Raw genomic sequence first — 113,156 nt, forward strand, 5'->3', positions numbered from 1 at the left:
AACTATGCTTTTTCATGGTCTCGCCCTCGCTGCCGTTGGCTTCTTAGAACGCCACCGTGGCACTGTGATGCCTCGGCGGGGGCGAGTCCATCGATTACACAGGAACGCGATCTGCTGTAGGAGCGGCCTTGTGTCGCGAAAGGGGCGCAGCGCGCCCCCGGCGATTACGAAACCACCGCCTCGGCCGGCGAGACAATGCTGGTCTTGGCCCCCCGCGAGCGCCCCGAACTCAGGTACGCCGCAATCGACTCCTGCGTCACCTCGCCCAGGAACACCTGCTCGGCATCCAGCACCGGCAGCCACGCCCGGTTGAACTCGTACATCCGCGACAACAGGATGCGTAAATGCTCGTCATGCGACGCCGTGGCATTGAACGGCCGCAGGAAGTCGCCACAAGTCCCTTGCTGGCGATGCATGTCACGCCGGCGCACGTAGCCCAGTGCCTTGTTTTGCGCATCGGTCACCACCACGTAGCGGCGGTCGTGCTCGTCCAGCAGTTCCAGCGCATCGCTCACCGGCGTCTGCGGGCTTACCGATGGCGCGTTATCTGCCGCATCCTCCGCACGTACCAGCAGCAGGCGCTTGAGGGTGCTGTCCTGGCCGACGAAGTTGCTGACGAACTCGTCCGCCGGGTGCGCCAGCAAGGTGTCCGGGTGGTCCAGCTGCAACAGCTTGCCGGCGCGGAAGATGGCGATCTTGTCGCCCAGCTTGATCGCTTCGTCGATGTCATGGCTGACCATGATCACGGTCCTGTTCAAGGCCCGCTGCATCTCGAAGAACTCGTTCTGGATCATCTCGCGGTTGATCGGGTCGACCGCGCCGAACGGCTCGTCCATCAGCAGCACCGGCGCTTCCGCTGCCAAGGCGCGGATCACGCCGATACGCTGCTGCTGGCCGCCGGACAGCTCGCGCGGGTAGCGCTGCAGGTACTGCTTGGGCTCCAGCTTGATCATGTGCATCAGCTCGCGGGCGCGTTCATGGCACTTCTGTTTGTCCCAGCCGAGCAGGCGCGGCACCACGGTGATGTTCTCCTCGATGGTCATGTTGGGGAACAGGCCGATCTGCTGGATGACATAGCCGATGTGCCGGCGCAGGGTGACCTCGTCCAGCCCGGTGGTGTCTTCGCCATTGATGAACACCTGGCCGGAAGTGGGCGTGATCAGGCGGTTGATCATTTTCAGGGTAGTGCTCTTGCCGCAGCCCGAGGGGCCGAGGAATACGCAGATTTCCCCTTCGTTGACGGTGAGGCTTACCGAGTCGACGGCTTTGACGTCCTTGCCGTTGACGTTGAAGGTTTTGCTGAGGTTCTTCAGTTCGATCATGAGCGCAGTCCTTCTGGAGTCAGGGCACGTTGCAGGGTTTGCAGGAGCAGGTCGGCGATGATCGCCAGCAGGCTGACCAGCACGGCGCCGACCAGCAGCATCGACATGTCGCTGCGGCTGATGGAGGTGAGGATGAGCACGCCAAGGCCGCCGGCGCCGATGGTGGCGGCGATGGTCATCACGCCGATGTTCATCACCACGGCGGTGCGCACGCCGGCGAGGATCACCGGCACGGCGATGGGCAGTTCGACCATGCGCAGGCGCTGGCCGAAGGTCATGCCGATGCCGCGCGCGGCTTCACGGATGCCGGGCTCGACGTTGGTCAGGGCCAGGTAGGTGTTGCGCATGATCGGCAGCAGTGAGTAGAGGAACACCGCAGTGATCGCCGGCAGCGGCCCGAGGCCCTGGCCGAACTTGGAGTAGAACGGCAGCAGCAGGCCGAACAGGGCGATCGAGGGGATGGTCAGCAACACCGTGGCGCTGGCCTGCAATGGGCCGGCGACGGCCGGGAAGCGGGTCATGAGGATGCCCAGCGGTACGCCGACGACGATCGCCAGGCCCACGGCGACGCCGACCAGCATGATGTGCTGCCAGGTCAGTTGCAGCACCTGGGCCCAGTCCAGGTGGTTGAAGGTATCGATCAGGTTCATGGCTGGCCCTCGCTGTTCAGTGGGTGCTCACGCAGGAAGGTGGCGGCCACGGCAGTCGGGTTCTGGTGCTCGACATCGACCTTGGCGTTGAGCTGGCGCATGGTTGCGTCATCCAGCTGTTCGGCCAGTGGCTTGAGCAGGCCGGCCAGCTGCGGGTTGGCGTCGAGCACGGCTTTGCGCACCACCGGCGCGGCGGTGTAGTCGGGGAAGTAGTGCTTGTCGTCCTCCAGCAGCTTGAGGTCGAAGGCGTTCAGGCGGCCGTCGGTGGTGTACACCAGCCCGGCGAACACCTGGTTGTTGCGCATCGCGGTGTACACCAGGCCGCCGTCCATCTGGCGGATATTGCGGCGGTCCAGTGGCAGGCCGTACATCTCGCGCAGGCCGACCAGGCCATCGGGGCGGTTGGCGAACTCGGTGTCCAGTGCCACCAGGTGGTTGCGGTGGCTTTCGTCACGCAGTACCTGGTTGAGGTCGCTGATGGTGTTGACCTGCGGATAGGCCTCGGCCACTTGCTTGGGCAGGCCCAGGGCGTAGGTGTTGCTGAACTTCGACGGGGTCAGCCAGATCAGGTCCTTCTTCGCATCCAGCGCCTTCACCCTGGCGAAGGTTGCCTCGGCACTGGGCATGCGCTCGTCGATATGGTTGTACGACACCAGCGACACGCCGGTGTATTCCCACATCAGGTCGAGCTGGCCGGTTTCCTGGGCCTGGCGCGCGATATTGCTGCCAAGGCCGGTGGTGACGCGCACGTCATAGCCGTTGGCGCGCAGGTATTGCGCGGTGATTTCGGCGAGTACGGTCTGTTCGGTGAACACCCGCGCGCCGATGCGGATCAGCGGTTTGTCCGCCGCCTGGGCAAATCCTGCGAACAGCAGGGCCGCGCCCAGCAGCAAGGCGATTCTCTTGTTCATACGTTCCCTATCTTTATTGGGCCAGGCCACGTTCCAGCCAGCGCTTGCTGGAGAAACTCACCGCCGCGTCCAGCGCCAGCGCCAGCAGTGCGGTGCAGGCAGCCCCCAGCAGCAGCTGTGGCTGGTTGTTCAGGGCGATGCCGGGGAAGATCAGGCTGCCCAGGCTGTTGGCGCCAATCAGGAACGCCAGCGGTGCGGTGCCGACGTTCAGCGCCAGGGCCACGCGCACACCGCCAACGATGATTGGCACGGCGTTGGGCAGCTCTACCTGCCACAGTTGCTGGCGCGGGGTCATGCCGATGCCGGTGGCGGCTTCCTTGAGCGAGGCGGGGACGTTTTTCAGGCCCTCGTAGGTGTTGCGCACGATGGGCAGGAGGGAGGCGAGGAACAGCGCGAAGATCGCGGGCCCGGCGCCGATGCCCAGGATACTCAGGGCGATGGCCAGAACGGCCAGGGGAGGGATGGTGTTACCAATGTTGAACAACTGCATGAAGCGCTCGGCTTTGTCGACCCGGTGCGGTCGACTTAACGCAATGCCGGCGGGGATGCCCACGGCCAGCGCCGCCGCCATCGAAGCCAGCACCAGTACCAGGTGCGCTTGCAGGTAGAACCCAAGATCGTCGCGATACCGCGCGATCGTGTCGATGCCGATCCAGTGGACCAGCAGGGCCAGGATGACGAGCACGGCGGCCCATCCCAACAGCCCTTTTCCGTAGCGTTCAGCCACAGGCGGACTCCTTGTGTAGTCGGCGAGCACACTTCTTGGTTGCCGGCCAGTCCTGGCGGCGGGTGGTGTGTTCGCGAGTAGCAGCGTGACGCACGCCGAAGGCTGCGATCAGGCCATGAGCCGAACCCCGTCGGGCCCGAAAATGCTGATGAAACCAGCTCCCCAACCGAAGCGGGTTGCAGGGGAGTGGACGTCTCCGTGGGCGTAAAGGTTCCCATCTGGGGCGGCATTTGGCCAGCGTTAATCACTGGTTGGTTGGAAAATTGACGAGAAAAAGCAGCGGGTTAATGTGCCGTAGGCGTTGAAATAACTGCTCTTGGGCCATTTGTCGTGATAAAGCGATTGCCTGGCGAATTTGTGGCCTCTGGGCGGGCCCTTTCGCGGGTAAACCCGCTCCCACAAGTCCTGCACAGGTTTCAAAGGCGGTGTGATACCTGTGGGAGCGGGTTTACCCGCGAAGAGGCCGGAACAGGCACCGCCGGTTCAGCAAATTTTGGTCCCGGCCCAACTTCAGGTATGATATCGCCCCTTTTAAATCCCCCAGTCAGGCGATTTCCCATGACCAACCAGGCCGCCGAAGTCGCGAAGCGCCGCACTTTCGCAATCATTTCCCACCCCGACGCCGGTAAGACCACCATCACCGAGAAGCTGCTGCTGATGGGTAAGGCCATTGCCGTCGCCGGTACCGTGAAGTCGCGCAAGTCCGACCGCCACGCCACCTCCGACTGGATGGAAATGGAGAAGCAGCGCGGCATCTCCATCACCACCTCGGTAATGCAGTTCCCGTACCGCGAGCACATGATCAACCTGCTCGACACCCCCGGCCACGAAGACTTCTCGGAAGACACCTACCGCACCCTGACCGCGGTGGACTCGGCGCTGATGGTGCTCGACGGCGGTAAAGGTGTAGAGCCACGTACCATCGCCCTGATGGATGTGTGCCGCCTGCGCGACACGCCGATCGTAAGCTTCATCAACAAACTTGACCGCGACATCCGCGACCCGATCGAGCTGCTGGACGAGATCGAAGCCGTGCTGAAGATCAAGGCCGCGCCGATCACCTGGCCGATCGGTTGCTACCGCGACTTCAAGGGCGTGTACCACCTGACCGGTGACTACATCGTGGTGTACACCCCGGGCCACGGCCACGAGCGCACCGAAGCCAAGATCATCCAGAAGCTGGACTCGGACGAAGCCCGTGCCCACCTGGGCGACCAGTACGATTCGTTCGTCGAACAGCTGGAGCTGGTGCAGGGCGCCTGCCACGAGTTCAACCAGGAAGAGTTCATCAACGGCCAGCTGACCCCGGTGTTCTTCGGTACCGCGCTGGGCAACTTCGGTGTCGACCATGTGCTTGACGCCGTCGTCGACTGGGCGCCGCGCCCGCTGGGCCGTGTTGCCCACGAGCGCACCGTGGAGCCTGTGGAAGAGAAGTTCACCGGTTTCGTGTTCAAGATCCAGGCGAACATGGACCCGAAACACCGCGACCGCATCGCCTTCATGCGTATCTGCTCGGGCAAGTACGAGAAGGGCATGAAGATGCGCCACGTGCGGATCAACAAGGACCTGCGTATCGGCGATGCGCTGACCTTCTTCTCCTCCGAGCGTGAGCAGCTGGAAGAGGCCTATGCCGGCGACATCATCGGCCTGCACAACCACGGCACCATCCAGATCGGCGACACCTTCACTGAAGGCGAGGCGCTGGGCTTCACCGGTATCCCGCACTTCGCCCCGGAGCTGTTCCGCCGCGTGCGCCTGAAGGACCCACTGAAATCCAAGCAGCTGCGCCAGGGCCTGCAACAGCTGGCCGAAGAAGGTGCTACCCAGGTGTTCTTCCCAGAGCGCAGCAACGACATCATCCTCGGTGCAGTCGGTGTGCTGCAGTTCGACGTGGTCGCCAGCCGCCTGAAGGAAGAGTACAAGGTCGAGTGCGCCTACGAGCCGATCACCGTATGGTCGGCCCGCTGGATCGGCTGTGACGACAAGAAGAAGCTCGAGGAATTCCAGAACAAGGCCATGGAGAACCTGGCCATCGACGGTGGCGGGCACCTGACCTACCTGGCGCCGACCCGGGTCAATCTGTCGCTGATGGAAGAGCGCTGGCCGGACATCAAGTTCCGCGCTACCCGCGAGCACCACTGATTCGGAAAGCTTGCATCTGACCCCTGTGGGAGCGGGTTTACCCGCGAATGCGTCGGTGAATTCAACATCGCATTCGCGGGTAAACCCGCTCCCACAGTGACCGCGTTACGGCCGCACTCAGTTTCCTGCCTTGATACTGGTCCAGATCCTCGTGCGAATACGGTCGATCTTGGCCGGCATCGCCTCCAGCGCATACAGCTTGCCCATCACTTCCTCGCTCGGGTAAACCATCGTGTTGCCCTTCATCGCCGGATCCACCAGCCCGTCCGCCTTGAGGTTGCCGTTGGCGTATTGCACATGGTTGCTGATGTTGGCCATCACCTCCGGCTGCAGCAGGTAGTTCATGTAGGCATACCCGGCCTTCTCATCCGGTGCATCGGCCGGCATGGCAACCATGTCGAACCACATCGGTGCGCCTTCCCTGGGTATCGAATACCCCACGTTCACCCCGTTCTTCGCCTCCTCGGCACGATTCTTCGCCTGCAACACATCCCCCGAGAAACCCACCACCACGCAGATATCGCCGTTAGCCAGATCGCCGGTGTACTTCGATGAGTGGAAGTAGCTGATGTATGGCCGCACCTGCATCAGCAGCGCCTTGGCCTTGTCGTAGTCCGCCGGGTTCTGGCTGTGGTGCGGCAGGCCCAGGTAGTGCAGGGCGATCGGTAACAGCTCAGGGCCGTTGTCCAGCACGGCGACGCCGCAGCTTTTCAGCTTGCTCATGTACTCAGGCTTGAAGATCAGGTCCCACGAGTTTATTGGCGCGCTGTCGCCGAGCACCGCCTTGACCTTGTCGACGTTGTAGCCGATGCCGGTGCTGCCCCACAGGTACGGGAAGCCGTATTGGTTACCCGGGTCATTGACCTCCAGTGCCTTGAGCAACACCGGGTTGAGGTTGTGCCAGTTGGGCAGCTGCGACTTGTCCAGCTGTTTCAGGGCCTTGCCCTGGATTTGACGGGCCATGAAGTGGTTGGACGGGAACACCACGTCGTAGCCGGAGTTGCCGGTCATCAGCTTGCCGTCGAGGGTTTCGTTGCTGTCGTAAACGTCGTAGGTGGGCACGATACCGCTGGCTTGCTGGAAGTTCTTCAGTGTGTCGGGGGCAACGTAGCTGGACCAGTTGTAGATCTTCACCGTTTCGGCGGCGCCGGCCACGCTGGCGGCCAGCATCAGGGGGGCGAGAAGGAGCGTGCGCATGTCGGGGTTACCTTGCTTTGTGTGTTGTTATCGAAGGCAGGCGATCAGCGGATCAGAAAATAAGGACGTAGGTCTTGCGCACGGTCTCCTGGATGTCCCAGGTGCCTGTGCTGTTGGCCGGTAGCATCAGTGCGTCTCCGGCTTCTATGAACAGGGGCTCGCCACCGTCAGGGGTGAAGGTGCAGCGGCCCTTGGTGAAATGGCAGAACTCCTGCTGCACGATCTGCCGACGCCAGCGCCCGGGGGTGCACTCCCAGATGCCGGTTTCGACGCCGTCGCTGCGCTCCACACAGGTGACCGACGTTACCGCCACGGGCTCGCCGAGTGGTACCGCAACGGGGTTGGAGCTATCGAGCACGGCGCTGTCGGTGTTCTTGAAATGGGTGATGCTCATGACCGGTAAATCCTGTGTCGGGGAAAGGGAGGTCAGTGCATGAAGCCTTCCATGAAGTCCGCAAGATTGCTGGCCAGGCGCCGCCTCCAAGGCGCGCTGGCGGGGTTGGCGAGGGTCCGATCCTCGTGGACGAAGCTCTGGATGATTGCGTTGTAGCCCAGCCAGCGGCAGGGCTCGGGTGGCCAAGTGGCCAGGCTTGAAAGCGGGCGGTTGTCGAGTACCCAGGGTTGCGCGGTCAGTTCGTTGTGCTGGTTCAGGATCAGCGCCGCCAGGGTGCGCCCGCCCAGGTTGGTGGCGCCGACGCCTTCGCCGCCGTAGCCGCCCGCCAGGGCGATGCCGCGCTGGCGGTCGCAGAGCATGTGCGGGCGGAAGCGCCGCGCCATGCCCAGGTTGCCGCCCCAGGAATGGGTGATACGCACGTGCTTCAGCTGCGGGAACAGCTCGCTGAACAGGTAGCGGCGCAGCTCGACTTCCTGTTCGTCGAGGTTGAAGTTTTCGCGCAGGCGGCCACCGAAGCGGTAGCCGCCACGGGCGCCGAATACCAGGCGGTTGTCGGCGGTGCGCTGGCCGTAGGTGACCTGGCGGCTGCTTTCGCTGAACGCCTGGCCCTGGTTCAGGCCGATCTGTTGCCAGGTGGCCTCCGGCAGTGGTTCGGTGGCCACCAACAGGCTCTGTACCGGCAGCTGATGTTTGCCCAATGGCGGCAGGCTGGCGGCGTAGCCCTCCACGGCGGGTACCATCCATTGGCAACGGATGCGCGCCAACGGGGTACGCACCTCACCCGGCTGCCAGTCGATGGCTGGGGTGTTTTCGTAGATGGGTACGCCCAGCGCCTCTACCGCCCGGGCCAGCCCACGCGCCAGCTTGGCGGGTTGGATGGTTGCGGTGTGCGGGCTGTAGATGGCGCCATAGGCGTTGCTGACCCGCAACTGAGCGTCAAGCTGTTCGGGGCGTAGCCAGCGATAGTCGTCCTCGGTCATGCCTTGGCGATAAAGGTCGTCGAGGTAGGCGCGCAGGCTGCGCTCCTGTTCCGGGTAGCGCGCGGCGCAGTACAGCACGCCGCCTTTGCGGTAGTCGCAGTCGATGCTCTCGCGATGCAGCACGCGGTGTACTTCATCGGGAATGCCATGCAGCAGGTCGATGCTGGCGCGGCGCTGTTGCGGCGACAGGGTGGCCAGCAGGCGGTCTTCGCCGAGCAGGTTGCCCATCAGCCAGCCGCCGTTGCGCCCCGAGGCGCCGAAGCCGGCGATGTTGGCGTCGATTATCGCGATGTTCAGCTGTGGCGCCTGGCGCTTGAGGTAGTAGGCGCTCCACAGGCCGGTGTAGCCAGCGCCGATGATGCATACATCCGCGTCCAGGTCCTCGCGCAGGGCCGGGCGGGCGCACAACGGCTCGTCGAGCTGGTCCATCCACAGGCTGAGCGTGCGCAGGGGTTGCATCGGGTTCGGCTCCACATCCGTCAAGGTCTGTGGGTGATCCTAGTGGTGTCGGCGGGCGGCTGTCCTACGTGCGTGCACGCAGGGAAATTTGCTTAAGGTACGCCTTGGGCGTAAGCCCGGTGTGTTCGCGGAAACACTTGTAGAACGCCGACAACGAGTTGAAACCGGCATTGAACGCCAGCTCGTCGATCGTGGCTTCGATGCTGTCGTCGTCGAGGCTGGCCATCAAGTGCTGCAGGCGGGCCTGGTTGACGTAGCGGTAGAAGCTTTGCCCGAGCACCTGATTGAGCAGGTAGGAGATCTGGTTGCGGCTGTAGCCGCTGGCGTCGGCCACCTGCTGCAGGTCCAGCTCCGGGTCCAGGTAGGGGCGCTGGCGCTGGAAGTAGTGTTCCAGGTCCTGGGCCATGGTCGACAGCTGTCGGGGTGACAGGCCCAGGCGGCTGGTGGCCGGGCGCGGGCCGCTGCTGGCATGGCCACTGCTGCTCCGGCGGACCAGCGTGGCGTATTCGTTGACCTGCCAGATCAGGCCGTCCTTCACGGTAATCGCCTCGCTGGACTGAAACGCCACCAGGCCGTCGCCGCCCTGGACCGTGACCTGGTACTGGATGAACGCGGTACAGCCGTCGACGCGGATGCGGTCGCTGTGCACGATGTCTTCGCCGGCTTCATGGGGCAGGCAGGCGCGCACATAGTCACGCAGTTCCTGGTAGCCGAGCACGCGGTTCTGGAAGAAGTCGTGGTACTGGATGTCGGGGTGGTAGAGCGCCATGACGCCGTCGAGGTCGCGGTGCTTCCAGCACAGGTGGTAGCGCAGCACGGTGTCGGCGGTGAGCGGGGTCTGCTCGGGGCCGTCGGGGAGGGTGGTGGCGGTCATGAGCCTGATAGTGCATTGCAGAACACCCAGCTGCAAGGGTGCGGATCCGGCATATTGCACGGTTTTGCCAAGCGGCTTGGGCAGTAAGCCGTTGATTCGGTTGAGAGTGATTTTTTGACAGGGATGGCATGGCGAGTGCACCGGTCTGTTCAACATCGAACAAGGAGAAAGGCCATGCGCTCGATACTGCTTTGGATGATTGGGGTGCCGATTCCGGTGATTATCCTGATCTGGTTCTTCATGCATTGAGATTTTTGGGGCCGCTTTGCGGCCCATCGCGACACAAGGCCGCTCCTACAGGAGATCGCGGTCCCTTGTAGGAGCGGCCTTGTGTCGCGATGGGCTGCAACGCAGCCCCGGCTATCTAAAGGCTAAAGAAACTGCTCGGCATAGTGACAAGCCACCTGCCGGGTATTCACCCATCCGGCAATTCGTATCTTCGGCCCAATTTCCACCGGCCGGTGCCGATTCCGGTGATTATCCTGACCTGGTTCTTCATGCATTGAGATTTTTGGGGCCGCTTTGCGGCCCATCGCGACACAAGGCCGCTCCTACAGGAGATCGCGGTCCCTTGTAGGAGCGGCCTTGTGTCGCGATGGGCTGCAAAGCAGCCCCGTCTATCTAAAGGCTAAAGAAACTGCTCGGCATAGTGACAAGCCACCTGCCGGGTACTCACCTGCCTGAGCGCCGGCACTTCCTTGGCACACCGCTCGGTCGCATACGGGCAACGCTTGTGAAACGCACACCCATCCGGCGGGTTCAGCGGGTTGGGCAACTCCCCGGCAATGCGGATCTTCGGCTTCAAAGGGTCCGGGTGAATCGCCGGCGTCGCCGAAAGCAGTGCCTGGGTATACGGGTGCAACGGCCTTTCGTAGATATCTTCCTTCGGCCCCATCTCCGCAGGCCGGCCGAGGTACATCACCAGCACCTGATCGGCCACATGCCGCACCACCGCCAGGTTGTGCGAGATGAACACGTAGGCGGTATTGAACTCCTTCTGCAAATCCATGAACAGGTTCAGTACCTGGGCCTGGATCGACACGTCCAGCGCCGAGGTCGGTTCGTCCGCCACCAGCACCTTGGGCTGCAGCATCATTGCCCGGGCCAGGGCGATACGCTGGCGCTGGCCGCCGGAGAACATGTGCGGGTAGCGCTGGTAATGCTCGGGGCGCAGGCCGACCTGTTCCATCATCTTCTGCACCTTTTCTCGCCGCTCGGCCTTGCTCAGCGAGGTGTTGATCAGCAGCGGCTCGGCCAGTTGGTCGCCAATCTTCTGCCGTGGATTGAGCGACGCGTAGGGGCTCTGGAAAACCATCTGTACGTCGCGGCGCAGTTGCTTGCGCTCGCTCTTGCTGGCGCCTTTCACTTCGGTGCCGGCAATTTGCAGCGAGCCGGACGACGGCTCTTCGATCAGGGTCAGTGCGCGGGCCAGGGTCGACTTGCCGCAGCCGGACTCGCCGACCACGGCCAGGGTCTTGCCGGCCTCCAGTTCGAACGACACGCCATTCAGCGCGCGGACCAGGGCGTGGCCCTTGAACAGCCCGCGGGAGACTTCGTAATGCCGGGTCAGCTCCCGGGCGGATAGAACGACGGCCATCACGCCACCTCCTGGTTCAGCGGGTAGAAGCAACGCACCAGGCCATGGGCCTGGGGATCGAGGGGCGGGCGCTGGCGCCGGCAGTTGTCCTGCACGTACGGGCAGCGCGGTGACAGCAGGCAACCCACGGGGCGGTCGTAGCGGCCGGGGACGATGCCGGGCAGGGTGGCCAGGCGTTCGGCACCGATGCTGTGCTCGGGGATCGCCGCCAGCAACGCTTCGCTGTAGGGGTGGGCGGGCACGTCGAACAGCTCCGGCACCTGGCCCACTTCCACGGCCTGGCCGGCGTACATCACGCACACCCGCCTGGCGGTTTCAGCGACCACGGCGAGGTCGTGGGTGATCAGGATGAGCGCCATGTTGCGCTCCTTCTGCAGGTTGACCAGCAGCTCCATGATCTGCGCCTGGATGGTCACGTCCAGCGCAGTGGTGGGTTCGTCGGCAATCAGCAGCTTGGGCTCGCCGGCAATCGCCATGGCAATCGCCACGCGCTGGCTCATGCCGCCGGACAGCTGGTGCGGGTAGGCGTCCAGGCGGCTTTCCGCAGCCGGGATCTCGACCTTTTTCAGCAGCTCCAGGGCACGCTGGCGCGCGGCCTTGCCCTTCAGGCCCAGGTGCTGGCGCAGCACTTCCTCGATCTGGTAGCCCACGGTGTAGCTGGGGTTGAGCGCGGTCATCGGGTCCTGGAAGACCATGGCGATGTCCTTGCCCACCACCTTGCGTCGCTGGCGGCCGGTGAGCTTGAGCATGTCGGTGCCGTCGAAGGTGAGCGAGTCGGCGGTGATGCGCCCGGGGGCGTCGATCAGGCCCATCAGGGCCATCATGGTCACGGACTTGCCCGAGCCGGATTCGCCGACGATGGCCAGGATCTCGCCGGCCTCCACCGTCAGGTCCAGGCCATCGACCACCGGTACCGCATTGGCGTCGCCGAAGCGCACGTTCAGGTTGTTGATCTGCAACAGTGACATGGCGTTCTCCTCAGGCGGCGTTCTTGAGTTTCGGGTCCAGCGCATCGCGCAGGCCGTCGCCCATCAGGTTGATTGCCAGCACACTGAGCAGAATGGTCAGGCCGGGCAGGCTCACCACCCACCAGGCGCGCTCGATGTAGTCACGGGCCGAAGCCAGCATGGTGCCCCACTCCGGGGTTGGCGGCTGTACGCCAAGGCCAAGGAAGCCCAGGGCGGCGGCGTCGAGGATGGCCGAGGAGAAGCTGAGGGTGGCCTGCACGATCAGCGGTGCCATGCAGTTGGGCAGCACGGTGACGAACATCAGCCGTGGCAGCCCGGCACCAGCCAGGCGTGCGGCGGTGACGTAGTCGCGGTTCAGCTCGCCCATCACGGCGGCGCGGGTCAGGCGCACGTAGGATGGCAACGACACGATGGCGATGGCGATCACGGTGTTGATCAGGCCTGGGCCGAGGATGGCGACGATGGCCACTGCCAGCAGCAGCGAGGGCAGGGCCAGCATCACGTCCATCAGGCGCATGATCGACGGGCCGAGCAGTTGCGGGAAGAAACCGGCCAGCAGGCCCAGCAGGATGCCAGGGATCAACGACATCACCACCGACGACAGGCCGATCAGCAGCGACAGCCGCGCGCCCTGGATCAGCCGCGAAAGCAGGTCGCGGCCCAGCTCGTCGGTGCCGAGGATGAACTGCCAGCTGCCACCTTCGAGCCACACCGGTGGGGTCAGCAGGAATTCGCGGTACTGCTCGCTCGGGTCGTGCGGGGCAACCCACGGCGCGAACAGCGCGCAGAACACCACCAGGCACATGAAGGCCAGGCCCATCACCGCACCTTTGTTGCGGGCGAAGGCTTGCCAGAATTCTTTGTATGGCGAGGGGTAGAGCAGGCTCTGGTCCACCGGGCTGACCGGTGTGACGGATTTCGGAATCGGGCTAGTCATGGCGAAGGCCTCAGCGCTGATGACGGATGCGTGGGTTGGCCAGGCCGTAGAGGATATCCACGACGAAGTTGACCAGGATCACCAGGCAGGCGATCAACAGGATGCCGTTCTGGACCACGGGGTAGTCACGGGCACCGATGGCTTCGATCAGCCACTTGCCGATGCCCGGCCAGGAAAAGATGGTTTCGGTCAGCACCGCACCGGCCAGCAACGTGCCGACCTGCAGGCCGAATACGGTCAGTACCGGGATCAGCGCGTTGCGCAGGCCGTGCACGAACACCACGCGGGCCGGCGACAGGCCTTTGGCGCGGGCGGTGCGGATGTAGTCCTCGCGCAGCACTTCGAGCATCGACGAGCGGGTCATGCGGGCAATCACCGCCAGCGGGATGGTGCCGAGCACGATGGCCGGCAGGATCAGGTGCATCACCGCGTCCTTGAACGCGCCTTCCTCGTCGCTGAGCAGGGTGTCGATGAGCATGAAGCCGGTCTTCGGCTCGATGTCGTAGAGCAGGTCGATGCGCCCGGACACCGGGGTCCAGCCCAGGCTTACCGAGAAGAACATGATCAGGATCAGGCCCCACCAGAAGATCGGCATCGAGTAACCGGCCAGGGAAATGCCCATCACCCCGTGGTCGAACAGCGATCCGCGCTTGAGCGCAGCGATCACCCCGGCCAGCAGGCCGACGATGCCGGCGAACAACAGGGCGGCAAAGGCCAGTTCCAGGGTGGCCGGGAACAGGGTGAGGAACTCGCTCCACACGCTCTCGCGGGTGCGCAGCGATTCACCGAGGTCACCCTGGGCCAGCTTGCCGACGTAGTCCAGGTACTGGACCGGCAGCGGCTTGTTCAGGCCCAGGCGCTCCATGGCCTGGGCATGCATTTCGGGGTCGACCCTGCGCTCGCCCATCATCACTTCCACCGGGTCGCCGGGGATCAGGCGTATGAGCGCGAAGGTCAGCAAGGTGATACCGAAAAATGTCGGTATCAGCAGGCCAAGGCGCCGGGCAATAAAGCTCAACATTGTCTGGGTTACCTCATCAGGCCGTGCGGCTAGCAGCACGCTACGGGGTGCCGCCGGTCCCCGTGTGGGTTGCCGGCGGTCGTTGTTGTTCTACTTCACCTTGGTGGTGGCGAAGTTGTTGTTGGCCAGAGGGCTGATCACGTAGCCCTCCACGTTGTCACGCATGGCGGCGAACACCTTGGGGTGGGCCATGCTGATCCAGGGTTGGTCGTCATCGTACACCCTTAAAGCCTCGGCATAGACCCATCGGCGCTCATTGTCATCCGTCATCTGCCGTGCGCGCGTGATGAGTTCCTGGAACTGCGGATTGCACCAGCGGGCGTAGTTCTCGCCGTTCTTGGCGGCCTCGCAGCTCAGCAGCGGGGTGAGGAAGTTGTCCGGGTCACCGTTGTCGCCTGCCCAGCCGGTGGAGACCAGGTCGGCTTCGCCGTTCTTGGCACGACGCAGCATTTCGGCCCATTCCATCACGCGGATATCCAACTGCAGGCCGACCTGTTTCAGGTCGGCCTGCAGCATCTCGGCGGACAGGCGTGGGTTGGGGTTGGTCATGCCGCCGCCGTTGCGGGTGAACAGGGTGATCACGGTACCTTCCGGTACGCCAGCTTCCTTGAGCAGGGCACGGGCCTTGGCCAGGTCCCGAGGCGGGTTCTGGTTGGTGGTGTTGTAACCGAGCATGGTCGGCGGGTATGGGTTCACGCCCACCAGCGCGTTGTCCTTGCCAAACAGCTGGTCGACGTGTGTCTGGCGGTCGAAGGCCATGTTGATGGCTTTGCGCACGCGCACATCGCTGAGGTACTTGTGCTGGGTGTTCATGGCGATATAGCCGGTAACCAGCGCTTCGGTCTCGGCGACCTTGAGCTTGGGGTCGGCCTTGATCGTCGGCACGTCCTCCGGTTTGGGGTACAGCGCCACCTGGCATTCGTTGGCGCGCAGCTTTTGCAGGCGCACGTTGCTGTCGGTGGCGATGGCGAATATCAGGGCGTCGGCCGGGGGCTTGCCGCGGAAGTAGTCCGGGTTGGGTTTGAAGCGGACCTGGGCGTCCTTGTTGTAACGCTGGAAGATGAACGGGCCGGTGCCGATCGGCTTGCTGTTGAGCTCGGCGGTCTTGCCGGCCTTGAGCAACTGGTCGCCGTATTCGGCGGAGTAGATCGAGGTGAAGCCCATGGCCATGTCCCGCAGGAACGGTGCTTCCGGGCGAGTGAGGGTGATCACCACGGTGTGGTCATCGGTCTTGTCCACCGACTTGAGCAGGCTTTTGAAGGACATGCTTTCGAAGTACGGGTAGCCGACGCTGGTCTTGTCGTGCCACGGGTGCGCCGGGTCGAGCTGACGGCGCAGGCTCCACAACACGTCATCGGCGTTGAATTCGCGAGTGGGCGTGAAGTAGTCGGTCTTGTGGAACTTCACCCCTTGGCGCAGGTGGAAGGTGTAGGTCAGGCCGTCCGGTGAGATGTCCCAGCGTTCGGCCAGGGCCGGCTGGACGTCGGTGGTGCCAGGCTTGAAGTCGACCAGGCGGTTGAACAGCGCTTCGGAGGTGGCATCGAAGGTGACCCCCGTAGTGTACTGGACAACGTCGAACCCTTCCGGGCTGGCCTCGGTGCACACTACCAGCGGCTTGGCCGCCAGCTGCGTGGCGCTGCCCAGTACCAGCGCTGCCAGGGCGAGGCGTAGCGGTAGCGATTTCATGAAAGCTCTCTGCATGGGTGGACTCCCTGCTTGCATTGATTCCAGCGTAGCCGCCACGGCCCGCAGCGAAGCAGGCCGTGGCGCCGGCGGTCAGAGAATGTTGAATGGAATGGTGGTAACCACCCGGAACTCATCCAGGCTGCCATCGCCCTGGGCCTTGCTGGCGCGGTGCGCGGTGTAGGTGGCACGGATGCTGGTGTCTTTCAGCGGCCCGCTCTGTACCGCGTAGCTGGTGCCGAAGCCCCACTCGTAGTGGGTTTCGCCGTCCAGGCCGTTCACGTCGTAGGCGGTACCGCGGTAATGGGTACCATCGATGCCCCAGCCGCGGGCGTTGTACAGGTTGAACTTCAGGCCCGGCACGCCGTACGGCGCCATGTTCAGCACGTAGGAAATCTGCAGCGATTTCTCGTTGGGGCCGTTGAAGTCCGACAGCAGCGAGTTGGCCAGGTAGATGCCGTTGGTTTCGTGCAGGTAGTCGAAGTACTCGTTGCCGTTGACCTGCTGCCAGGAGGCGCTGAGGGTGTGGGCCTGGTGGGTCAGGCCGAACGACAGGCTGTAGGTGTCGTTGTCGATCTCGCCCATCTTCTTGCTGCCGGCGTCGACGGTCTTGTAGTAGTTCAGGCCGGTGCTCAGGCTGAGCACTGCGCTGTCGCCGAGCACGTGGTTGGCGCCAAAGTAGTACTGGTTCCAGAAGTCGTCGACCTTGGTGGCGTACAGGCTGGTGCTCAGGCTCTTGAACGGCTGGTAGTTGATGCCGGCGGTACTGGCGCGGTCGGTTTCCACGCCAGTGGCACTGTACTCGGTGCGGAACTTGCTGAGGCTCTGTTCGGTACGTGGCGAGACGCGGTCGAAGGTGCCCAGGTCGAAGCTCAGGTTGTCGAATTCGGCACTGTGCAAAAACGCGCCCTGGAAGCTCGAGGGCAGGGCACGGTTGCCGATGTAGGCGATCATCGGCGTGTCCACCGATTGGCGGCCGACGGTGAGGGTGGTGTTGGACACCCGCGCCTTGACGTTGGCCAGGCCCATCTTGCTCCACTGGCCGACCGGGTCGCCGTCGCTGTGGGTCAGGGTGCGGTTGTTGGGGCCGGCGACGTCCTCGCGGTTCTGCAGCAGGGCGATGGCATTGTAGCCGGCGGCTTCGACGGCGAAGCCGACGGTGCCCTGGGTGAAGCCGGAGCTGTAGTTGAGGATGGTGCCCTGCACCCAGTTCTCGCGGCTGTGGGTGTCGTGGCGGGTGCCGTCGCTCTTGTAGTACTTCCACAGCGGGGCGCGTGTGGCGCGCTCGCGGGCGTACCAGTTGCGGGTGCTGCCGGACAGGCTCTGGCCGTCGACGAAGCCGCTGGCCTGCTCCTGCTCGCTGCTGCCTTTGAGGGTGATGGGCACGTATTCCTGGCTTTGCGGGTCGGCCTGGGTCACGGTGGATAAGGCACTGATGGATAACGCCAGTGCGGTCAAGGTGAATAGTCTCAAGGTTAAAGCTCCCTTTCTGTTCTTCTAGTTATTGCCTGGCCTTGTGGGCCGGGCTTCTTGCTGCGGTGTTGCCAGGGTTGCCCGGGGTCACCGGGCAGAATCGGGGCGTTGTGTTGGCTGTGGCCGGCCCTTTCGCGGGTAAACCCGCTCCCACAGGGCACCACAGGTTTCGGCATGTGCGCCGTACCTGTGGGAGCGGGTTTACCCGCGAAGAGGCCCTTGAGGGCTAAAGATCAATCAACACTCACACCGGAAAAGTCGTTGCGCCCGAACGGGCTGACCTTGAACTCGGAAACCTTGACGCTGAGCGGTTGGTTGACCGTGGAGTGCGCCACCGGGGTAATCGGCACCTGTTGCTTGAGCCGCTGCTGGGCCTGCTGGTATAGGGCGGTGCGCTGCGTGCGGTCGGTGACCTGCTTGGCCTGCTTGACCAGGCTGTCGTACTGCGGATCGCACCACAGCGAGTAGTTGTTGCTGCCGATGGCATCGCAGTTGTAGAGGGTGCCCAGCCAGTTGTCCGGGTCACCGTTGTCCCCGGTCCAGCCGATCAGGGCGATATCGTGCTCGCCGCCTTTCATGCGCTTGAGGTACTCGCCCCATTCGTAGCTGACAATGCGCACCTTGAAGCCGAGCTTGCTCCAGTCGGCCTGGAGCATCTCCGCCATCAGCTTGGCGTTGGGGTTGTACGGGCGCTGCACCGGCATGGCCCACAGGGTGATCTCGGTGCCCGGCTTGACCCCGGCCTGCTGCAGTAGCTGCTTGGCCTTTTCCGGGTCGAAGGGTGCATCCTTGAGGCTGTTGTCATAGGACCACTGGGTCGGCGGCATGGCGTTGACTGCCAGCTGGCCGGAATCCTGGTACACGGCCTGGATGATCGCCTGCTTGTTCACTGCCATGTCCATCGCCTGGCGCACTTCCAGGCGGTCGAACGGTGGGTGCTGGGTGTTGTAGGCGATGTAGCCGAGATTGAAGCCAGGTTGCTGCAGCACCTGCAGTTTGCTGTCGGCCTTGAGCGCCGGCAAGTCGGCGGGGCGCGGGTGCAGGGTGACCTGGCATTCGTTGCGGCGCAGCTTCTGGATGCGTACCGAAGGGTCGATGTTGATCGAGAACACCAGGTTGTCGATCTTCACGTCCTGCGGTGACCAATAGGCCTTGTTGCCCTTGTAGCGGATCTGCGAATCCTTCTGATAACGCTGGAACACGAACGGGCCGGTGCCGATCGGTTGCTGGTTGATGTCGCTGGGGCGCCCGCTGGCCATCAGTTGTTCGGCGTATTCGGCAGACAGGATGGAAGCGAAGCTCATGGCCAGGTTCTGGATGAACGCGGCATCGACCTTGTTCAGGGTGAACACCACGGTCAGTGGGTCGGTCTTTTCGACACGGGCGATGTTCTTGTCCAGGCCCATGCTGATGAAATAGGGGAACTCGGTCGGGTAGGCTTGGCGGAACGGGTGGTTCTTGTCGAGCATGCGGTTGAAGGTGAACAGCACGTCGTCGGCGTTGAAGTCGCGGCTTGGTGCAAAGGCCTTGTTACTGTGGAATTTCACCCCTTCGCGCAGGTGGAAGGTGTAGCGCAGGCCGTCCTCGGAAACCTCCCAGCGGGTCGCCAGGGCAGGGTGCACGGCAGTGCCGCCGCGTTCGAATTCGACCAGGCGGTTGTAGAGCGGTTCGGCGGCGTCGTTGTCGGTGGCGCTGGTGTACTGGGCGGTGTCGAAGCCGGCCGGGCTGCCTTCGGAGCAGAACACCAGGTTGTTGGCCAGCAGGGCCGGCGATTGGCTGATCAGGCCCAGGGCCAGCAGGGCGGAAAGGCGGGTGGTATGGCGCATGGAAAGTCCTTTTACGTCTGTTTGCACCGCCTCGGGGTACGAATGGCGGCAACAGGTCGCCGACCCCGCTGCGGATGGCGGCGGGACGACATGAAAGGGTACGAGGATGGCGGGGCACCCGCCGCTCGGCGGGTGCCTTGGCTAGCCTATTTGTCCACGCTGACGCCGTAGAAGGAGTTCAGCGCGAACGGGCTGATCTTGAAGTCCTTCACCTTGGCGCTCATGGGCTGGTACACGGTGGAGTGGGCGATCGGGGTGATCGGCACCTGCTCCTTGAGGATGTGCTGTGCCTGCTGGTACAGCTCGGTGCGCTTGGCCTGGTCGGAGGTGGCCTTGGCCTGCTTGATCAGGTCGTCGTAGGGCTTGTAGCACCACTTGGAGAAGTTGTTGCCGCTCATGGCGTCGCAGCCGTACAGGGTGCCCAGCCAGTTGTCCGGGTCACCGTTGTCACCGCTCCAGCCGATCAGCATGGCGCCTTGTTCGCCGCCTTTGGAGCGCTTGATGTACTCGCCCCATTCATAGCTGACGATCTTCGCCTTGATGCCGACCTTGGCCCAGTCGGATTGCAGCATCTCGGCCATCAGCTTGGCATTGGGGTTGTACGGGCGTTGCACGGGCATCGCCCACAGGGTGATTTCGGTGCCTTCCTTGATGCCGGCTTCCTTGAGCAGCTGCTTGGCTTTCTCAGGGTCGAACGAGGCGTCCTTGATGCTGTCGTCATAGGACCACTGGGTCGGCGGCATGGCGTTGACCGCCAGTTGGCCGGCGCCCTGGTAGACCGACTCGATGATCTTTTTCTTGTCCACGGCCATGTCCAGCGCCTCGCGGACTTTCAGCTGGGCCAGCGGGTTGGCCTCGTTGCTGCCCTTGACCTTGTCCATCACGTTGTAGGCGATGTAGCCGAGGTTGAAGCCGGCTTGTTGCGGCATCTGCAGCTTGGGGTCCTGCTTCAGCGGCTGGATGTCGGCCGGGCGCGGGAAGAGGGTGACCTGGCACTCGTTCTTCTTCAGCTTCTGCATGCGCACCGAGGCGTCGGTGGTGATGGCGAAGATCAGGTTGTCGATCTTCACGTCATCGGGTTGCCAGTAGTCCTTGTTGCCCTTGAAGCGGATCTGCGCGTCCTTCTGGTACTTGCTGAACACGAACGGGCCGGTGCCGATCGGCTTCTGGTTGATGTCGGCGGCCTTGCCGTCCTTGAGCAGTTGGTCGGCGTATTCGGCGGACTGGATCGAGGCGAAGCTCATGGCCAGGTTCTGGATGAATGCGGCGTCGACTTCGTTGAGGGTGAACTTGACCGTGTGCTCGTCGAGCTTCTCCAGCTTGGCGATGTTCTTGTCCATGCCCATGTCGGTGAAGTATGGGAACTCGGTGGGGTAGGCCTTGCGGAACGGGTGGTTCTTGTCGAGCATGCGGTTGAAGGTGAACAGCACGTCGTCGGCGTTGAAGTTGCGGGTGGGTTTGAAATAGTCGGTGGTGTGGAACTTGACCCCTTCGCGCAGGTGGAAGGTGTAGGTCTTTCCGTCGTCGGAGACTTCCCACTTGGTCGCCAGACCCGGGATGACTGCAGTGCCGCCACGTTCGAACTGGGTCAGGCGGTTGAACACGGTCTCGGCCGAGGCGTCGAAGTCAGTCCCTGTGGTGTATTGGCCTGGGTCGAAGCCGGCCGGGCTGCCTTCGGAGCAGAACACCAGGTTGGACGCGGCGAGGGCCGACGGTGCGCCGGAGAGCAAGCCTGCGCCTAGCAGGAACGGAATGACTGCGTGTTTGAGCATGGTGGCCTCATTGTTGTCATTTTTCGATTGAGGTGGCCTCGTGAGCCGACCTGCGGATACTTATGCAGGGGCTGTTCCCAATGCAATATGCGGAGGGATAGTTGACGCCAGAAAAGTGGTACGGTCGTACATGGATGTCGCATTGATATAACTTTCGAAGAAGTTAAACGTTTGCGTAGGCAAAATGATGGCTTTTTGCGGGATATTTCGAGGCGGGGTTAGTGTAGGAAGCACCTATTTGGTGCGTAGGAAATTTCCGAAAATCCTGATTTGACAGACAACTGGACTCGCAAGCGATCCGCGTACCCTGTGGGAGCGGCTTTAGCCGCGAAGAATCCAACGCGGTGCATGGCACCGGCTGCGCCGGTGTTCGCGGCTAAAGCCGCTCCCACAGGGTCCCTGCTAATTCAATGTGTTATGTGCAGTTCCATGAGGGCGGGCAAGCCCGCTCCCACAGGTGTTTCGAGGACTCTTCAAGGCATCTGCACTTCGATCAGGCCATCGGCATTCATGCTCACTTCACTGGTCCCGGCCTCGATATCCGGCGCCGGTGCCGACTCATCAGCCCCCATGGCCTTCATCGCCATCGGTGCGCTGCGCAGGTACGGGCGTGGGTAACCGCTGCTGTTGAGGTTCAGGCTGACCACTTTGTAGCCCTTGCCGCCCAGCGCTTCGGTAGCCAGCTGGGCGCGCGCCTTGAAGGCATCCACCGCATCCTTGAGCAGTGCATCCTCGCTGGCCTTGCGCGTGGCCGGGGCGATGGAGAAGTCCATGCCACCCATCTTCAGCTCTTGCAGCAGGTCGGCGGTCAGCTGCGACAGGGCCGGGAAGTTGGCGCTTTCCAGGCGCAGCTCGGCGCGCTCGCGCCAGCCGGTGATCTTCTGGCCCTTGCTGTCATATACCGGGTAGCTGTTGCGGCTGCCCTGGCTGATCTTCACATCCTTGACCTGGCGCGACTGCTGTACGGCCTTGTTCATGGTTTCGGTGATCTGCTTGGCGAGCTTGCCCGGGTCGGTGTTCTGCGCTTCGCTGTACAGGGTAACGACCATCAGGTCACGCGCCACTTCCTTGCTGACTTCGGCACGCAGCGAGACCTGGTTGTAGCGCGGCTCATCGGCAGCCAGCGCCGGCAGGCTGGCGAGCAGGCCGCAGGACAGGATCAGGGCGGTGCCGCGACGTGGGATTTGCATGTGGTACTCCTTGGCAATATAAGGCGTGGGTTGTGGTCATCCATTCCACGCATGGCCCATCAGACCGGCAACAGTGTAGTGGGTTCAAAAGTGCCATCATCAACCTGTGACAAAGTGTGGCGCTTTGCCGCATCGCTGCAGCGAGGCGCCTGGCTTCGGTATACTCCAGCCGATTTTTCTGGAGCACTCATCAGGAGAGCTCATGCTCGCCGCCGTACAACCGTTGTCCGCTACTCGCCAGAACCTCTGGCGCCTGACCGTCATTCGGGTCCTGGTCCTGGCTGCCCAGGCCGGCTCCGTGGGCGTCGCCTACTGGACCGAACTGCTGCCCTTGCCCTGGCTGTCGCTGGCCGGCACCTTGGCCTTGTCTTCGCTGCTGTGCGCCTTCACGGCCCTGCGCCTGCGCCTGTCGTTGCCGGTCACCGAGCTGGAGTATGCCCTGCAACTGGCCTGCGACCTGCTGATCCACAGTGCCTTGCTGTATTACTCCGGCGGCTCGACCAACCCGTTCGTGTCGTATTACCTGGTGCCGCTGGCGATCGCCGCGGTGACCCTGCCGTGGGCGTATTCGCTGATTCTCTCGGGCATTGCCCTGACCGCCTACAGCCTGTTGCTGGTGCAGTTCTACCCGCTCGAAGGCCTGCCGATGGCGCGGGACAAGATGCAGGTCTATGGCATGTGGTTGAGCATTGCCCTGGCCGCCGCAGTGATCACCTTCTTTGCCGCGCGCATGGCCGAAGAGCTGCGCCGCCAGGAGCAGCTGCGTTCCGAGCGGCGTGAAGAAAGCCTGCGCGACGAGCAGCTGCTGGCCGTGGCCACCCAGGCCGCCGGTGCCGCCCATGAGCTGGGCACGCCGTTGGCGACCATGAGCGTGCTGCTGAACGAAATGCGCCAGGACCACGCCGACCCGCTGCTGCAGGAAGACCTGCAGATCCTTCAGGACCAGGTGAAGCTGTGCAAGGAAACCCTGCAACAGCTGGTACGCGCCGCCGAAGCCAACCGCCGCCTGGCCGTGGTGGAGCAGGATGTGACGGCCTGGCTGGACGAAGCGCTCAACCGTTGGCACCTGATGCGCCCGGAAGCCAGCTACCGCTTCCAGCGCCTGCGCGACGGCCAGGTGCCGCGCCTGACCCCGCCGCCGGACCTGACCCAGGCGCTGTTGAACCTGTTGAACAATGCCGCCGATGCCTGCCCCGATGACCTTGAAGTGCGCCTGGACTGGGACGCCCATGACATCGTCATCAGCATCCGTGACCATGGCCCCGGCGTGCCGCCGGCCATCGCCGAAGCCATCGGCAAACCCTTCATTACCACCAAAGGCAAAGGCTTCGGCCTGGGCCTGTTCTTGAGCAAGGCCAGCGTGACCCGTGCGGGCGGTTCGGTGAAACTCTATAGTCATGAACAGGGTGGCACCCTGACCGAACTGCGCCTGCCCTATGGCAAGCGAGGAGATGAATGATGAGCGAAGAAAACCAGGTCGAAGGCGAAGAGCTGCCGCACCTGCTGCTGGTGGATGACGATGCCACCTTCACCCGGGTCATGGCCCGTGCCATGAGCCGCCGCGGTTTCCGCGTGAGCACCGCCAGCTCTGCCGAAGAAGGGTTGATCCTGGCCCAGCAGGACCTGCCGGACTACGCCACGCTGGACCTGAAGATGGACGGCGACTCCGGGCTGGTGCTGTTGCCCAAGCTGCTGGAGCTGGACCCGGAAATGCGCGTGGTGATCCTGACCGGTTACTCGAGCATTGCCACCGCGGTGGAAGCGGTCAAGCGCGGTGCCTGCAACTACCTGTGCAAGCCGGCCGATGCCGATGATGTGCTGGCGGCGCTGCTGTCGGAGCACACCGACCTGGACACCCTGGTGCCGGAAAACCCGATGTCGGTCGACCGCCTGCAGTGGGAACACATCCAGCGGGTGCTGAACGAGCACGAAGGCAATATCTCGGCCACCGCCCGGGCGCTGGGCATGCACCGGCGGACCTTGCAGCGCAAACTGCAGAAGCGCCCGGTTCGGCGCTGATTCAGTACTGGCAGTACCGGCCTCTTCGCGGGTAAACCCGCTCCCACAGGTATTTCACAAGCCTCAAGACCTGTGCAGTACCTGTGGGAGCGGGTTTACCCGCGAAAGGGCCGTAACTGACAGAAACTTCTCTTTATCACCCCGCGATCCCCGCAAGTCCCGGCCGTTGGCGTATCATTAGCCCCCTAACGGCAACCCCCTCCAGGATCGCTTGCGCATGCTCGCCCTTCTTATCCAGACACTGAACATCACGGCCCCGGTCTTCGCCATGCTGTTCATGGGCGTGCTGCTCAAACGTATCCGCCTGATCGACGACAATTTCAACCGCGTCGCCTCGCAGCTGGTGTTCAACGTGTGCATGCCGGCGCTGCTGTTCCTCGGCATCTATCACGCCGACCTGGCCACGGCGGTCAAACCAGGGGTCCTTCTCTATTTCATCGTCGCCACCCTGGCCGGCTTCGCCATTGCCTGGGGCCTGGCCATCTGGCGCAGCCCGCTGGCCGACCGGGGCATCTATACCCAAGGCGCATTCCGCGGCAACAACGGCGTGATCGGCCTGGCCCTGGCCGCCAGTCTCTACGGCGACTACGGCATCTCCCTGGGGGCGGTGCTCGCCGGCCTGGTCATCCTCATGTACAACTCGCTGTCGGCAGTGGTGCTGGCGGTGTACAGCCCGGACCTGAAGTCCGACCCGTGGAGCATCTGCAAGAGCATCCTCAGCAACCCGCTGATCATCAGTGTGCTGGTGGCCACGCCCATGGCGTACGGCCAGGTGCCGCTGCCCAACTGGCTGCTGACCTCGGGCGACTACCTGGCGCAGATGACCCTGCCGCTGGCGCTGATCTGCATCGGTGGCACGCTGTCGCTGGCGGCACTGCGCGACAGTGGCAGGCTGGCCATCGACGCCAGCCTGGTGAAGATGGTCTGGCTACCGCTGTTCGGCACCCTCGGTGCCTGGCTATGCGGCTTCCGCGGGGCCGAGCTGGGCATCCTGTTCCTGTACATCGGCAGCCCGACCGCAGCGGCCAGCTACGTCATGGCGCGGGCGGCCAACGGCAATCATGAGCTGGCGGCGTCGATCATCGTGATTACCACGCTAATGGCGGCGATCACCACCAACATTGGTATTTTCATCTTGCAGTGGGGCGGATGGATCTAGATCCTTGACTGCAAACAACACAAAAAACACAGCCTCACTGAGCTAAAGGACACTTCATGCAAGACCAGAGCACGCCCGAGCGGTTACAGCGCGGGCTGAAGAATCGCCATATCCAGCTGATCGCGCTGGGCGGGGCCATCGGTACCGGGTTGTTCCTGGGCATCGCCCAGACCATCCAGCTGGCCGGCCCTTCCGTCCTGCTGGGCTACGCCATTGCCGGCCTGATGGCCTTCCTGATCATGCGCCAGCTCGGCGAAATGGTGGTAGAAGAGCCGGTGGCCGGCAGCTTCAGCCACTTCGCCCACCAGTACTGGAGCGAGTTTGCCGGCTTCGTCTCGGGCTGGAACTACTGGGTGGTGTACGTACTGGTCGGCATGGCCGAGCTGACAGCGGTGGGTATCTACGTGCAGTACTGGTGGCCCGGCTTCCCCACCTGGGCCACGGCGGCGATCTTCTTCGTGGTGATCAACCTGATCAACCTGACCCAGGTGAAGGTCTATGGCGAGATGGAGTTCTGGTTCGCCCTGGTCAAGGTGGTGGCCATCGTCAGCATGATCGGCTTCGGCGCCTGGCTGCTGACCAGCGGCCATGGCGGCCCGGACGCCAGCGTGGCCAACCTCTGGCAGTACGGCGGCTTCTTCCCCAACGGCGTCACCGGCCTGGTGATGGCACTGGCAGTGATCATGTTCTCGTTCGGTGGCCTGGAGCTGGTGGGCATCACCGCCGCCGAGGCCGACAACCCGCGTCAGAGCATCCCCAAGGCCACCAACCAGGTGGTGTACCGCATCCTCATCTTCTATATCGGTGCCCTGGCGGTGCTGCTGTCGCTGTACCCGTGGCAGAAGGTGGTGCAGGGTGGCAGCCCGTTCGTGATGATCTTCCACGAACTGGACAGTGATCTGGTGGCGACCATCCTCAATATCGTGGTGCTGACGGCCGCACTGTCGGTGTACAACAGCTGCGTGTACGCCAACAGCCGCATGCTGTTCGGCCTGGCCAGCCAGGGCGACGCGCCGCGTCAGTTGCTGAAGGTAAGCCGTAGCGGCGTGCCGCTGACCGCGCTGGGTGTGTCGGCTTTCGCCACCGGGCTGTGCGTGCTGATCAACTACCTGATGCCGGGTGAAGCCTTTGGTTTGCTGATGGCCCTGGCGGTGTCGGCGCTGGTGATCAACTGGGCGAGCATCAGCATCACCCACCTGAAGTTCCGCAAGGCCAAGCTGGCGGCCGGGATTACCCCGTTCTACAAAAGCTGGGGGCACCCGGTCACCAACTACCTGTGCCTGGCATTCATCGTGCTGATCCTGGTGGTGATGTACCTGACCCCGCCGATTCGCATCTCGGTGATGCTGATTCCGGGGTGGATCCTGGTGCTGTGGGTGGCCTTCAAGATGAAGAAGGCTCGCCAGGCCAGGTAGGTAACACAGTACCGGCCTCTTCGCGGGCACGCCCGCTCCCACAGGGGCTCCACAGGCACTGAAACCTGTGCAGTACCTGTGGGAGCGGGTTTACCCGCGAAGAGGCCGGCACAGGCTACCTATTGATAACTGTCGATCACTTCCTGTGCCGCACGGAACGCGTCAATCGCCGCCGGCACCCCCGCATACACCGCGCAATGCAGCAGCGCTTCGCGAATTTCCTCCACCGTACAGCCATTGTTCAACGCCCCGCGCACATGCCCCTTGAGCTCCTGCGGGCACTTTAGTGCCGTCAGCGTGGCCAGGGTAATCAGGCTGCGGGTTTTCAACGGCAGCCCGTCGCGGGCCCACACGCTGCCCCAGGCATGTTCGTTGACGAAGTCCTGCAGCGGCTGGGTAAAGTCGGTGGCATTGCCCAGGGCGCGGTCGACGAACGCATCGCCCATCACCTGGCGCCGAATCTGTTCGCCGGTTTTCTTGCTATCAGCCATGTTGTTTTCCTTAGTGTTGGCGACGCCAGGCTCGTGCGGTGGTGTACAGCAACACCATGGCGAGCACCGGCAGTACGTAGAACAGCATCAACCGCTCCAGGCGGCCGGCCAGCGGCATGCCCATGGTGAACGCCGCCACGTGCAGCCCATAGGCCAGGTACAGGCAGAGGAACACCAGGCCTTCGGCGCGGGTGATGCGGTAACCGGAATAGAACACCGGCAGGCTCAGCGCAGCAACACCCAGCATTACCGGCAGGTCGAAAGCCAAGGCGTTGGGCGAGATCGACAGCGGCTCGGGGGTGACCAGTGCGGTCAGGCCCAGCACCGCCAGCAGGTTGAACAGGTTGCTGCCTATCACCGTGCCCACGGCGATTTCCCGTTCACCGCGCAGGGCGGCGATCAGCGCAGCGGCCAGTTCCGGCAGGGAGGTACAGATGGCAACGACGGTCAGGCCGATGATGCGCTCGGACAGCCCCAGGTCGGTGGCCACCTCTACGGCAGCTTCCAGCAACAAGTGACCCGCCAGGCTCAGCAGGCCCAGGCCGGCCAGCACCTGCAGCAGCGTGCCCGACCAGAAGCGCCCGGTGCTGCTGGTGGCGGTGGCCGGAGCGGGGTAGGTGCGGGCGTAGTGGCGCGACTGGTGCCAAAGCATAGCCAGGTAGCCGACCAGCCCGGTCAGCAACAACACCCCTTCGACCCGGCCGAGGTGGCCGTTGGCGGATAACCCGTAGACCAGGCCGCTGGCGACGATCATCAGTGGAATGTCCAGGCGCACCAGTTGCCGCGACACACGCAGCGGGATGATCAGTGCGGCCAGGCCGAGAATGACTAGTACGTTGAAGATGTTGCTGCCGATCACGCTGCCCACCGCCACATCCGGCGCGCCCTGGTAGGCGGCCTGCAGGCTCACGGTCATTTGCGGGGCAGTGCTGCCGAAGGCCACCAGGCTCAGGCCGATGATCAGCGGGCGTACGTGCAGGCGCTGGGCCAGGCGCAGGGCTGCGCGTACCAGCAGTTCGGCACCGCCGACCAGCAACAGCAGGGCGATGCCCAGTTGCAGGAGGCTGGAGGTGGGAAGGGTAGCCAGGTCGAAAATGGTCGGACTCCTGTCGCGTCAGTCGCTAAGCCCTTGTACTCGCACGCGCGCGGTTCCGCTACGGATCATGCCGATTTTTTCTGCGGCGGCACGTGAAAGATCGATCAGGCGGCCGCGGGTATGTGGGCCACGGTCATTGATGCGCACCACGACGCTGCGCTGGTTGGCCAGGTTGGTAACCCGTACCCGGGTGCCGAAGGGCAGGCTGCGGTGGGCGGCGGTGAGGCCATGCTGGTTGAACGGTTCGCCGCTGGCGGTGCGTTTGCCGTGGTGGCGCGCGCCGTAATAGGAAGCGGTGCCGGTCTTGTCGTAACCGTCGGGGTCGACGTCGATGTCCTGGCTGGCGCAGCCGGCCAGCAGGGAGAAGAGGGCGAGGGTGCTCAGGGATCGCTTTAGCAATTCGAATGCTCCGGTGCGGCCATTCGCGGCTAAAGCCGCTCCCACAGGTACGGCGCTGCACTGGCGAGCGGTGCTGTACCTGTGGGAGCGGCTTTAGCCGCGAACGAGGGCGAAGCCCTCGCAGGACTACAGGGGTAAAACAATCACCCTTCGAGCTTGGCCTTGAGCAATTGGTTCACTTGCCCCGGGTTGGCCTTGCCTTTGGAGGCTTTCATCGCCTGGCCGACGAAGAAGCCGAACATCTTGCCACGCTTGGCCTCGTCGGCTGCGCGGTACTGTTCGACCTGCTCGGCGTTGGCCGCCAGCACTTCGTCGAGCATCTTGTCGATCGCACCGGTATCGGTGACCTGCTTCAGGCCTTTGCTTTCGATGATGCTGTCGGCATCGCCTTCACCAGCGGCCATGGCCTCGAACACAGTCTTGGCGATCTTGCCGCTGATGGTGTTGTCGCGGATACGCAGCAGCATGCCGCCCAGCTGTGCGGCGCTGACCGGCGCCTGGTCGATCTCGATGCCCAGCTTGTTCAGCAGGCTGCCCAGCTCGACCATGACCCAGTTGGCTGCCAGCTTGGCATCGCCACCGATCTTCACCACTTCCTCGAAGTAGTCCGCCTGTTCGCGGCTGGATGCCAGCACGTTGGCGTCGTAGGCCGACAGGCCGTACTGGTTCTGGAAGCGCTCGACCTTCTGCGTCGGCAGTTCCGGCAAGCCGGCGCGGACGGTTTCGAGGAAGCTGTCCTCGATCACCACCGGCAGCAGGTCCGGGTCGGGGAAGTAACGGTAGTCGTTGGCTTCCTCCTTGCTGCGCATGGAGCGGGTCTCGTCCTTGTTCGGGTCGTACAGGCGAGTTTCCTGTACCACCTTGCCGCCGTCCTCGATCAGGTCGATCTGGCGCTGGATCTCGCTGTTGATCGCGCGCTCGATGAAGCGGAACGAGTTGACGTTCTTGATCTCGCAGCGGGTGCCGAACTCGGCCTGGCCTTTCGGGCGGATCGACACGTTGCAGTCGCAACGCAGCGAGCCTTCAGCCATGTTGCCGTCGCAGATGCCCAGGTAACGCACCAGCGCGTGGATCGCCTTGACGTAGGCCACGGCTTCCTTGGCGCTGCGCATGTCAGGCTCGGAGACAATTTCCAGCAGCGGGGTGCCGGCACGGTTCAGGTCGATGCCGGTGGAGCCGCTGAAGTCTTCGTGCAGGCTCTTGCCGGCGTCTTCTTCCAGGTGCGCACGGGTTACCCCGATGCGCTTGATGGTGCCGTCTTCCAGGGCGATGTCCAGGTGGCCCTTGCCGACGATCGGCAGGTCCATCTGGCTGATCTGGTAGCCCTTGGGCAGGTCCGGGTAGAAGTAGTTCTTGCGCGCGAACACGTTGCGCTTGCCGATCTCGGCATCGATGGCCAGGCCGAACATGCACGCCATGCGCACGGCTTCCTGGTTCAGCACCGGCAGTACGCCAGGCATGCCCAGGTCAACCAGGCTGGCCTGGGTGTTCGGCTCGGAACCGAAGGTGGTGGCGCTGCCGGAGAAGATCTTCGACTGGGTGGCGAGCTGAGTGTGGATTTCCAGCCCGATCACAACTTCCCATTGCATGTGTGAATTCCTCAGAAGCCGTTGGGGGCGCGGGTGTGCCAGTCGGTCACTTGCTGGTAGCGGTGCGCGACGTTGAGCAGGCGGCCTTCCTGGAAGTATGGCGCCAGCAGCTGCACGCCGACCGGCAGGCCATCGACGAAGCCGGCCGGCATCGACAGGCCCGGCAGGCCCGCCAGGTTGGCGGTGATGGTGTAGACGTCTTCCAGATAGGCGGCGACCGGGTCGCTGCTCTTGGCGCCGAGCTTCCAGGCCGGGTTCGGCGTGGTCGGGCCGAGGATCAGGTCGACGTCGTTGAAGGCAGCCATGAAATCGTTCTTGATCAGGCGGCGGATCTGCTGCGCCTTCACGTAGTAGGCGTCGTAGTAGCCGGCCGACAGGGCGTAGGTGCCGACCATGATGCGGCGCTGCACTTCGACACCGAAGCCTTCGCCACGCGAACGCTTGTACAGGTCGGTGAGGTCTTTCGGGCTTTCGCAGCGGTAGCCGAAGCGCACGCCGTCGAAGCGCGACAGGTTGGACGAGGCTTCAGCGGGGGCGATCACGTAGTAGGCCGGGATGGCGTGCTGCATGTTCGGCAGGCTGATTTCCTTGACCACCGCGCCGAGCTTTTCCAGCTCCTTGACGCTGGCCTGGACCAGGTCGGCGATGCGTGGGTCGAGGCCGGCACCGAAGTACTCCTTCGGCAGGCCGATGCGCAGGCCCTGCAGCGAAGCATTCAGGTTGGCGCTGTAGTCCGGCACCGGCTCTTCGATGCTGGTGGAGTCCTTGGCGTCGAAACCGGCCATGCCTTGCAGCAGCAGGGCGCAGTCTTCGGCGGTACGGGCCAGCGGGCCACCCTGGTCGAGGCTGGAGGCGTAGGCAATCATGCCCCAGCGCGACACGCGGCCATAGGTCGGCTTGAGGCCGGTGAGGTTGGTCAGTGCCGCCGGTTGGCGGATCGAGCCGCCGGTGTCGGTGCCGGTGGTGGCTGGCAGCAGGCGCGCAGCCACTGCCGCGGCCGAACCGCCCGACGAGCCGCCCGGGACGTGCTCGAGGTTCCATGGGTTCTTCACCGCGCCGTAGTGGCTGGATTCGTTGGCCGAACCCATGGCGAATTCGTCCATGTTGGTCTTGCCCAGGGTGACCATGCCGGCTTCGGCCAGCTTGGCAACCACGGTGGCATCATACGGCGCCTTGAAGTTGTCGAGCATCTTCGAGCCGCAGCTGGTGCGTACGCCGTTGGTGCAGAACAGGTCCTTGTGGGCGATCGGGGCACCCAGCAGCGCGCCGGTTTCGCCGGCGGCGCGACGGGCGTCGGCGGCACGCGCCTGGCCCAGGGCCAGGTCTTCGGTGACGCTGATGAAGCTGTTGATCTGCGGGTCGAGCTGCTTGATGCGCGCCAGCAGGGCGCCGGTCAGCTCTTCGGAGGAAAACGACTTGTCGGCGAGTCCGCGGGCGATCTCGGCCAGGGTCAATTGATGCATGGCAGGCTCTATCCCTTACTCGATGACTTTGGGAACCAGGTACAGACCGCTTTCGGTCGACGGCGCGATGGCCTGGTAGGCGTCGCGCTGGTTGCTTTCGGTGACCTGGTCGGGACGCAGGCGCTGGCTGGCCTCCAGGGGGTGGGCCAGTGGCTCGATGCCGGTAGTGTCGACCGCTTGCATCTGGTCGACCAGCCCGAGAATGCTGTTCAGTGCGTCAGTAATGCGTGGCAGTTCGCCATCATTCAGGCCCAGACGGGCCAGATGGGCGATCTTTTCCACGTCGCAGCGTTCAAGCGCCATGGGGATCTCCAGGGGAAACAAAGACCGGAATTTGGGTCCGCAGTGAGGAACATGTCAGCTTTCTGGCGGTCTAACGGCCGCGAAATTCTGCTGGCGTGCTCGGAAAAACAGCCAATTTAACATATTGGCTCCTTGCCCAAAATCCCTGCCATTGTTAGAGTTTGCCGCACTTTTTTACCCACGCTTTCCCCAGGGTCACTTTCCCATGTTCAAGAAACTGCGTGGCATGTTTTCCAGCGATCTGTCCATCGACCTGGGTACTGCCAACACCCTTATTTACGTGCGTGAGCGCGGTATCGTCCTGAATGAGCCCTCGGTTGTTGCCATCCGTACCCATGGCAACCAGAAAAGCGTCGTCGCCGTCGGTACCGAAGCCAAGCGCATGCTGGGCCGTACGCCTGGCAACATTGCTGCCATTCGTCCGATGAAGGACGGCGTCATCGCCGACTTCAGCGTCTGCGAAAAAATGTTGCAATATTTTATCAACAAGGTTCACGAGAACAGCTTCCTGCAGCCGAGCCCGCGTGTGCTGATCTGCGTGCCGTGCAAGTCGACCCAGGTAGAGCGCCGCGCCATTCGCGAATCGGCGCTGGGTGCCGGTGCCCGTGAAGTGTTCCTGATCGAAGAGCCGATGGCCGCCGCCATCGGTGCCGGCCTGCCGGTCGAAGAAGCCCGCGGTTCGATGGTCGTCGATATCGGTGGTGGTACCACTGAAATCGCGCTCATCTCCCTGAACGGCGTGGTCTATGCCGAATCCGTCCGCGTTGGCGGCGACCGCTTCGATGAAGCCATCGTCACCTACGTGCGCCGCAACTACGGCAGCCTGATCGGCGAGTCCACCGCCGAGCGCATCAAGCAGGAAATCGGTACCGCCTACCCGGGCGGCGAAGTACGCGAAGTCGACGTGCGCGGCCGCAACCTGGCCGAGGGCGTACCGCGTGCCTTCACCCTGAACTCCAACGAAGTGCTCGAAGCGCTGCAGGAATCCCTGGCGACCATCGTCCAGGCGGTCAAGAGTGCCCTGGAGCAATCGCCGCCTGAGCTGGCCTCGGACATCGCCGAGCGTGGCCTGGTGCTGACCGGTGGTGGCGCACTGCTGCGTGACCTGGACAAGCTGCTGGCCCAGGAAACCGGCCTGCCGGTGATCGTCGCCGAAGACCCGCTGACCTGTGTCGCCCGTGGCGGTGGTCGCGCCTTGGAGATGATGGACAAGCACGCGATGGACCTGCTCTCCAGCGAGTGATTCCGCTCGCTGTTCACGAGCCCCGGTTTACAGGTAGTACGCACAGTGCTACCTGTATGTGCTGGGCTGGCGCCCGTTCGGGGCGCCGTATCCGTCAACCCGCAACCAGGCTGGTGCGTTGTCCCATGTCCAATGACCTCCTGAGTCGTCCACGAGGAACGGCCCATTAAACCGCTTTTCTCCAAGGGCCCTTCGCTGGGCGTTCGCCTGCTCGTCCTGGTGGTGATGTCGGTCGCGTTGATGGTTGTCGACGCGCGCTTCGACGTGCTCAAACCAGTGCGCAGCCAGATGGGCCTGGTACTCATGGAGTCGTACTGGATCACCGACCTGCCGCAGCGTGCGTGGCAAGGTGTGGCCGGCCAGTTCGGCAGCCGCACCGAACTGATCGCCGAGAACGAAAAGCTCAAGACCGAAGCCCTGCTGCTGCAGGGGCGCCTGCAGAAGCTGGCGGCCCTGACCGAGCAGAACGTGCGCCTGCGCGAGTTGCTCAACTCCTCGGCGCTGGTCAACGAAAAGGTCGAGGTGGCCGAGCTGATCGGTGTCGACCCCAACCCGTTCACCCACCGCATCCTGATCAACAAGGGCGAGCGTGATGGCGTGTTCCTGGGCCAGCCGGTGCTCGATGCCCGTGGCCTGATGGGCCAGGTGGTCGAGCTGATGCCCTACACCTCGCGGGTACTGTTGCTGACCGATACCACCCATAGCATCCCGGTGCAGGTCAACCGCAACGGCCTGCGCGCCATCGCCAGCGGCACCGGCAACCCGGAGCGCCTGGAGCTGCGCCATGTGGCCGATACCGCCGACATCAAGGAAGGCGACCTGCTGGTCAGTTCCGGCATGGGGCAACGGTTCCCGGCCGGCTACCCGGTGGCCACGGTCAACGAAGTGATCCACGATTCCGGCCAGCCGTTCGCCATCGTTCGTGCCATCCCCACCGCCGCGCTCAACCGTAGCCGCTACATGCTGCTGGTGTTCAGCGACCGGCGCAGCCCGGAACAGCGCGCCACCGATGCCGCCATTGCCCAGGAAGAGGCTGACCGCAAGGGCACCTCGACCGCAGGCCAGCCGGCCACGACGGGCGAGCAGGGCGCACCAGCTGGCAGCGCCCCTGCCACGCCGGCCACACCAGCGGCCACACCAGCGACCCCGGCAGCCCCGGCTGCGCAGCCTGCAGCTCCGGCGGCCGCACCTGCCACGCCGGCTGCCGCGCCTGCCGCACCCGCTCACACCCGGAGGCAATGATGGCTGCATCACGCCGCAACAACGGCTGGGTCATCTGGCTGACTTTCGCCATCGGCCTGCTGCTCAGCGTCTCGCCCATGCCGCAGTTCATGGAAGTGTTCCGGCCCATGTGGCTGGCCTTGCTGGTGTCGTTCTGGACCCTCGCCGTACCGAACAAGGTCGGCATGACCACCGCGTTCGTGCTGGGCCTGGCCGAGGATGTGCTGTACGGCACCCTGCTGGGGCAGAACGCGCTGATCCTTACCCTCATCACCTTCCTGGTGCTGTCGTTGCAGCAGCGCCTGCGTATGTTCCCCATGTGGCAGCAGAGCCTGGTGATCCTGGTGATCTTCGGTATTGCCCAGCTGATCCAGCTGTGGCTCAGCGCGCTGACCGGCAACCGCCTGCCCACCCTGGCGTTGGTCTGGTCGGCGGTGATCAGTGCCTTGCTCTGGCCGTGGATCAGCTTCGCCCTGCGCGACCTGCGCCGACGCTTGCATATCAACTGACGGCGCCGCCGCGACTGACAGGGAGATGTCTGCATGACCCCGCTATACCTGGCCTCCGGCTCGCCCCGTCGTCGTGAACTGCTGACCCAGATCGGTGTACCGTTCAGCGTCGTCAGTGCCCCCATCGATGAAACCCCATTGCCTGATGAAAGCGCCCCGGCCTACGTCGAGCGCCTGGCCCGGGCCAAGGCTGCCGCCGGCCTGGCCAGCCTGGAACATCCAGTGCAGGCCATTCGCGGGCATGCCCGCTCTCACGAGGGCAGCGCCGTCCCTGTGGGAGCGGGCGCGCCCGCGAATAGCCACACCGCGGCCCTGGAAAATCGTGCTGTGGTGCTGGGTGCAGACACTGCCGTGGTGCTCGATGGTCGTATTCTCGGCAAACCGGAAACCCGCGAAGATGCCCTGGCCATGCTGGCCGACCTTTCGGGCCGCGAGCACCAGGTTTTGACCGCGGTCGCCCTGAGCGATGGCCAGCGCGTGCACAGCCTGTGCGTCACCAGCAAGGTGCGCTTCCGTGCGATCAGCGCCGAGGAAGCGCAACGCTACTGGGCCAGCGGCGAGCCCGCGGACAAGGCCGGCGGCTATGCCATCCAGGGCTTGGGCGCGGTGTTCGTCACCGGCCTTTCCGGCAGCTACTCGGCGGTGGTCGGCTTGCCCCTCAGTGAAACGGCCGAACTGCTCGGCCAATTCGGCATTGCCTGCTGGCAATCGCCCGCGCATACGCCAGAGGTAACAAACCAGCGGTAGCCAGCACTGCATACGCCATCCATCATTATCCAAGACCTTTGACGAGAGCCTGCCATGAGTGAAGAGATCCTGATCAACATCACCCCGATGGAGTCGCGCGTGGCGGTGGTGGAAAACGGGGTGCTGCAGGAAGTGCATGTCGAGCGCACCCAGCGCCGGGGCATCGTCGGCAATATCTACAAAGGCAAGGTGGTGCGTGTGCTGCCGGGCATGCAGGCGGCCTTTGTCGACATCGGCCTGGAGCGCGCGGCATTCATCCATGCCTCGGAAATATCCCAGCGCGAAGGCTCGGCGGTAGAGAACATCACCGCCCTGGTGCACGAGGGCCAGGCCCTGGTGGTGCAGGTGACCAAGGACCCGATCGGCACCAAGGGCGCGCGCCTGACCACCCAGCTGTCGATCCCGTCGCGCTACCTGGTGTACATGCCGCGCAGCAGCCATGTCGGCATTTCCCTGAAGATCGAAGACGAAGCCGAGCGCGAGCGCCTCAAGCAGGTGGTCAGCGACTGCATGGAAAGCGAGAACATCAAGGACGCCGGTGGCTTCATCCTGCGTACCGCCGCCGAAGGCGCACGCGCTGAAGAGATCCTGCAGGACATTCGCTACCTGCGCCGCCTGTGGGAGCAGATCGGCACCCAGGTCAAGACTTGCGGTGCGCCCACGGTCATCTACGAGGACCTGGGCCTGGCCCTGCGTACCTTGCGCGACCTGGTCAACCCGAAGATCGAGAAGATCCGCATCGACTCGCGGGAAACCTTCCAGAAGACCACGCAGTTCGTTGGCGAGCTGATGCCGGAAATCGCCGACCGCCTCGAGCACTACCCGGGCGAACGGCCGATCTTCGACCTGTACGGCGTCGAGGACGAGATCCAGCGTGCGCTGGAGCGCAAGGTACCGCTGAAGTCCGGTGGCTACCTGGTGGTCGACCCCGCTGAAGCGATGACCACCATCGATGTGAACACCGGCGCCTTCGTCGGCCATCGCAACCTTGAAGAGACCATCTTCAAGACCAACCTCGAGGCCGCCACCGCCATCGCCCGGCAACTGCGCCTGCGCAACATCGGTGGCATCATCATCATCGACTTCATCGACATGGAAGACGAGGAGCACCAGCGCCAGGTGCTGCGCACCCTGGAAAAGCAGCTGGAGCGCGATCACGCCAAGACCAACATCATCGGCATCACCGAGCTGGGCCTGGTGCAGATGACCCGCAAGCGCACACGGGAAAGCCTGGAACAGGTGCTGTGCGAGCCCTGCCTGGCCTGTCAGGGCCGTGGCAAGCTGAAAACCCCCGAGACCATCTGTTACGAAATCTTCCGCGAGATCCTGCGCGAGGCCCGTGCCTACCAGGCCGAAGGCTACCGCGTGCTGGCCAACCAGAAGGTGGTCGACCGGTTGCTGGATGAAGAGTCCGGTAACGTCGCGGAACTGGAGGCCTTCATCGGCCGAACCATTCGTTTCCAGGTGGAGTCGATGTATTCGCAGGAACAATACGATGTGGTGCTGCTCTGAGGCCTTCTGAAACGCGCCGCGGGTGGCCCGGGCTGGCAAAACCGGGACGACGGGCCATCATGGATAAACGACTTGGAGGGCCATGGCCATGGGACGTCTGACCCGCGTTCTTGTCGCCTTGACCCGCTGGGGGCTGGGCGTTTGCGCCCTGCTGGCGGTACTGGTGGCGCTGTATGTCAGCCTCGGCCGCGAACTGGTGCCGTTGGTGGCCGAGTACCGCGCCGATTTGGAAAGCAAAGCCGAACAGGCTTTGGGCCTGCCCGTGCACGTCGGTGCCCTGGAAGGCCGCTGGAGCGGCCTGGCACCGGTGCTGCGGGTGCGCGACTTGCAACTGGGCGAGGGGGCCACGGCCCTGCGCCTGGACGACGTCAAGGTGGTACCCGATGTCTGGGCCAGCCTCACTGCCCGCGAGGTACGCCTGGCACGCATTCAGTTGGGCGGCCTGCAACTGATCCTGCGTGAGAACGAGCAGGGCGCCTGGAGCCTCGAAGGCCTGCCGAAGAAGGACGATGCGCCGCTCGACCCCGCCGAGTTGTTGCAGCGCCTGCGCCAGTTGGGCCGCATCGATGTGTTCGACAGCCAGGTCACCCTGCACCCCTGGCAGCGCGACCCGTTGACCCTGACTTATGTGAGCGTCGGCCTGCAGGCCGGGGCTTCGCGCCATGCCCTGGACCTGCGCGCGACCCTGCCCGATGGCCAGCCCCTGTCGCTGAACCTGCGCAGTCGTGCCTCGGCCAACGCCTGGCGCGACGGCCAGGTCGAAGCCTACTTGAGCCTGCCACAGAGTGACTGGGCGCGTTGGCTGCCGCCACGCCTGCTGGGCCAGTGGCATGCCGACGCCTTGCGGGCGGGCGGCGAGTTCTGGGTCGACTGGCGCAAGGGGCAGTTGCAGCAGGCCGTTGTACGCCTCAATGCACCGGAGCTGCAGGGCGCCTATGCCGGGCGCAAGGCGGCCAAACTGAACAACCTGGCCCTGGGCGCCTGGTTCCAGCGCCGGGAGCAAGGCTTCGATGTGGTGGTCGACTCCCTGGCCATGGATGTCGGCAAGACCCGTTGGGAGTCGCACCTGCAATTGCAGCAGCGTCCAGGCGAGGACGCTGCCGCGGAAAGCTGGCAAGTGCAGGCCGACCGCCTCGACCTCACGCCGCTGACCCCGCTGATCGATGCCCTGGCGCCGCTGCCGGACAAGGTCATGGCCGTGGTCGATGGCCTGAAGGTAACCGGCGCTCTGCGCAATGTGCGCCTGGAGGCCCGGCCCAAGGCCGAGGGTGACCAGCGCCTGCAGTTCGAAGCCAACCTGGAGAAGGTCGGTTTCGATGCCTATCACAATGCGCCGGCAGCCGGTAACGTCAGCGGCAGCATCAGCGGTGACCTTGGCCATGGCGAACTGCGCCTTGATACCGATGCGTTCATGCTGCACCTGTACCCGATCTTCGCCAAACCCTGGCACTACCAGAAGGCCAATGCGCGCCTGACCTGGGCCTTGGACAAGGAAGGTTTCACCCTGGTCGCGCCTTACCTCAAGGTGCTCGGCGAGGAGGGCAAGATCGCCGGTGACTTCCTCATTCGCCTGTTGTTCGAAGAGGGCCGCGAGGACTACATGGACCTGCGCGTCGGCCTGACCGAAGGCGATGGCCGCTACACCGCCAAGTACCTGCCCGAGGTGCTCAGCCCCGCCCTCGACGAATGGCTGCGCAGTGCGATCGTCAAAGGCACGGTGGACGAAGGCTACTTCCAGTACCAGGGCTCGCTGAACCATGGCGTCGCGCCGGAAGCCCGCAGCATCAGCCTGTTCTTCAAGGTGCGTGATGCGGCCCTGGACTTCCAGCCGGGCTGGCCGCAGGTGCAGCACGTGGATGGCGATGTGTTCATCGAGGACAGCGGTGTGCGCATCAAGGCCCAGCGTGGCGTGCTGCTCGACACCAAGGTCAGTGATGTGAGCGTCGATATCCCGCATGTCGACCAGGGCCAGCAAAGCCACCTGTATCTCGATGGCGACTTCGACGGCAGCCTGGGCGATGGCCTGAAGATCCTCAAGGAAGCGCCAATCGGCACTGGCGAGATTTTCGCCGGCTGGGAGGGCGAGGGGCCGCTCAAGGGCAAGGTCAAGCTCGACATTCCGCTGGCCCGCGGGCAGCGGCCGAAAGTGCAGGTGGACTTTGCCACCGACGATGCGCGGTTGAAGGTGGCGCCGCCGAGCCTGGAGTTGAGCCGCCTGAAGGGTGACTTCAGTTTTGATTTGGACAAGGGCCTGAGCGGCAAGGGCATCAGCCTGCAGGCCTTCGGCAAGCCGGTGACGGCGCAAATCACCGCCGAAGGCCAGCCCGGGCAGATGCAGACACGCGTCAACGCCAGCGGCCAGGTATCGCTCAAGGCACTGACCGACTGGCTGCAGTTCAACCAGGCCTTGCCGGCTTCCGGCGACCTGCCGTACCAGTTGCAGGTCAGCCTCGGTAGCCGAGACAACCGCCTGAGCGTCAATTCCAGCCTCAAGGGCCTGGCCATCGACCTGCCAGCCCCGTTCGGCAAGGCAGCGTCCGATACCCGTGACACCCGTTTCAGCATGACCCTGCAGGGGCCGGAGCGGCGCTTCGATGTCGCCTACACCGACCTTGCCCGCTTTGCCTACGCCGCGCCGGCCGAGAAGCTGGGGCAGGGCCGTGGCGAGTTGCTGCTGGGCGCCGGTGACGCCCAGGTACCTGCCGGCCAGGGCCTGCGAGTGCGCGGGCGCCTGGAGGCGCTGGACCTGGGGCCTTGGCAGGAACAGGCGGCGCGCCTGGCCGGTAACGACCCGGGCGGTAGCGCGCGGCAGAACCTGCAAGGCGTCGACCTGAGCATCGGCCAGCTGAAAGCCTTTGGCCTGGACCTGAACCAGGCCGTGGTGCGCCTGGCCCGTGGTGGCCCCGCCTGGGATTTGCGCCTCGACAGCAAGGAAGTCATCGGCAACGCCCGGGTGCCGGATGCCAAGGGTGCGCCCATGGTCGTGCGCATGCAGACCTTGCGCCTGCCCGCCGCCAGCGCTGCTGAAAAGCAGGCCGAGGCACAGGCCGAGGAGGGCCCGGACCCGCTGGCCTCGTTCGACCCGCGCAAGGTGCCGGCGCTGGACCTGAGCATCGACAAGCTCTATCGCGGTGACGACCTGTTCGGCAGTGCGTCGCTCAAGCTGCGGCCGACCGCGCGTGGCGTGACCGCCAGCGACATCGACCTCGACTTCAAAGGCCTGCGTATCGATGGTGGCGGCGGCTGGGAAGGCGAACCGGGCGGCACCAGCAGCTGGTACAAAGGGCGCCTGGACGGCAAGAACCTGGCGGATGTGCTCAAGGCCTGGGGCTTTGCCCCGACCGTGACCAGCCGCGACTTCCGCCTGGATGTGGATGGCCGCTGGCCGGGTTCGCCGGCCTCGGTGAGCCTCAAGCGCTTCTCTGGCAGCATGGACGCAGCGCTGCGCACCGGACAGTTCGTCGAGGTCGAAGGCAGTGCCCAGGCGCTGCGGGTGTTCGGCCTGTTGAACTTCAACTCCATCGGCCGGCGCTTGCGCCTGGACTTCTCCGACCTGTTCGACAAGGGCCTGGCCTACGACCGGGTCAAAGGCTTGCTGGTGGCCAGTAACGGTGTCTATGTGACCCGCGAGCCAATCGCCGTGACTGGCCCGTCGAGCAACTTCGAGCTGGACGGTACCCTGGACCTGGTACGCGACCGGGTCGATGCCAACCTGCAGGTGAGCCTGCCAGTGACCAACAACCTGCCGCTGGCGGCCTTGATTGTCGGCGCGCCGGCCGTGGGCGGGGCGCTGTTCCTGGTCGACCGGCTGATCGGCGACCGCGTGTCGCGCTTTGCCAGCGTGCACTACCGTGTCGAAGGTCCGGTGAAAGAGCCTAGAATCACATTTGTGAAACCTTTCGAGAAATCCCGCTAGGAGTGCCCATGAAGGCAGCTGTAATCCAGATGGTCAGCCAGGACGATGTGCTGGCCAACCTGCAGCGCGCCGGTGCCCTGCTGGAGCAGGCCGCCTTTGGCGGTGCACAACTGGCCGTGCTGCCAGAAAACTTCGCCGCCATGGGCCGCAAGGATGCCGCTGCCATCGGCCGCGCCGAAGCGTTGGGCGAAGGGCCGGTCCTGCCATGGTTGAAACGTACCGCCCGCGACCTCAAGTTATGGATTGTCGCCGGTACCTTGCCATTGCCACCGGTCGGCCAGCCTGAAGCCAAGGCGCATGCCTGCTCGCTGTTGATCGACGAACACGGTGAGGTAGCGGCACGCTATGACAAGCTGCACCTGTTCGATGTGGACGTTGCCGACAACCGTGGCCGTTACCGCGAGTCTGACGACTATGCTCACGGCGCTCAGGTAGTGGTGGCTGATACGCCGGTGGGGCGGCTGGGGCTGAGCGTGTGCTACGACCTGCGCTTCCCCGAACTGTACAGCGCACTGCGCGCCGCTGGTGCGGAACTGATCACTGCGCCGGCCGCCTTCACTGCGGTAACGGGCGCGGCGCACTGGGAAGTGCTGGTGCGCGCCCGGGCCATCGAGACCCAGTGCTACCTGCTGGCTGCGGCGCAGGGCGGCACTCACCCGGGGCCACGGGAAACCCATGGCCATGCGGCGATCGTCGACCCCTGGGGGCGCATCGTCGCGGAACAGGCGCAAGGTGAAGCGGTACTGCTCGCCGAGCGCGACATTGACGAACAAGCGTCCATCCGGGCGCGCATGCCGGTGGTATCGCACCGGCGCTTTTTCTCGCAGGGCGCGTTGCGGCCTGCGCACACCTCGGAGTGACTATGAGCCAGATGTTATCCACCGTCAGCGAGCAGCTCCTGGCCCCAGGCGGCTTGACCCTGGACAGCCTGCAGAGCGTGCTGGGTGAGTTGGCCGGCCCCGGCATCGATGCCGCCGACCTGTATTTCCAGGGCCAGATCTCGGAAACCTGGGCGCTGGAAGACGGCATCGTCAAAGAGGGCAGTTTCAACCTCGACCAGGGCGTGGGCGTGCGTGCCCAGTCGGGTGAAAAGACCGGCTTTGCCTACAGCAACGCAATCAACCTCGAAGCGCTGACCTCGGCCGCCCGTGCCGCCCGTTCGATCTCCCGTGCCGGGCAGAACGGTAAGGTGCAGGCCTTCCGCAGCCAGGACGTGACTGCCCTTTATCCGGCGGACAACCCGCTGGATGTGCTCAGCCGTGCTGAAAAGGTCGACCTGCTCAAGCGTGTCGACGCCGCCACCCGTGCCCTGGACCCGCGTATCCAGCAGGTCAGTGTGAGCATGGCCGGGGTCTGGGAGCGCATCCTGATCGCTGCGGCCGATGGCAGCCTGGCCGCCGACGTGCGCCCGCTGGTGCGCTTCAACGTCAGCGTCATCGTCGAGCAGAATGGCCGCCGCGAGCGTGGCGGGCAGGGCGGTGGCGGGCGTACCGACTACCGCTTCTTCACCGAAGAGCGGGTCATGGGCTATGCCCGCGAAGCGCTGCGCCAGGCCCTGGTGAACCTGGAGGCGATCCCGGCACCGGCTGGTACCCTGCCGGTGGTGCTGGGCTCGGGCTGGTCGGGCGTGCTGCTGCACGAGGCTGTCGGCCATGGCCTGGAAGGTGACTTCAACCGCAAGGGCAGTTCGGCGTTCAGCGGCCGCATTGGCGAGAAAGTGGCATCGAGCCTGTGCACCATCGTCGACGACGGCACCCTCGAAGGCCGCCGTGGCTCGCTGAGCGTGGATGACGAAGGCACCCCGACCGAGTGCACCACGCTGATCGAGAACGGTGTGCTCAAAGGCTACATGCAGGACAAGCTGAACGCGCGCCTGATGGGCATGGCGGTGACCGGCAACGGCCGCCGCGAATCCTACGCGCACCTGCCGATGCCGCGCATGACCAACACCTACATGCGTGCCGGCGAAAGCGACCCGCAGGAAATCATCGCTTCGGTGAAGAAGGGCATCTACTGCGCCAACCTCGGCGGTGGCCAGGTGGACATCACCAGCGGCAAGTTCGTGTTCTCGACCAGTGAGGCCTACCTGATCGAAGACGGCAAGATTACCGCGCCGGTGAAGGGGGCGACCCTGATCGGCAATGGCCCGGAGGCGATGAGCCGGGTGTCGATGGTCGGTAACGACCTGGCGCTGGACAGCGGGGTAGGGACTTGCGGCAAGGACGGGCAGTCGGTGCCGGTGGGGGTCGGGCAGCCGACCTTGAAGCTGGACGCGATTACCGTGGGCGGTACCGGGGCGTGATGGCCATCTGGGACCGCTTTGCGGTCCTTTCGCGACGCAAGGCCGCTCCCACAGGGATTGCGCCATGCAGAAATGGCTGCGCACTTACTGTGGGAGCGGCCTTGTGTCGCGATTGGGCCGCAAAGCGGCCCCAGGGTGATCAGCGCAAGCCGCGCTGCAGCTCGTCGAGGTCGCGGATGTACTTGAACACCTTGCGCGCGGCGGCAGGCGGTTTGTTCCGCGCCTTCTCGTGCTGGGCATGGCGTACCAGCGAGCGCAGTTGCTGGCGGTCGGTGTCGGGGTATTCGCTGACGAAGCGCTCGAGGTCTTCGTCGTTACCGTCGATCAACCGGTCGCGCCAGCGCTCCAGGCCGTGGAAGCGCTCGTTGTACTGGCGGGTCGAGCTGTCCATCTGTTCGAGCAAGGCGTGGATGGCATCCAGGTCCTGCACGCGCATCAGCTTGCCAACAAACGACATGTGGCGTTTGCGGGCACCGTGAGCGGTGTGCTTGCTGGCTTCGGCCAGGGCCTTGCGCAGCTCGTCGGTCAACGGCAGGCGAGCCAGGGTATCGGCCTTGAGCGTGGTAAGGCGCTCGCCGAGTTCGACCAGCGCATGCAGCTCGCGCTTGATCTGGGTTTTGCTTTTTTCGCCGTCGAAGGCGTCGTCGTTTGAATCAACCATGGTGGCAGTCCGCTAGAAATCGCCGCCATGATAACCAGTCGGGGGCCGCTTGTCCGGCCCGGTCGTAGAATGACCCTCGCCGAACGCAGAATTTGAGTGGAGAGAACCATGAGTGCAGTCCAGAGCGTAGGTCCGAAGGACCTGCCAGCATTGCAGGAGCAGGTCGAGGCGATCATCGCCGAAGCGCGCCGCCAGGGGGCCAGTGCCTGCGAAGTGGCGGTGTCGCTGGAGCAGGGCCTGTCCACCACTGTACGCCAGCGAGAGGTCGAAACGGTCGAGTTCAACCGCGACCAGGGCTTTGGCATCACCCTCTATGTGGGCCAGCGCAAAGGCTCGGCCAGCACCTCGGCCAGTGGCCCGGAAGCGATCCGCGAAACCGTCGCCGCCGCCTTGGCGATTGCCAAGCATACCTCCGAAGACGAATGTTCCGGCTTGGCCGACGCAGCGTTGATGGCCCGCGAGATCCCGGACCTGGACCTGTACCACGACTGGAACCTCGAGCCGGAGAAGGCCATCGAGATGGCCCTGGCCTGCGAGGCGGCGGCGTTCGACGCCGACCCGCGTATCCTCAATGCCGACGGCACCACCCTCAATACCCACCAGGGCTGCCGCGTGTATGGCAACAGCCATGGTTTCATCGGTGGCTACGCCTCGACCCGGCACAGCCTGAGCTGCGTGATGATCGCCGAAGGCGACGGCCAGATGCAGCGCGACTACTGGTACGACGTGAACCGCCAGGGCAACCTGCTGGCAGACCCGCGTAGCATCGGCGTGCGCGCTGCCCAGCGTGCTGCCAGCCGCCTGGGTGCGCGACCGGTGCCGACCTGCGAGGTGCCGGTGCTGTTCTCGGCCGAGCTGGCCGGTGGCCTGTTCGGCAGCTTCCTGTCGGCCATCTCCGGCGGCAACCTGTACCGCAAGTCGTCGTTCCTGGAGGGGACCATTGGCCAGCGCCTGTTCCCCACCTGGCTGACCCTCGACGAGCGCCCGCACATTCCGCGGGCACTGGGCAGTGCCGCATTCGACGGCGATGGCCTGGCTACCTATGCCAAGCCGTTCGTCGACAAGGGTGAGCTGGTGTCGTACCTGCTGGGTACCTATTCCGGGCGCAAGCTGGGTTTGCCAAGCACGGCCAATGCCGGCGGCGTGCACAACCTGTTCGTCAGCCATGGTGTCGAAGACCAGGCGGCGCTGATCCGGCGCATGGGCCGCGGGCTGCTGGTGACCGAGTTGATGGGGCATGGCCTGAACATGGTGACGGGGGATTATTCCCGTGGCGCGGCAGGGTTCTGGGTCGAGAATGGCGAGATTCAGCACGCGGTGCAGGAAGTGACCATTGCCGGGAACATGAAAGACATGTTCCAGCAGATTGTCGCGATTGGCAGCGATCTTGAGACCCGCAGCAACATTCACACCGGCTCGGTGCTGATCGAGCGGATGACTGTGGCGGGTAGCTGATCCACAGCCTGTACCGGCCTCTTCGCGGGTAAACCCGCTCCCACAGGTGCTGCACCAGACTTAAGCCCTGTGCGATTCCTGTGGGAGCGGGTTTACCCGCGAAGAGGCCGGTGCAGGCTATAGAGAATTTTCAATGAAACCGAAGACCCGGCCCCCACGCCGGGTTTTTTGTTTCATCACCTTTCTCTTGAAGTGATTCTGTTTATCACCTAATAATGAATATCATTATCCAGTAACCCGGCGATGATGTTCATGAAACCCGTCCTCCGCGAACTGCCCTACCTGGAAAACTGGCGCTGGCTCAGCCGACGCATCCGCTGTGCGCTCGAGCCCGACGAGCCGCGCTTGATCGAGCATTACCTGGCTGAAGGCCGTTACCTGGTGTGCTGCACCGAGACCTCGCCATGGACGGTGGCGCTGACCTCCTTCCGCCTGCTGCTGGATACCGCCTGCGACCGCATGCTGCCTTGGCATTGGCGCTGCCTGTGCCTGGACCAGGCCTGGCGCCCGCTGCTGGACCTGCGCAACCTCGACCGCGAGGCCCAGAACCAGCGCTGGCAGCCCTACGCCCTGCAGTTGGCCAATTGCCGCCTGCTGCCGTCGATTTCTCCCGATGAACTGATGCAAGGATTTGATGATGAGTGATACCCGTATCGAGCGTGACAGCATGGGCGAACTGCAGGTGCCGGCCCAGGCCCTGTACGGTGCCCAGACCCAGCGCGCGGTCGACAACTTCCCGATCAGCGGCCAGCGCATGCCGGCCCAGTTCATTCGTGCGCTGCTGCTGGCCAAGGCTGCCGCGGCCAAGGCCAACGTCGAACTTGAACAGCTGTCGACCGCGCAGGGTCAGGCCATCGTCACGGCAGTCGAGCAACTGCTGGCGGGTGACTTCATCCAGCATTTCCCGGTGGATGTGTTCCAGACCGGCTCCGGCACCAGCTCGAACATGAACGCCAACGAGGTGATCGCGACTCTGGCCAGCCGCGTGCTGGGTGAAGCCGTCAACGCCAACGACCACGTCAACTGCGGCCAGAGCAGCAACGACATCATCCCGACCACCATTCACGTCAGCGCCGCCCTGGCCCTGCACGAGCAGTTGCTGCCAGCCCTGGCGCACCTGGTACAGGTGATCGAGGCCAAGTCGGCACAGGTGCATCAGCACGTGAAGACCGGCCGCACCCACCTGATGGACGCCATGCCAGTGCGCATGAGCCAGGTGCTGGATGGCTGGGGGGCGCAGATCAATGGCGCCAAGGCACACATCGAAGCGACCCTGCCGAGCCTGCAGGCGCTGGCCCAGGGTGGCACCGCCGTGGGCACCGGCATCAACGCCCACCCACAGTTCGCTGCCGGTTTCGCCCGCCAGCTCAGCGGCCTGACCCAGGTCGAGTTCACCCCCGGGCAGAACCTGTTCGCCCTGATCGGCTCGCAGGACACCGCGGTGGCCCTGTCCGGCCAGCTCAAGACTGCCGCCGTGGCGCTGATGAAGATCGCCAACGACCTGCGCTGGATGAACTCTGGCCCGCTGGCCGGGCTGGGCGAAATCGAGCTGCAAGGCCTGCAGCCGGGCTCTTCGATCATGCCGGGCAAGGTCAACCCGGTGATTCCGGAGGCCACCGCCATGGTCGCCGCCCAGGTGATCGGCAATGACGCCACCATCGCCATCGCCGGTCAGTCCGGCAACTTCGAACTGAACGTGATGCTGCCGGTGATCGCCCGCAACCTGCTGGAGAGCATCGAGCTGATGGCCAACGTCAGCCGCCTGCTGGCCGACAAGGCCATCGCCAGCTTCAAGGTCAACGAAAGCAAGCTCAAGGAAGCCCTGGCACGCAACCCGATTCTGGTCACGGCGCTGAACCCGATCATCGGCTACCTCAAAGCCGCTGAAATCGCCAAGACCGCCTACAAGCAGGGCCGTCCGATCATCGATGTGGCGCTGGAGCACACCGACCTGCCGCGTGACCAGCTGGAAGCGCTGCTGGACCCGGAGAAGCTCACCGCCGGTGGTATCTGACACTGAGTCACGGCCCAAGCGCCAGCGGTGGCCGTGTTGGTCATCGCCCAACCCATGCCTACGGAATTCACTGATATGCCCCATACCTTGCCTGCACTGTCTTACGCCTACGCTGCGCTGGAACCGCACATCGACGCGCAGACCATGGAAATCCACCACACCAAGCACCACCAGACCTACGTCAATGGCCTCAACGCCGCCATCGAAGGCACCGAGTGGGCTGAGTGGCCGGTGGAAAAACTGCTCGGCGCGGTCGGGCAACTGCCGGAAAACCTGCGTGGTGCGGTGACCAACCATGGTGGCGGGCACGCCAACCACAGCCTGTTCTGGACCGTGATGTCGCCGCAGGGCGGGAGAGAGCCGCAGGGCGCTCTGGCGCAGGCCATCGACGCCCAACTGGGCGGCTTCGATGCCTTCAAGGAGGCCTTCACCAAGGCTGCGCTGACCCGCTTCGGCAGTGGCTGGGCCTGGTTCAGCGTGACCCCGCAGAAAACCCTGGTAGTGGAAAGCAGCGGCAACCAGGACAGCCCGCTGATGCACGGCAACACGCCAATCCTCGGCCTGGACGTGTGGGAGCATGCCTACTACCTGAAGTACCAGAATCGTCGTCCGGAATACATCGGTGCTTTCTACAACGTCATTGACTGGGCGGAAGTGGAGCGCCGCTACCTCGAAACCCTGAAGTGAGTTTCCCCGGTATGCGCTCCCAGATGATGTCTGTCAGCCGTGTGCGCCTGTTTCGCCTGTTTCGCCTGGCGCTTGGGACTTTGCTGTTGCTGGCAGGCACTGCGCTGCTATTGGCGCGCGGCTTCGCCTGGTTGGACCTGGCCTGGCCAGCTTGGGGCTGTGCATCGGTTTGCGCCGGATGATGGGGTGTTCACCGGCTTCGCTGTGGGGGCGGCACATGACTCATTGAATTAGCGGGGACTCTGTGGGAGCGGCTTTAGCCGCGAACACCGGCGCAGCCGGTGCCATGCACCGCGTTGGATTCTTCGCGGCTAAAGCCGCTCCCACAGGGTACGCGTACCGCTTGCGAATGAGCCAGCGAAATTCATTCGCCTTCGTCGAAGAAGTTGTTGATCAGCTCGACCAGCGCATCCATGGCATCAACGTCCTGCTCGCCTTCGGTATGCAGGTGCACCTGGGTGCCTTTGCCGGCCGCCAGCATCATCACCGCCATGATGCTCTTGCCATCCACCAGCTTGTCCGGCGCACGGCCAACCCTGACCTGGCAGGGGAAGCGGCCGGCAACGCCGACGAACTTGGCTGCCGCCCGGGCATGCAGACCCAGCTTGTTGATGATGGTGATTTCACGGGCGGGCATCGTGGGGCGGATCCTTGGGCTAGAGGTCGCGGTGGCGGACCTGGACGTTTTTCAGGGATTGCTGCAGCAGCTGGCCAAGGCGTTCGGTGATGTACACCGAGCGGTGGTGACCGCCGGTGCAGCCAATGGCAATGGTGACGTAGGCACGGTTGCTGGCGGCGAAGCGGGGCAGCCACTTGAGCAGGTAGCTGGAAATGTCGTTGAACATCTCTTCGACATCCGGCTGTGCGGCCAGGTAGTCGATTACCGGTTGGTCGAGGCCGGAGTGCTCACGCAGCTCAGGCTTCCAGTAGGGGTTGGGCAGGCAGCGCACATCGAACACCAGGTCGGCATCGACCGGCATTCCGCGCTTGAAACCGAACGACTCGACCAGGAACGCGGTGCCAGGCTCGGGCTGGTTGAGCAGGCGCAGCTTGATCGAATCACGCAACTGGTATAGGTTCAGGCTGGTGGTATCGATCTTCAGGTCGGCCAGGTCCGCAATCGGCCCCAGCAATTCGCTTTCCACCCGAATCGCTTCCGCGAGCGAGCGGTTGGCGTTGGTCAGCGGGTGGCGCCGGCGGGTTTCCGAGAAGCGCTTGAGCAGCATGTCTTCGTCGGCATCCAGGTACAGCACGTCGCACTGGATATGCCGGGCGCGGGCTTCTTCGAGCAACTCGGGGAAACGCGTCAGGTGGCTGGGCAGGTTGCGCGCGTCGATCGACACGGCGACCTTGGGTTGCAGCAACTCGGTATTGATCAGTGCATTTTCCGCCAGCTGTGGCAGCAGCCCGGCGGGCAGGTTGTCAATGCAGTAGAAACCGTTGTCTTCCAGGACATCGAGGGCGGTGCTCTTGCCGGAGCCGGACCGGCCGCTGACGATGATCAGGCGCATGTTCAGTGCTCGTTCTGTACGTCCAGGACAACCTGGAACAGGGCCTCGCTGCTGGTGGCCGCACGCAGGCGATCACGGACCTCCTTGCGATCGAGCATGCTGGCAATCTGGCGCAGCAGTTCCAGATGGGCATCGGTGGCGGCTTCTGGCACCAGCAGGACGAACAGCAGGTCCACCGGCGCGCCATCGATGGCGTCGTAGTCGATAGGGGCTTCCAGGTGCAGCAGGGCGCTGACCGGAGCGGAACATCCTTCAAGCCGGCAGTGCGGGATGGCGATGCCGTTGCCGAAACCGGTCGAACCGAGTTTTTCCCGGGCGACCAGTTTTTCGAAGACGTCTTGCATCTCCAGTTCGGGCACTTGTTCGGCGATGACGGTGGCGACCTTTTCCAGGGCGCGCTTCTTGCTGCCGCCCGGCACGTTCACGAGGGAACGGCCGGGGGTCAGGATGGTTTCAAGTCGGATCATGGATGAGGGGGATCAGCGGGCAGCTGCACCTTGCAGCAGGCTTTGCTGTTTTTCCTTGTGTTTTTTCAGTTGGCGGTCGAGCTTGTCGGCCAAGGCGTCGATCGCTGCATACATGTCTTCGTGTTCGGCGTTGGCAACCACTTCGCCGCCGGGAATCTGCAAGGTCGCCTCGACCTTCTGCTGCAGCTTCTCGACTTTCATGATGACCTGCACGTTGGTGATCTTGTCGAAGTGACTTTCCACGCGAGCGAGCTTTTCAAGCACATAATCGCGCAGTGGCTGGGTGACTTCTACATGCTGTCCACTGATATTGACTTGCATACAGCTTCTCCTTTGTTGCCCGTGCATAAAGAGGCAGGTCTTGCACCTGCCCCACAAACGCTGTGGCACATCTCAGGGGCTACATCAGTCGCTTGCGCTCGCTCGACGGTGCGATGCCGAGTGACTCGCGGTACTTGGCGACGGTGCGACGGGCTACCTGGATGCCTTGTGCCTCCAGTAAACCAGCGATCTTGCTGTCACTCAATGGCTTTTTCTGATTTTCCGCCGCAACCAGTTTCTTGATGATCGCGCGGATCGCCGTAGACGAGCATTCTCCGCCTTCGGAGGTGCTGACGTGGCTTGAGAAAAAGTATTTCAGTTCGTAGATGCCACGCGGGGTGTGCATGTATTTCTGCGTGGTTACCCGCGAAATGGTCGACTCGTGCATGCCCACCGCTTCGGCGATGTCATGCAGTACCAGCGGCTTCATCGCTTCGTCGCCGTGGTCGAGGAAGCCGCGCTGGTGCTCGACGATCTGCGTGGCCACCTTCATCAGGGTTTCGTTGCGGCTTTGCAGGCTCTTGATGAACCAGCGCGCTTCCTGCAGCTGGTTGCGCATGAAGGTGTTGTCGGCGCTGGTGTCGGCCCGGCGCACAAACCCGGCGTACTGCGGGTTGACGCGCAGGCGCGGAATGGCCTCCTGGTTCAGCTCCACCAGCCAGCGGTCGCTGTCCTTGCGCACGATGACGTCGGGCACCACGTACTCGGGCTCGCTGGACTCGATCTGCGAGCCGGGGCGCGGGTTGAGGCTTTGTACCAGCTCGATGACCTGGCGCAGCTCGTCTTCCTTGATTTTCATGCGACGCATCAGCTGGCTGTAGTCACGGCTGCCGAGCAGGTCGATGAAGTCGGTGACCAGGCGCTTGGCTTCGGCCATCCACGGGGTGCTGGCAGGCAGTTGGCGTAGTTGCAGCAACAGGCATTCGCCCAGGGTACGGGCGGCAACGCCGGCTGGCTCGAACTGCTGGATGCGGTGCAGCACCGCTTCGACCTCGTCCAGCTCGATATCCAGCTCCGGGTCGAAACCGGCGCAGATCTCCTCGAGGGTGTCTTCCAGGTAGCCCTGGCCGTTGATGCTGTCGATCAGGGTGACGGCGATCAGGCGGTCGGTGTCGGACATCGGAGCCAGGTTCAGTTGCCACAACAGGTGGCTTTGCAGGCTTTCGCCGGCCGATGTGCGGGTGGTGAAGTCCCACTCGTCGTCGTCGTTGCTCGGCAGGCTGCTGGCACTGGTCTGGTAGATGTCTTCCCAGGCGGTGTCGACCGGCAGTTCGTTGGGGATGCGCTCGCTCCACTCACCGTCTTCCAGGGTGTCGGCACTGGTAGTGCTTTCCTGGAAGCTGTTGTCCTGGACTTCGGCGGCCGGCTTGTTCTCGGCGTTATCCGCCATCGGGTCGCTGTTGTCGAAGTCGTCGCCGTCTTCCTGACGTTCGAGCATCGGGTTCGACTCCAGCGCTTCCTGGATTTCCTGTTGGAGGTCCAGGGTGGAGAGCTGGAGCAGGCGGATGGCCTGTTGCAACTGCGGTGTCATCGTCAGTTGCTGGCCCATTTTAAGGACGAGCGATGGTTTCATGGCTGGGGCTTAATACCTTGTTCGCCGGCGCGCATGCGCCATCCACTACACGAGGGCGCCGGGGCGCCAGATCAAGCAAGTTTTATGCCTTAAATTGTAGCGTTTGCCTAGAGCACCGTAACACTTTACCCCGGGTTTCAGGGCGATTTGCCAGTACTCCAGGCGCGTGCCGGGCTCAGAGCCGGAACTCGTGGCCCAGATAAACCTCTTTGACCAGGTCGTTGGCCAGGATGGTTTCGGCGTCGCCTTCGGCGATCAGCCGGCCATCGTTGACGATATAGGCGGTTTCGCAGATATCCAGGGTCTCACGCACGTTGTGGTCGGTGATCAGTACACCGATACCCTTGGCCTTGAGGTGATGGATGATCTGCTTGATGTCGCCGACCGAAATCGGGTCGACACCGGCAAACGGTTCGTCCAGCAGGATGAACTTGGGTGCGGTCGCCAGCGCGCGGGCAATTTCCACGCGGCGGCGCTCACCACCGGATAGGCTCATGCCGAGGTTGTCGCGAATGTGGCTGATGTGGAACTCCTGCAGCAGGCTTTCCAGCTCTTTGCGCCGGCCGTCGCGGTCGAGCTCCTTGCGGGTCTCGAGGATGGCCATGATGTTGTCGGCCACCGACAGCTTGCGGAAGATCGAGGCTTCCTGCGGCAGGTAGCCGATGCCGGCGCGGGCGCGACCGTGCATGGGCTGGTGGCTGACATCGAGGTTGTCGATCAGCACGCGCCCCTGATCGGCCTGGACCAGGCCGACGATCATGTAGAAGCAGGTGGTCTTGCCGGCGCCGTTGGGGCCGAGCAGGCCGACGATCTGGCCGCTGTCGATCGACAGGCTGACGTCACGTACGACCTGCCGCCCCTTGTAGCTCTTGGCCAGGTGCTGGGCTTTGAGGGTTGCCATTTACTCGGCCTTCTTCTTGGGCTGGATCACCATGTCGATACGCTGACGCGGCGAGGTCACGTTGCCACCGCGACCGGCGGTTGCCACCTGGGTCTGGGTGTTGTAGACGATCTTCTCGCCTTCGGTGGTGTTGCCCTCGTTCTCGACCTTGGCGCGGTCGGTGAGGATCACCATGTCCTTCTGCGACTGGTACTGGATGGTCACCGCCCAGCCTTTCATCTTGTCTGGCTTGGCTGCGCTCTGCTGCTGCTCGAAGTAGGCCAGGTTGCCCACCGAGGTCACCACGTCGATGTCGCCGGAGGCGGAGCGGGTGATGGTCACGGTGTTGCCTTTGATCATCATCGAACCCTGGGTGATGATCACGTCGCCGGTGTAGGTGGCCACGCCCTGCTTGTCGTCCAGGTGGGCGTTGTCGGCCTGGATGCGGATAGGCTGGTCACGGTCGTTCGGCAGGGCGAGGGCGCTCGCGCTTCCCAGTGCTGCGCTCAGGCTGAGCAAAAGGGGGAGGGTTTTAACGAGCCTCATACTGTCCTCTTACGTTAGAGAGCAAGTCCATCTTGCCTTCTTTCAAATACGCTTTCATTCCTTTGCCCGTAGTTGTGCCACCGGCGCCGTCGATTCTAACGGCTTGCTCGGTCTGCGCATATTGCTTCTGCGGGAACACGGTCATGCGTGAGCTGGTAATGATCATTTCGCGCTGCTTTTCGTCGGTGCGGGCGACCCGTACGTTGTCGATCAGTTCGACTTCGCTGCCGTCCGGGTTGACTTCGGCGCGGGTGCTCTGCACATGCCACGGGTATTCGGTACCGCGGTACAGGTGCAGGTCCGGCGTGGTCAGCAGGGTGATTTCGCTGGCCTTGAGGTGTTCGACCTTGTCGGCGGTCATTTCGTACTGCAATTTGCCGTCGGGCAGGAACTGCACGCTGTGGGCGTTGACCGCGTAGTAGTCGATGGCGCTTTCGTCGACCTGGGTCACCGGCTTGTCGAGGAAGCTTTCCGGGCTGACATTCCAGTAGCCGATCGCCACCAGCAGGGCGGCGATCACTGCGAGCAGCGCAATGTTGCGGGCTTTCTTGCTGAGCATGGGCAGCCTTACAGGTAGTTGGCGTTGGCAGCGTCCAGGGTGCCCTGGGCCTGCATGATCAGTTCGCAGAATTCACGGGCCGCGCCTTCGCCGCCACGTGCCTGGGTCACGCCATGGGCGTGCTGGCGAACGAACGGCGCGGCGTTGGCCACTGCCATGCCCAGGGCGACCCGGCGGATTACCGGCAGGTCGGGCAGGTCGTCGCCCAGATAGGCCACTTGAGCATAGCTCAGGCCCAGTTCGGCGAGCAGGCCGTCCAGCACCACCAGTTTGTCCTCGCGGCCTTGGTACAGGTGCGGGATGCCGAGGTTCTTCGCCCGGCGCTCGACCACCGGGGTCTTGCGCCCGCTGATGATCGCGGTGGTCACGCCCGAGGCCATGAGCATCTTGATGCCCTGGCCGTCGAGGGTGTTGAAGGTCTTGAACTCGCTGCCGTCCTCGAGGAAGTACAGGCGCCCGTCGGTGAGCACGCCGTCCACGTCGAACACTGCCAGCTTGATGTTCTTGCCGCGTTGCATGAGGTCCTGGTTCATTCCATCGCTCCTTTACATCACGCCGGCGCGCAGCAGGTCGTGCATGTTCAGGGCGCCGGTGGGGCGGTCCTCGCGGTCCACCACCACCAGGGCGCCGATCTTGTGGTCTTCCATGATCTTCAGGGCCTCGGCCGCAAGCATTTCGGCGCGGGCCGTCTTGCCGTGCACGGTCATTACCTGGTCGATCAGGGTGGTGTGGACGTCGATGTTGCGGTCCAGGCTGCGGCGCAGGTCGCCGTCGGTGAAGATCCCTGCCAGCTTGCCATCGGCTTCGACGATCACGGTCATGCCCAGGCCTTTGCGGGACATTTCAAGGAGTGCGTCCTTGAGCAGGGTGCCGCGGGGCACCTGGGGCAGTTCGTCGCCGGCGTGCATCACGTTTTCCACCTTGAGCAGCAGGCGGCGGCCCAGTGCACCACCCGGGTGCGAGAAGGCAAAGTCCTCGGCGGTGAAGCCGCGGGCTTCGAGCAGGGCAATGGCCAGCGCGTCGCCCAGCACCAGCGATGCGGTGGTGGAGGAGGTGGGGGCCAGGTTCAGCGGGCAGGCCTCTTGCTCGACGCGGGCGTCGAGGTTGACCTCGGCAGCCTGGGCCAGGGGCGAGTCCGGGTTGCCGGTCAGGCTGATCAGCTTGATGCCCAGGCGCTTGATCAGCGGCAGCAGGGTGACGATTTCGGCGGTGCTGCCGGAATTCGACAGGGCAAGGATGACATCATCGCGGGTGATCATGCCCATGTCGCCATGGCTGGCTTCGGCCGGGTGCACGAAAAACGCCGGCGTGCCGGTGCTGGCCAGGGTGGCGGCGATCTTGTTGCCGATGTGCCCGGACTTGCCCATGCCGACCACGACGACCCGGCCCTTGCTGGCCAGGATCAGTTCGCAGGCCTTGACGAAATTGTCGTCGATGCGCGCCAGCAGGGCCTCTACGGCCTCGAGTTCCAGGCGCAGGGTGCGTTGGGCGGATTGGATCAGCTCGCTGGATTGGCTCATGTCGAAAAAGCAATGCCTGATGAAAAGGCGGCGATTATAGCTGCAATGAAAGAAACCCTCACGCTTTCGATTGCCGTGGTGAATGTCTCGCCAGCCTGTCGCAGGGCTGAACGACTCGTTAGCCGACCTTGGGGCGGCGCTGTCAGCGGTGCTATAGTTCGCCGCTATTCGGCCTGCCAGGGGCGCTTGTGCCTTCCAGATGGAGGCCGACGTCCATTAGGACGAGGCTGCACTAGCAAGGAGTCTAGATGAGTGTGGATAGCGCCTACGCGGTCGAGTTGAAGGGGGTTACCTTCAAACGCGGTTCGCGCAGCATTTTCAGCAACGTCGACATTCGCATCCCGCGCGGCAAGGTCACCGGTATCATGGGGCCATCGGGTTGCGGCAAGACCACGTTGCTCCGCCTGATGGGCGCGCAGTTGCGCCCCTCCAGCGGTGAGGTCTGGGTTGCCGGGCAGAACCTGCCGACGCTGTCGCGCAGCGACCTGTTCGACGCCCGCAAGCAAATGGGGGTGCTGTTCCAGAGCGGCGCGCTGTTCACCGATCTCGATGTGTTCGAGAACGTCGCGTTCCCGCTGCGCGTGCACACCCAGCTGTCGGACGAGATGATCCGCGATATCGTGCTGATGAAGCTGCAGGCCGTGGGGCTGCGCGGTGCCATTGACCTGATGCCCGACGAGCTGTCCGGTGGCATGAAACGCCGTGTGGCGTTGGCCCGGGCAATTGCCCTCGATCCGCAGATCCTCATGTACGACGAACCGTTCGTCGGCCAGGACCCGATCGCCATGGGTGTATTGGTGCGTCTGATCCGCCTGCTCAACGACGCCCTGGGTATCACCAGCATCGTCGTTTCCCACGACCTGGCGGAAACCGCCAGCATCGCCGACTACATCTATGTGGTAGGTGATGGCCAGGTGCTGGGCCAGGGTACGCCTGACGAGCTGATGGGCTCGGACAACCCGCGCATTCGCCAGTTCATGAAGGGCGACCCGGACGGCCCGGTGCCTTTCCATTTCCCTGCGCCTGACTACCGCGCCGACCTGCTGGGAGCGCGTTGATGCGCAGAAAATCCTTACTCGAACGTGTCCGCCTGCTGGGGCGCTCGGCCATCGACGTGCTGGCGGTGCTGGGGCGCTCCTGTCTATTCCTGTTCCATGCGCTGATCGGCCGTGGCGGCATCGGTGGCGGCTTCCAGCTGCTGGTCAAGCAGCTGTATTCGGTGGGCGTGCTGTCGCTGGCGATCATCGTCGTGTCCGGCGTGTTCATCGGCATGGTGCTGGCGCTGCAGGGCTTCAGCATCCTGACCAAGTACGGCTCGGAGCAGGCGGTTGGGCAGATGGTCGCCCTGACCCTGCTGCGTGAGCTCGGCCCGGTGGTGACGGCATTGCTGTTCGCCGGCCGTGCCGGTTCGGCGCTGACCGCAGAAATCGGCAACATGAAGTCCACCGAGCAGTTGTCGAGCCTTGAAATGATCGGCGTCGACCCGCTCAAGTACATCGTCGCGCCGCGCCTGTGGGCCGGTTTCATCTCGCTGCCGTTGCTGGCGCTGATCTTCAGCGTGGTCGGCATCTGGGGTGGCTCGTGGGTGGCGGTGGACTGGCTGGGCGTCTACGAGGGCTCGTTCTGGGCCAACATGCAGAACAGTGTTTCGTTCACCGACGATGTGCTCAACGGGCTGATCAAGAGCCTGGTATTTGCCTTCGTCACGACCTGGATCGCCGTATTCCAGGGGTACGACTGTGAGCCCACCTCAGAAGGGATCAGCCGTGCCACCACCAAGACCGTGGTCTATGCCTCGTTGGCAGTGCTGGGTCTGGACTTTATTCTGACCGCCTTGATGTTTGGAGATTTCTGATGCAAAACCGCACCCTGGAAATCGGTGTCGGCCTGTTCCTCCTGGCCGGGATCCTGGCGCTGCTGCTGCTCGCCCTGCGTGTCAGCGGGCTGTCGGCCAGCCCGAGCAGCGATACCTATAAAGTTTATGCCTACTTCGACAATATCGCCGGTTTGACGGTCAGAGCTAAAGTGACCATGGCCGGTGTGACCATCGGCAAGGTTACCGCCATCGATCTGGACCGTGATTCGTACACCGGTCGGGTGACGCTGCAGCTGGACAAGTCGGTGGACAACCTGCCGACCGACTCCACTGCCTCGATCCTGACCGCCGGGTTGCTTGGCGAGAAGTACATCGGCATCAGCGTGGGCGGTGAGGACCAGGTGCTCAAGGACGGCGGGACCATCCACGACACCCAGTCGGCGCTGGTGCTGGAGGATCTGATTGGCAAGTTCCTGCTCAACTCCGTTGGCAAGGAACCGAAAGAAGCGCAACCGGCTAACTAAGGAGTTTCCATGATTTCCATCCTGCGACGTGGCCTGCTGGTCCTGCTGGCGGCCTTCCCCCTGCTGACCATGGCTGCGCAGACGCCACACGATGTGGTTCAGGGCACCACCACTGAACTGCTGGGCGACCTCAAGGCCAACAAGGAACAGTACAAGTCCAACCCCAACGCCTTCTACGATGCGCTGAACCGCATCCTCGGCCCGGTGGTGGACGCTGACGGTATTTCCAGAAGCATCATGACCGTCAAGTACTCGCGCAAGGCTACCCCCGAGCAGATGCAGCGCTTCCAGGAAAACTTCAAGCGCAGCCTGATGCAGTTCTATGGCAATGCCCTGCTCGAGTACAACAACCAGGGCATCACCGTCGACCCGGCCAAGGCTGATGACGGCAAGCGCGCCAGCGTTGGCATGAAGGTCACCGGCAACAACGGTGCCGTGTATCCGGTGCAGTACACCCTGGAAAACATCGGCGGCGAGTGGAAGGTGCGTAACGTGATCGTCAACGGCATCAACATCGGCAAGCTGTTCCGCGACCAGTTCGCCGACGCCATGCAGCGCAATGGCAACGACCTGGACAAGACCATCGACGGCTGGGCCGGCGAAGTGGCAAAGGCCAAGCAGGCCGCCGACAACTCGCCAGAGAAGACCGTCAAATGAGTGAGGCCGGCGTAAGCATGGCCGAGCCGGGCGTGCTGCGCCTGGCCGGCGTGCTGGACTACCGCAGCGGGCCGGCCCTGCGCAAGCAGGGCAAGGCGCTGATCGCGGCCTGCCGCGAGGCGCAGCTGGTGCTCGATTGCTCGGCAGTGCAGCGCTCCACCAGTGTCGGCCTGTCGTTGCTGCTGGCATTCATGCGTGACGCCCAGGCCGCCGGCAAGGGTTGCCAGGTGCGCAGCATGCCCGACGACATGCGGGAAATTGCCGAGGTCTATGACCTCGATGAAGTGCTGGCAACCTGATGGCCTGGCACGGATGATGGCCCCTCGGTCAGCGAAGCCCTCGTTGGGCTTCGCAGGCGAGGGGCTTTTTTGTATGATGGCCGACCCGTGCGCATCGGGCGCCGATTGAGGTTGAGCATGCAGGCCGTAGAAGTTAAAAGCTTCCTTGAAGAGAAATTGCCGGGTTCCCGGGTCGAAGTTGAAGGCGAAGGCTGCAACTTCCAGTTGAACGTGATCAGCGACGAGTTGGCTGGCCTGAGCCCGGTCAAACGCCAGCAGGCGATCTATGCTCACCTGAATCCGTGGATCGCCAATGGCAGCATCCATGCGGTAACCATGAAATTTTTCAGCAGCGCAGCCTGGGCTGAGCGCACCTGAGCCAACGTGGCGGCGAGATTCCAATGGACAAACTGATTATTACTGGCGGCGCTTGCCTTGATGGCGAGATCCGCATTTCGGGCGCGAAGAACGCAGCCCTGCCGATTCTGGCGGCGACCCTGCTGGCCGACGGCCCGGTCACCGTGGGCAACCTGCCGCACCTGCACGACATCACCACCATGATCGAGCTGTTCGGCCGCATGGGCATCGAGCCGGTGATCGACGAAAAGCTGGCGGTCGAGATCGACCCTCGCACCATCAAGACCCTGGTTGCACCTTACGAGCTGGTCAAGACCATGCGCGCCTCGATCCTGGTGCTGGGCCCGATGGTCGCCCGTTTCGGTGAGGCCGAAGTGGCCCTGCCTGGCGGTTGCGCCATTGGCTCGCGCCCGGTCGACCTGCACATCCGTGGCCTCGAGGCCATGGGCGCGAAGATCGAAGTCGAAGGCGGCTACATCAAGGCCAAGGCACCTGAGGGTGGCCTGCGCGGTGCGCACTTCTTCTTCGACACCGTCAGCGTGACCGGTACCGAGAACATCATGATGGCCGCTGCCCTGGCCAAGGGCCGCAGCGTGCTGCAGAACGCCGCGCGCGAGCCGGAAGTGGTCGACCTGGCCAACTTCATCAACGCCATGGGCGGCAAGGTCCAGGGCGCTGGTACCGACACCATCGTCATCGATGGCGTCGAGCGCCTGCACTCGGCCAACTACCGCGTGATGCCGGACCGTATCGAGACCGGTACCTACCTGGTTGCCGCTGCCGTGACCGGCGGCCGCGTCAAGGTCAAGGACACCGACCCGACCATCCTTGAAGCCGTACTGGAAAAACTCAAGGAAGCCGGCGCCGACATCAACACTGGCGAAGACTGGATCGAGCTGGACATGCACGGCAAGCGGCCGAAAGCCGTCAACCTGCGTACCGCCCCGTACCCGGCGTTCCCGACCGACATGCAGGCGCAGTTCATCTCGCTCAACGCCATTGCCGAAGGCACCGGTGCAGTGATCGAGACGATCTTCGAAAACCGCTTCATGCACGTCTACGAAATGCACCGCATGGGCGCGCAGATCCAGGTCGAAGGCAACACTGCCATCGTCACTGGCGTCAAGGCGCTGAAGGGTGCCCCGGTAATGGCCACCGACCTGCGTGCTTCCGCCAGCCTGGTGCTGTCGGCGCTGGTAGCCGAAGGCGATACCCTGATCGATCGCATCTACCACATCGACCGTGGTTACGAGTGCATCGAAGAAAAACTGCAGATGCTGGGCGCGAAGATCCGTCGCGTACCGGGCTAGTCGTCTGCCTGGTGCATCCTGTGGGGGTGGGATTTGCCCGCTTTCGCAGGATGTGCCTAACGAATTGAATGCGGTCGGGCTCGACGCCCGGCCGGCAGTAGCCGCTTAAGGACCGACGTTCCAATGTTGACCATCGCGCTTTCCAAAGGCCGTATTCTCGACGATACCCTGCCGTTGCTGGCCGAGGCCGGTATCGTGCCGACCGAGAACCCGGACAAGAGCCGCAAACTGATCATCCCCACCACGCAGGACGATGTGCGCCTGCTGATCGTGCGTGCCACCGACGTGCCGACCTATGTCGAGCATGGTGCCGCCGACCTGGGTGTGGCCGGCAAGGATGTGCTGATGGAGTACGGCGGCCAGGGCCTTTACGAGCCCCTGGACCTGCAGATTGCCCGTTGCAAGCTGATGACCGCTGGCGTGGTCGGCGCACCCGAGCCCAAGGGCCGTCTGCGCGTGGCTACCAAGTTCGTCAACGTAGCCAAGCGCTACTACGCCGAACAGGGCCGCCAGGTCGATATCATCAAGCTGTACGGCTCGATGGAACTGGCTCCGTTGATCAACCTCGCCGACAAGATCATCGACGTGGTCGACACCGGCAACACCCTGCGTGCCAACGGCCTGGAGCCCCAGGAACTGATCGCCACGATCAGCTCGCGCCTGGTGGTCAACAAGGCCTCCATGAAAATGCAGCACGCCCGTATCCAGAGCCTGATCGACACGCTGCGCGGAGCGGTCGAATCGCGACACCGCGGCTGACTCTCTACCGACTGCGCGCGGCCTTCGCTGCCGCGCCCGTCTATCCGCGTCATAGCCATTTTTCTCGGGTGCCCGCGCGGATGGACTGGTAGCCTAGGGCGCCTGAGCATTCGCCAATAATCGAGGCCCTCGCCATGACCGTGTCCACTGCAATTGCCCGTCTCAACGCTGCTGATCCGGATTTCGCCCGACATCTGGATCATCTGCTGAGCTGGGAAAGTGTGTCCGATGACGCGGTCAACCAGCGCGTGCTCGACATCATCAAGGCCGTGCGCGAGCGTGGCGATGCGGCATTGGTGGAATTCACCCAGCGTTTCGATGGTGTCGATGCCAAGTCCATCGATGACCTGATCCTCGGTCGCGAGCGCCTGGAACTGGCCCTGACCCGCATTACCCCGGTCCAGCGCGAAGCCCTGGAAAAGGCTGCCAACCGTGTGCGCATGTACCACGAGCGGCAGAAGCAGGATTCCTGGCAGTACACCGAGGCCGACGGCACCGTGCTTGGCCAGAAGGTCACCCCGCTGGACCGCGCCGGCCTGTATGTGCCGGGTGGCAAGGCGTCGTACCCGTCGTCGGTGCTGATGAACGCCATCCCGGCCAAGGTCGCCGGTGTGGCCGAAGTGGTGATGGTGGTGCCGACCCCGCGTGGCGAGGTCAACGAGCTGGTGCTGGCGGCTGCCTGCATCGCCGGTGTCGACCGTGTGTTCACCGTCGGTGGCGCCCAGGCTGTCGCCGCCCTGGCCTACGGTACCGAAAGCGTGCCGCAGGTGGACAAGATCGTCGGCCCGGGCAACATCTACGTTGCCACCGCCAAGCGCCACGTGTTCGGCCAGGTGGGTATCGACATGATCGCCGGCCCGTCGGAAATCCTCGTGGTATGCGACGGCCAGACCGACCCGGACTGGATCGCCATGGACCTGTTCTCCCAGGCCGAGCACGACGAAGATGCCCAGGCCATCCTGGTCAGCCCGGACGCCGCCTTCCTCGACCGCGTTGCCGCCAGCATCGACAAGCTGCTGCCGACCATGGAGCGTGCCGAGATCATCGAGAAGTCGATCAATGGCCGTGGTGCGCTGATCCAGGTGCGTGACATGCAGCAGGCCATGGAAGTGGCCAACCGCATCGCACCCGAGCACCTGGAACTGTCGGTGGCCGACCCGCAGGCCTGGCTGCCGCACATCCGCCACGCTGGCGCGATCTTCATGGGTCGTCACACCAGCGAAGCGCTGGGCGACTACTGCGCAGGGCCCAACCACGTGCTGCCGACTTCCGGCACCGCGCGTTTCTCGTCGCCGCTGGGGGTTTATGACTTCCAGAAGCGCTCGTCGATCATTTTCTGCTCCGAGCAGGGCGCGTCCGAGCTGGGCCACACCGCCTCGGTCCTGGCCCGTGGCGAGTCGCTGACCGCCCACGCCCGCAGCGCCGAATACCGCATCCTGACCCAAGAGAAGGGGAACTGAGCATGAGTCGATTCTGGAGCCCCTTCGTCAAGGACCTGGTGCCTTACGTGCCGGGCGAGCAGCCCAAGCTGGCCCGCCTGGTCAAGCTGAACACCAACGAAAACCCCTACGGCCCTTCGCCCAAGGCGCTGGAGGCCATGCGCGGCGAGCTGAACGACAACCTGCGCCTGTACCCGGACCCGAACGGTGACCGGCTGAAGCAGGCGGTGGCCGAGTACTACGGCGTGACGCCGGCACAAGTGTTCGTCGGCAACGGCTCGGACGAGGTGCTGGCGCACATCTTCCACGGCCTGTTCCAGCACGACGCACCGCTGCTGTTCCCTGACATCAGCTACAGCTTCTACCCGGTCTACTGCGGCCTGTACGGTATCGCCTTCGAGCAGGTGGCGCTGGACGAGCAGTTCCAGATCCGCATCGAGGACTACAACAAGCCCAATGCCGGCATCATCTTCCCCAATCCCAACGCGCCGACCGGTTGCCTGATGCCGCTGCAGGCGGTGGAGCAGTTGCTGCAGGCCAACCGTGATTCGGTGGTGGTGGTCGATGAAGCCTACATCGACTTCGGTGGCGAAACGGCGATCAGCCTGGTGGACCGCTACGACAACCTGCTGGTCACCCAGACCCTGTCGAAGTCGCGTTCGCTGGCCGGGCTGCGGGTTGGCCTGGCGGTGGGCCACCCGGACCTGATCGAGGCGCTGGAGCGGATCAAGAACAGCTTCAACTCCTACCCGCTGGACCGTGCCGCGATCGTCGGCGCAGCGGTGGCGTTCGAGGACCGCGAGTACTTCGAGGAAACCTGCCGCAAGGTGATCGACAGCCGCGAGGTGTTGGTCGGGCAGCTGCAGGCCAAGGGCTTCGAAGTGCTGCCGTCGGCGGCCAACTTCATCTTCGCCCGCCATCCGCAACAAGATGCTGGTGAGCTGGCTGCACGCCTGCGCGAGCAGGGCGTGATCGTGCGCCACTTCAAGCAGCCGCGCATTGCCCAGTTCCTGCGCATCACCATCGGTACGCCAGAGATGAACCAGGCGCTGCTCGATGCGTTGACCTGACGCCATCCACTGCCCTGCGCGGTCCTTGTAGGAGCGGCCTTGTGTCGCGATAGGGCCGCAAAGCGGCCCCAGCAGTTTTTGCATCTGCGCTGAAATCCAGGGGCCGCTTTGCGGCCCTTTCGCGACACAAGGCCGCTCCCACAAAAAATCGCGCCAGGTTTCTAATCGTTGCTCTCTTCAATGACAAACACTTTGCCCACCGGTATGCTGCGCCAATTCATCGGATGATTGGTTGAGTAGCATGAGTACCGAATTGACCAAGCGGTCCCTGGTCGAACTGGCCGTCGAGCGCATGCGCGAACGCATCGTGCTGGGCGACTGGCAGGTTGGCCAGCGTTTGCCGACCGAGCCGGAACTGGCCCTGCAGTTGGGCATAAGCCGCAACACCGTACGCGAGGCCATGCGTGTGCTGGCATTCAGTGGCCTGGTGGAGATCCGCCAGGGCGACGGCAGCTACCTGCGCACGGCCCAGGACCCGCTGCAGGCGGTGCAGGCGATGTCACGCTGCACGCCCGAGCAGGCCCGTGAAACCCGGCACATCCTCGAAGCCGAGGCCATCGGCCTGGCCGCACTGCGCCGAACCGACGCCGACCTGCAGGCGCTGCGTGATGCCCTGGCCAACAGTGCCGGGCATTTTCACGGTGATATCGATGCTTATGTGGCCTGCGACCTGGTGTTTCACCAGCGGCTGGTCGATGCCGCCCACAACCCGGCCTTGAGTGAGCTGTACCGTTACTTTTCCGGGGTGGTGGCTGCCGCGCTGCAGCACAACATGGCGACCGTGCCGCGCTGCCAGGCCACGTTCGACCTGCATGGGCAGATCCTTGCCGCCATCGAGCAACGCGATGCGGAGCAGGCCAAGCGCCTGAGCCGTACCCTTATCGAATCCTGACTCCGAGAAGGCCATGGCTGATTCCATCACCCGTAACACCCCACCGAGCGAGCGGGACCTCGAAGAGTTGCTGATCGACGCCGAGGCTGACGACGAACAGGTCCAACAGCAGCCGGTACAGGTACAGCGGCCTTGGCTGTTGTTGCTCGGCCTGGTGCTGGTGGCTTTGAACCTGCGCCCGGCATTGTCGAGCATGGCGCCAGTGCTGGGCCAGGTGTCCGAAGGCCTGGGGCTGAACGCCTCGCAGGCCGGTTTGCTGACCACCTTGCCAGTGCTGTGCCTGGGCCTGTTCGCCCCTTTGGCGCCGGTGCTGGCGCGGCGCTTTGGCAGCGAGCGGGTGATCCTCGGCATTCTCGCTACCCTGGCGCTTGGCATTGTCGTGCGCAGTAGCCTGGGGGCTGCCGGGGTGTTCCTCGGCAGCCTCATGGCTGGGGCCAGCATCGGCATCATTGGCGTGCTGTTGCCGGGCATCGTCAAGCGCGATTTCCCGCAGCACGCTGGCACGCTGACCGGCGTGTACACCATGGCGTTGTGCCTGGGCGCCGCCATGGCGGCTGGCGCCACGGTGCCCCTGGCCCAGCATTTCGACGGCAGCTGGGCGCTGGGGCTTGGTTTCTGGATGGTGCCGGCCCTGCTGGCAATGCTGGTATGGCTGCCGCAGGCCCGCCAGGGTCATGGCCTGCACAAGGTGGCCTATCGCGTGCGTGGGCTGTGGCGTGATCCGCTGGCCTGGCAGGTGACCCTGTACATGGGCCTGCAGTCGTCACTGGCCTACATCGTCTTTGGCTGGTTGCCATCGATTCTGATCGGCCGTGGGTTGAGCCCGACCGAGGCGGGGCTGGTGCTGTCGGGGTCGGTGATCGTGCAGCTGGTCAGTTCGCTCAGTGCGCCCTGGCTGGCCACTCGCGGCAAGGACCAGCGCCTGGCGATCGTACTGGTCATGCTGATTACCCTGGCCGGCCTGTTCGGTTGCCTGTATGCGCCGCTTTCCGGGCTGTGGGGCTGGGCGGTTGTGCTGGGCCTGGGGCAGGGCGGTACCTTTGCCCTGGCGCTGACGTTGATCGTGCTGCGCTCGAAGGATGCCCATGTGGCGGCGAACCTGTCGAGCATGGCGCAGGGGGTGGGTTATACCCTGGCGTCGATGGGGCCGTTTGCGGTGGGGCTGGTGCATGACCTGACCGGGGGCTGGGCGGCAGTGGGGTGGATCTTTGCCGTGCTGGGGGTGGGGGCCATCGTGTTCGGCCTGGGCGCCGGGCGGGCTTTGCATGTGCAGGTGAGCAGCGAGAAAGTCTGAAGGGGTATGTTGGCAGTGCCGGCCTCTTCGCGGGTAAACCCGCTCCCACAGGGATCGCACACATCTTGAAGTCATGTTGTACCTGTGGGAGCGGGTTTACCCGCGAAAGGGCCGGTACTGGCATAAGCAACCGGGGCAGATTATCGTGCTGCTTTCATCCCCCCAGGACGGACCAGCCCCATGAGCGACGCCAACCGCGACCTGATCACCCGCTTCTACCAGGCCTTCCAGCGCCTGGATGCCGAGGCCATGGTCGCCTGCTACAGCGACGATATCGTCTTCAGCGACCCGGTCTTCGGCACCTTGCGTGGCAAGGATGCAGGCGACATGTGGCGAATGCTCACCAGCCGTGCCAAGGACTTCACCCTGACCTTCGACAACGTCCGCGCCGATGAACGCACGGGCGCCGCACATTGGGTGGCCACCTACCTGTTCGGCCAGACCGGCCGCATCGTGGTCAACGATATCCAGGCGCGTTTCGTGATCCGTGACGGGCTGATCTGCCAGCACGATGACCAATTCGACTTGTGGCGCTGGTCGCGGCAGGCGCTGGGTGTGCCTGGCATGCTGCTGGGCTGGTCGCCGCTGGTGCAGAACAAGGTGCGCCAGCAGGCGTTCACAGGATTGCGAGCATTCCAGCAGGCCCAGGGTGAGTGAGCCCGTCGAAATTGCCGCGAGCAAACCCTGGTATGTCTACTTGGTAAGGGCTGCCAACGGATCGCTGTATTGCGGTATCAGCGATGATCCGCAGCGGCGCTTTCTGGCGCACCAGAAAGGGCAGGGCGCGCGCTACTTCAAGACCAGCCCGGCCCAGGCGCTGGTGTATGTGGAGCAATGGCCGGACAAGGGCGAGGCGTTACGCCAGGAGCGGCTGGTGAAGCGGCTGCGCAAGTCGGCGAAGGAGGCGTTGGTGGCCTCCTATGGCGCAGTAGTGGCTGCTAATTAGGGCCGCTTCGCGCCCCATCGCCGGCAAGCCAGCTCCCACTTCGACTGCATGGACCTCAGGCCTGTGCAGTACCTGTGGGAGCTGGCTTGCCGGCGATGGGCTGCCCAGCAGCCCCGGGGCCATCAGTCCTTGCGCCGCTTCAACTGATCCACCAAGGTGGTCGGAAGGCCCTTGATGATCAAGGTCCCTGCCTCTTCGTCATACTCGACCTTGTCCCCCAGCAGGTGCGCTTCGAAGCTGATCGACAACCCCTCGGCACGGCCGGTGAAACGGCGGAACTGGTTGAGGGTGCGCTTGTCTGCGGGGATTTCCGGCGACAGGCCGTAGTCCTTGTTGCGGATGTGGTCGTAGAACGCCTTGGGCCGGTCCTCGTCGATCAGGCTGGACAGCTCTTCCAGCGTGACCGGCTCACCCAGTTTGGTCTGGGTTGTGGCGTACTCGACCAGGGTCTGGGTTTTTTCGCGGGCAGACTCTTCCGGCAGGTCTTCGCTCTCGACGAAGTCACTGAAGGCCTTGAGCAGGGTGCGGGTTTCGCCCGGGCCGTCGACGCCCTCCTGGCAGCCAATGAAGTCGCGGAAGTAGTCCGAGACCTTCTTGCCGTTCTTGCCCTTGATGAACGAAATGTACTGTTTGGAGTTCTGGTTGTTCTTCCACTCCGACAGGTTGATGCGCGCCGCCAGGTGCAGCTGGCCAAGGTCGAGGTGGCGCGAAGGCATCACGTCGAGCTCGGCGTTCACCGCCACGCCTTCGCTGTGGTGCAGCAGGGCGATCGCCAGGTATTCGGTCATGCCTTGTTGGTAGTGGGCAAACAGGATGTGGCCGCCGGTGGACAGGTTGGACTCTTCCATCAGCTTCTGCAGGTGCTCCACGGCCACGCGGCTGAAGGCGGTAAAGTCCTTTTCTTCGTCCAGGTACTGCTTCAGCCAGCCGCTCAGTGGGTAGGCGCCGGACTCGCCGTGGAAAAAGCCCCAGGCCTTGCCTTGCTTGGCGTTGTAGCTGTCATTGAGGTCGGCCAGCAGGTTTTCGATGGCGTCGGAGGCGGCCAGTTCGCAATCGCGGGCATGCAGCACGGCGGGGCTGCCATCGGGCTTTTTGTCGATCAGGTGAACGATGCAATGACGGATTGGCATGGAATTCTCGGCGAGCTGCAAAAGTCGTCCAGTTTACCCTAGACACAAGGTGGTGCAGTGGCCGGATGTTGGCGGAAATGCCGGTTGTTCGTTTTTTGTTCAAATTTGTGCGTTTTAGGCTAAAACCCCCGAAAAACCTGCATTAAATCGAAGCGCGCAGCGGATATTTATCCGTTCCTGTGGTAGCTTTGCGCGGTCTTGCGCCCCTTGTGTGGCGCATTGCTGGCAGCGTGCTGTCGTCGTGTCGAACCAAACGTCGATTTACGTATCTACATACGCGATTGGCGCGGCCCTCCACTTTCAGGGGCTGGCCCGATAACGTCGTAGTCCGCTGCATAACCATCGAATTTGATAGGGAAGGAACACCACCATGGCATTGACCAAAGACCAACTGATTGCCGACATCGCCGAATCGATCGCCGCGCCAAAAGCCACCGCCAAGAACGCTCTGGAGCAACTGGGCCAGATCGTTGCCGACCAGCTGGAAAACGGCGCTGAAATCACTCTGCCAGGCATCGGCAAGCTGAAAGTCGCTGAGCGTCCTGCCCGTACCGGCCGCAACCCTTCGACTGGCGCTGCCATCGAAATCGCTGCCAAGAAAGTCGTCAAGTTCGTTCCAGCCAAAGTGCTGACCGACGCCATCAACAAGTAATTGTTGAAGCTTTGACGAAACCGCGCCCGGCTTGCCCGGGCGCGGTTTTTTCATGCCTGGGTTTTACGCCTGGCGTGCCAGGCTTGGCGTGCGGCGTCGTCGTGGAAGCTCCAGGCGACCATGCGGCTCTGCTTCTGCCCTTGGCCCATTTCACTGATGCGCACGGCCTTGGCGCCCGCTTTCCTGAGCGCAGCCTCGATCCCCGGCAGGTTGCTGGCCTTGGACACCAGGCTGGTGAACCACAGTACCCGCTCGGCGTACTGCACGCTTTCGCTGACCAGTTGGCTGACAAAGCGGATTTCGCCGCCTTCGCACCACAGTTCGTTGTTCTGGCCGCCGAAGTTGAGCACCGGCAACTTGCGCTTGGGGTCCTGCTTGCCGAGGTTCTTCCACTTGCGCTGGCTGCCACGGGTGGCTTCGTCGCGTGAGGAATGGAAGGGCGGGTTGCACAGGGTGAGGTCGAAGCGTTCGCCCTCCTGCAGCAGGCCGCTGAGGATGTGTGCACGGTTGGCCTGCTGGCGCAGGGTGATGGCCTTGCCCAGGCCGTTGGCCTGGACGATGGCCTTGGCCGAAGCCAGGGCCACGGGGTCGATGTCCGAGCCGAGGAAGCGCCAGCGGTAGTCGCTGTGGCCCAGCAGCGGGTAGATGCAGTTGGCCCCCACGCCGATGTCCAGCGCCCGCACCTGGGCGCCCTTGGGGATCTCGCCGGCATTGTCGTCGGCCAGCAGGTCGGCGGCCACGTGAATATAGTCGGCGCGGCCGGGAATCGGCGGGCACAGGTAGTCTGCGGGGATATCCCAGTGCTGGATGCCGTACTGGGCCTTCAGCAGGGCACGGTTGAACACCCGCACGGCCTCGGGGTTGGCGAAGTCGATGCTGGGTTTGCCGTGGGGGTTGGTGATGGTGAAGCGCGCCAGGTCAGGGTGGGCCTTGATCAGGCTGGGGAAGTCGTAGCGGCCCTGGTGGCGGTTGCGCGGGTGCAGGGTGGGTTTGTTCGGGGTCATGGCAGTGTCCAGCCCTATACGAGCGGTGGCTGATAGAGCCTGGGGCTGCTTTGCAGCCCTTTCGCGACACAAGGCCGCTCCTACAGAATAGCGGCGCCCTTCAGACCGGCGCCGTCCCTGTAGGAGCGGCCTTGTGTCGCGAAAGGGCCGCAAAGCGGCCCCAGCTTTTTCTCTAGTGATTAAAGCGCTGCAATCCGCGCATGCTGCTCGGTGAAGTTGGCCAGGGCCTGTTCGGACTCGGCCAGCTTGGCGCGTTCCTTCTCGATCACGGCAGGTGGTGCCTTGTCGACGAAGGCGGCGTTGGAAAGCTTGCCACCCACGCGAGCCACTTCACCCTGCAGGCGCTGGATTTCCTTGTTCAGGCGCGCCAGCTCGGCATCCTTGTCGATCAGGCCGGCCATTGGCACCAGCACTTGCAGGTCACCGACCAGGGCGGTGGCTGACAGCGGGGCTTCGTCGGCATCGCCCAGTACGGTGAACGATTCGACCTTGGCCAGCTTCTTCAGCAGGGCTTCGTTTTCCTGCAGGCGACGCTGGTCGTCGGCGTTGGCGTTCTTCAGGAACAGCGGCAGCGGCTTGCCCGGGCCGATGTTCATTTCGGCGCGGATGTTGCGCAGGCCGACCATCAGCTCCTTGAGCCACTCGATGTCGCCTTCGGCGGCAGCATCGATGCGGCTTTCATTGGCCACCGGCCATGGCTGCAGCATGATGGTCTTGCCTTCGATGCCGGCCAGCGGCGCGATGCGCTGCCAGATTTCTTCGGTGATGAACGGCATGAACGGGTGTGCCAGGCGAAGCGCCACTTCCAGCACGCGCACCAGGGTGCGGCGAGTGCCACGGGCGCGCTCGACCGGGGCGTTCTCGTCCCACAGCACCGGCTTGGACAGCTCCAGGTACCAGTCGCAGTACTGGTTCCAGATGAACTCGTACAGCGCCTGGCTGGCCAGGTCGAAGCGGAACTGCTCCAGCTGGCGGGTCACTTCGGCTTCGGTACGCTGCAGCTGCGAGATGATCCAGCGGTCGGCCAGCGACAGCTCGTAGGCTTCGCCGTTCTGGCCGCAATCCTCGCCCTTGTCCAGCACGTAGCGGGCGGCGTTCCAGATCTTGTTGCAGAAGTTGCGGTAGCCTTCGACGCGGCCCATGTCGAACTTGATGTCGCGGCCGGTGGAGGCCAGCGAGCAGAAGGTGAAGCGCAGGGCGTCGGTGCCGTAGCTGGCGATACCTTCGGGGAACTCGGCCTTGGTCTGCTTGGCGATCTTCTCGGCAAGCTTGGGCTGCATCATGCCGCTGGTGCGTTTTTCCAGCAGGGCGTCGAGGGTGATGCCGTCGACGATGTCCAGCGGGTCCAGCACGTTGCCCTTGGACTTGGACATCTTCTGGCCCTGGCCGTCACGTACCAGGCCGTGCACGTACACGGTCTTGAACGGTACCTGCGGGGTGCCATCCTCGTTCTTGATCAGGTGCATGGTCAGCATGATCATGCGCGCAACCCAGAAGAAGATGATGTCGAAGCCGGTCACCAGCACGTCGGTGGAGTGGAACTTCTTGAGGAACTCGGTCTGTTCCGGCCAGCCCAGGGTAGAGAAGGTCCACAGGCCCGAACTGAACCAGGTATCGAGTACGTCGTCGTCCTGGCGCAGGACCACGTCGGCGCCCAGGTTGTGCTTGGCGCGCACTTCTTCCTCGTTGCGGCCGACATAGACCTGGCCGGCCTCGTCGTACCATGCCGGGATGCGATGGCCCCACCACAGCTGGCGGCTGATGCACCAGTCCTGGATGTCACGCATCCAGGAGAAGTACATGTTCTCGTACTGCTTGGGCACGAACTGGATGCGGCCATCTTCCACGGCGGCGATGGCAGGTTCTGCCAGCGGCTTGGTTGAAACGTACCACTGGTCGGTCAGCCATGGCTCGATGACGGTGCCCGAACGGTCGCCTTTCGGCACTTTCAGCGCGTGGTCGTCGATGCTCACCAGCAGGCCCTGGGCATCCAGGTCGGCGACGATCTGCTTGCGCGCGACGAAGCGGTCGAGGTTGGCGTATTGGGCCGGCAGGCGGGTGTCCACCTGCTCGTTGACGCTGCCGTCGAGGTTGAAGGCCTGCGCGCTGGCCAGCACGAAGGCGTTCTTGTCGAAGATGTTCAGCAGCGGCAGGTTGTGGCGCTTGCCGACTTCGTAGTCGTTGAAGTCGTGGGCCGGGGTGATCTTCACGCAGCCGGTACCGAACTCGGGGTCGCAGTAGTCGTCGGCGATGATCGGGATGCGGCGGCCGACCAGCGGCAGTACGACGAACTTGCCGATCAGTGCCTGGTAGCGCTCGTCGTTCGGGTTGACCGCCACGGCGGCGTCACCCAGCAGGGTTTCCGGACGGGTGGTGGCGACTACCAGGTAGTCCTTGCCTTCGGCGGTCTTGGCGCCGTCGGCCAGTGGGTAGCGCAGGTTCCACAGGTGGCCCTTCTCGTCGTGGTTTTCCACTTCGAGGTCGGAGATGGCCGTGTGCAGCTTGGTGTCCCAGTTGACCAGGCGCTTGCCACGGTAGATCAGGCCGTCTTCATGCAGGCGCACGAAGGCTTCCTTGACCGCTTCGGACAGGCCGTCGTCCATGGTGAAGCGCTCGCGGCTCCAGTCGACCGACGAGCCCAGGCGGCGGATCTGACGGCTGATGTTGCCACCGGACTGGTCCTTCCATTCCCAGACCTTTTCCAGGAACTTTTCGCGGCCCAGGTCATGCCGGTTCTGGCCCTTGGCCTCGAGCTGGCGCTCGACCAGCATCTGGGTGGCGATACCGGCGTGGTCGGTGCCTGGCTGCCACAGGGTGTCGCGGCCTTGCATGCGGCGGAAACGGATCAGGGCGTCCATGATCGCGTTGTTGAACCCGTGGCCCATGTGCAGGCTGCCGGTCACGTTCGGCGGCGGGATCATGATGGTGTAGGACTCGCCTGCACCTTGTGGGGCGAAATAGTTCTCGGACTCCCAGGTGTTGTACCAGGAAGTTTCGATGGCGTGCGGCTGGTAGGTCTTATCCATGCGCGGCGGGACCCTGTGCATTTATTCGGGAAAGCCGGGAAGTATAACCAAGCTGGGGGCCGCAGGCGACAAGCTGCTGCTATCTGGCAGGCAGGGACGGCCTATTCGCGGGTAAACCCGCTCCCACAGGAGCTGCGCAAGCTTTGAGACTTGCGCCGGTCCTGTGGGAGCGGGTTTACCCGCGAAGAAGGCACCGCCGAATTTCGGTTTTACTCGGAACGCTTGATCAACCGCTCGATCCGCGCATCCAGCCGGCGCTTGATCTCGTTCTCGATGTGCGGGGTGAAGTCGTTGATCACGTCCTGCATGATCATCTGCGCCGCCGCACGCAGTTCGCTTTCCAGGTGCAGCAGGGTGTCCTGGCGGCGGGTCTGCGGGTCATCTTCGGGTTCGGCAGCTACCGGTTCGGCCGCAGGCACATGGTTGCCGGGCGCTTCTTCCAGCAGCAACGGGATCTGCTCCACCGTCTCGGTCAGCAGCGGCGGTTGCAGGTCGGCGTCGCCAAGCAACTGGCGTATCGACTCGAGGTCATCGAGCAGATGGGCGGAATCGGGCAGGGGGGAGGGCTTGTCCATCGTCGTCAAAGTCGCTGTAAGCGGTGGTCTTGCAGAGCATAGCCCTGTTCACGGTAGAAACGGAATCGGTCACGGGCCGATTGGCGGATGCCAGGCTCTTCAACGACTATTTCGGCCACCCGCTCGAACTGGCCGACGAAGGCCGGTACGCCGGCGCCCAGGTTGATCAACAGGTCGTGGTGGTCGCCTGCACTGTCGGCGGCCAGGCCCAATGCCACGCTGGCATCGGCATGTACCTCCGCGAGGTCGTGGGGCACGAAGGCCTCACCCTTGAAGCGCCACAGGCGTTGGTCCAGCTCGCTGCGCTGCTCGGCGTCCTGGCAATGCAGGTAGACCCGGTGGCCAAGGCGCCAGGCCTTTTCGCACAGCTTGCAGGCGAAATCGAGCCGCGCCGACAGCGAGTCGGTGGGCAGGATGTAGAAATCGACTTTGCTCATGGTGGTATCGCCGGCCGGTGGCGCGCGGGGCGCCACCGGCTTCATGGCGTCAGGCGCCAGCGCGGTCCAGCAGGTACTGGGTCAGCAGGGGCACAGGGCGGCCAGTGGCGCCCTTGTCCTTGCCACCGCTGACCCAGGCGGTGCCGGCGATGTCCATGTGCGCCCAGTCGTAGGCCTTGGCAAAGCGCGACAGGAAGCAGCCGGCGGTGATGGTGCCGGCCTTCGGTCCGCCGATGTTGCCCATGTCGGCGAACGGGCTGTCCAGCTGCTCCTGGTACTCATCGAACAGCGGCAGCTGCCAGGCACGGTCGTCGGCGCGCTTGCCGGCGTCGAGCAACTGGCCGACCAGGTCGTCGTTGTTGCCCATCAGGCCGGTGGTGTGGCTGCCCAGGGCGACGATGCAGGCACCGGTCAGGGTGGCGATGTCGATGACTGCCTGCGGCTTGAAGCGCTCGGCGTAGGTCAGGGTGTCGCACAGCACCAGGCGGCCTTCGGCGTCGGTGTTGAGGATTTCCACGGTCTGCCCGCTCATGGTGGTGACGATGTCACCCGGGCGGGTGGCGCCGCCGCTCGGCATGTTCTCGGCGCAGGCCAGCAGGCACACCAGGTTGACCGGCAACTGCAGCTCGAGCACCGCACGCAGGGTGCCGAGCACGCTGGCGGCACCGCACATGTCGTACTTCATTTCGTCCATGCCGGCACCAGGCTTGAGGCTGATGCCGCCGGTGTCGAAGGTAATGCCCTTGCCCACCAGCACGAATGGCTTGTCCGCCTTCTTGCCGCCCTGGTAGTTGAGCACGATCAGGCGTGGTGGCTGGTCGCTGCCCTGGCCGACGGCGTAGAACGCGCCCATGCCCAGGTCCTTGATCTTCTTCTCGTCCAGCACTTCGACTTTCAGCGCCTTGTGCGTCTTGCCCAGGTCCTTGGCCTGTTCGGCCAGGAAGCTTGGGTGGCACAGGTTGGGCGGCAGGTTGCCCAGGTCGCGGGTGAAAGCCATGCCGGTGGCGATGGCGCTTGCATGCTTGACGGCACGCTCGACCTCGGCCTGGCCGGCCTTGTCGGCCAGCAGGGTGACCTTCTTCAGGGCGCGCGGCTCGGCCTTCTGGCTCTTGAAGCGATCGAACACGTATTCGCCGTCGAGCAGGGTTTCGGCCAGCAGGCGGTACTTGCCATAGTGGGCATCGCGGTTGCTGACCGCGATGTCGTCCAGGGCCAGCACTGCGTCAGCGCCGTTCAGGCCCTTGAGCACGCCGGCGACGCTGGCGACCAGTTTGCGCCAGGCGCGGTCGCCCAGGGCTTCGTCCTTGCCGCTGCCCACCAGCAGCACGCGCTCGGCCTTCAGGCCCGCGAGGTTCTGCAGGAGCAGGGTCTGGCCCGGCTTGCCGGCCAGGTCGCCACGCTTGAGCACGGCACTGATGGCGCCCTCGCTGGCCTGGTCGACAGCCTTGGCCACGGCGCCGAGCTTGCGGTTTTCACCTACCGGGAGGACCAGGGTGGCGGTTTTTACGGATGCAGCAGCTACGCTTTTTACAACCAGTTCCATGTCAGGATCCCCGAATGATCGATACAGTCGGCGCTGTGTGTTCCAGCGCTCTGGACAGGCCTGGCCGCGTCGTCGCGCGCCAGCGGAAAAGCTGCCAGTTTGAGCCTGCGGCAAGCGTGCTGACAACCCCGTTATGCGCCTTCATGCGCGGCGAAGTGACAGGGGCGGTCAATCACAGGATAATGCGCGCACTTTACATGGAGGTTCGCCTTTGGCGAACCGGCATTGGTCTTGGCTGTACTAAGTCATTGTCTGGCGCCATTGCTTGGCAGTCCGCCCTGACAACCCAGGAGTGTCTGGTTTGATCGTCTTTCGTTATCTGTCCCGCGAGGTCCTGGTGACCTTGAGCGCCGTCAGCGCCGTGCTGCTGGTGATCATCATGAGTGGGCGCTTCATCAAGTACCTGGCCCAGGCTGCCCAGGGTGTGCTCGACCCGAGCGTGCTGTTCCTGATCATGGGCTTCCGTCTGCCGGGCTTCCTGCAGCTGATCCTGCCTCTGGGGCTGTTCCTCGGCATTCTCCTGGCGTACGGGCGCCTGTACCTGGAAAGCGAGATGACCGTGCTGTCGGCCACCGGCATGAGCCAGCAGCGCCTGCTGGGCCTGACCATGGCACCGGCCGCCCTGGTCGCCCTGCTGGTGGCCTGGCTTAGCCTGAGCCTGGCGCCGCTGGGTGTTGCCCAGGTGCAGCAGATCATCAGCCAGCAGGATGCCCTGACCGAGTTCGACACCCTGGTGCCGGGCCGCTTCCAGACCCTGCGCGACGGCTCGCGGGTGACCTACACCGAAGAGCTGTCGGACGACCGCATCAACCTGGCCGGGGTGTTCATTTCCGAGAAGCGCTTCAACCAGGACAAGACCAAGGACCGCGCCCCGTCGGTGCTGGTTGCCGAAAAAGGCCACCAGGAAATCCAGGCCGACGGCAACCGCTATCTGGTGCTGGAAAACGGTTACCGTTACGACGGCAACCCGGGCCAGGCCGATTACCGTGCAATCAAGTACGACACCTACGGCGTGCTGCTGCCCAAGCCGGAAGTCGCCGAGGAAGTGACCGATCGCGAAGCCATCCCCACTTCCGAGCTGATCGGCAAGAAAGGCCTGCGTGAGCGCGCCGAGCTGCAATGGCGGCTGTCGCTGCCGATCCTGGTGTTCATCGTCACCATGCTGGCGGTGCCGCTGTCCCGGGTCAACCCGCGCCAGGGCCGCTTCCTCAAGCTGCTGCCGGCAATTCTTCTGTACATGGCCTACCTGACAATGCTGATTTCCGTACGTGGCGCCCTCGAGAAGGGCAAATTGCCGATCGCCCTGGGCATGTGGTGGGTCCACGGCCTGTTCCTGCTGATCGGCCTGGGCCTGATGTACTGGGAGCCGCTGCGTCTCAAGCGCGCCGCCCGTCGTGCGGAGGTGGCCCATGGGTAAGCTCGACCGCTACATCGGCCAGAGCGTGCTGCTGGCCATCCTCGCCGTGCTGGGGATCATCCTCGGCCTGGCTTCGCTGTTCGCCTTCATCGACGAGATGAGCGACCTGAGTGACACCTACACGGTGATGGAGGCGGGCAACTTCGTCCTGTTGACCGCACCGCGGCGGCTGTACGAAATGCTGCCGATGGCCGCCTTGATCGGCTGCCTGATTGGTCTGGGCAGCCTGGCCAGCAGCAGCGAACTGACCATCATGCGTGCTGCCGGGGTTTCCATCGGGCGCATCGTCTGGGCGGTGATGAAGCCGATGCTGGTACTGATGCTGGTCGGCCTGCTGATCGGCGAGTACGTGGCGCCGGTGACCGAGAACAAGGCCCAGGCCGACCGTTCCCTGGCCCAGGGTGGTGGTGATGCGCAAAGCTCCAAGCGCGGCATGTGGCACCGCCAGGGCGAGGAGTACGTGCACATCAACGCCGTGCAGCCCAACGGCCTGCTGCTGGGCGTGACCCGTTACCGCTTCGACAGCGAGCGCAAGATCGTCACCTCGAGCTTCGCCCGCCGTGCACAGTACCAGGACGACCACTGGATGCTCAGCGACGTGCGCACCACCTTCTTCCGTGGCGACCACACCGAAGTGGTGACCGCGCCGCAGGAGCGCTGGGACGTTTCGCTCACGCCGCAGCTGCTCAATACCGTGATCCTGGCGCCGGAGTCGCTGTCCATCACCGGGCTGTGGGACTACATCCACTACCTGTCCGACCAGGGCCTGAACAATGCCCGTTACTGGCTGGCGTTCTGGACCAAGGTATTGCAGCCGATGGTGACCGCGGCGCTGGTGCTGATGGCCATTTCCTTCATCTTCGGCCCGCTGCGTTCGGTAACCCTTGGCCAGCGCGTGTTCACCGGTGTACTGGTGGGCTTCGTGTTCCGCATCGCCCAGGACCTGCTGGGGCCTTCGAGCCAGGTGTTCGGCTTCCCGCCGCTGCTGGCGGTGGTGATCCCGGCAGGCATCTGCGCGCTGGCCGGTGTGTGGTTGTTGCGCCGGGCAGGTTGATGGCCTGAGCTGTACAAAAAAAAGCCGGCCTCAGGGTCGGCTTTTTCATGGGTGTTCGGCTGTGCTGGCCCCTTCGCGGGTAAACCCGCTCCCACAGGAATCGCACCGGCCGTGATGCCTGTGCTGTACCTGTGGGAGCGGGTTTACCCGCGAAGAGGCCGGAGCAGGCAATACAGGTCTCAGTTCATTTCTTCTGCTTCGGCACCCGCACCAGCTGGCTTTCCGAATAGATGTCATGCCAGCCCCGCTGGCGCTTGTCGATCAAAACCCAGAAAAACCCCAGCCCCAGGCACAGCCACGAGGCAATCGACACCACGAAGCGCAGCAGCGCCTGCCACAGGCTGATGGCTGTGCCATCGGCGTTCTGCACCCGCACGCCCCACACCTGCATGCCCAGGGTCTGCCCGCCATGGGTCCAGAACTTGGCAAAGAAACCGAACAGGACGAACAGCAACACGGTGGACAACAGCGGGTCGCCGTCCAGTGCGCCAGCCTCGGTCAGCTCACGCATGCGGGCTTCGCCGATGATCGCCATCTGGATCATCTTGTAGGCACCGGCGGTCACGATCAGCAGCGCCGTGCACAGCAGGAAGTCGTAGAACATCGCCGCCAGGCGCCGGCCCAGGCCGACCGGCGGAAAATCACCCTGGGGTGTGAGCAGAGGCTTGGACATGCAAAACGGCTCCAGAAGACGAAGCCGCTATTCTACGGGCAAAAAAAAGCCCCTGCACTTGGCAGGGGCTTTTCTCGAAGTCGGGTTCGGCTTAGCCGGCGACCTGAACTTTGTCAGCCTGCATGCCTTTCTGGCCCTGGACTGCTTCGAAGGTGACCTTCTGGCCTTCTTTCAGGCTCTTGAAGCCGTTACCTTCGATAGCGCGGAAGTGCACGAACAGATCCGGACCGCTTTCTGGGGTGATGAAGCCGTAACCTTTTTCGTCATTGAACCACTTGACGGTACCGTTCTGACGCTCAGCCATTGTCTTATTTCCTATGAAGCTTGAATTTTGATGACAGTTTCTTTTGCAATAAAGGAAGCAAAAGATTACTGGGCTGGGTTGCAGGAAAGTAAGAGACGTCGAACGGGTTGTAGCAGATTGCGGCTACTGGCCCAGGTCACGAACTGTTGCGACCCATGCAAACACAGTGCAGTGACTCTACGCCAACTCCCGAGCGAAAAACAAGCCCTTGGTCGTATGGAAAATCGGCCGTTTGCCGATAACCGACCGATTTGTCGGAAACGGCATGGCGCCTGGCCTGGCGCCATGTTCAAAAGTTATTGGACAGGTTCGAAAACGAATATGTCGAACCTGCCCGCAACCTTCACAAAGCGGCTTCAGCCCCGGTAGTAACGTTGTGCCACGAAAGGCATTTTGCTGACTTTCAAGGCAACCTTCTTGCCGCGCACCACGGCAAACAATGAGGTGTCGATAGCGCTATGTTCACTATCGATATAACCCATTGCTACAGGTGCACCGAGTGTCGGGCCAAAGCCGCCGCTGCACACTTTGCCTACAGGTTTATCGTGTGCATCGACAATATCCGCGCCTTCACGTACTGGGGTACGCTCCTGCGGCAACAGGCCCACACGTTTGCGCGCCACACCATCGCGCTGATGAGCGAAGATGGCCTCGGCACCCGGGAAACCGGCGGCACGCGCGCCATCGGCACGGCGAACCTTGGAAATGGCCCACAACAGGCTGGCTTCCACCGGCGTGGTTTCGGTGTTCATGTCGTGGCCATACAGGCACAGGCCGGCTTCCAGGCGCAGTGAGTCACGCGCACCCAGGCCGATCGGCTGTACTTCCGGCTCGGCCAGCAGGCGGCGGGCCAGGGCTTCGGCGGCATGTGCCGGTACCGAGATTTCGTAGCCGTCTTCGCCGGTGTAGCCCGAGCGGCTGACGAAGCAGTCTTCACCCAGCAGTTTCACCGGGCGGAACTGCATGAAGGTCATGCCGGCCACTTCCGGGGCCAGGCGCTCCAGCACCTTGACCGCCGCCGGGCCTTGCAGGGCCAGCAGGGCGCGCTGCTCGAACAGCGGTTGTACCTCGCAACGGCTGCCGATGTGCGCTTGCAAGTGGGCCAGGTCCTGGTCCTTGCAGGCGGCGTTGACCACCAGGAACAGCGTGTCGTCGCCCAGGTTGGCGACCATCAGGTCGTCGAGGATGCCGCCTTGCTCATTGGTGAACATGGCATAGCGCTGCATGCCCACCGGCAGGTCGATGATATCCACCGGCACCAGGCTTTCCAGGGCCTTGGCGGCATCGCTGCCGCGCAGGGTGATCTGGCCCATGTGCGAGACATCGAACAGGCCGGCCTGCTCGCGGGTGTGCAGGTGTTCCTTGAGCACGCCCAACGGGTACTGCACCGGCATGTCATAGCCGGCGAACGGCACCATGCGCGCACCCAGTTCCAGGTGCAGGGCGTGCAGTGGGGTCTTGAGCAGTGTTTCGGACATCGGTGACTCCTTGCTGTTGTTGTCGGGTCAACATTCGATGATGTTGACGGCCAGGCCGCCACGGGCGGTCTCTTTGTATTTGCTTTTCATGTCGGCGCCGGTCTGGCGCATGGTGCGGATGACCTTGTCGAGCGACACGTAGTGCTGCCCGTCGCCGCGCAAGGCCATGCGCACCGCGTTGATCGCCTTCACCGAGCCCATGGCGTTGCGCTCGATGCAAGGCACCTGGACCAGCCCGCCAATCGGGTCGCAGGTCAGGCCCAGGTTGTGTTCCATGCCGATTTCGGCAGCGTTTTCCACCTGTTGCACGGTGCCACCCATCACCTCGCACAGCGCCCCGGCGGCCATCGAGCAGGCCACGCCGACCTCGCCCTGGCAGCCTACTTCGGCGCCGGAGATGGAGGCGTTTTCCTTGTACAGGATGCCGATGGCCGCGGCGGTGAGCAGAAACCGCACCACCCCGTCCTCGTTGGCTCCCGGTACGAAGCGCATGTAGTAATGCAGCACCGCCGGGACAATGCCCGCCGCGCCGTTGGTCGGCGCGGTGACCACACGCCCGCCGTAGGCGTTTTCCTCGTTCACTGCCAGGGCATAGAGGTTGACCCAGTCGAGTACCGACAGGGCATCGCGCAGGCTGGCTTCCGGGTTGCGGCTCAGTTGGCGGTACAACGCCGGTGCCCGGCGCTTGACCTTGAGCCCGCCCGGCAGGATGCCTTCATGCTGGCAACCGGCTTCGACGCAGTCCTGCATCACCTGCCAGATGCGCAGCAGCCCGGCACGGGTTTCCGCCTCGGGGCGCCAGGCCGCCTCGTTGGCCAGCATTACCTGGCTGATCGACAGGTTTTGCCCGGTGCAATGGCCGAGCAGCTCCTTGGCGGTCTTGAACGGGTAGGTCAGCGGTGTGCTGTCCTCGACGATGCGGTCGTGGCCGGCAGCGTCCTGGTCGACCACGAAACCGCCGCCCACCGAGTAGTACTCGCGGCTGCGGATTTGCAGGCCGGCCTCGTCGAAGGCGCGGAAGATCATGCCGTTGGGGTGGTAGTCCAGCGGCTTGCGAATCATCGCCAGGTGCTGCTTTTCGATGAACGCGATGCTGTGCTCGCCGAGCAGGTTCAGCCGACCGCTGTCGCGGATGGCCTGCAGGCGGGCAGGGATGGTGTCGGTGTCGATGACATCGGGGTGTTCGCCTTCAAGGCCCAGCAGCACGGCCTTGTCGCTGCCGTGGCCCTTGCCGGTGGCGCCGAGCGAGCCGTACAGCTCGGCCTTGACGCTGACCGTGCGGGCGAGCAGGCCATCACGGCGCAGCCCTTCGGCGAAGCGCGCGGCGGCGCGCATCGGGCCGACCGTGTGCGAGCTGGAGGGGCCGATGCCGATCTTGAACAGGTCGAAGACGCTCAAAGACATGGTGACCTCCTGCCAGGTTGATTGGGCGGACGGTGAACCCTGTGGGAGCGGGTTTACCCGCGAATGCGGCGGTAGAGCCACCATCGCATTCGCGGGTAAACCCGCTCCCACAGGCCGCCACCCAAGCCAGATGGCGGGGGAAGGGCTATCAGGCGTCCTGATAGCTCTCGATCGACGGGCAGGCGCACACCAGGTTGCGGTCGCCGAACACGTTGTCGACCCGGCCGACCGGTGGCCAGTACTTGCCTTCCACCAGGCTCGGCAGCGGGTACACCGCCTGATCGCGGCTGTAGCCATGGGCCCATTCGCCAACCAGCTCGGCCGCAGTGTGCGGGGCGTTCTTCAGCGGGTTATCGTCCTTGTCCAGGCTACCGTTCTCGACCGCGCGAATTTCTTCGCGGATCTGGATCATCGCGTCGCAGAAGCGGTCCAGTTCTTCCTTGGACTCGCTTTCGGTCGGTTCGATCATCAGCGTGCCCGCCACCGGGAAGGACATGGTCGGGGCGTGGAAGCCGAAGTCGATCAGGCGCTTGGCCACGTCGTCGACGCTGATGCCGCTGGTGTCCTTCAGTGGGCGCAGGTCGAGGATGCACTCGTGGGCCACCAGGCCATTGCCGCCGGTATACAGAACAGGATAGTGCTCTTCCAGGCGACGGGCGATGTAGTTGGCGTTGAGGATCGCCATCTGCGAGGCACGCTTGAGACCGGCACCGCCCATCATGCGGATGTACATCCAGGTGATCGGCAGGATGCTGGCGCTGCCGAACGGCGCGGCGCAAACCGCGCCCTCGGTGTTTTCCAGCTGCGCGTGGCCGGGCAGGAACGGCGCCAGGTGCGACTTGACGCCGATCGGGCCGACGCCCGGGCCGCCACCGCCGTGCGGGATGCAGAAGGTCTTGTGCAGGTTCAGGTGAGATACGTCGCCGCCGAACTTGCCCGGGGCGCACAGGCCGACCATGGCGTTCATGTTGGCGCCGTCGATGTACACCTGGCCACCGTTGTCGTGGATGATCGCGCAGATTTCGCCGATCGCTTCCTCGAACACGCCGTGGGTCGACGGGTAGGTGATCATGATCGCGGCCAGGCGCTCGCGGTGCTCGATGGCCTTGGCGCGCAGGTCCTCGACATCGACGTTGCCGCGGGCATCACAGGCGGTGACCACCACGCGCATGCCGGCCATGTGCGCGGTTGCCGGGTTGGTGCCGTGGGCCGACGACGGGATCAGGCAGATGTCGCGGTGGCCTTCGCCACGGCTGCGGTGGTAGGCGCGGATGGCCAGCAGGCCTGCGTACTCGCCCTGGGAGCCGGCGTTGGGCTGCAGCGACACGGCGTCATAGCCGGTGGCGGCGCAGAGCATGGCTTCCAGCTCGGTGGTCATCTGCAGGTAGCCCTGGCTCTGCTCGGCCGGGGCGAACGGGTGCAGGTTGCCGAACTCGGCCCAGGTGACCGGGATCATTTCGCTGGCGGCGTTCAGCTTCATGGTGCACGAGCCCAGCGGGATCATGCTGCGGTCCAGCGCCAGGTCCTTGTCGGCCAGGCGGCGCAGGTAGCGCATCAGCTCGGTTTCGCTGTGGTAGCGGTTGAATACCGGGTGGGCGAGGATGGCCGACTGGCGCAGCAGGGCGGCAGGCAGCAGCGAGCCGGTGCTGGCGGCCAGGGCGTTGAAGTCCGGCTGGGCCTGGTCGCCACCGATCAGCTGCCACAGGGCCTCGACATCGGCCTGGCTACTGGTTTCGTCCAGCGACAGGCCCACGTGGGCGGCGTCGATCTGGCGCAGGTTGATGCCCTGGGCGCGCGCCCTGTCATGCAGGCTGGCAGTGGCACTGCCGGTGGCCAGGGTCAGGGTGTCGAAGGCGCTGGCGCCCACCACCTTCACGCCCAGCGTCTTCAGGCCGGCGGCCAGGATCGCGGTCAGGGCATGGGTACGTTCGGCGATGCGCTTGAGGCCGGCCGGGCCGTGGTATACGGCGAACATGCTGGCGATGTTGGCCAGCAGCACCTGGGCGGTGCAGATGTTGCTGGTGGCCTTTTCGCGGCGGATGTGCTGCTCGCGGGTCTGCATGGCCAGGCGCAGGGCGGTCTTGCCGAAGCGGTCGATCGACACGCCGACCAGGCGGCCCGGCATGTCGCGCTTGAACGCGTCACGGGTGGAGAAGTAGGCCGCGTGCGGGCCACCGAAGCCCAGTGGCACGCCGAAGCGCTGGGCGCTGCCGATGGCCACGTCGGCGCCGAACTCGCCCGGCGGGGTCAGCAGGGTCAGGGCCAGCAGGTCGGCGGCCACGGCGACCAGGGCGTTGGCGGCGTGGAAGCGCTCGACCACTTCGCGGTAGTCGAACACTTCACCGTTGCTGGCCGGGTACTGCAGCAGGGCGCCGAAGAAGGCGCTGACATCGCCCAGCTCGCGCTCGTCGCCGACCACGATCTCGATGCCCAGCGGCTCGGCACGGGTGCGCAGCACGTCGAGGGTTTGCGGGTGGCAGTGCACGGAGGCGAAGAAGGCGTGGCTGGCCTTGTTCTTCGACAGGCGCTTGCAGAAGGTCATGGCCTCGGCCGCAGCGGTGGCTTCGTCGAGCAGGGAGGCGTTGGCGATCGGCAGGCCGGTCAGGTCGTTGATCAGGGTCTGGAAGTTCAGCAGCGCTTCCAGGCGGCCTTGGGAGATTTCTGGCTGGTACGGGGTATAGGCGGTGTACCAGGCCGGGTTTTCCAGCAGGTTGCGCAGGATCGGCGCCGGAGTGTGGGTGTTGTAGTAGCCCTGGCCGATGTAGCTCTTGAACAGCTGGTTCTTGCCGGCGATGGCTTTGAGCGCGGCAAGCGCGTCGGCTTCGCTCTGGCCGTCGTGCGAGCCGAGCACGCTGGTGCCTTTGATGCTGTCGGGAATGACCGCGGCGGTCATGGCTTCCAGCGAGTCGAAGCCGAGGGCGGCCAGCATGGCCTGCTCGTCAGCGGCGCGCGGGCCGATGTGGCGGGCGATGAATTCGTTGGCGGTGCCGAGGTTGATGGTCATGGCGGGGTTCCTCAGGCGTCGTCGTTGGCTTTGATCAGGCGGTCGTAGGCGTCCTGGTCGAGCAGGGCGGCCACGGCGCTGGCGTCGGCGGGAATGAAGCGGAAGAACCAGCCTTCGCCCATCGGGTCTTCGTTGACCAGTTCCGGGCTGTCTTCGAGCTGGTCGTTGATCTGGACCACTTCGCCGGTCAGGGGCATGTACACACCGCTGGCGGCCTTGACCGACTCGACGGTGGACGCTTCGCTGCCTTTCTCATACTGCTGCAACTCTGGCAGTTGCACGAAAACCACATCGCCAAGGGCGTTCTGGGCGTAGGCGGTGATGCCCACGGTGACGCTGCCATCGGCTTCGACGCGCAGCCATTCGTGATCTTCAGTGAAACGCAACTCGCTCATGGGGAATCCTCGGGAAGCAGGGCGTTAGGCGCAGTGGCTCCGCGCTCTTGGGGTTGGGATTCCCTTAGCAAAAATGCGGCCAATCGTTAAAAATCGTTATAAATCAATATGTTAGTTATTTTGCGTAATCATTTTGTCATTCTTGTGGAATGAAAACGCTACAGCGGGTGGGGGATGGAAAAGGGTTTGGGGATCAAACCCTTGCACAGCCGTATCCGAATGGATGTGTATCGATTTGAATACGCTGTATTTAAATCAATACGACCCTGGCTGCAGGGCGCGAGTTTCAGCCGCCAGCCCTTCAGGCAGCCCTTTTTGCGATGCCCGGTCTACGTAGTTCTACGTAGATCGCGCCCGTAGTACTGCGAATTTTCTTGTGGACCCAGGATGGCGAAAGTGTCGCCGTCCTTATCCGGACACATACAACAACAAAAGCCGTCGCAGGTTTACCACCCGCGACAGGAGAAAATTCGATGACCACACTGGCTACCCGAATTGCCTGGTTTGCCGTTGCCTTGCTTGGTGCATTTGCGCTGGGCACGCTTGCCCTACGCAGGGGCGAAGCCATCAACGCCCTCTGGATCGTGACCGCAGCAGTTGCCATCTACCTCATTGCCTACCGTTACTACAGCCTGTTCATCGCCAACAAAGTGATGCAACTGGACGCCGCACGCGCCACGCCCGCCGTACTCAACAACGACGGCCTGGACTACGTACCGACCAACAAGCACATTCTCTTCGGGCACCACTTTGCTGCCATTGCCGGCGCGGGCCCTCTGGTTGGCCCGGTGCTCGCAGCACAAATGGGCTACCTGCCCGGCACGCTCTGGCTGATCGCCGGTGTGGTCCTGGCGGGTGCTGTCCAGGACTTCATGGTGCTGTTCATCTCCACCCGTCGCAATGGTCGCTCCCTGGGCGAACTGGTACGCGAAGAGATGGGCTCCATCCCCGGTACCATCGCCTTGTTCGGTGCCTTCCTGATCATGATCATCATCCTCGCGGTGTTGTCGCTGATCGTGGTCAAGGCGCTGGCGGAGAGCCCCTGGGGCATGTTCACGGTAATGGCCACGTTGCCGATTGCAGTGTTCATGGGCGTCTACATGCGCTACCTGCGCCCAGGGCGTATCGGTGAGATCTCCGTGATCGGCGTGGTCCTGCTGCTGGCGTCCATCTGGTGCGGTGGCCTGGTCGCCGCCGACCCAGTCTGGGGGCCTGCGTTCACCTTCACCGGGTTGCAGATTACCTGGATGCTCATCGGCTATGGCTTCGTTGCCGCGGTACTGCCCGTATGGCTGATCCTGGCGCCACGGGACTACCTTTCGACCTTCCTCAAGATCGGGACCATCGTCGCCCTGGCAATCGGCATCCTGGTCATCGCCCCCGACCTGAAAATGCCAGCCGTTACCCACTTCATCGATGGCACGGGCCCGGTCTGGAAGGGCGCCCTGTTCCCCTTCCTGTTCATTACCGTGGCTTGCGGCGCGGTGTCTGGCTTCCACGCGTTGATCAGCTCGGGTACCACACCCAAGCTGTTGGCCAATGAAAGTCATGCCCGTTACATCGGCTACGGCGCGATGCTGATGGAGTCCTTTGTCGCGATCATGGCCATTGTCGCGGCATCGGTCATCGAACCTGGGATCTACTTCGCCATGAACAGCCCGGCCGCCGTGGTGGGTGGCGATGTCGCGACCGTGGCGGCTACCGTGAGCAGCTGGGGCTTCACCATAACGCCGGAGATCCTGCAACAGACTGCCGCCGACATTGGCGAGCACACCATCCTGGCTCGCGCCGGTGGAGCGCCGACCTTGGCCGTGGGGATTGCCCAGATCCTCCACCAGGCGCTGCCAGGTGAGAACACCATGGCGTTCTGGTACCACTTTGCAATTCTCTTCGAGGCACTGTTCATCCTCACTGCCGTCGATGCCGGCACCCGTGCGGGGCGCTTCATGCTGCAGGACCTGCTCGGCAATTTCGTGCCGGCACTGAAGAAGACCGACTCCTGGACGGCGAACCTGATCGCTACCGCAGGTTGCGTGGCCATGTGGGGCTGGCTGCTGTACCAAGGGGTGATCGACCCGCTGGGTGGCATCAACACCCTGTGGCCGCTGTTCGGCATCTCCAACCAGATGCTGGCCGGGATCGCGCTCATGCTCGGCTGTGTGGTGCTTATCCGCATGAAGCGTCAGCGATACGTCTGGGTTACCTTGATTCCAGCCGTCTGGCTGCTGATCTGCACCACTACGGCTGGTCTCATCAAGCTGCTGGACAAGGACCCCTCGATGGGCTTCCTGGCGCTTGCCAAGAAGTACAGTGATGCTGCCGCTGCAGGCCAGGTACTGGCGCCTGCGAAGGATCTGATGCAAATGCAGCACGTAGTGTTCAATGCCTATACCAACGCGACGCTGACAGCACTGTTCCTGTTGGTGGTCCTGAGCATTCTTTGTTTTGCCGTGAAGGTTGGGCGCCGTGCCTGGGTCATGCCCGAGCGCACCGACAAGGAATCACCGTTCCAGCCACAGCCGGACGCCTGAGGGGGCGCCCGGAATGTTCAATGACCTGAGCAAGATGGGTAAGTACCTGGGGCAAGCCGCCCGGATGCTGGTCGGCATGCCAGACTACGACGCCTATGTGGAGCACATGCAGCTCAAGCACCCGGAAAAACCGCTGATGTCCTACGAGGCGTTTTTCCGGGAGCGACAGGAGGCACGTTACGGTGGTGGGAAGGGACGCCCTGTTCGTTGCTGCTGAGCGCTGACAAGCCCAGGCAGGCGCAACGTTCATCGTGGTGCTCTCGCATTGGAGGGCCGGCAGCAGGCATAGTGCTGCTGCCGGCCCGCTCCTGCATTGGAAATGACCATGCAACTCAAGCACAAGATCGTCACCCTCAGTGTGCTTCCACTCATCCTTTCGGTCCTGTTCATCTGTGTCCTCGTGTTTGCCCAGAGCCGCAAGCTGGAGGAGGAACAGGCACGCCTGGTTGAAAGCAGCATCATGGCAGCAAAGAAGGCCGAGTTGAAAAACTACCTGGGCCTGGCGATGAGCCTCATCGCGCCGTTGTATGAAGGCAGCACCGATGATGAAGCAACTCGGCAGCGTGCACTGGAGATCCTGTCCCAAGCCAACTTCGGCCTCGACGGCTACTTCTTCGTGTACGACCAGCAGGGCAAGAACCTGATGCACCCGAGGCAGTCCGAGCTGGTTGGCAAGCAACTCATTGCGCTGACCGACAAGAACGGGCTGCCGGTCATCCAGGCGCTACTCAAGAGCGCCAGGGAGGGTGATGGATACCAGCTGTACGACTGGCAGAAGCCTTCTTCCGGGCAGATTACCGGGAAACTGTCTTATGTCGTGATGCTGGACCGTTGGGGCTGGATGCTTGGCACAGGCATATACATCGACGATGTGGAGGTGGCGACCCGCAAGTCCCGGCAAGAAGTCGCTACCGGGGTACTGACCACGGTTCTGGCGATCGCCTCGTTCTCGTTGATTGCCGTACTGGTGATTTTTACCGGTGGCCTGATGCTGAACGTCAGTGAACATCGCCTGGCGGACCGAAAGCTTTCCACGCTCAACCAGCGGATCGTGAACCTGCAGGAGGAGGAGCGCTCGCGGGTTTCGCGTGAACTGCATGACGGGATCAGCCAGGAGCTGGTGTCGATCAAGTTCCAGTATGAGCTGGCCGCTATCGAACTGGCCAACGGCCGAAGCGAGGGCCTGGAGAACCTGCGCAAAGGTACTTGCAGACTTGGCGCGGCGATCGGTGAGATACGCCGCATTTCCCATGATCTGCGCCCCTCGCTTCTGGACACGTTGGGGTTGTCGCCTGCCATTGAGCAACATGTCAGTGAGTTCGAGCAACGTACTTCGATTCACACTCAGTATGAATGTGGAATGGATGCGGCGGACATCGATACCAGCCTCAGGTTGACGCTGTTCCGCATCATTCAAGAGGCCCTGGCGAACGTGGAACGTCATGCCAAAGCCACTGCAGCGATCGTTTCCGTCACGCAACAGCAGGGCATGATCGTGTTGCGTGTCGAGGACAACGGGGTAGGGTTCGACACCCGCGCAGCAGACGAATGCCACGGTATCGGCCTGAGGAACATTCGCGAACGAGTGGAGCACCACTCGGGTAGCGTCAACATTGCATCCTCTTACGGCCGTACCGAACTACAGGTGCAGATACCGGTTACGATCAGCTGAGCAGCTTTGCCACTCCAAACCTCGAGGCCCCCATGAGCGCAACCCATCCGGTCAGAATCGCCCTGGTCGACGACCACGTCCTTGTGCGTGATGGCGTCAAGGCTCTGCTGTGCGCGATCCCGCATTTCGAGGTGGTCGGCCAGGCCGAGTCAGCGGCCCAGGCAATCGAGCTGGTAGCAAGCACTGAACTGGACATCCTCCTGGTCGATGTAGGGCTTCAGGACATGAATGGGTTGGAGCTCACGCGCAAGCTGCGCGAGCTCTACCCGGATATCAGGATCCTCATGCTGAGCATGTACGACAACCAGGAGTACGTGCGCACTTCCATCAGTTCCGGAGCGCTAGGTTACGTGCTGAAGAACGCGCCCTCCGCAGAGCTTATCGCGGCCATCGAGGCCATCGCTGCGGGAGGACGCTTCTACAGCTCGGAAATCACTCGCAAGCTCGCCGGGAGCAACCGGGACGAGCACGAGCTGACACCCCGTGAACTGCAAGTGCTGTCAATGATCGCCAAGGGGCACAACAACAAGAAAATGGCCCGAGAGCTGGATATCAGTGTTCGAACAGTCGAAACCTACCGGCTTAGCATCAGGCGCAAGCTCAACATCGATACGCCTGCGGCACTGGTGAAATACGCCCTGGAACATGGCCTGACCTCGATCTAGGCAAACCAGGGCAGCGCCAGATACAGCTTGATGACGATGACATTGATGATGTCGATGAAGAACGCCCCCACCATCGGCACCACCAGGAAGGCAATGCGCGAGGCTCCGTAGCGCTGGGTCACCGCTTGCATGTTGGCGATTGCCGTAGGCGTTGCGCCCAGGCCGAAACCACAGTGCCCGGCAGCCAGTACCGCTGCATCATAGTTGCGGCCCATGACCCGGAACGTGACGAATATCGCGAACAGTGCCATGACCAATGTCTGTGCGGCGAGCAATGCAAAGAACGGTAATGCCAGCGCTGAAAGGTCCCACAACTTGAGCGACATCAAGGCAATGGCCAGGAATAACGACAAGCTCACATTGCCCAATACCGAGACTTCCCGCTCGAAGACTTGATAAAAGCCGAGCGCCGAAAGGCCGTTTCGCAACACCACGCCCACGAACAACACGCAAACGAACGTTGGCAGTTCAAACGCAGTGCCTTTCAGCAAACCGTTAAGTAACGAGCCCGCCAGCAAACTGACAGCGATCAGCGCCAGTGTTTCGATAAATGAAAACGGTGTAATCAGGCGCTCCTTGTCCGGTTGTTCGAAACCTTTGGGCAGTTGTGGTGCTGCTTCTTCGATACCAGGTGTCGTTACCCGCTTGATCAGCAACCGGGCGACCGGACCACCAATCAGGCCACCCAGTACCAGGCCGAAGGTAGCTGATGCCATTGCCAGTTCGGAGGCCGACGCCAGGCCAAACTTTTCGGTGAAAGTGGCCCCCCACGCAGCGCCTGTACCGTGGCCGCCGGACAAGGTGATGGAGCCAGCCAGCAGACCCATCAGCGGGTCGAGCCCCAGTGCCGTTGCCAGGCCGATGCCCATGGCGTTCTGGACCAGCAGCAAGCCGGTTACCACCAGCAGGAACACGGTCACCACGCGGCCACCTTTTTTCAGGCTGGCGAAGTCTGCACTCAAGCCGATGGTAGCGAAGAATGCCAGCATCAGAGGGGTTTGCAGTGAAGTATCGAATTGCACGTGGATATCGAAACTGCGCAACGCCAGGAACGCCAAGGCCACTACCAGGCCGCCAGCGACAGGTTCCGGAATATTGTAAGTGCGCAAGAAACCAATACGCGCGACCAGGCCGCGTCCCAATAACAGTACCAAAGAGGCGGCTACAAGCGTCCCGTAAAAATCGAGTTCAAACATCAGGTGCTCTCGTTATATCCAGTAGCGGACCACTTCCCGCTATGGGGCGGACAAGTGGGGTGACAGGTGGGAATACACTGTCACCATTCTACGAGGCATCCGTGGGAGAGTATCTTTCACTGGCGTAGGAAAAGCCTGAATAACAACCGGATTATTACAATAACTATCAGGGGCCGCTTTGCGGCCCATCGCAGGCAAGCCAGCTCCCACAATTACCGTGACAACCTCGAGAGCAACGCCGTACCTATGGGAGCTGGCTTGCCTGCGATGGGCTGCGTAGCAGCCCCGTTGACGCTATCTGGCAGGTATCAGGCTTTGCCCGGTATTCCATATTTGCGCAGGCGCTGCGCAATGGCGGTATGTGAAGTTTGCAAGCGCCCGGCCAGTTGCCGCGTCGATGGGTAGCTGGCGTACAGGCGTTGCAGCAGCTCGCGCTCGAAATCGCCCACGGCCTGTTCCAGGCTGGCCACTTCGCCGTCCAGGCCACGGGCCACCGAGGTGCCGGCGATGTCCAGGTCACCGATATCCACCAGGTTGCCCTCGCAGATGGCTGCGGCGCGGAATATCACGTTCTGCAGCTGGCGCACATTGCCCGGCCAAGGGTTGGCCAGCAGTGCCGAATGGGTGGCCGGGGTCAGCCGGCACGGTGGGCGCTGGATCTGCGTGCAGGCCTGCTGCATGAAGAAATGCGCCAGCATCAGGATGTCCTGGCCACGGTCCCGCAGCGGTGGCACTTGCAGGTTGAGCACGTTCAGGCGGTAGAACAGGTCTTCGCGGAAGCTGCCTTCGGCGACCATGCGCTCCAGGTCGCGGTGGGTGGCGCTGATGATGCGTACATCCACCTTCACTTCGCGGTCGCCACCCACCCGGCGGAAGCTGCCATCGCTGAGAAAACGCAGCAGCTTGGCCTGCAGGTATGGCGACATCTCGCCGATTTCATCGAGAAATACCGTGCCCTGGTTGGCCAGCTCCATCAGCCCGGGCTTGCCGCCCCGTTGCGCGCCGGTGAAGGCGCCGGGGGCGTAGCCGAACAGTTCGCTCTCGGCCAGGCTCTCGGGCAGCGCGGCGCAGTTCAGGGCCAGGAATGGCGCCGCGTGGCGGCTGCTGATGGCGTGGCAGGCGCGGGCTACCAGCTCTTTGCCGGTGCCGGTTTCGCCATGCACCAGCAGCGGTGCATCGAGCGCCGCCACGCGCAAGGCGCGGGCCTTGAGGGTGCGGATGGCCGGTGACTCGCCGAGCAGGGCATCGAAGCCTTCGGCATGGTCGTGGTGCATGGCCGACAGGCGTTCGCCCATGCGCGTGGGTGGGTACAGCGTCAGCAGGCCACCGGCGTTGGTGATCGGCATGGCATCCAGCAGCAGGCTCTGGCCGTTGAGCTGCATCTCGCGCATGGGCAGGTGGAAGTTGTTGTCCAGCAGGGCCTGCAGCAGTGCCGGGTCGCCGAACAGTTCACCCACCGAGCGCCCGGCCGATTCGCGGCCGCACAGCTCGATCAGCGCCGGGTTGGCCAGCAGCACCTTGCCGGCACTGTCCACGGCCAGCACCGGGTCGCTCATCGCCGCCAGCAGGGCATCGAGCTGCAGGTGCCGGCGTTGGCCAGGGAGGATGTCGACCACGTCCACCGATTGCACGCCATGTACCTCGAACAGCGCGTCGTGCAGTTCTTCGAGCACGGCGGGGCTGAGGGTAGGGGCGTCGATGTAGACGTTCGGCGGGACCATCTCCACGGCGTCCAGGTTGAGGTTGCGGGCACCGAGCAGGGCGAGGACTTCCTGGGTGATGCCGACGCGGTCGATGAAGCTGACGTGGATGCGCATGGGGAGGGTGCGGTTGTGGCTGGGGGAGGGCGGTAGTATGCCTCAACATTGTCGGGGCCGCTTTGCGGCCCTATCGCGACGCAAGGCCGATCCTACAGGTACAGCGCCACGCCCGAAATTGGCGCGATCCCTGTAGGAGCGGCCTTGTGTCGCGATGGGCTGCAAAGCAGCCCCCGGTTCTTGAAATCACTCCAGATGTTCAGGCTTGATCGGATCGCCCGACTTCACATCCAGCTTTTCGCGAATGTCCGCGAACATATGGTCATAAAGCTTGTGCGGCGAACCCAGGCTCTCGAATTTCTTCGGTGACGGCAGGTACGACTGCGCCCTTCGGCTCAGTTGCATGAGGAAGCTGGGCAACACCTGGTCCTTGGCCAGGAAGAACTTTTCTTCCACTGGCTTGCCTTCGATGCTGCCATGCATCTTGAACTGGATGCCTCTGCCTTCCTTGGGGTCCGACACTGCCTCGTATTCGATGTTCAGGTCATAGCTGTGGTCGTTCTGGTTCAGCGCGGTGCGCTCGATGTGTACATGACCGGGCTGGTACTGGGCCATGGCAAGCTCCTTTGGAAGGTCGAAAATGGCGGGCGCTGGCGCCCGCCTACTGCATTCAACGGTAGCTGATCCCCGGCTTCGCGGTGGAAACCCGCGTGCCGGCGGTGCCTTTGACGATGTCTTCGATGTTCTCCAGCGAACTGATCACTGCCACTTTGCCGGTGTTGCGGGCAAAGTCGCAGGCCGCCTGCACCTTCGGCCCCATGGAGCCGGCGGCAAAGCCGAGGCGTTCGAGTTCGTCGGGGTGGGCCTGGGCAATGGCCTTTTGCGTGGGCTTGCCCCAGTCAATATAGGCCGCATCGACGTCGGTAGCGATTATCAGAAGGTCGGCGTCCAGCTGTTCTGCCAGCAGGGCCGAGCACAGGTCCTTGTCGATCACCGCCTCGATGCCCTTGAGCTTGCGGTTCTCATCGTACATGGTGGGGATGCCGCCGCCGCCGGCGCAGATCACGATGCTGCTCTTTTCCAGCAGCCACTTGATCGGGCGGATCTCGAAGATGCGCTTGGGTTTCGGGCTGGCCACCACACGGCGGTACTTGTCGCCGTCGGCCTTGACCACCCAACCCTTTTCCTTGGCCAGGCGCTCGGCCTCTTCCTTGCCATAGACCGGGCCGATGAACTTGGTCGGGTCCTTGAAGGCGGGGTCGTTGGCGTCCACTTCGACCTGGGTCAGCAGGGTGGCGAACGGCACCTCGAAGGCCAGCAGGTTACCCAGTTCCTGTTCGATCATGTAGCCGATCATGCCCTCGGTCTCGGCACCCAGCACGTCCAGCGGGTAGGCCTCGTCGGGCTTGTAGGACAGGCCCTGCAGCGACAGCAGGCCAACTTGCGGGCCGTTGCCGTGGGCGACGACCAGCTCGTTGCCTGGGTGGATCTTGGCGATCTGTTCGGTGGCGGTGCGGATATTGGCGCGCTGGTTGTCAGCGGTCATGGGCTCGCCGCGACGCAGCAGGGCGTTGCCGCCCAATGCAACAACGATACGCATGGGGAATGTCCTTTAACGAAAGAAGGGAGCGCTGCTCTCGACCGGTATCGCCGCCCCCTTGTGGGAGCGGGTTTACCCGCGAAAGCGTCAGCCCATGCAACACGGCTGGTGCTACTGACGCATTCGCGGGTAAACCCGCTCCCACAGGGCTTCGGGTTGCCCGGCTTGCCGAGTCAGCCTTTACAGGTCAGCCAGTGTCGACACCAGGATCGCCTTGATCGTGTGCATGCGGTTTTCCGCCTGCTCGAAGGCGATGCAGGCCGGCGACTCGAAGACGTCGTCGGTCACTTCGATACCGTTGGCCAGGTCCGGGTACTGTTCGGCGATCTGCTTGCCTACCTTGGTTTCGGAGTTGTGGAACGCCGGCAGGCAGTGCATGAACTTGGTCCGCGGGTTGCCGGTGGACTTCATCAGCTGTGCATTCACCTGATACGGCTTGAGCAGCTTGATGCGCTCACCCCAGGCTTCGATCGGCTCACCCATCGATACCCACACGTCGGTGTGCACGAAGTCCACACCCTTGACCGCGGCAACCGGGTCTTCGGTGAGGGTGATGCGCGCGCCGCTTTCCTCGGCGTACTTGCGGCAACGCTCGACCAGGTCGTCATGCGGCCACAGCGCCTTGGGCGCGGCGATGCGCACGTCCATGCCGAGCTTGGCGCCAATCAGCAGCAGCGAGTTGCCCATGTTGTTGCGGGCGTCGCCCAGGTAGGCGTAGCTGATGTCGTGCAGCGGCTTGTCGCTGTGCTCACGCATGGTCAGCACGTCGGCGATCATCTGGGTGGGGTGGTATTCGTCGGTCAGGCCGTTGAACACCGGAACACCGGCGAACTTGGCCAGTTCTTCGACGATTTCCTGCTTGAAGCCACGGTACTCGATGGCGTCGTACATGCGCCCGAGCACGCGGGCGGTGTCCTTCATGCTTTCCTTGTGGCCGATCTGCGAGGAGTTCGGGTCGATGTAGGTGACATTGGCGCCCTGGTCATAGGCGGCCACTTCGAAGGCGCAGCGGGTACGGGTAGAGGTTTTTTCGAAGATCAGCGCGATGTTGTTGCCTTTCAGGTGCTGCTGCTCGGTGCCGGTGTACTTGGCGCGCTTGAGGTCGCGGGACAGGTCCAGCAGGTAGCGCAGTTCGCGGGTGCTGTGGTGTTCCAGGCTGAGCAGGTTGCGGTTGTGAATATTGAACGCCATGACTTTTCTCCTTGAGTTTGGTGAGCACACCGGCCGCCGCTTTGTGAGGGCGGCCGGGGGTAATGGTCGTTAGTAGTCGATCGGGTCGCGCACGATCGGGCAGGTCATGCAGTGGCCGCCGCCCCGGCCCCGGCCCAGTTCGCCGGCACTGATGGTGATGACCTCGATCCCGGCCTTGCGCAGCAGGGTATTGGTGTAGGTGTTGCGGTCGTAGCCGATGACCACGCCCGGCTCGATGGCCACCACGTTGTTGCCGTCATCCCACTGTTCGCGCTCGGCGGCGAAGCTGTTGCCACCGGTCTCCACCACGCGCAGCTTGACCCCAAGCTGCTCGCCCACCACTTCGATGAACGACTTGTTGATGCGGCGCACGTCCATGCCGTAAGGCTTGCTTTCGTCCGGACGGATGATGAACGGCACGATCTCTTTCACCACTTCCGGGAAGACCGTGACCAAGTCGCGGTCGCAGAAGCTGAACACGGTATCCAGGTGCATGGCGGCGCGCGATTTCGGCAGGCCTGCGACGATCACTTCCTTGACGGCGCCCTTGGCGAACAGGTTCTGCGCGAGCTGGCCGATAGCCTGGCGCGAGGTACGCTCGCCCATGCCGATCAGCACGATGCCCTTGCCGATCGGCATGACATCGCCGCCCTCGAGGGTGGACTGGCCATGTTCCTTGTCCGGGTCGCCATACCACACCTGGAAGTCGGCGTTGGTGAACTGTGGGTGGAACTTGTAGATGGCGGTAGTCAGCAGGGTTTCCTGGCGTCGCGCCGGCCAGTACATCGGGTTGAGCGTGACGCCGCCGTAGATCCAGCAGGTGGTGTCGCGGGTGAACTGGGTGTTGGGCAGCGGTGGCAGGATGAAGCTGGAGTGGCCCAGGTAGTCGTTGTACATCTTGACCACCTCGGCACCTTCGCTCTGCGGCAGGTCCTGCCCGGCGACGCCGCCGATCAGGAACTCGGCCAGGTGGCGTGGCTCGAGGCCTTCGAGCCAGCTGCGCACTTCATTGGTCAGGCCGACACCGACGGTGTCGGGGGTGATCTTGCGATCGAGGATCCACTTCAGTGCCTCGGGTTGCTGGACGATGTCGGTCAGCAGGTTGTGCATCTCCAGCACATCCACGCCACGCTCGCGCATCTTGGTGACAAAGTCGAAATGGTCACGCTTGGCCTGGTCGACCCAGATCACGTCGTCGAACAGCAGCTCGTCACAGTTGCTCGGCGTCAGGCGCTTGTGCGCCAGGCCCGGCGAGCAAACCATGACCTTGCGCAGTTTGCCGGCTTCGGAGTGGACACCGTACTTCTGTTTTTCAGCGGACATGATTTCATTCCTCCAGTTGAACGAAGACGTGGGTCAAAGAGTCAGGAAGCCGTCGTACAGGCCAAAGGCTGCCACCAGGGCGCCGATGACCACGGCTGCGAAGATCAGTTTTTCCACGTTGGTGAAGACAGGTTGGCCGACCTCACGCTTGGCCTTGGCGAACAGGATCGCGCCAGGTGCGTAGAGCAGGGCCGAGAGCAGCAGGTATTTCACGCCACCGGCGTAAAGCAGCCAGACGGCGTACAACAGGGCGATACCACCGATCACCAGGTCCTTCTGCCGTTCGGCCAAGGCCTGCTCGTAGGTTTCGCTACGCACTGCCAGCAGCACGGCATAGGCTGCCGACCACAGGTAGGGCACCAGGATCATCGATGTGGCCAGGTAGATCAGCGACAGGTAGGTGCTGTTGGAGAACAGCGTGATCACCAGGAAGATCTGCACCATGGCGTTGGTCAGCCACAGGGCGTTGGCCGGTACCTGGTTGGCGTTCTCGCGGCGCAGGAACTCCGGCATGGTGTGGTCCTTGGCGGCGGCGAACATGATCTCGGCGCACAGCAGCACCCACGACAGCAGGGCCCCGAGCAGCGAGATGATCAGGCCGACGCTGATCAGCACCGCGCCCCAGTGGCCGACCACATGCTCCAGCACGGCAGCCATCGACGGGTTCTGCAGCTTGGCCAGTTCCGGTTGGGTCATGATGCCCAGCGACAGTACGTTGACCAGTACCAGGAACAGCAGCACGGTGACGAAGCCGATGACCGTGGCCTTGCCCACGTCAGAGCGTTTTTCCGCCCGCGACGAGAAGATGCTCGCACCCTCGATGCCGATGAACACCCACACGGTGACCAGCATCATGTTGCGCACCTGGTTCATCACGCTGCCAAGCTCTGGTGTGCCCAAGGCCCAGATGTCGGCGGTGAAGATGTCGAGCTTGAAGGCGAACAGGCAGATCAGGGCGAACAGCAGCAGTGGCACCACCTTGGCCACGGTGGTGACCAGGTTGATGAACGCCGCTTCCTTGATACCGCGCAGTACCAGGAAGTGCACGGCCCACAGCAGCACCGACGCGCCGATGATGGCGGCCGGGGTGTTGCCTTCGCCGAAGATCGGGAAGAAGTAGCCCAGGGTGCTGAACAGCAGCACGAAGTAGCCGACGTTGCCCAGCCAGGCACTGATCCAGTAGCCCCAGGCCGAGGAGAAGCCCATGTAGTCGCCGAAACCGGCCTTGGCGTAGGCATACACCCCGCCATCCAGGTCAGGCTTGCGGTTGGCCAGGGTCTGGAACACGAACGCCAGGGTCAGCATGCCGACCGCGGTGATCGCCCAGCCGATCAGCACAGCGCCAACCCCTGCGCTGGCAGCCATGTTTTGCGGCAGCGAGAAGATCCCGCCACCAATCATCGAACCGACGACAAGTGCAACTAACGCGCCGAGCTTTAGTTTTCCGGATGAATCAGACATTTAACAACTCCTGCCAGGAGAAAGTTGACGACAGAGTAAATCCGACGCCGCTGCCATTCGCTGACTTGGGTCAGTTCATGGCGACGTGAAGTAGGAAAATTCCTTCACGAAGCTCCTGGAGAGTGCCGACAACTTATGCTGCAGGGCTTGCACGCTGGCACCTCCATGTCCTTCTAGAGCAAACGCTCTGTTCAGCCTGCGATGCTTGAAGCTAGCCGCTTTTGCCGCTTTCGCAAATTTTTCACAAGAATTTCGAGTTTTATCGGACTCTTTTCTAGTTGCTCGGGAGCTGCTAGTTTTTACTCGAAGGGTGACATAGACAAAGCAGTTATTAGTGCTATAGCTTCATTGATCAGGATCATTATAAGTAACACCATTTATATGGCCCGCATGGCTGTTTCAAGCCCATGACAGCGCGCAAAAAAAAGGAAGGCTCATGAGCGAACCGGGACAGAAGCTGCGCCTGGGCGCGCTGATCGCGTTGGTGGTCGGCTCGATGATTGGTGGCGGGATCTTCTCGCTGCCGCAGAACATGGCGGCGCGTGCCGATGTGGGGGCGGTGCTGATCGGCTGGGGGATCACCGCGGTCGGCATGCTGGCCCTGGCGTTCGTGTTCCAGACCCTCGCCAACCGCAAGCCAGAGCTGGACTCGGGGGTGTACGCCTACGCCAAGGCCGGCTTTGGCGAGTACATGGGCTTTTCCTCGGCCTGGGGCTACTGGATCAGTGCCTGGCTGGGCAACGTCGGCTACTTCGTGCTGCTGTTCAGCACCCTGGGCTTTTATTTCCCTGTGTTCGGTGAGGGCAACACGCCAATTGCCATCGGTTGCGCCTCACTGCTGCTGTGGGCGGTGCATTTCCTGGTGCTGCGCGGTATCAAGGAAGCGGCGTTCATCAACCAAGTGACCACCGTGGCCAAGGTGGTGCCGTTGCTGATTTTCGTGGTGATCGCCGCGTTCGCCTTCCGCGCCGATATCTTCACCCGTGACATCTGGGGCCTGAGCAACCCGCAGTTCGGCAGCGTGCTGGAGCAGGTGCGCAACATGATGTTGGTCACCGTGTTCGTGTTCATCGGCATCGAGGGCGCCAGCGTGTATTCCGGGCGCGCCCAGCGCCGCTCGGATGTGGGCAAGGCCACGGTGATCGGTTTCCTGGGGGTACTGGCGCTGCTGGTGCTGGTCAACGTGCTGTCGCTGGGGGTGATGACCCAGCCGGAACTGGCCGGGTTGCAGAACCCGTCACTGGCCTCGGTGCTGGAGCATATCGTCGGGCCCTGGGGCGCCTTGCTGATCAGTATCGGCCTGGCGATTTCGCTGCTTGGCGCGCTGCTGTCGTGGGCGTTGCTGTGCGCCGAGATCCTCTTTGCCACGGCGCGGGACAAGACCATGCCGCGCTTCCTGGCCAAGGAAAACGCCAATCACGTGCCGGCCAACGCCCTGTGGCTGACCAACTGCATGATCCAGGGCTTCCTGCTGATCACGCTGTTTTCTGCCGGTACCTATACCAGCCTGATCTACCTGGCCTCGTCGATGATTCTGGTGCCCTACCTGTGGTCGGCGGCCTACGCCGTGCTGCTTGCGGTGCGTGCAGAAACCTACGCCGGGCAGCCGGCCCTGCGCCGCAAGGACCTGCTGGTGGCGCTGGTTGCCCTGGTGTATGCCGTGTGGCTGTTGTACGCCGGCGGGCTCAAGTACCTGTTGCTGTCGGCGCTGCTGTACGCGCCGGGCGTGATCCTGTTCGCCAGGGCCAAGCATGAGCAGGGAAAAACCTTGTTCACCACTTGGGAAAAGCTGATCTTCGCCGCCGTGCTGGCAGGTGCCGCCTTGGCGGCCTATGCCCTGTACTCAGGGCTGCTGAGCTTGTGACGGGGCAGGGCAGGGGGCGTGCTCGGGGCGGGACCAGATCCACAGGTTGCCCAGGGTCATGCCGGCAATGGCCAGGAACACCGGCCAGCGGTGTTCCAGGAATGTCAGCATCAGGCCCGCGCACAGCAGCATGCTGAGGGTCGCGCTGACCTTGGCCCGGCGCTGGATCACCTTGCCATTGCGCCAGTTGTGCAGGATCGGCCCGAACAGCCGGTGGTTCTCCAGCCAGGCAGACAGGCGCGGCGAACTGCGCGTGGCCGCCCAGGCGGCCAGCAGGATGAATTCGGTGGTCGGCAGGCCGGGAATGACGATCGCGACCAGGCCCACGCCCAGGCTCACGTAAGCCAGGAGCGCATACAGCAGGCGGGCGAGTTTCGAGCGGGCGGGTCGGGTCATGGTCTCACTGCATAAAACGGTTCGGCCACCGGTAGGGTGGCCGGCTACGGCGTGTCAAACCAGCGCGGCATCCGCGGCGTAGGCGTGCTTGAGCAGCTCGGTGAAGCGCTCGAAGGCAGCAACTGCGCCGCGTTCGGCAGCGGCTTCCTCTTCGGCCGACAGGGCCAGGCCATCAAGAATGCGGGTGAACTGCTTCCAGCCTTCGGCACGGCCACCGGCCGGTTCGCCCAGGTGTCGGGCACCGAAGCTGTCGGACAGTTCCAGGGCCACGGCACGCTTGATCAGAAACGCAGCGCCCAGTTTGGAGCCTTCGGAGACGAAGATCCAGCCCATTGCCTCGCCCAGGCTCGGGTTGCGCAGGGCTCCCGGCACGGCTGGCGGTACTTCGGTGTCGAGGTCGGCGAGGTCCAGGCGGGCCTGTTCGGCGCGGCAGCGCTCCGCCAGGTCGGGGACGATGGCGATCAGTTGCGGGTCGTTGTACAGAGCCTGCAGCTCGGCCTGGAACAGGTACTGGGCGACCACGAAGCGGGCGAAGCTTTCGCGGCTGTCGAAGGGCGCGTGGGCTTTGACCAGGGCATCCAGTTCGGCGTGGGGGGCGTGGGTGATCTGGTTGAGGCGCTGGGAGCGCAGGGCTGGGCGGTCGGTCATGGGGCAGTCCTTGGAAAAGGGGCGTCTAGAGACAAGACGAAACAGCGGGGGTGGGACAGTAAAAAAAGCTGGTATTTGTGCTGGTAGTGCTGGCCTCTTCGCGGGTAAACCCGCTCCCACAGGGACATTACAGCCCCGAGGTCTGCGCAATACCTGTGGGAGCGGGTTTACCCGCGAAGAGGCCGTCACTGACGAAACAAACCTGTCAGCGATAATCCAGGTCAGATATCCCAAACCACATTGATGCCGAAGTTGCGCCCCGGCATGGTCAGGCGGTCGATGTTGGCCGGCTGGGTCACGGCCGCTTCACCCTGGCCGTCGTAGCTGCGTACCGAATCCCACTGCCAGTACTTCTTGTCGGTGAGGTTGTACAGGCCGGCGTTGATGGTCACGTCGTCGGTGATCTCGTAGTAACCGGTCAGGTCCAGCACCCCATAGCCGGGGGTACGGAACTTGGAACTCGAGCCGTCGGGCGAGTAGAAGGTGCTGTCGTCGACGCGGGTCTTGCGCTTGACCAGTGTCCAGCTCAGCAGGCCGCCGTAGTGCTGTTGTTCGTAACCCAGGCCAAACACGCCCTTGAGCGGGTTGACGCTGTTCAGTGGCTCGCCGGTGTCATCGTTGCGGCCATAGGTGTAGGCGATCGAGCCTTGGGTATACAGGCCCTGCGGCGCACCGAAGTGGTCGAGGTTCAGGCGGCCCTTGACCTCGGCACCCTTGATGGTGGCGTGCTTGATGTTGTTGGCCTGGAAAGTCTGCTCCAGGTTGGCGCTTTGTACGGCGTCTTCGTCGATGAAGTCGCGGTACTTGTTGTAGAACACAGCCACGTCGAAGTTGCCGGCGTCGAAGTTGCCACGCAGGCCGGTTTCATAGCTTTTGCTTTTTTCCGGTTCCAGGCCCGGGTTGCCTTCGACGCGGTAGCCTTGCTCGATGTTCTCAAATTTCCCGTACATGGATTTGGCAGTCGGGGTGCGGAAACCTTCGGCGTACTGGCCATACCAAGTGTAGTTGTCGTTGAAGGCGTAGGTCAGGCCGAATTTGGGCGAGACGCGATGCCACTTCTTGTCCGAGTCGTCCTGGGAGGTGGGTGCGGTACCGCTGGACTCCAGGCCACGCAGGAATTCCTCGGTGAACCTGGGCTCCATGCGCGTGTAGTCGTAACGAGCACCAGGCATGAAGGTCCAGTTGTTCCAGCGGATTTCATCCTGCACGAACAAGCTGTAGGTGTTCACGGTCGGGTCCGGGAAGTCGCTGACCAGGGCCTGGCCGTCTGCCGGGCGCTCGGCGCCAGCGGCAGAACAACCTGAACCAACGGCCAGGCAGGTGCCAGTGCCGCTGCGCGAACCGGTGACCTTCTCGTGCTTGAGGGTGGTGCCGTAGGTCAGCAGGTGGTCGGTGGCGCCGAGGCTGAAGGCCTTGTCCAGCTGGGCGTCGAATACCCACTGGCGGTCCTTGTAGGTGGTGTCGCGGGTACGCAGCACCTGACGGCCAGGTGGTGCGTAGACTTCTTCGGTGTGCTGGTCGGTCTTGGCGATCTGATAGTTCAGGCTCCACTTCACATGGTCGGCCACCAGCGAATCCAGGCCGAACTCATGGTTGATGCCAAAGCGTTCGCGGGTGATGGTGTCGTTGCCATTGCGCGCCTTGTAGTAACCCGAGGCACCAAAGCCAGGAATGAACGGCCCGCCCACCGCACTGAGGATGTTCTGGTCGCGGTCATCCTTGTAGCGTTCGTAGGTGAAACCCAGGCGCGCGTCGTCGGCGTAGTTCCAGCCCAGCTTGGCCAGCACGTTTGTGGTGCGCACGTCCATCGGGTTGGCTTCGGTTCGGGCCAGGCCGTCACCGCTGTGGCCGCCGTGGGTCTCGGTTTCGTGGCCGTTGCGCTGGCTCAGGTGCAACAGGCCGTCGAAGTCGCCCTGGCGGCCGGCGACGGTGGCGGAGGTCAGCCAGCTTTCGTCGGCCGAGCTGTAGCCGGTCTTCAGGCGGGCGCCTGCGTCCTTGCCGGGCTTGATGATGTCGTCCGGGTCGAGGGTGAAGTAGCTCACCGCGCCGCCGATGGCGTTGCTGCCGTACAGCACCGAAGCCGGGCCGCGGAGGATTTCCACACGCTTGACGATCTCCGGGTCCACGTAGTTGCGCTGGGTCTGGGCGTAGGGGCCGAAGAAGAAGCTGTCGGGGATCGACACCCCATCGACCTGGGTGAGGATGCGCTCGCCGTCGATGCCACGGATGTTGTAGCCGTTGAGGCCGCTGCGCTGGCCGGTGCCGGCTACCGACACGCCCGGTTCGTAGCGCACCAGGTCCTGGATGTTGTTGACGTTCTGCCGGTCCAGTTGCTCGCGGGTCTGCACGCTGACGGTGCTCGGCACCTGGCTGACGTCCTGGGCGCTGCGGGTGGCGCTGACGGTCACCTGCTGCAGGGCAATCACATTGGCGCTGGCCTGGCGTTCGAGCACCACATTGCCGTTGCTGATCTTGCGAAAGCCCAGGCCGGTGCCGTGCAGCAGGCGCTTGAGTGCGGCTTCCGGCGGCAGCGAACCCTGCACCCCTGGCGATGCCACGCCGTCGGCCAGTTCGGCGCTGAAGCCGACCTGCCAGCCGGTGACCTGGCTGAAAGCATTGATGGCCGAAACCAGCGGCTGCTGGCCGATGCTGAAGCGGTAGTCGCCCATGCGCGGGCTGCTGGCCTGTGCCGGCTCGGCGGCCAGTGCCGGCAGGCTGATGGCGCCGCTGGCGAGCAGGGCGAGGCTCAGTAGGGAAAGGCTCAGGAGGGGCAGTTGCCCTCCATGGCGAGGAAGAGTGGAGGGGCGGGTAGGACCTGTGGACATCGGAAGCGCTCCCTGACGCGCGGACTGTTATAGGTGATGGCTGTCCTCGTTTTCAAACGAGAATCAGTTGCATTGGCTATAACGAGACGGGCGGGGTAGCGCGACTGCGTAAAAAAAGTTGGATTGCGGTCTGGCGATCGGTATCGCGATTTCTGTGGGAGCGGGCATGCCCGCGAAACAGGCACCGCGGTGGATGGCACGGGCGTTGCCCGTGTTCGCGGGCACGCCCGCTCCCACAGGGACCGTGTCGGGTTTCAGATTTGCGGATCAGTTCAGGATGACCAGTGCCGGGAACTCATGCAGCTGTGCCGAGGTGATGTGGGCCAGCGCGCGCAGGGTTTCCAGCGGCTGGTCGAGGCGGTAGTTGCCGGTGACCGCCATGTCTTCCAGCTGCGCGTTGCGGTTGATGATCCAGCCCGGGTAGTAGCGCTGCACCTCGGCCAGCACCTGGCTCAGCGGGCAGTTCTCGAACACCAGGCGGCCGTCGACCCAGGCCAGGTCCTTGTGCATGTCGGGGCGCTGGCGCTGGCCGAACCCCTGGGGGCCGACGCTGATGCTGTCGCCGGCACTCAGGCGGATGCGCTGGTCGCGGCCCCCCTGCAGGTCGACATCGCCGCGCTGCACCCGCACCTGTGCCTCGCCGTCGAGGTAGCGCACGGCAAAGTCGGTGTCGCGCACCTGCGCGCGCAATGGCCCGGCCTGCACTTCCAATGGCAGCAGCGCGCCCTCGGGGACCTGGAAATAGGCCTCGCCTTGTAGCAGGCGGGCGATCTGGCGGCCGTCACGCTGCTCGCTGGCAAATGCCGAATTGGTGTTGAGCAGCACTTTCGCGCCGTCTTCCAGCTGCAGGCGCTGGCGCTCGCCCACCACCGTCAGGTGGTCGGCCTGCAGGCGCATGGGCAGGTTGCCGAGGGTGAACAGCCCGACCAGCAGCAGCGCCGCCGTGGCCAGGGGTTTCCAGTGGCTGCGCAGGCGCCCGCGCCACGAGCGGCGCTGTTGCTGATGCATCTGCACGGCCACCTGGTGCAGCGGTGCGCCGTTCCACAATGCTTCTGCCTCGACATAGGCCTCGGCATTTTCCGGCGCTGCGCTCAGCCAGGCTTCGAAGGCCTGGGTGTCCTCGGCGTCGGCGCATTGCAGGCGCACCAGCCAGTCCAGCGCCTCGTCCATGGCACGAGCACGGGCGCTGGGCCCGGCGGGTGACGGGCGAGGGGGGCTGTCGGTCACGGTGAATCCTTGAATGGTTTTTTGCGAATGATCAAGGCTGAGGCGGGGCGTGGCAAGGGCTTTGCGTTGCCTCACTTGAGGCGGTCGGCGACACCCATGCAGATCGCCATGATCAGTTTCAGTTCCTTCTGTACCGTGCTGGGCGAAACATTCAGTTGTTCGGCGATTTCCAGGTAGGTGGCGCCATGCAGGCGGCTGAGGATGAAGATGCGCTGCTGGCGTTCGCTCAACTGGTTGAGGCTGATGCTCAGGTGCTTGAGCAACTGCTCGGCATGGGCCGCATCCTCGCTGCTGGTGGCCGGCGCGGCCACGCTGTGCAGGACCTCGTCGGGCACGTCGTCGACCAGCATGCGCGATTGCACCCTGCGTGCGCGCAGGTGGTCGAGGGCCAGGTTGCGTGCGGTCTGGAACACGAACGGTTCGATGTGTTCGATGGGCCGCTCACCGAGGGCGCGGGACACCCGCAGGTAGGTTTCCTGCAGCAGGTCCTCGGCCGTGTTGGGGTTGCCCACCATGCGCTGCAAGGTGCGCAGCAGTGTAAGGCGCTGGACGAGGAAGACAGAGTTGAACCGGGACTGACTCACTGGGGGACCTGGCCGACGAAAGGTTAATGATAATGCTTATCATCCATATCGAAGGTCAAGCCTGGAAATGTTAGGAAAAGGTAAAGATTGTGAGTCCCAGCCTTGCGCGGTCCCATGTAGGAGCGGCCTTGTGTCGCGATGGGCTGCGCAGCAGCCCCAGGATTTTGGCCGTGGCACAGATTGCAGGGGGCTGCTGCGCAGCCCATCGCGACACAAGGCCGCTCCTACAGGGAGCGTGCCGAAGCTCAGCGGGCGCGGCACAACGCCAGACAGTTATCCAGCATGCGGTTGGAGAACCCCCACTCGTTGTCATACCAGGCCAGCACCTTGAGCATGCGCCCGTTGGCCCGGGTATGGTTGGCATCGAAGATCGACGACAGCGGGTTGTGGTTGAAGTCGCAGGAAACCAGCGGCAAGGCGTTGTAGCCCAATACCCTGGAATGCTTGCTGGCCTCGAGGAACAACTGGTTGACCTGCTCGGCCGTGGCCTCGCGCTTGAGGTTGACGGTGAGGTCCACCAGCGACACGTTGATCACCGGCACCCGTACCGCCATGCCGGTAAGCTTGCCGGCCAGCTCCGGCAGCACCAGGCCAACGGCCTCGGCAGCGCCGGTCTTGCTCGGGATCATCGACTGGGTCGCCGAGCGCGCACGGTACGGGTCGCCGTGGTACACATCTGTCAGCACCTGGTCGTTGGTATAGGCATGGATGGTGGTCATCAGGCCCTGTTCGATGCCGAACTCGCGGTGCAGCACCTGGGCAATCGGTGCCAGGCAGTTGGTGGTGCAGGAGGCATTGGAAATGATCTGGTGCGAGGCCCGCAGGATGTCATGGTTGACCCCGTACACCACGGTGGCATCGGCGCCTTTGGCCGGTGCCGAGACAATCACCTTGCCAGCTCCCGCAGCCAGGTGTGCGGCGGCCTTGGCGCGCTCGGTGAACAGTCCGGTGCATTCGAACACCACGTCGATCGCCTCGGCTTTCCAGGGCAGTTCGGCCGGGTTGCGGATGGCACTGACCGCGATACGGTCACCATTGACCGTGAGGCTTTCGTGGTCGGCCTCGACGCTGGCGTCGAAGGTGCCGTGCACGCTGTCGTACTTGAGCAGGTGGGCATTCATGGCGCTGTCGCCCAGGTCGTTGATGGCGACGACCTGCAGGTCCTGGCGGTAGCCTTGGGTATACAGTGCGCGCAGGACGTTGCGCCCGATGCGGCCGAATCCATTGATGGCGATGCGTAGGGTCATGGCAGTACCTCTGGCAGTCCGAGTGAAACCTGTGGCACAAAGGAGCTTCACTGAAACGGTTTTGTTGTTGGAATTACAAGATTATTCACCTGCCGATAGAAAACAAGCCTTTTTAGTGGCAGTATTTTGTTTAAACATACAACGAGTGGTTGGGCGACGTGCCTCCACCGATGCAGCGGGCTCCTCTACCTTGAGCCTAGGCCGCAATCGTTTGGAGGGGAAATGCCCGGTAAACCGCCCTTACAATTAGCCTGGAGTCCAGTACATGCATCCGCGCATCCTTGAGGTCACCCAGCGGCTGGTCGAACGTAGCCGTGCCACCCGCGAACGCTACCTGCAACTGATTCGCGGCGCGGCCAGTGACGGCCCCATGCGTGCCAGCCTGCAGTGCGCCAACTTCGCCCATGGCGTGGCCGGTTGCGGCAGCGACGACAAGCAGACCCTGCGCCTGATGAACGCGGCCAACGTGGCCATCGTCTCGGCCTACAACGACATGCTTTCGGCGCACCAGCCGTACCAGCACTTCCCCGAGCAGATCAAGCAGGCCCTGCGCGAGGTCGGCTCGGTCGGCCAGTTCGCCGGTGGCGTGCCGGCCATGTGCGATGGCGTGACTCAGGGCGAGCCGGGCATGGAGCTGGCCATCGCCAGCCGCGAAGTGATCGCCATGTCCACCGCCGTGGCCCTGTCGCACAACATGTTCGACGCCGCGCTGATGCTGGGCATCTGCGACAAGATCGTCCCCGGCCTGATGATGGGGGCGCTGCGCTTCGGCCACCTGCCGACCATCTTCGTTCCGGGCGGGCCGATGGTCTCCGGCATTTCCAACAAGCAGAAGGCCGACGTGCGCCAGCGCTATGCCGAAGGCAAGGCCAGCCGCGAAGAGCTGCTGGAGTCGGAGATGAAGTCCTACCACAGCCCTGGCACCTGTACCTTCTACGGCACTGCCAACACCAACCAGCTGGTGATGGAAGTGATGGGCCTGCACCTGCCGGGTGCCTCGTTCGTCAACCCGTACACACCGCTGCGCGATGCGCTCACCGCCGAGGCCGCGCAGCAGGTCACGCGCATGACCAAGGCCAGCGGCAACTTCATGCCGCTGGGTGAAATCGTCGACGAGAAGGCGCTGGTCAACTCCATCGTCGCCCTGCACGCCACCGGTGGCTCGACCAACCACACCCTGCACATCCCGGCGATTGCCCAGGCCGCGGGTATCCAGCTGACCTGGCAGGACATGGCCGACCTGTCCGAGGTAGTACCGACCCTGTCCCACGTCTACCCCAACGGCAAGGCCGACATCAACCACTTCCAGGCCGCGGGCGGCATGGCCTTCCTGATCCGCGAGCTGCTCGATGCCGGGCTGCTGCACGAAGACGTCAACACCGTGGCCGGCCATGGCCTGCGCCGCTACACCCAGGAGCCGTTCCTCGACAACGGCAAGCTGGTGTGGCGCGAAGGGCCGCAGCACAGCCTGGACGAAAGCATCCTGCGCCCGGTGGCGCGGCCGTTCTCGGCCGAAGGCGGCCTGCGGGTGATGGAGGGCAACCTTGGCCGCGGCGTGATGAAGGTGTCCGCTGTTGCCCCCGAGCACCAGGTGGTCGAGGCCCCGGCGCGGGTGTTCCACGACCAGCAGTCGCTGGCCGATGCGTTCAAGGCCGGCGAGCTGGAGCGTGACTTCGTCGCCGTGGTGCGCTTCCAGGGCCCGCGCTGCAACGGCATGCCCGAGCTGCACAAGCTCACACCGTTCCTCGGCGTGCTGCAGGACCGTGGCTTCAAGGTGGCGCTGGTGACCGACGGGCGCATGTCCGGTGCCTCGGGCAAGATCCCGGCGGCCATTCACGTTTGCCCCGAGGCTTATGACGGCGGCCCGCTGGCACGAGTGCGCGATGGTGATATGGTGCGGGTCGATGGTGTCGAAGGCACGCTGCGGGTAATGGTGTCGGCCGAAGAACTGGCCAGCCGCGACCTGCCGCCAGCGCCACAGGGCAACGACCTGGGCTGCGGGCGCGAGCTGTTCGGCTTCATGCGCATGGCGTTCAGCCCGGCAGAGCAGGGCGCCAGTGCGTTCACCTCGGCCCTGGAGAACCTCAAATGAAGGACCTGCTGGTTGGCGACATCGGCGGCACCAATGCCCGTTTTGCGTTGTGGCGTGACAACCAGCTGCACGAAGTGAAGGTCTTCGCCACCGAGGACTACACCAGCCCGGAACAGGCCATCGAGGCTTACCTTGAAGGCTTGGGCATTACCCGCGGCGGCGTGACTGCTGCCTGCCTGGCGGTGGCCGGGCCGGTCGATGGCGATGAGTTCCGCTTCACCAACAACCATTGGCGCCTCAGCCGCGTGGCCTTCTGCCAGACATTGCAGGTCGAGCGGCTGCTGCTGATCAACGATTTTACCGCCATGGCGCTGGGCATGACCCGTCTGCGCCCCGGCGAGTTCCGCGAAGTGTGCCCAGGCCAGGCAGACCTGTCGCGGCCGGCCCTGGTCATCGGCCCGGGTACCGGGCTGGGCGTGGGCGCGCTGCTGCGCCTGGACGAACAGCACTGGCATGCCCTGCCGGGGGAGGGCGGGCACGTCGACCTGCCAGTGGGCAATGCCCGCGAAGCGGCGATTCACCAACAGATTCACGCTCAGATCGGCCACGTCAGCGCCGAAACCGTGCTCAGTGGCGGTGGCCTGCTGCGCCTGTACCAGGCAATCTGCGCGCTGGACGGCGACACACCCCGACACAAGACCCCGGCACAGATCACCGATGCCGCGCTCGGCGGCGAGCCGCGGGCGCTGGCGGTGATCGAGCAGTTCTGCCGGTTCCTCGGCCGGGTCGCTGGTAACAATGTTCTGACGCTGGGCGCGCGGGGTGGGGTCTATATTGTCGGCGGCGTGATCCCGCGCTTTGCCGAGCTGTTCGTGCGCAGCGGGTTTGCCGCCAGTTTTTCCGACAAGGGATGCATGAGTGGCTATTTCGATGGCGTACCGGTTTGGCTAGTGACGGCGGAGTTTTCCGGGTTGCTGGGTGCCGGGGTGGCCTTGCAGCAGGCGCTGGATAACCGATAGGTAGCAGGGGGCCGCTGTGCGGCCCATCGCGACACAAGGCCGCTCCTACACGGGGCCGCGCCATTCTGTAGGAGCGGCCTTGTGTCGCGATGGGCTGCAAGGCAGCCCCCGAAGGCAACACCCGACAGCAGGCAAAAAGACCTGCAATCAACAAGAGGAAGGACCACCTTGAGCACTGCCGGCAAATCGATCCTGATGGTCGACGACGACCAGGAAATCCGCGAACTGCTGCAAACCTACCTGAGCCGCTCCGGCTTCCAGGTGCATGCCGAAGCCGACGGCAAGGGCTTTCGCCGCGCGCTGGAGTCCACCCCCTGCGACCTGGTCATCCTCGATGTCATGCTGCCCGACGAAGACGGCTTCAGCCTGTGCCGCTGGGTACGCCAGCATCCGCGCCAGGCACGGGTACCGATCATCATGCTCACCGCCAGCTCCGACGAAACCGACCGGGTCATCGGCCTGGAGCTGGGCGCCGACGACTACCTGGGCAAACCGTTCAGCCCCCGCGAACTGCAAGCGCGGATCAAGGCCCTGCTGCGCCGCGCCGAGTTCGGTCAGGCGGCGCCGGGCAGTGCGGTGCTGGCCTTCGACGACTGGCGCCTGGACACGGTCAGCCACCGGCTGTTCCATCGCGACGGTGAGGAGGTGATTCTCTCCGGCGCCGACTTCGCCCTGCTCAAGCTGTTCCTCGACCACCCACAGCAGATCCTCGACCGCGACACCATCGGCAACGCCACCCGTGGCCGCGAGCCGATGCCGCTGGACCGCATCGTCGACATGGCGGTCAGCCGCCTGCGCCAGCGCCTGCGCGATACCGACAAACCACCTCGGCTGATCCGCACCGTACGCGGCAGCGGCTACCTGTTGGCTGCCCATGTCTGCAATGCGCCCTGAGCGGCGCTGGCGACTGCTGCCGCGCTCGCTACTGGGGCGCATGCTGCTGCTGACCCTGCTGGTAGTGCTGCTGGCCCAGGGGTTGTCGAGCATCATCTGGGTTGCCCAATTGCGCGCCAGCCAGTTGCAGGGCCTGCGTGCCAGCGCCAGCAGCCTGGCTCATTCGATGAGTGCCAGTGTCAGCTACTTCCGTTCGTTGCCGGTGGCCTACCGGCCGATGGTCCTCGACCAGCTGCGCAGCATGGGCGGTACGCGCTTTTTCGTGTCGCTCAACGCCAAGCCGCTGGACATGCCGCTACTGCCCGTTACCCCGCGCAAGCAGGCGGTTATCGATGTGTTCCAGCAAGTGCTGCATGAGCGCCTGGGTTCGCAGATGGAAATTTCCGTGGAGTTCGTCGGGCCGGACGACCTGCGTATCTTCAACAGCGGCCTGAAGCTCGACGAACTGCCACGCTCCTGGGCGCATTACTCGCTGACCCTGGAGCCACTCAACCCGCCGGTGCTGGTCACCCAGATCCGCCTGGGCGAGGGTGAGTGGCTGTACATCGCCTCGCTGCTGCCCGAGCCCTACACCAGCCTGGAGGCCGAGCGCCTGCCGCGTCAGCAGATAGGCTTCATCGTGCTGACCACGGCCTTGCTGCTGTTGTTCATCGGCTTGCTGGTGCACTGGCAAAGCTGGCCGCTCAAGCGCCTGGCCCGGGCTGCGCGGGAGATGTCGCTGGGCGCCGATGTGGCGCCGGTGGCCGAAGGTGGTGGCAGCGAGGTGGTCGAAGTGGGGCGTGCGTTCAACAGCATGCGCGAGCGCATCAGCCGCTACCTGACCGAGCGCAGCCAGCTGTTCAGCGCCATTTCCCACGACCTGCGCACGCCGATCACCCGCTTGCGCCTGCGCGTCGAGCTGCTGGAGGACGAGCGCCTGCAGGCCAAGTTCAGCCAGGACCTGGACGAGCTGGAGCTGCTGGTCAAAGGCGCGTTGCAGTGCGTGAAGGACACCGACATCCACGAGAACATCGAGCCGGTAGACCTCAACCAGGTGCTGGAAATCCTGGCCGAGCCTTACCTGGGCGATGGCCGCATCACGCTCGAAGGCCGGGCGCTGGCGCCTTACCCGGGCAAGCCGCTGGCATTGCGGCGCTGCATCGGCAACCTGATCGACAACGCCATCAAGTACGGCGAACGGGCGCGGCTGCGCATCATCGACAGTGCCGAGGGGTTTGTGCTGCAGGTGGATGACCAGGGGCCGGGGGTGCCGCAGCAGCAACTGGAACAGGTGTTCGAGCCGCACTTCCGTCTGGCCGGGCAGCAGCAGGGGTACGGGCTGGGGTTGGGGATTGCGCGCAACATTGCCCATAGCCATGGCGGGGAGGTGAGCTTGCTGAACCTGCGTGAGGGCGGGTTGCGGGTGACCTTGTATCTGCCGCGGGGCATGGACTGAAGGGTTGTATTGCCTCTACCGGCCCCTTCGCGGGTAAACCCGCTCCCACAGGTTTTTGCATTAGCCTCGGAGTCTGGTGGACCTATGAGGACTTTGTGGGAGCGGGTTTACCCGCGAAGAGGCCGGTACGGGCAACACAAATGTCACTGGCTGGTGACAAATCCACCCTCCTTGGTGACATTCCCATCCAGGCCCGCTCACTAGAATTCGCAGACGATTGGCAAGGATCAAGCTGACCCATGAGCACCTCCAACCTGCCTTCCACCCGCTGGCTCGACGCCCCGGCGCACAACGCCTGGCGCATGGCAGAAGGGCAACGCCTGCTGGCCTTCGCCACGGCTTCGAAACTGCCCGATGGCTTCGGCAGCCTCGACGCCGCAGGCCTGCTTGCCCCCGGTGCCCGCGCCGAAACCCTGATCACCGCCCGCATGACCCACTGTTTCGCCCTGG

At 63.7% G+C, this 113,156-nt stretch carries 103 protein-coding genes (1 of these 103 running past the window's edge); 44 read left to right on the plus strand and 59 right to left on the minus strand.

Annotated elements, in window-relative coordinates; all coding sequences use genetic code 11:
- Positions 1–164: 164 nt before the first annotated feature.
- Genes CAG00_RS13550 through CAG00_RS13565 form a run of 4 tightly spaced genes read right to left on the minus strand, consistent with a single transcriptional unit; the run spans position 165 to position 3,610 of the window.
- Positions 165–1,322: a betaine/proline/choline family ABC transporter ATP-binding protein gene (locus tag CAG00_RS13550; protein WP_085664498.1), complete on the minus strand. Its 1,158-nt coding sequence runs from the start codon at positions 1,320–1,322 to the stop codon at positions 165–167.
- The gene (locus CAG00_RS13555) at positions 1,319–1,972 is read right to left on the minus strand and encodes an ABC transporter permease (RefSeq protein ID WP_085616832.1); all 654 of its coding nucleotides are present in this window, start codon (positions 1,970–1,972) and stop codon (positions 1,319–1,321) included. Before CAG00_RS13555 ends, CAG00_RS13550 begins: the two co-directional genes overlap by 4 nt.
- The gene (locus CAG00_RS13560) at positions 1,969–2,883 is read right to left on the minus strand and encodes a glycine betaine ABC transporter substrate-binding protein (RefSeq protein ID WP_025337793.1); all 915 of its coding nucleotides are present in this window, start codon (positions 2,881–2,883) and stop codon (positions 1,969–1,971) included. The genes CAG00_RS13555 and CAG00_RS13560 overlap by 4 nt, the downstream gene beginning before the upstream one ends.
- Before the next feature lie 13 nt (positions 2,884–2,896).
- Positions 2,897–3,610 (minus strand): ABC transporter permease, encoded by a 714-nt coding sequence (locus CAG00_RS13565; RefSeq protein ID WP_085664499.1) that lies wholly within the window; start codon positions 3,608–3,610, stop codon positions 2,897–2,899.
- Between the two features lie 558 nt (positions 3,611–4,168).
- Between CAG00_RS13565 and CAG00_RS13570 the strand changes: the two genes are divergently transcribed.
- The gene (locus tag CAG00_RS13570) at positions 4,169–5,752 is read left to right on the plus strand and encodes a peptide chain release factor 3 (RefSeq protein WP_003257876.1); all 1,584 of its coding nucleotides are present in this window, start codon (positions 4,169–4,171) and stop codon (positions 5,750–5,752) included.
- 117 nt (positions 5,753–5,869) lie between these two features.
- On the opposite strand, the gene CAG00_RS13575 is transcribed toward CAG00_RS13570, so the two are convergent.
- From CAG00_RS13575 to CAG00_RS13635, 13 genes are all read right to left on the minus strand, one after another.
- Positions 5,870–6,949, minus strand: a complete 1,080-nt coding sequence (locus CAG00_RS13575; protein ID WP_085664500.1) for a polyamine ABC transporter substrate-binding protein — start codon at positions 6,947–6,949, stop codon at positions 5,870–5,872.
- Between the two features lie 52 nt (positions 6,950–7,001).
- Positions 7,002–7,343: a cupin domain-containing protein gene (locus CAG00_RS13580; protein ID WP_025337796.1), complete on the minus strand. Its 342-nt coding sequence runs from the start codon at positions 7,341–7,343 to the stop codon at positions 7,002–7,004.
- 32 nt (positions 7,344–7,375) lie between these two features.
- Positions 7,376–8,782 (minus strand): FAD-binding oxidoreductase, encoded by a 1,407-nt coding sequence (locus tag CAG00_RS13585; protein ID WP_085664501.1) that lies wholly within the window; start codon positions 8,780–8,782, stop codon positions 7,376–7,378.
- A gap of 64 nt (positions 8,783–8,846) precedes the next feature.
- Positions 8,847–9,656, minus strand: coding sequence for a nuclear transport factor 2 family protein (locus CAG00_RS13590; RefSeq protein ID WP_085664502.1), 810 nt, complete (start codon positions 9,654–9,656; stop codon positions 8,847–8,849).
- Between the two features lie 628 nt (positions 9,657–10,284).
- Positions 10,285–11,253: a peptide ABC transporter ATP-binding protein gene (locus CAG00_RS13595; protein ID WP_024086321.1), complete on the minus strand. Its 969-nt coding sequence runs from the start codon at positions 11,251–11,253 to the stop codon at positions 10,285–10,287.
- On the minus strand, positions 11,253–12,221 hold the full coding sequence (locus tag CAG00_RS13600; RefSeq protein WP_085664503.1) for an ABC transporter ATP-binding protein: 969 nt from the start codon (positions 12,219–12,221) through the stop codon (positions 11,253–11,255). Before CAG00_RS13600 ends, CAG00_RS13595 begins: the two co-directional genes overlap by 1 nt.
- Positions 12,222–12,231: 10 nt before the next feature.
- A complete protein-coding gene (locus CAG00_RS13605) occupies positions 12,232–13,158 on the minus strand; it encodes an ABC transporter permease subunit (RefSeq protein ID WP_025337799.1) in 927 nt (308 codons plus the stop codon).
- A gap of 10 nt (positions 13,159–13,168) precedes the next feature.
- Entirely contained in the window at positions 13,169–14,179 is a 1,011-nt protein-coding gene (locus CAG00_RS13610) for an ABC transporter permease subunit (RefSeq protein WP_012316108.1), read from the minus strand.
- 90 nt (positions 14,180–14,269) lie between these two features.
- A complete protein-coding gene (locus CAG00_RS13615; RefSeq protein WP_176240885.1) occupies positions 14,270–15,880 on the minus strand; it encodes an ABC transporter substrate-binding protein in 1,611 nt (536 codons plus the stop codon).
- Positions 15,881–15,955: 75 nt separating this feature from the next.
- Positions 15,956–17,335 carry an OprD family porin gene (locus CAG00_RS13620; RefSeq protein ID WP_061551942.1) on the minus strand — a complete coding sequence of 460 codons (1,380 nt, stop codon included), beginning with the start codon at positions 17,333–17,335 and terminating at the stop codon, positions 15,956–15,958.
- Between the two features lie 233 nt (positions 17,336–17,568).
- Positions 17,569–19,161, minus strand: coding sequence for an ABC transporter substrate-binding protein (locus tag CAG00_RS13625; protein WP_085664505.1), 1,593 nt, complete (start codon positions 19,159–19,161; stop codon positions 17,569–17,571).
- A gap of 146 nt (positions 19,162–19,307) precedes the next feature.
- Complete coding sequence (locus CAG00_RS13630) at positions 19,308–20,933, minus strand: ABC transporter substrate-binding protein (protein ID WP_025337804.1); 1,626 nt, start codon at positions 20,931–20,933, stop codon at positions 19,308–19,310.
- Positions 20,934–21,406: 473 nt separating this feature from the next.
- A complete protein-coding gene (locus CAG00_RS13635; protein ID WP_015269044.1) occupies positions 21,407–22,123 on the minus strand; it encodes an SIMPL domain-containing protein in 717 nt (238 codons plus the stop codon).
- A 202-nt stretch (positions 22,124–22,325) separates the two neighbouring features.
- On the opposite strand from CAG00_RS13635, the gene CAG00_RS13640 reads away from it, so the two are divergent.
- The 4 genes from CAG00_RS13640 (at position 22,326) to CAG00_RS13655 (ending at position 26,716) form a co-directional block, all read left to right on the plus strand.
- On the plus strand, positions 22,326–23,582 hold the full coding sequence (locus tag CAG00_RS13640) for an ATP-binding protein (protein ID WP_085664506.1): 1,257 nt from the start codon (positions 22,326–22,328) through the stop codon (positions 23,580–23,582).
- Positions 23,582–24,142, plus strand: a complete 561-nt coding sequence (locus tag CAG00_RS13645) for a response regulator transcription factor (RefSeq protein ID WP_025337806.1) — start codon at positions 23,582–23,584, stop codon at positions 24,140–24,142. Before CAG00_RS13640 ends, CAG00_RS13645 begins: the two co-directional genes overlap by 1 nt.
- Positions 24,143–24,359: 217 nt before the next feature.
- Positions 24,360–25,301: an AEC family transporter gene (locus CAG00_RS13650; RefSeq protein ID WP_085664507.1), complete on the plus strand. Its 942-nt coding sequence runs from the start codon at positions 24,360–24,362 to the stop codon at positions 25,299–25,301.
- Between the two features lie 56 nt (positions 25,302–25,357).
- Positions 25,358–26,716, plus strand: a complete 1,359-nt coding sequence (locus CAG00_RS13655) for an amino acid permease (RefSeq protein ID WP_013971058.1) — start codon at positions 25,358–25,360, stop codon at positions 26,714–26,716.
- A 119-nt stretch (positions 26,717–26,835) separates the two neighbouring features.
- On the opposite strand, the gene CAG00_RS13660 is transcribed toward CAG00_RS13655, so the two are convergent.
- The 6 genes from CAG00_RS13660 to gatC form a co-directional block, all read right to left on the minus strand.
- Positions 26,836–27,207, minus strand: coding sequence for a carboxymuconolactone decarboxylase family protein (locus CAG00_RS13660; RefSeq protein ID WP_046615782.1), 372 nt, complete (start codon positions 27,205–27,207; stop codon positions 26,836–26,838).
- Between the two features lie 10 nt (positions 27,208–27,217).
- Entirely contained in the window at positions 27,218–28,261 is a 1,044-nt protein-coding gene (locus CAG00_RS13665) for a calcium/sodium antiporter (protein ID WP_085664508.1), read from the minus strand.
- 60 nt (positions 28,262–28,321) lie between these two features.
- On the minus strand, positions 28,322–28,702 hold the full coding sequence (locus tag CAG00_RS13670) for a septal ring lytic transglycosylase RlpA family protein (protein ID WP_025337810.1): 381 nt from the start codon (positions 28,700–28,702) through the stop codon (positions 28,322–28,324).
- 143 nt (positions 28,703–28,845) lie between these two features.
- Positions 28,846–30,291 carry an Asp-tRNA(Asn)/Glu-tRNA(Gln) amidotransferase subunit GatB gene (gene gatB / locus CAG00_RS13675; RefSeq protein ID WP_013971062.1) on the minus strand — a complete coding sequence of 482 codons (1,446 nt, stop codon included), beginning with the start codon at positions 30,289–30,291 and terminating at the stop codon, positions 28,846–28,848.
- A gap of 11 nt (positions 30,292–30,302) precedes the next feature.
- Positions 30,303–31,754, minus strand: coding sequence for an Asp-tRNA(Asn)/Glu-tRNA(Gln) amidotransferase subunit GatA (gene gatA / locus CAG00_RS13680; protein ID WP_085664509.1), 1,452 nt, complete (start codon positions 31,752–31,754; stop codon positions 30,303–30,305).
- 15 nt (positions 31,755–31,769) lie between these two features.
- Positions 31,770–32,057, minus strand: coding sequence for an Asp-tRNA(Asn)/Glu-tRNA(Gln) amidotransferase subunit GatC (gene gatC, locus CAG00_RS13685; RefSeq protein WP_003255165.1), 288 nt, complete (start codon positions 32,055–32,057; stop codon positions 31,770–31,772).
- Positions 32,058–32,262: 205 nt separating this feature from the next.
- Here gatC and mreB point away from each other — a divergent pair, with 205 nt between their 5' ends.
- The 8 genes from mreB to tldD all read left to right on the plus strand — a co-directional run bounded on the left by mreB (position 32,263) and on the right by tldD (position 43,507).
- Positions 32,263–33,300, plus strand: coding sequence for a rod shape-determining protein MreB (mreB, locus tag CAG00_RS13690; protein WP_003255163.1), 1,038 nt, complete (start codon positions 32,263–32,265; stop codon positions 33,298–33,300).
- Between the two features lie 225 nt (positions 33,301–33,525).
- Complete coding sequence (mreC, locus tag CAG00_RS13695) at positions 33,526–34,542, plus strand: rod shape-determining protein MreC (RefSeq protein ID WP_350013044.1); 1,017 nt, start codon at positions 33,526–33,528, stop codon at positions 34,540–34,542.
- Entirely contained in the window at positions 34,542–35,030 is a 489-nt protein-coding gene (gene mreD, locus CAG00_RS13700; RefSeq protein WP_015269051.1) for a rod shape-determining protein MreD, read from the plus strand. Before mreC ends, mreD begins: the two co-directional genes overlap by 1 nt.
- A 33-nt stretch (positions 35,031–35,063) precedes the next feature.
- Positions 35,064–35,777 (plus strand): nucleoside triphosphate pyrophosphatase, encoded by a 714-nt coding sequence (locus tag CAG00_RS13705; protein ID WP_085664510.1) that lies wholly within the window; start codon positions 35,064–35,066, stop codon positions 35,775–35,777.
- 54 nt (positions 35,778–35,831) lie between these two features.
- Complete coding sequence (rng, locus tag CAG00_RS13710; protein ID WP_085664511.1) at positions 35,832–37,289, plus strand: ribonuclease G; 1,458 nt, start codon at positions 35,832–35,834, stop codon at positions 37,287–37,289.
- A gap of 82 nt (positions 37,290–37,371) precedes the next feature.
- Positions 37,372–41,205, plus strand: a complete 3,834-nt coding sequence (locus CAG00_RS13715) for a YhdP family protein (protein ID WP_085664512.1) — start codon at positions 37,372–37,374, stop codon at positions 41,203–41,205.
- Between the two features lie 8 nt (positions 41,206–41,213).
- Positions 41,214–42,065 carry a carbon-nitrogen hydrolase family protein gene (locus CAG00_RS13720; protein ID WP_085664513.1) on the plus strand — a complete coding sequence of 284 codons (852 nt, stop codon included), beginning with the start codon at positions 41,214–41,216 and terminating at the stop codon, positions 42,063–42,065.
- A 2-nt stretch (positions 42,066–42,067) separates the two neighbouring features.
- Positions 42,068–43,507 carry a metalloprotease TldD gene (tldD, locus tag CAG00_RS13725; RefSeq protein ID WP_025337816.1) on the plus strand — a complete coding sequence of 480 codons (1,440 nt, stop codon included), beginning with the start codon at positions 42,068–42,070 and terminating at the stop codon, positions 43,505–43,507.
- 139 nt (positions 43,508–43,646) lie between these two features.
- On the opposite strand, the gene yjgA is transcribed toward tldD, so the two are convergent.
- Positions 43,647–44,168, minus strand: coding sequence for a ribosome biogenesis factor YjgA (gene yjgA / locus CAG00_RS13730; RefSeq protein WP_025337817.1), 522 nt, complete (start codon positions 44,166–44,168; stop codon positions 43,647–43,649).
- Positions 44,169–44,276: 108 nt separating this feature from the next.
- Here yjgA and pmbA point away from each other — a divergent pair, with 108 nt between their 5' ends.
- From pmbA to CAG00_RS13750, 4 genes are all read left to right on the plus strand, one after another.
- Complete coding sequence (gene pmbA, locus CAG00_RS13735; RefSeq protein ID WP_025337818.1) at positions 44,277–45,623, plus strand: metalloprotease PmbA; 1,347 nt, start codon at positions 44,277–44,279, stop codon at positions 45,621–45,623.
- Between the two features lie 243 nt (positions 45,624–45,866).
- Positions 45,867–46,268 (plus strand): hypothetical protein, encoded by a 402-nt coding sequence (locus tag CAG00_RS13740; RefSeq protein ID WP_025337819.1) that lies wholly within the window; start codon positions 45,867–45,869, stop codon positions 46,266–46,268.
- The gene (locus tag CAG00_RS13745; protein WP_085664514.1) at positions 46,261–47,637 is read left to right on the plus strand and encodes a lyase family protein; all 1,377 of its coding nucleotides are present in this window, start codon (positions 46,261–46,263) and stop codon (positions 47,635–47,637) included. Before CAG00_RS13740 ends, CAG00_RS13745 begins: the two co-directional genes overlap by 8 nt.
- A 75-nt stretch (positions 47,638–47,712) precedes the next feature.
- Entirely contained in the window at positions 47,713–48,324 is a 612-nt protein-coding gene (locus CAG00_RS13750) for a superoxide dismutase (RefSeq protein ID WP_085664515.1), read from the plus strand.
- 364 nt (positions 48,325–48,688) lie between these two features.
- On the opposite strand, the gene CAG00_RS13755 is transcribed toward CAG00_RS13750, so the two are convergent.
- The 10 genes from CAG00_RS13755 to CAG00_RS13800 form a co-directional block, all read right to left on the minus strand.
- Positions 48,689–48,961, minus strand: coding sequence for an HPr family phosphocarrier protein (locus CAG00_RS13755; RefSeq protein WP_023660775.1), 273 nt, complete (start codon positions 48,959–48,961; stop codon positions 48,689–48,691).
- A gap of 19 nt (positions 48,962–48,980) precedes the next feature.
- Entirely contained in the window at positions 48,981–49,835 is an 855-nt protein-coding gene (gene rapZ / locus CAG00_RS13760; RefSeq protein ID WP_085587488.1) for an RNase adapter RapZ, read from the minus strand.
- 2 nt (positions 49,836–49,837) lie between these two features.
- Positions 49,838–50,302, minus strand: a complete 465-nt coding sequence (ptsN, locus tag CAG00_RS13765) for a PTS IIA-like nitrogen regulatory protein PtsN (RefSeq protein ID WP_015269060.1) — start codon at positions 50,300–50,302, stop codon at positions 49,838–49,840.
- Positions 50,303–50,314: 12 nt separating this feature from the next.
- Entirely contained in the window at positions 50,315–50,623 is a 309-nt protein-coding gene (gene hpf / locus CAG00_RS13770; protein WP_003255135.1) for a ribosome hibernation-promoting factor, HPF/YfiA family, read from the minus strand.
- Between the two features lie 79 nt (positions 50,624–50,702).
- Entirely contained in the window at positions 50,703–52,196 is a 1,494-nt protein-coding gene (locus tag CAG00_RS13775) for an RNA polymerase factor sigma-54 (RefSeq protein ID WP_015269061.1), read from the minus strand.
- Positions 52,197–52,371: 175 nt separating this feature from the next.
- Positions 52,372–53,097: an LPS export ABC transporter ATP-binding protein gene (lptB, locus tag CAG00_RS13780; RefSeq protein WP_015269062.1), complete on the minus strand. Its 726-nt coding sequence runs from the start codon at positions 53,095–53,097 to the stop codon at positions 52,372–52,374.
- On the minus strand, positions 53,098–53,622 hold the full coding sequence (gene lptA / locus CAG00_RS13785) for a lipopolysaccharide transport periplasmic protein LptA (protein ID WP_015269063.1): 525 nt from the start codon (positions 53,620–53,622) through the stop codon (positions 53,098–53,100). It abuts the gene before it with no gap.
- A complete protein-coding gene (gene lptC / locus CAG00_RS13790) occupies positions 53,609–54,181 on the minus strand; it encodes an LPS export ABC transporter periplasmic protein LptC (protein WP_085664516.1) in 573 nt (190 codons plus the stop codon). The genes lptA and lptC overlap by 14 nt, the downstream gene beginning before the upstream one ends.
- 8 nt (positions 54,182–54,189) lie before the next feature.
- On the minus strand, positions 54,190–54,714 hold the full coding sequence (locus tag CAG00_RS13795; RefSeq protein ID WP_024086339.1) for an HAD family hydrolase: 525 nt from the start codon (positions 54,712–54,714) through the stop codon (positions 54,190–54,192).
- 12 nt (positions 54,715–54,726) lie between these two features.
- Positions 54,727–55,701: an SIS domain-containing protein gene (locus tag CAG00_RS13800; protein WP_003257920.1), complete on the minus strand. Its 975-nt coding sequence runs from the start codon at positions 55,699–55,701 to the stop codon at positions 54,727–54,729.
- Positions 55,702–55,949: 248 nt separating this feature from the next.
- On the opposite strand from CAG00_RS13800, the gene CAG00_RS13805 reads away from it, so the two are divergent.
- The 14 genes from CAG00_RS13805 to CAG00_RS13870 all read left to right on the plus strand — a co-directional run bounded on the left by CAG00_RS13805 (position 55,950) and on the right by CAG00_RS13870 (position 67,043).
- Positions 55,950–56,759 (plus strand): ATP-binding cassette domain-containing protein, encoded by an 810-nt coding sequence (locus CAG00_RS13805; RefSeq protein ID WP_012270662.1) that lies wholly within the window; start codon positions 55,950–55,952, stop codon positions 56,757–56,759.
- Positions 56,759–57,556 carry a lipid asymmetry maintenance ABC transporter permease subunit MlaE gene (mlaE, locus tag CAG00_RS13810; RefSeq protein ID WP_025337825.1) on the plus strand — a complete coding sequence of 266 codons (798 nt, stop codon included), beginning with the start codon at positions 56,759–56,761 and terminating at the stop codon, positions 57,554–57,556. Before CAG00_RS13805 ends, mlaE begins: the two co-directional genes overlap by 1 nt.
- Complete coding sequence (gene mlaD / locus CAG00_RS13815) at positions 57,556–58,041, plus strand: outer membrane lipid asymmetry maintenance protein MlaD (protein WP_003257921.1); 486 nt, start codon at positions 57,556–57,558, stop codon at positions 58,039–58,041. The genes mlaE and mlaD overlap by 1 nt, the downstream gene beginning before the upstream one ends.
- Before the next feature lie 9 nt (positions 58,042–58,050).
- Positions 58,051–58,698: a phospholipid-binding protein MlaC gene (locus tag CAG00_RS13820; protein WP_025337826.1), complete on the plus strand. Its 648-nt coding sequence runs from the start codon at positions 58,051–58,053 to the stop codon at positions 58,696–58,698.
- A complete protein-coding gene (locus tag CAG00_RS13825; protein ID WP_025337827.1) occupies positions 58,695–58,997 on the plus strand; it encodes a lipid asymmetry maintenance protein MlaB in 303 nt (100 codons plus the stop codon). The genes CAG00_RS13820 and CAG00_RS13825 overlap by 4 nt, the downstream gene beginning before the upstream one ends.
- A gap of 117 nt (positions 58,998–59,114) precedes the next feature.
- Complete coding sequence (locus tag CAG00_RS13830) at positions 59,115–59,354, plus strand: BolA family protein (RefSeq protein ID WP_003255121.1); 240 nt, start codon at positions 59,115–59,117, stop codon at positions 59,352–59,354.
- Between the two features lie 23 nt (positions 59,355–59,377).
- Positions 59,378–60,643 (plus strand): UDP-N-acetylglucosamine 1-carboxyvinyltransferase, encoded by a 1,266-nt coding sequence (gene murA / locus CAG00_RS13835; RefSeq protein WP_013971085.1) that lies wholly within the window; start codon positions 59,378–59,380, stop codon positions 60,641–60,643.
- A gap of 123 nt (positions 60,644–60,766) precedes the next feature.
- A complete protein-coding gene (hisG, locus tag CAG00_RS13840; protein ID WP_003257924.1) occupies positions 60,767–61,402 on the plus strand; it encodes an ATP phosphoribosyltransferase in 636 nt (211 codons plus the stop codon).
- A gap of 134 nt (positions 61,403–61,536) precedes the next feature.
- Positions 61,537–62,862 carry a histidinol dehydrogenase gene (gene hisD, locus CAG00_RS13845; RefSeq protein WP_025337829.1) on the plus strand — a complete coding sequence of 442 codons (1,326 nt, stop codon included), beginning with the start codon at positions 61,537–61,539 and terminating at the stop codon, positions 62,860–62,862.
- Between the two features lie 2 nt (positions 62,863–62,864).
- Entirely contained in the window at positions 62,865–63,911 is a 1,047-nt protein-coding gene (gene hisC, locus CAG00_RS13850) for a histidinol-phosphate transaminase (protein ID WP_075043871.1), read from the plus strand.
- A 241-nt stretch (positions 63,912–64,152) separates the two neighbouring features.
- Positions 64,153–64,803, plus strand: a complete 651-nt coding sequence (locus CAG00_RS13855) for a FadR/GntR family transcriptional regulator (protein WP_025337831.1) — start codon at positions 64,153–64,155, stop codon at positions 64,801–64,803.
- 13 nt (positions 64,804–64,816) lie between these two features.
- Positions 64,817–66,097: an MFS transporter gene (locus tag CAG00_RS13860; RefSeq protein WP_085664517.1), complete on the plus strand. Its 1,281-nt coding sequence runs from the start codon at positions 64,817–64,819 to the stop codon at positions 66,095–66,097.
- Between the two features lie 180 nt (positions 66,098–66,277).
- Complete coding sequence (locus tag CAG00_RS13865; RefSeq protein WP_085664518.1) at positions 66,278–66,754, plus strand: nuclear transport factor 2 family protein; 477 nt, start codon at positions 66,278–66,280, stop codon at positions 66,752–66,754.
- The gene (locus tag CAG00_RS13870; protein ID WP_013971092.1) at positions 66,747–67,043 is read left to right on the plus strand and encodes a GIY-YIG nuclease family protein; all 297 of its coding nucleotides are present in this window, start codon (positions 66,747–66,749) and stop codon (positions 67,041–67,043) included. The genes CAG00_RS13865 and CAG00_RS13870 overlap by 8 nt, the downstream gene beginning before the upstream one ends.
- Positions 67,044–67,165: 122 nt before the next feature.
- Here the strand turns inward: CAG00_RS13870 and yejK are convergent, their stop codons facing one another.
- The gene (gene yejK, locus CAG00_RS13875) at positions 67,166–68,173 is read right to left on the minus strand and encodes a nucleoid-associated protein YejK (RefSeq protein ID WP_085664594.1); all 1,008 of its coding nucleotides are present in this window, start codon (positions 68,171–68,173) and stop codon (positions 67,166–67,168) included.
- A gap of 370 nt (positions 68,174–68,543) precedes the next feature.
- On the opposite strand from yejK, the gene CAG00_RS13880 reads away from it, so the two are divergent.
- Entirely contained in the window at positions 68,544–68,825 is a 282-nt protein-coding gene (locus tag CAG00_RS13880; RefSeq protein WP_003257928.1) for an HU family DNA-binding protein, read from the plus strand.
- Between the two features lie 50 nt (positions 68,826–68,875).
- Here the strand turns inward: CAG00_RS13880 and rlmF are convergent, their stop codons facing one another.
- The 5 genes from rlmF to CAG00_RS13905 form a co-directional block, all read right to left on the minus strand.
- A complete protein-coding gene (gene rlmF / locus CAG00_RS13885; RefSeq protein ID WP_085664519.1) occupies positions 68,876–69,829 on the minus strand; it encodes a 23S rRNA (adenine(1618)-N(6))-methyltransferase RlmF in 954 nt (317 codons plus the stop codon).
- Between the two features lie 179 nt (positions 69,830–70,008).
- Positions 70,009–72,855, minus strand: a complete 2,847-nt coding sequence (locus CAG00_RS13890) for a valine--tRNA ligase (protein WP_085664520.1) — start codon at positions 72,853–72,855, stop codon at positions 70,009–70,011.
- Positions 72,856–73,064: 209 nt separating this feature from the next.
- Complete coding sequence (locus tag CAG00_RS13895) at positions 73,065–73,430, minus strand: hypothetical protein (RefSeq protein WP_013971096.1); 366 nt, start codon at positions 73,428–73,430, stop codon at positions 73,065–73,067.
- A 5-nt stretch (positions 73,431–73,435) separates the two neighbouring features.
- Positions 73,436–73,867: a DNA polymerase III subunit chi gene (locus CAG00_RS13900; protein ID WP_085664595.1), complete on the minus strand. Its 432-nt coding sequence runs from the start codon at positions 73,865–73,867 to the stop codon at positions 73,436–73,438.
- 49 nt (positions 73,868–73,916) lie between these two features.
- A complete protein-coding gene (locus CAG00_RS13905) occupies positions 73,917–75,410 on the minus strand; it encodes a leucyl aminopeptidase (RefSeq protein ID WP_085664521.1) in 1,494 nt (497 codons plus the stop codon).
- A gap of 301 nt (positions 75,411–75,711) precedes the next feature.
- Between CAG00_RS13905 and lptF the strand changes: the two genes are divergently transcribed.
- Positions 75,712–76,827, plus strand: a complete 1,116-nt coding sequence (gene lptF / locus CAG00_RS13915) for an LPS export ABC transporter permease LptF (RefSeq protein ID WP_025337841.1) — start codon at positions 75,712–75,714, stop codon at positions 76,825–76,827.
- The gene (gene lptG / locus CAG00_RS13920) at positions 76,820–77,881 is read left to right on the plus strand and encodes an LPS export ABC transporter permease LptG (protein ID WP_025337842.1); all 1,062 of its coding nucleotides are present in this window, start codon (positions 76,820–76,822) and stop codon (positions 77,879–77,881) included. Before lptF ends, lptG begins: the two co-directional genes overlap by 8 nt.
- A 184-nt stretch (positions 77,882–78,065) precedes the next feature.
- On the opposite strand, the gene CAG00_RS13925 is transcribed toward lptG, so the two are convergent.
- The 6 genes from CAG00_RS13925 to gcvH all read right to left on the minus strand — a co-directional run bounded on the left by CAG00_RS13925 (position 78,066) and on the right by gcvH (position 85,139).
- Positions 78,066–78,554, minus strand: a complete 489-nt coding sequence (locus CAG00_RS13925) for an RDD family protein (RefSeq protein WP_075043880.1) — start codon at positions 78,552–78,554, stop codon at positions 78,066–78,068.
- 91 nt (positions 78,555–78,645) lie between these two features.
- A complete protein-coding gene (locus CAG00_RS13930) occupies positions 78,646–78,858 on the minus strand; it encodes a cold-shock protein (protein ID WP_003257941.1) in 213 nt (70 codons plus the stop codon).
- Positions 78,859–79,214: 356 nt separating this feature from the next.
- Positions 79,215–80,336, minus strand: coding sequence for a glycine cleavage system aminomethyltransferase GcvT (gene gcvT, locus CAG00_RS13935; protein WP_085664523.1), 1,122 nt, complete (start codon positions 80,334–80,336; stop codon positions 79,215–79,217).
- A 27-nt stretch (positions 80,337–80,363) separates the two neighbouring features.
- Positions 80,364–81,740: an L-serine ammonia-lyase gene (locus CAG00_RS13940; RefSeq protein WP_015269079.1), complete on the minus strand. Its 1,377-nt coding sequence runs from the start codon at positions 81,738–81,740 to the stop codon at positions 80,364–80,366.
- A gap of 148 nt (positions 81,741–81,888) precedes the next feature.
- On the minus strand, positions 81,889–84,744 hold the full coding sequence (gene gcvP, locus CAG00_RS13945) for an aminomethyl-transferring glycine dehydrogenase (RefSeq protein WP_085664524.1): 2,856 nt from the start codon (positions 84,742–84,744) through the stop codon (positions 81,889–81,891).
- Positions 84,745–84,755: 11 nt separating this feature from the next.
- Positions 84,756–85,139, minus strand: coding sequence for a glycine cleavage system protein GcvH (gene gcvH / locus CAG00_RS13950; protein ID WP_003257943.1), 384 nt, complete (start codon positions 85,137–85,139; stop codon positions 84,756–84,758).
- A 473-nt stretch (positions 85,140–85,612) separates the two neighbouring features.
- Here gcvH and CAG00_RS13955 point away from each other — a divergent pair, with 473 nt between their 5' ends.
- The 4 genes from CAG00_RS13955 to CAG00_RS13970 all read left to right on the plus strand — a co-directional run bounded on the left by CAG00_RS13955 (position 85,613) and on the right by CAG00_RS13970 (position 90,007).
- Positions 85,613–87,670: a carbon starvation CstA family protein gene (locus CAG00_RS13955; RefSeq protein WP_025337847.1), complete on the plus strand. Its 2,058-nt coding sequence runs from the start codon at positions 85,613–85,615 to the stop codon at positions 87,668–87,670.
- A gap of 13 nt (positions 87,671–87,683) precedes the next feature.
- Positions 87,684–87,887 (plus strand): YbdD/YjiX family protein, encoded by a 204-nt coding sequence (locus CAG00_RS13960; RefSeq protein WP_003257949.1) that lies wholly within the window; start codon positions 87,684–87,686, stop codon positions 87,885–87,887.
- Between the two features lie 108 nt (positions 87,888–87,995).
- A complete protein-coding gene (locus CAG00_RS13965; RefSeq protein WP_085664596.1) occupies positions 87,996–89,342 on the plus strand; it encodes a cache domain-containing protein in 1,347 nt (448 codons plus the stop codon).
- 32 nt (positions 89,343–89,374) lie between these two features.
- Positions 89,375–90,007, plus strand: coding sequence for a response regulator transcription factor (locus tag CAG00_RS13970; protein WP_085664525.1), 633 nt, complete (start codon positions 89,375–89,377; stop codon positions 90,005–90,007).
- Here the strand turns inward: CAG00_RS13970 and gltS are convergent.
- The 7 genes from gltS to arcD (CAG00_RS14005) all read right to left on the minus strand — a co-directional run bounded on the left by gltS (position 90,004) and on the right by arcD (CAG00_RS14005) (position 98,535).
- Positions 90,004–91,203: a sodium/glutamate symporter gene (gltS, locus tag CAG00_RS13975; protein WP_085664526.1), complete on the minus strand. Its 1,200-nt coding sequence runs from the start codon at positions 91,201–91,203 to the stop codon at positions 90,004–90,006. The genes CAG00_RS13970 and gltS overlap by 4 nt on opposite strands.
- Positions 91,204–91,511: 308 nt before the next feature.
- Positions 91,512–93,020, minus strand: coding sequence for a sigma-54-dependent transcriptional regulator (locus CAG00_RS13980; RefSeq protein ID WP_075043888.1), 1,509 nt, complete (start codon positions 93,018–93,020; stop codon positions 91,512–91,514).
- Positions 93,021–93,206: 186 nt separating this feature from the next.
- Positions 93,207–93,575, minus strand: a complete 369-nt coding sequence (locus CAG00_RS13985) for a DUF5064 family protein (RefSeq protein WP_085664527.1) — start codon at positions 93,573–93,575, stop codon at positions 93,207–93,209.
- 55 nt (positions 93,576–93,630) lie between these two features.
- Complete coding sequence (gene arcC / locus CAG00_RS13990; protein ID WP_085664528.1) at positions 93,631–94,560, minus strand: carbamate kinase; 930 nt, start codon at positions 94,558–94,560, stop codon at positions 93,631–93,633.
- 180 nt (positions 94,561–94,740) lie between these two features.
- Positions 94,741–95,751: an ornithine carbamoyltransferase gene (locus CAG00_RS13995; RefSeq protein WP_085664529.1), complete on the minus strand. Its 1,011-nt coding sequence runs from the start codon at positions 95,749–95,751 to the stop codon at positions 94,741–94,743.
- Between the two features lie 69 nt (positions 95,752–95,820).
- A complete protein-coding gene (gene arcA, locus CAG00_RS14000) occupies positions 95,821–97,074 on the minus strand; it encodes an arginine deiminase (protein ID WP_075043890.1) in 1,254 nt (417 codons plus the stop codon).
- A 33-nt stretch (positions 97,075–97,107) separates the two neighbouring features.
- Positions 97,108–98,535: an arginine-ornithine antiporter gene (arcD, locus tag CAG00_RS14005; RefSeq protein ID WP_085616769.1), complete on the minus strand. Its 1,428-nt coding sequence runs from the start codon at positions 98,533–98,535 to the stop codon at positions 97,108–97,110.
- A 436-nt stretch (positions 98,536–98,971) separates the two neighbouring features.
- Here arcD (CAG00_RS14005) and arcD (CAG00_RS14015) point away from each other — a divergent pair, with 436 nt between their 5' ends.
- Positions 98,972–100,399, plus strand: a complete 1,428-nt coding sequence (gene arcD, locus CAG00_RS14015) for an arginine-ornithine antiporter (RefSeq protein ID WP_025337856.1) — start codon at positions 98,972–98,974, stop codon at positions 100,397–100,399.
- Here arcD (CAG00_RS14015) and CAG00_RS14020 read toward each other — a convergent pair.
- The 6 genes from CAG00_RS14020 to gap form a co-directional block, all read right to left on the minus strand.
- Positions 100,379–100,795 carry a YbaN family protein gene (locus CAG00_RS14020; RefSeq protein WP_075043892.1) on the minus strand — a complete coding sequence of 139 codons (417 nt, stop codon included), beginning with the start codon at positions 100,793–100,795 and terminating at the stop codon, positions 100,379–100,381. The two genes, arcD (CAG00_RS14015) and CAG00_RS14020, sit on opposite strands and share 21 nt — an antisense overlap.
- 54 nt (positions 100,796–100,849) lie before the next feature.
- Positions 100,850–101,443, minus strand: coding sequence for a biliverdin-producing heme oxygenase (locus CAG00_RS14025; protein WP_025337858.1), 594 nt, complete (start codon positions 101,441–101,443; stop codon positions 100,850–100,852).
- Between the two features lie 221 nt (positions 101,444–101,664).
- Positions 101,665–104,268 carry a TonB-dependent receptor gene (locus CAG00_RS14030; protein WP_085664530.1) on the minus strand — a complete coding sequence of 868 codons (2,604 nt, stop codon included), beginning with the start codon at positions 104,266–104,268 and terminating at the stop codon, positions 101,665–101,667.
- 267 nt (positions 104,269–104,535) lie between these two features.
- Entirely contained in the window at positions 104,536–105,495 is a 960-nt protein-coding gene (locus CAG00_RS14035) for a FecR domain-containing protein (protein ID WP_075043895.1), read from the minus strand.
- 71 nt (positions 105,496–105,566) lie between these two features.
- Positions 105,567–106,079, minus strand: coding sequence for an RNA polymerase sigma factor (locus CAG00_RS14040; RefSeq protein WP_025337861.1), 513 nt, complete (start codon positions 106,077–106,079; stop codon positions 105,567–105,569).
- Positions 106,080–106,324: 245 nt separating this feature from the next.
- Positions 106,325–107,326, minus strand: coding sequence for a type I glyceraldehyde-3-phosphate dehydrogenase (gene gap, locus CAG00_RS14045; RefSeq protein ID WP_041506241.1), 1,002 nt, complete (start codon positions 107,324–107,326; stop codon positions 106,325–106,327).
- A 265-nt stretch (positions 107,327–107,591) separates the two neighbouring features.
- On the opposite strand from gap, the gene edd reads away from it, so the two are divergent.
- The 5 genes from edd to CAG00_RS14070 form a co-directional block, all read left to right on the plus strand.
- Positions 107,592–109,418, plus strand: a complete 1,827-nt coding sequence (edd, locus tag CAG00_RS14050) for a phosphogluconate dehydratase (RefSeq protein ID WP_085664531.1) — start codon at positions 107,592–107,594, stop codon at positions 109,416–109,418.
- Positions 109,415–110,377, plus strand: coding sequence for a glucokinase (locus tag CAG00_RS14055; protein WP_085664532.1), 963 nt, complete (start codon positions 109,415–109,417; stop codon positions 110,375–110,377). Before edd ends, CAG00_RS14055 begins: the two co-directional genes overlap by 4 nt.
- A gap of 168 nt (positions 110,378–110,545) precedes the next feature.
- Positions 110,546–111,271: a two-component system response regulator GltR gene (gene gltR / locus CAG00_RS14060; RefSeq protein ID WP_025337864.1), complete on the plus strand. Its 726-nt coding sequence runs from the start codon at positions 110,546–110,548 to the stop codon at positions 111,269–111,271.
- Positions 111,252–112,706, plus strand: a complete 1,455-nt coding sequence (locus tag CAG00_RS14065; protein ID WP_025337865.1) for an ATP-binding protein — start codon at positions 111,252–111,254, stop codon at positions 112,704–112,706. The genes gltR and CAG00_RS14065 overlap by 20 nt, the downstream gene beginning before the upstream one ends.
- Before the next feature lie 239 nt (positions 112,707–112,945).
- Positions 112,946–113,156, plus strand: partial view of an AGE family epimerase/isomerase gene (locus tag CAG00_RS14070; protein WP_085664533.1) — the 5' end (the start) only. 1,040 nt of this gene lie beyond the right edge of the window; the window shows 211 of its 1,251 coding nt (coding positions 1–211); it begins with the start codon at positions 112,946–112,948; its stop codon lies beyond the right edge, outside the window.

This window comes from Pseudomonas sp. B5(2017), assembly GCF_002112825.1.
GTDB classification, from domain to species: Bacteria; Pseudomonadota; Gammaproteobacteria; order Pseudomonadales; family Pseudomonadaceae; genus Aquipseudomonas; species Aquipseudomonas putida_Z.

Excerpts from the sequence above, each read along its gene's own strand:
- CAG00_RS13550 (WP_085664498.1), bottom strand. The coding sequence starts at position 1,322 with ATGATCGAACTGAAGAACCTCAGCAAAACCTTCAACGTCAACGGCAAG.
- CAG00_RS13555 (WP_085616832.1), bottom strand. The coding sequence starts at position 1,972 with ATGAACCTGATCGATACCTTCAACCACCTGGACTGGGCCCAGGTGCTG.
- CAG00_RS13560 (WP_025337793.1), bottom strand. The coding sequence starts at position 2,883 with ATGAACAAGAGAATCGCCTTGCTGCTGGGCGCGGCCCTGCTGTTCGCA.
- CAG00_RS13570 (WP_003257876.1), top strand. The coding sequence starts at position 4,169 with ATGACCAACCAGGCCGCCGAAGTCGCGAAGCGCCGCACTTTCGCAATC.
- CAG00_RS13575 (WP_085664500.1), bottom strand. The coding sequence starts at position 6,949 with ATGCGCACGCTCCTTCTCGCCCCCCTGATGCTGGCCGCCAGCGTGGCC.
- CAG00_RS13580 (WP_025337796.1), bottom strand. The coding sequence starts at position 7,343 with ATGAGCATCACCCATTTCAAGAACACCGACAGCGCCGTGCTCGATAGC.
- CAG00_RS13585 (WP_085664501.1), bottom strand. The coding sequence starts at position 8,782 with ATGCAACCCCTGCGCACGCTCAGCCTGTGGATGGACCAGCTCGACGAG.
- CAG00_RS13590 (WP_085664502.1), bottom strand. The coding sequence starts at position 9,656 with ATGACCGCCACCACCCTCCCCGACGGCCCCGAGCAGACCCCGCTCACC.
- CAG00_RS13595 (WP_024086321.1), bottom strand. The coding sequence starts at position 11,253 with ATGGCCGTCGTTCTATCCGCCCGGGAGCTGACCCGGCATTACGAAGTC.
- CAG00_RS13600 (WP_085664503.1), bottom strand. The coding sequence starts at position 12,221 with ATGTCACTGTTGCAGATCAACAACCTGAACGTGCGCTTCGGCGACGCC.
- CAG00_RS13605 (WP_025337799.1), bottom strand. The coding sequence starts at position 13,158 with ATGACTAGCCCGATTCCGAAATCCGTCACACCGGTCAGCCCGGTGGAC.
- CAG00_RS13610 (WP_012316108.1), bottom strand. The coding sequence starts at position 14,179 with ATGTTGAGCTTTATTGCCCGGCGCCTTGGCCTGCTGATACCGACATTT.
- CAG00_RS13615 (WP_176240885.1), bottom strand. The coding sequence starts at position 15,880 with ATGCAGAGAGCTTTCATGAAATCGCTACCGCTACGCCTCGCCCTGGCA.
- CAG00_RS13625 (WP_085664505.1), bottom strand. The coding sequence starts at position 19,161 with ATGCGCCATACCACCCGCCTTTCCGCCCTGCTGGCCCTGGGCCTGATC.
- CAG00_RS13630 (WP_025337804.1), bottom strand. The coding sequence starts at position 20,933 with ATGCTCAAACACGCAGTCATTCCGTTCCTGCTAGGCGCAGGCTTGCTC.
- CAG00_RS13635 (WP_015269044.1), bottom strand. The coding sequence starts at position 22,123 with ATGCAAATCCCACGTCGCGGCACCGCCCTGATCCTGTCCTGCGGCCTG.
- CAG00_RS13640 (WP_085664506.1), top strand. The coding sequence starts at position 22,326 with ATGCTCGCCGCCGTACAACCGTTGTCCGCTACTCGCCAGAACCTCTGG.
- CAG00_RS13645 (WP_025337806.1), top strand. The coding sequence starts at position 23,582 with ATGAGCGAAGAAAACCAGGTCGAAGGCGAAGAGCTGCCGCACCTGCTG.
- CAG00_RS13650 (WP_085664507.1), top strand. The coding sequence starts at position 24,360 with ATGCTCGCCCTTCTTATCCAGACACTGAACATCACGGCCCCGGTCTTC.
- CAG00_RS13655 (WP_013971058.1), top strand. The coding sequence starts at position 25,358 with ATGCAAGACCAGAGCACGCCCGAGCGGTTACAGCGCGGGCTGAAGAAT.
- CAG00_RS13660 (WP_046615782.1), bottom strand. The coding sequence starts at position 27,207 with ATGGCTGATAGCAAGAAAACCGGCGAACAGATTCGGCGCCAGGTGATG.
- gatB (WP_013971062.1), bottom strand. The coding sequence starts at position 30,291 with ATGCAATGGGAAGTTGTGATCGGGCTGGAAATCCACACTCAGCTCGCC.
- gatA (WP_085664509.1), bottom strand. The coding sequence starts at position 31,754 with ATGCATCAATTGACCCTGGCCGAGATCGCCCGCGGACTCGCCGACAAG.
- gatC (WP_003255165.1), bottom strand. The coding sequence starts at position 32,057 with ATGGCGCTTGAACGCTGCGACGTGGAAAAGATCGCCCATCTGGCCCGT.
- mreB (WP_003255163.1), top strand. The coding sequence starts at position 32,263 with ATGTTCAAGAAACTGCGTGGCATGTTTTCCAGCGATCTGTCCATCGAC.
- mreC (WP_350013044.1), top strand. The coding sequence starts at position 33,526 with ATGTCGGTCGCGTTGATGGTTGTCGACGCGCGCTTCGACGTGCTCAAA.
- mreD (WP_015269051.1), top strand. The coding sequence starts at position 34,542 with ATGGCTGCATCACGCCGCAACAACGGCTGGGTCATCTGGCTGACTTTC.
- CAG00_RS13705 (WP_085664510.1), top strand. The coding sequence starts at position 35,064 with ATGACCCCGCTATACCTGGCCTCCGGCTCGCCCCGTCGTCGTGAACTG.
- rng (WP_085664511.1), top strand. The coding sequence starts at position 35,832 with ATGAGTGAAGAGATCCTGATCAACATCACCCCGATGGAGTCGCGCGTG.
- CAG00_RS13715 (WP_085664512.1), top strand. The coding sequence starts at position 37,372 with ATGGCCATGGGACGTCTGACCCGCGTTCTTGTCGCCTTGACCCGCTGG.
- CAG00_RS13720 (WP_085664513.1), top strand. The coding sequence starts at position 41,214 with ATGAAGGCAGCTGTAATCCAGATGGTCAGCCAGGACGATGTGCTGGCC.
- tldD (WP_025337816.1), top strand. The coding sequence starts at position 42,068 with ATGAGCCAGATGTTATCCACCGTCAGCGAGCAGCTCCTGGCCCCAGGC.
- yjgA (WP_025337817.1), bottom strand. The coding sequence starts at position 44,168 with ATGGTTGATTCAAACGACGACGCCTTCGACGGCGAAAAAAGCAAAACC.
- pmbA (WP_025337818.1), top strand. The coding sequence starts at position 44,277 with ATGAGTGCAGTCCAGAGCGTAGGTCCGAAGGACCTGCCAGCATTGCAG.
- CAG00_RS13740 (WP_025337819.1), top strand. The coding sequence starts at position 45,867 with ATGATGTTCATGAAACCCGTCCTCCGCGAACTGCCCTACCTGGAAAAC.
- CAG00_RS13745 (WP_085664514.1), top strand. The coding sequence starts at position 46,261 with ATGAGTGATACCCGTATCGAGCGTGACAGCATGGGCGAACTGCAGGTG.
- CAG00_RS13750 (WP_085664515.1), top strand. The coding sequence starts at position 47,713 with ATGCCCCATACCTTGCCTGCACTGTCTTACGCCTACGCTGCGCTGGAA.
- CAG00_RS13755 (WP_023660775.1), bottom strand. The coding sequence starts at position 48,961 with ATGCCCGCCCGTGAAATCACCATCATCAACAAGCTGGGTCTGCATGCC.
- rapZ (WP_085587488.1), bottom strand. The coding sequence starts at position 49,835 with ATGCGCCTGATCATCGTCAGCGGCCGGTCCGGCTCCGGCAAGAGCACC.
- ptsN (WP_015269060.1), bottom strand. The coding sequence starts at position 50,302 with ATGATCCGACTTGAAACCATCCTGACCCCCGGCCGTTCCCTCGTGAAC.
- hpf (WP_003255135.1), bottom strand. The coding sequence starts at position 50,623 with ATGCAAGTCAATATCAGTGGACAGCATGTAGAAGTCACCCAGCCACTG.
- CAG00_RS13775 (WP_015269061.1), bottom strand. The coding sequence starts at position 52,196 with ATGAAACCATCGCTCGTCCTTAAAATGGGCCAGCAACTGACGATGACA.
- lptB (WP_015269062.1), bottom strand. The coding sequence starts at position 53,097 with ATGGCAACCCTCAAAGCCCAGCACCTGGCCAAGAGCTACAAGGGGCGG.
- lptA (WP_015269063.1), bottom strand. The coding sequence starts at position 53,622 with ATGAGGCTCGTTAAAACCCTCCCCCTTTTGCTCAGCCTGAGCGCAGCA.
- lptC (WP_085664516.1), bottom strand. The coding sequence starts at position 54,181 with ATGCTCAGCAAGAAAGCCCGCAACATTGCGCTGCTCGCAGTGATCGCC.
- CAG00_RS13795 (WP_024086339.1), bottom strand. The coding sequence starts at position 54,714 with ATGAACCAGGACCTCATGCAACGCGGCAAGAACATCAAGCTGGCAGTG.
- CAG00_RS13800 (WP_003257920.1), bottom strand. The coding sequence starts at position 55,701 with ATGAGCCAATCCAGCGAGCTGATCCAATCCGCCCAACGCACCCTGCGC.
- CAG00_RS13805 (WP_012270662.1), top strand. The coding sequence starts at position 55,950 with ATGAGTGTGGATAGCGCCTACGCGGTCGAGTTGAAGGGGGTTACCTTC.
- mlaE (WP_025337825.1), top strand. The coding sequence starts at position 56,759 with ATGCGCAGAAAATCCTTACTCGAACGTGTCCGCCTGCTGGGGCGCTCG.
- mlaD (WP_003257921.1), top strand. The coding sequence starts at position 57,556 with ATGCAAAACCGCACCCTGGAAATCGGTGTCGGCCTGTTCCTCCTGGCC.
- CAG00_RS13820 (WP_025337826.1), top strand. The coding sequence starts at position 58,051 with ATGATTTCCATCCTGCGACGTGGCCTGCTGGTCCTGCTGGCGGCCTTC.
- CAG00_RS13825 (WP_025337827.1), top strand. The coding sequence starts at position 58,695 with ATGAGTGAGGCCGGCGTAAGCATGGCCGAGCCGGGCGTGCTGCGCCTG.
- CAG00_RS13830 (WP_003255121.1), top strand. The coding sequence starts at position 59,115 with ATGCAGGCCGTAGAAGTTAAAAGCTTCCTTGAAGAGAAATTGCCGGGT.
- murA (WP_013971085.1), top strand. The coding sequence starts at position 59,378 with ATGGACAAACTGATTATTACTGGCGGCGCTTGCCTTGATGGCGAGATC.
- hisG (WP_003257924.1), top strand. The coding sequence starts at position 60,767 with ATGTTGACCATCGCGCTTTCCAAAGGCCGTATTCTCGACGATACCCTG.
- hisD (WP_025337829.1), top strand. The coding sequence starts at position 61,537 with ATGACCGTGTCCACTGCAATTGCCCGTCTCAACGCTGCTGATCCGGAT.
- hisC (WP_075043871.1), top strand. The coding sequence starts at position 62,865 with ATGAGTCGATTCTGGAGCCCCTTCGTCAAGGACCTGGTGCCTTACGTG.
- CAG00_RS13855 (WP_025337831.1), top strand. The coding sequence starts at position 64,153 with ATGAGTACCGAATTGACCAAGCGGTCCCTGGTCGAACTGGCCGTCGAG.
- CAG00_RS13860 (WP_085664517.1), top strand. The coding sequence starts at position 64,817 with ATGGCTGATTCCATCACCCGTAACACCCCACCGAGCGAGCGGGACCTC.
- CAG00_RS13865 (WP_085664518.1), top strand. The coding sequence starts at position 66,278 with ATGAGCGACGCCAACCGCGACCTGATCACCCGCTTCTACCAGGCCTTC.
- yejK (WP_085664594.1), bottom strand. The coding sequence starts at position 68,173 with ATGCCAATCCGTCATTGCATCGTTCACCTGATCGACAAAAAGCCCGAT.
- CAG00_RS13880 (WP_003257928.1), top strand. The coding sequence starts at position 68,544 with ATGGCATTGACCAAAGACCAACTGATTGCCGACATCGCCGAATCGATC.
- rlmF (WP_085664519.1), bottom strand. The coding sequence starts at position 69,829 with ATGACCCCGAACAAACCCACCCTGCACCCGCGCAACCGCCACCAGGGC.
- CAG00_RS13890 (WP_085664520.1), bottom strand. The coding sequence starts at position 72,855 with ATGGATAAGACCTACCAGCCGCACGCCATCGAAACTTCCTGGTACAAC.
- CAG00_RS13895 (WP_013971096.1), bottom strand. The coding sequence starts at position 73,430 with ATGGACAAGCCCTCCCCCCTGCCCGATTCCGCCCATCTGCTCGATGAC.
- CAG00_RS13900 (WP_085664595.1), bottom strand. The coding sequence starts at position 73,867 with ATGAGCAAAGTCGATTTCTACATCCTGCCCACCGACTCGCTGTCGGCG.
- CAG00_RS13905 (WP_085664521.1), bottom strand. The coding sequence starts at position 75,410 with ATGGAACTGGTTGTAAAAAGCGTAGCTGCTGCATCCGTAAAAACCGCC.
- lptG (WP_025337842.1), top strand. The coding sequence starts at position 76,820 with ATGGGTAAGCTCGACCGCTACATCGGCCAGAGCGTGCTGCTGGCCATC.
- CAG00_RS13925 (WP_075043880.1), bottom strand. The coding sequence starts at position 78,554 with ATGTCCAAGCCTCTGCTCACACCCCAGGGTGATTTTCCGCCGGTCGGC.
- CAG00_RS13930 (WP_003257941.1), bottom strand. The coding sequence starts at position 78,858 with ATGGCTGAGCGTCAGAACGGTACCGTCAAGTGGTTCAATGACGAAAAA.
- gcvT (WP_085664523.1), bottom strand. The coding sequence starts at position 80,336 with ATGTCCGAAACACTGCTCAAGACCCCACTGCACGCCCTGCACCTGGAA.
- CAG00_RS13940 (WP_015269079.1), bottom strand. The coding sequence starts at position 81,740 with ATGTCTTTGAGCGTCTTCGACCTGTTCAAGATCGGCATCGGCCCCTCC.
- gcvP (WP_085664524.1), bottom strand. The coding sequence starts at position 84,744 with ATGACCATCAACCTCGGCACCGCCAACGAATTCATCGCCCGCCACATC.
- gcvH (WP_003257943.1), bottom strand. The coding sequence starts at position 85,139 with ATGAGCGAGTTGCGTTTCACTGAAGATCACGAATGGCTGCGCGTCGAA.
- CAG00_RS13955 (WP_025337847.1), top strand. The coding sequence starts at position 85,613 with ATGACCACACTGGCTACCCGAATTGCCTGGTTTGCCGTTGCCTTGCTT.
- CAG00_RS13960 (WP_003257949.1), top strand. The coding sequence starts at position 87,684 with ATGTTCAATGACCTGAGCAAGATGGGTAAGTACCTGGGGCAAGCCGCC.
- CAG00_RS13965 (WP_085664596.1), top strand. The coding sequence starts at position 87,996 with ATGCAACTCAAGCACAAGATCGTCACCCTCAGTGTGCTTCCACTCATC.
- CAG00_RS13970 (WP_085664525.1), top strand. The coding sequence starts at position 89,375 with ATGAGCGCAACCCATCCGGTCAGAATCGCCCTGGTCGACGACCACGTC.
- gltS (WP_085664526.1), bottom strand. The coding sequence starts at position 91,203 with ATGTTTGAACTCGATTTTTACGGGACGCTTGTAGCCGCCTCTTTGGTA.
- CAG00_RS13980 (WP_075043888.1), bottom strand. The coding sequence starts at position 93,020 with ATGCGCATCCACGTCAGCTTCATCGACCGCGTCGGCATCACCCAGGAA.
- CAG00_RS13985 (WP_085664527.1), bottom strand. The coding sequence starts at position 93,575 with ATGGCCCAGTACCAGCCCGGTCATGTACACATCGAGCGCACCGCGCTG.
- arcC (WP_085664528.1), bottom strand. The coding sequence starts at position 94,560 with ATGCGTATCGTTGTTGCATTGGGCGGCAACGCCCTGCTGCGTCGCGGC.
- CAG00_RS13995 (WP_085664529.1), bottom strand. The coding sequence starts at position 95,751 with ATGGCGTTCAATATTCACAACCGCAACCTGCTCAGCCTGGAACACCAC.
- arcA (WP_075043890.1), bottom strand. The coding sequence starts at position 97,074 with ATGTCCGCTGAAAAACAGAAGTACGGTGTCCACTCCGAAGCCGGCAAA.
- arcD (WP_085616769.1), bottom strand. The coding sequence starts at position 98,535 with ATGTCTGATTCATCCGGAAAACTAAAGCTCGGCGCGTTAGTTGCACTT.
- arcD (WP_025337856.1), top strand. The coding sequence starts at position 98,972 with ATGAGCGAACCGGGACAGAAGCTGCGCCTGGGCGCGCTGATCGCGTTG.
- CAG00_RS14020 (WP_075043892.1), bottom strand. The coding sequence starts at position 100,795 with ATGACCCGACCCGCCCGCTCGAAACTCGCCCGCCTGCTGTATGCGCTC.
- CAG00_RS14025 (WP_025337858.1), bottom strand. The coding sequence starts at position 101,443 with ATGACCGACCGCCCAGCCCTGCGCTCCCAGCGCCTCAACCAGATCACC.
- CAG00_RS14030 (WP_085664530.1), bottom strand. The coding sequence starts at position 104,268 with ATGTCCACAGGTCCTACCCGCCCCTCCACTCTTCCTCGCCATGGAGGG.
- gap (WP_041506241.1), bottom strand. The coding sequence starts at position 107,326 with ATGACCCTACGCATCGCCATCAATGGATTCGGCCGCATCGGGCGCAAC.
- edd (WP_085664531.1), top strand. The coding sequence starts at position 107,592 with ATGCATCCGCGCATCCTTGAGGTCACCCAGCGGCTGGTCGAACGTAGC.
- CAG00_RS14055 (WP_085664532.1), top strand. The coding sequence starts at position 109,415 with ATGAAGGACCTGCTGGTTGGCGACATCGGCGGCACCAATGCCCGTTTT.
- CAG00_RS14065 (WP_025337865.1), top strand. The coding sequence starts at position 111,252 with ATGTCTGCAATGCGCCCTGAGCGGCGCTGGCGACTGCTGCCGCGCTCG.